The sequence below is a fragment of the Leucobacter sp. UCMA 4100 genome (assembly GCF_027853335.1).
Lineage (GTDB): Bacteria > Actinomycetota > Actinomycetes > Actinomycetales > Microbacteriaceae > Leucobacter_A.
The window spans coordinates 916,638-1,031,980 of the sequence record NZ_JAFEUS010000002.1 but is presented as its reverse complement, the minus strand read 5'-3'; the positions used below and the strand labels follow the sequence as shown (position 1 = coordinate 1,031,980).

Genomic DNA, 115,343 nt, shown 5'->3' with positions numbered 1-115,343 from the left:
CGGCCTACAAAACGGTGCATCTCGTGCGGCTTATGGTCAAGGCGGGGCACACGGTCACGGTGGTGCCGACCGAGAACGCGCTCGAGTTTGTTGGCAAGCCGACGTGGGAGGCGCTGAGCCGCAATCCCGTCACGACGAGCGTGCATGAAGACGTGCCCGAGGTGCGGCACGTGCGGCTGGGGCAGGAGGCCGACCTCATCGTGGTTGCTCCCGCCACGGCGAACACGCTCGCAAAGATGGCGGCGGGCATTGCCGATGACCTGCTCGGCACCACGCTCATCGCTTCGAAGGCTCCCGTGCTCGTGGCCCCCGCGATGCACACTGAGATGTGGCAGCACGCATCGACCCAGGCGAATGTGCACACGCTGCGCGAGCGTGGCGTGCACTTCGTGGGGCCTGAGGCGGGCGAACTCACCGGGACCGACAGCGGGCTCGGCCGTATGACCGAACCCGAGCAGATTTTTGAGCGGGCGATGGCGCTCAGCTCGGTCGCGCAAGACCTCACCGGCTGTCGCGTGCTCGTGACCGCGGGCGGTACCCGCGAGCCGATCGATCCGGTGCGCTTTATCGGCAATCGGTCGAGCGGCAGGCAGGGCATCGAGGTCGCGGCTGAGGCGGCGCGGCGCGGTGCTGCGGTGACGCTCATCGCGGCGAACATCGAGCAGCGGCTGCTTGAGGGGTTGGCTTCGTCGATCGAGGTTTCGCGCGTGGGCTCGACCGCCGAGCTTGAGGCCGCGGTGCACCTGCTCGCCGCGAGCGCCGACGCGATCGTTATGGCCGCGGCCGTGTCAGATTACCGCGTGGCCGAGGTTGCCGATGGCAAGCTTCGCAAGGCGGATCAGGGCGAGTCTCTGCACCTGAATCTCGTCGAAAATCCCGATATTCTGCGGGGCCTCGTCGACGCCAGGGGCTCATCGAATCTGGCGAAGCCCGTGCTCGTTGGCTTTGCGGCTGAGACGGTCGCGAATGATGAAGAACTGCTCGAGCGGGGCCGTGCGAAGCTTGCGCGCAAGGGCTGCGATCTGCTCGCGGTGAACGCGGTCGGGTGGAGCCAGGGCTTTGAGAAGGAGCACAACCACCTGTGGTTGCTCGAAGCGGGAGGCTCACTCGTGGGTCAGGCCGAGGGCTCGAAGGGCGAGACCGCTCGCGCGCTCGTTGACGCCCTGGTGCCGCTCGTCGAGGGGCTGAAGGCGTAGCTACGCTCTGAGCCGGCCAGCCTCGAGGCGCCGCTCACGGGCGACGCCAGCCCACGCGCCGAGCACCAGCCCAAGAACCGCCGCTGCGAGGGCAAGCGTGAGTGCTGCCGGAAGGGCGCTCGTGTACGAGAGCGTCACGAGCACCCAGCAGGCGATCGTGCCAGCCCACGAAAATGGAAGCGCGCGCCGGTGCACGCGTCGCCAGGCCTCGGGGCTCGCGAGCGATCTACTCACCCTGATGCCGAGCAGTCGGTTTGGGCCAACAAGGCCCGCCGCTGGCAGCTGCACCGATGCGAGCGCGATGAGGCTTAAGACGATCGTGACGATGGCCATGGGGCCACCGTAGCGAGAACTGCGCGCGTTGACCAGGGTTCCAACCCTTCCACTGTGCTGGGCTGCATCGCCAAGCTGCCAGCCTGCCCGCTCGGCGCGTGACCCGGTGTGGCTCACGGTGTGACGCCTGGACCTGCGCGGCCCACGGCGCGACGCCATATGGCACCCAGGTGCAACGCCTGCGCGTGACCTTCATACCCTGGCCCGATGTGGGTGGCGGCCTCTCTGGCCAGAGTAGAAGTATGAAAGCAACGTCACACAAAACCGGTTCTGTCGCGCTCGCAATCGTTGGTGCGGCCATCGGCGTTACCGTTCTCGCAAGCTGCTCGCTCGCCGAGGCGGCCCTGTCGCCGCTCAAGCAAGACGCCTGGAGCGTCACCTACGAAATCAGCGTCGAGGGGCAGAACGAGCCGAGCTCGGCCGAGGTCTCGTACGCAAACCAGGAGAAGCGCGGCAAGGCACCCAAGATGGGAAAGGCCGAGAGCGTGCGAGTGCAGCCCGTGGCGCCCGGCTGGAGTACCGATGCGATCATCGACACGACCAAGACGGCGACCGTGCGCGCCGTGCCCGAAGCGGGGCTCGTGGCCCACTGCCGCATTTTGCTCGACGGCGAAAATGAGATTGCCTCGGCTTACGGCCTCCCGGGCGAAGAGGTCGAGTGCAGCGTCGAGACCCCCGAGTTCGATTAACAGGGTGCGGATCGGCTCCGCGGTCTTGCGCGACGCCGAGTGAGCATCGTTTCGTCGAGTGAGCATCCAAATCGCGTCGATTCCATGTGCTTTCGGCGAAGCGATGCTCACTCGGCGACATGGGTGCGTTGGCAGGGGCGTGCGCGGGGTGATCCGCCGCGAATGTGTCAGTGGTGAGGGCTACACTCAAAGCAATCAGCCGAGAGAATAAGGTCACGTTTGCTCACGCAGTTTGCGCCCCGATTGCGGGGTCCCGCCTTCGGCATCGCGCTCGCGGTGCTGGTCTCGCGGCTGCTCGGCTTCGTGAAGGTCGTCGTGCTCGTCGCGGTCATTGGCGGCACGGCGGCGCACGTTGGCGGCCAAGCGTTCGAGGTCGCGAGCTCGGTGCCGCAGTACGTGTTCACGCTCATCTCGAGCGGGGTGCTCGGCGCGGTGCTCTTGCCGAGCCTCGTGAGGGCGATGCAGCAGGGCGAGCAGGGGCAGCGGTTCGTCAACCAGCTCTTCACGATCGCGCTGTGGGGCGGCCTCGCGGTTACGGCGCTGCTCATGATCGGTGCGCCGCTGCTCGTGAACCTCTACGCCTACCAGTGGAGCCCCGCGTGGAAGGGGCTCACGGTACAGATGATGTACTGGTGCATTCCACAGCTGTTCTTTCTCATCGTGTTTGCGGTGCTCTCGCAGGTGCTCAATGCCAACAAACGCTTTCAGGCTGCGGCGTGGGCGCCCGCCTGCTCGAACCTCGTCGGCATCGCTGGGCTGCTGGTCTTTGCCTGGCTGCTGCCCTCAGGCCTCGGGCCAGTCGAGAGCTGGAGCCCCACGATGGTCGCCGTGCTGTGCGGGTCAGCGACGCTCGCGACCGCCGTGCAAACCGCGATACTCATCATCGCGACCGCGCGCTCGGGCATTCGCTTGCGATTGCGTTTCTCGGTCTCAGGCATGCGGCTCGTCTCAGAGCTCGCGGGGTGGACCTTCGCCGGGGCGATCTTCGGCCAGGTCGCGACCATCACGATCGCTAACGTGGCAAACGCCGCGGGCGAGGCCATCAACCTCGCGGGCGCCGACGGTGCGAGCTTCAACACGCTCGCGACGGCAACGCTCATCGTGCTCGTGCCGCACGGGGTGTTCACGGTCGCGCTCGTGACCAGCGCGTTTCCCGACATCGCCCTGAACGCTTCGACGCCGAACGATCCACGATTCATCGACGGGGCGGCCTCGGTGAGCCGCAAGATCAACAGCCTCATGCTCTTCGCCGTCGTCGTGATCGTGCTGACGGCGCCAACCCTCTCGCTCATCGCCTGGGGCACCCCGCACGTCGGCACCGTCGCCCAGATACTCGCCGTCGGGGTGCTCGCCATCAGCCAGACCTACCTGCTCAACCGCGTGAGCCTCGCCCGCAACAACGCAAAGGCGCCGTTCTACGCCCAACTCACGGTCGCCTCGGTCACCGTCACCGGAACGCTCATCGCCTCGCTCGCCCTGCCCTCGCACCTCGTGGTTCCGGCAATTGCCGCGACCATTGCCCTCGCGAACATTGCTGGGTGGATCGCCAGCAGCTTCCACCTGCGCTTCGTCTCAAAAGTCACTTACCCGACGATGCTGCCCCTCAGCGATTGGCCGCCCGTCGCCGCCGCCCTCATCACGCTCGTGAGCTTCTCCCTGTGGGGCGTAACCATCTTGCGTGACGCCCCGCGCATTGTGCCGCTGCTCATCTTCTGCGCGGCAGCCACGCTCTGCTACTTCTCGTGCCTCGCCGGCGGGCGTGCGCTCCAGCGGCACTGGCGCGCGGCGGAGGCGTAGCTCGCCGACCATCCTCCGCCGCCGAGCGGGCGTGGGTGCGCCGACTGAGCATTGTTTCGCCGACTGAGTATCGAATCGACGCGTTTTCATGTTCAGCCGGCGAACGCATACTCACTGAGCGAACCCTAGTTCTTGAGGAGCCGCCGGGCCTTCCTAGCTTTGGTAGCTACCCAGGAAATAATTTTGTTTCCCGCTAGGCGGAAACTATTGCCAAATGGTGGGAAGAGTTTGTTAATTTTCCTGTATTCAGTCAAAGGCGATGGAGGGGAAATGCAAACTGCTCATCTCAGAGGTCATAGTGTTGACCTCGCGATTATCGGGGCCGGAATCGTCGGCACGTCAATCGCGGTGGCCGCGGCTCAACGTGGCTTGAGCGTTGCCGTCATCGACGCGAACCCCACGCCGGGGTTTGGGTCGACGAGCGCTTCGGCTGGAATCGTTCGTGTTCATGCCGGTGACTTTGCAAGCAGTCTTATGTCGCATGAGTCAGTATTTGCGTGGAAGAACTGGCGCGATTTTGTTGGGGTTCCTGCGAGTGAAGCTGCTGCTGAGTTTGTCCAATGTGGCACGTTCATTCTTGAAGACCACAACGAGACCCTCGATAAGTATGCTGCGGTGCTCGAAGCAAATGGCATTGGCTTTTCGTTCCTTGGCCACGATACGTTGCAAGAAGAACTGCCATGGGCAGACCTTGAGAAGTTCGGGCCGCCGGCTCACCCCGACTCCGAAGAGTTTTGGAAAGAACCCGACGGCCTGATCGAACGGGCGTTGCATACCGCGAGCTCAGGGTACGTTGCTGACCCCGCTCTCGCAGCACAGAATCTTGCGCAAAAAGCTCGCAGGCTTGGCGCACACTTTGTTATGGGGCAACGCGTTGTGGGCGCTTCTCGCGGTGCAGGTGGAAACTGGCAGTTGACCTTACAGGATGGCAATGTGCTCGAGTCGGCGAACGTCGTTAATGCGGCTGGACCCGCCTCGATAGAAGTTAACCGGCTTCTGGGCGTGGGTAATGACTTTACTGTTGGGCAGCGCATTATTCGCCAAGAGCTACACCATGTAACGGCCTCTGAAGAAATCAAAAACCCGGCCCATATTGTTGACGGTGACCTTGGTATTAACTTTCGGCCAGAGGGCAAAGATGGGTTCATGGTCGGTTCATCGGGAGACCCGGTTGACGGTGAAGAGCTCATTTCTGACTCAAATAAATATCGGAGCGATGCAACTCGCGATGGTTGGTATCGCCAGGCCGGGCGAGCTGCAAGACGCATTCCTTCGCTTGCGCTTACAGCGATTCCTAAGGGCGTTGCCGGTCTCTATGACGTCACTGATGACTGGCTACCGATTTTTGATAAGACTGATCAGCCAGGTGTCTTCATAGCGATCGGTACGAGCGGAAACCAATTTAAAACGGCTCCGGTCGCTGGTGATTTTCTGGTTGACCTGGTCGTTGCTCAGATGAACGGGGTGAACACCGACGAGCACCCACTCGAGGTGCATCTTAAAGAAGCTGGCCAGAGTATTCAGACTTCAGTTTTCTCACGCTTACGCACGGTGAACGATGGAGGTATGCGCGGATGAGCGAACAACAGAGGCAGACAGATATTGATCTGGTGCTGCGTACTTTTTGGGCTGACGGGGTGCCAAAGAACTTCGTGAACGGCGGCTGGGTTGAACCCGTTGAGAATAAACCGGTGTTTAATCCTTCGACGGGTCTTGAATTCACCTCGGCTCCTGAGAGCAACCGAGAAGAGATCGGCGTTGCGGTTGATGCGGCTCTGGTTGCTCAGCGCGAGTGGCGGGCCCGTACTCCTTCGGAACGAGCACTCGTGTTTTCGCAAGTACGCGAGAAATTCTCGGCGCTAGCTGAAGATTTTGCTTTTCTTGAATCTGTTGATAGCGGTAACCCGCTTGCTTCAACTCGTCGGGATGTCGGGCTCGCCTTGAAATACCTCGCTGAGTGGCCAGGCACTGCTGCTGCACAACACGGACGTTTTACGAAGCCTCACCGTGACGGTTTTTCGCTCATCTCAGCAGAGCCATATGGTGTTGTGGGAAAAATTATTGCGTACAATCACCCGTTGCTTTTCGCTCTTGCAGGGGCCATTTTTCCGCTCATGGCGGGTAATGGGCTCGTGATTAAAACCTCTGCACAGACGCCGCTTTCGACACTCGCGCTCGGTGCAGTGTTGAAAGGAACGCTGCCTGATGGGCTGGTCAATATTCTTGGTGGAGGCGCTGAAGCAGGAGATGCATTGGTGACCCATCCTGAAGTGAAGCGTATCGCTTTTACCGGCAGTGATAGAACCGCGCTTGCGATTCAAGAACGGCTTTCGACGAGCGGCACTGTGAAGCACTTTAGCGCGGAACTCGGTGGCAAGAACCCGTTTGTGATGTTTGATGATTGCGATGTCGCTGAGGCAACTGAGGCAGCCTTTGCCGGGCTGAGCTTCACGGTGAGCGCAGGCCAAAGCTGCCAGTCGACCGCCAAAATTCTCGTTCAACAAACGATCTTCGCTGAGGTCGTCACTGCGCTAAGCCGCAAAATGGAGGGGCTTCGTGTCGGGCCGGCGTATGAAGAGAACACTGAAATGGGGCCAGTCGTCTCACTCGAGCACCTTCGAACGGTGCGCGGCATGATTGACCAGGCCGTTCACGAGGGTGCAACGCTGGTGGCCGGTGGGTCAGGTTCCGAAGATAAAGCGACGGGAGAGGGCTCGCAAGAACAACATGCCGGGGGCTACTACCTCAAACCCACTTTGCTAACCGGTGTGACCGAGCAGATGAGTTTGTTCTCTCAAGAGGTGTTTGGACCCGTTGCCATTGTGATGCCGTTTGCAGATGAGGCCGAGGCTGTGCGGCTTGCCAACGAGACGGAGTATGGTCTTTCAGCGGCTGTATGGACCCATGATCTTGATCGGGCGCTGCGAGTCTCTGAATCGATACAGGCCGGATATATCTGGGTGAACGATGCTAATCGGCACTATCCTGGCTCACCGTTCGGCGGTATGGGCAAGAGCGGTGTCGGCCGAGAAGAGTCGGCTGACGAACTCGCGAGCTTCGTTGAACTGAAATCGGTGAATATCAAGGTGCGTGCGTCATGACGAACCGCATTGTTGTTGGTATCAGTGGTGCGAGCGGCGTTCAGTACGGGGTGAGGCTGCTTGAGGTCCTTCGTGAGCTTGAGATTGAGTCGCACCTCGTGATTTCCAAAATGGCCGAGCTGACGCTTTCATATGAGCTTGATATGACCGCGAAAGAGGTGAAAAACCTCGCGAGTTACGTCCACTCCCCGAGAGACATGGCTGCGAGTATCGCATCAGGGTCGTTTCAGACCCGGGGAATGGTCGTGGCCCCGTGCTCGGCGCGATCAATCGCAGACATCGCGAACGGTGGGGGAACAACACTCCTCGCGAGGGCCGCCGATGTGACGTTGAAAGAACGGAGGCCGCTTGTGCTCCTGCTGCGCGAGTCACCGCTCAACCTGATTCACATCAGAAATATGGAGACCGTGACACTCGCAGGCGCAACGGTGTGCCTCCCGGTGCCAGCGTTCTATAACAGGCCGACCAGCATCGACGAGGTCATCGACGAAGGGGTGGGCAGAATGCTCGACCAGTTCGGTATCGAGACAACCCTGGTGACACGGTGGACCGAATAAATGATCTTCACACTTCAGAAAGGACAATGATGTTTCAACACATTCTTATTAGCACGGCAAAAGCAACACTCGATGACTTGCGCTTGCCTTTTGAAGGCCCGGTCACGGTTGAACTCTCGAACGAAACCAGAGAACGTATTGAACGAGCTCACAAGGTCATCACCGATCTGGTTGCTCGCGGCGACGTGATCTACGGTGTCAACACAGGGTTTGGCAAACTCGCTGATCGGCGTATTAGCAAAGACGAGCTACTCGAACTCCAGCGCAGAGTTGTCGAGTCTCATATGGTAGGTGTCGGCCCATCGTTTGGCGAGGCAACGGTGCGGGGAATGATGGTGGTAAAGCTGCTGTCATTGTGCCAGGGACATTCGGGTCTAAGACTTGAAGTTGTCCAACTGCTGCTCGACATGATCAACCACGATGTGCTTCCGGTGATTCCAAGTCAGGGTTCTGTCGGGGCCTCTGGCGACCTGGCACCTCTCTCGCACATGGCAGGCGTCATGACAGGGCACGGGCAGGTGCGTATTGGGCGCAAAATCTATAACGCCGTTGAGGGTCTGCGCAGTGTTGGCCTTGATCCGGCTGAGCTGGGCCCGAAAGAGGGTGTTGCCCTCATCAACGGTGTTCAAGCTTCGACAGCGCTTGCGCTTCAAGGGCTTTTTGCCGCAGAAAAGGTGTTGAACGCCGCGATTACAGCGGGGGCGCTGACCCTCGAAGCAACAGCGGGGCGGCAGGAAGCACTTGACGCTCGCATCCAAGCGATTCGTGGTCAGATTGGCCAGATAACCGTTGCAGCTTCGCTTCGAAACCTCGTCGCTGAAAGCGAGATTCTTGCTCACGAATTCGAAGGCCGCAGGCTACAAGATCCGTACAGCTTGCGTTGCATGCCCCAGGTTTTTGGCGCTTCGCTCGACCTGCTAGAACAAGCAGCGCGAGTTTTGGAGCGTGAGGCCAACGCAGTTTCAGATAATCCTCTCGTCTTTCCAGACGACGAAGTCGTGCTTTCTGGAGGCAACTTTCACGGTGAGCCGGTTGCCTTTGCCTCAGATATGATCGCGATGGCGCTGTGCGAAATCGGTTCGATCACTGAGCGGCGCACGGCAATGATCGTTGATACCTCGATGTCTGGGCTACCGCCGTTCTTGGTTGAAGGCGCCGGACTGAACTCAGGGTTTCTGATGGCGCAGGTCACCTCAGCAGCGCTCGTCGCTGAAAATAAGACCAAGGCCTTTCCCACCAGCGTTGACAGCATTCCGACCTCAGCTGGGCAAGAAGATCACGTCAGTATGGCGACGCACGGCGGTGTTCGACTGCAGCCGATGGCCCAAAACGCGGCCTACGTTGTAGCAATCGAGCTTTTGGCAGCAGCCCAGGGGTCAGAAATGCGTGATGGTGGCCCGAGCGCCCCAGCGTTAAAGCCGGTGTTTGAGCTTGTTCGTGCCCGTTCACAGTACCTCGATCAAGATCGGGCCCTTGCGAACGATATGGAGGCTGTGGCGGCCGATATTTTGAGCGGATCGTACCTTCCTCATGGAGCGGTACCACTCGTAGGCAATGCATCATGAACCCGAATCTTCAGGAATACCTTTCGGCGCTCGAAGAGAGCGGCGAACTCTTGAGGGTGCGTCGGCCAGTAACCAAGGGGCCGGAGATCCTGTCTGTTGTTAAGGCCCTCGAACCTTATGGGGCGCCAGCGGTGCAGTTCGAATCGGTTGCTGGCAGCCCGTGGCCTGTGGTGATGGGAACGTTTGGTACCCGCGCGCGGCTCGCCCGCTCGCTCGGTATTGACAAAGGCGAGCTTGTCGAAAGGGCTATCCAGCTGCCATTCGAGCAACTCCCTGAGCCCATAACCGTATCGAATGCTGCAAGCCAAGAAGTGGTGTTGCAAGAGGCCGAAATTGACCTCAAAGCTATGCCCTTTGCGCAGCATTCTAAGTCAGACGCTGGTGAGTACATTACGGCTGGGGTAGTGCTCGCTCGTGATCCGAGAACCGGAAAACTCAATACCGGCATGTACCGCATGATGGTGACGGGCTCTCATACGATCACGGTAAACGCTGCTCCTGACCATGACCTCGGCCGAATTTTTGCGGCGGCACGAGAACGCCAAGAGAAGGTTCCCATTGCGGTTATCATCGGGCATCACCCGGCATACCTGGTGGGTTCACAGGTGAAAAATACTGTCGCCGTCGATAGTCACGAGATCGTTGGAGGGCTACTGAACGAATCGTTACGGGTGACACCGGCAGTTTCGGTAGATCTACCGGTGCCGGCTGAAGCAGAGATGATACTCGAAGGTGTCGTCGACCCGCACGACATGTTGAGTGAGGGGCCATTCGGAGAGTTCTCGTATCACTACGGTGAAGCAAAAGCTCCGGTATGTACGATTACCGCGGTAACGCACCGCCGCAACCCGATCTTTCTTGACCTTCACCCTACTCACGCTGAGCACCTGTGTCTTTGGCTCTACCCTGGCCGTGAGGCGCGTCTGCTCGAGGGAGTGCGCCGATCGGTTCCTGGCGCTGTTGCTGCTCGAATCCCGTTTCATGGTGGTTCGTTTAGCGCCTATATTTCGGTGAAAAAACGCAAAGAAGGCGACGGAAAACAAGCTATTCTTGCCGCCTTCGCAACCGATCACTTCTTAAAAAACGTGATCGTTGTCGATGACGATATTGATGTGCTCGATACAGGAAGGGTGCTCTGGGCTGCTGATGTTCGGGTACAAGCCGACGTTGACACCGTCAGGTTAGAAAGCATGAAGGGCATCCGCATGGACCCGAGCGCAAAACAGTTCTTCACGCCCATCGGCTCAGACACGCTCACTGCAAAGGTAGGGATCGATGCCACGAGACCACTCGCTGGGTTTCCTGAGCAGGCTGACCTGCCCCATCCTGGGTTCGAAAATCTTCAGTTTGAAGCGTACCTTTCCCCCGAAGACACTGCGAAGATCATTGAACGGAAAGGGTTCAGGGAAGACTTTATGGAGTAGAACACTTTCACACGAACAACGACAAACATACAACGGTGTATTGGGGTTGCAATGGAGCAGATCAAGGATTCGCTGTCGGGCATGACCACGCTCGACGACGAACAGAAAACGAGAAACAGTGTTGATAAGGCGCTCGATATTTTGCGCATAGTCGCGGAATCTGATGAGGGGCTCACTCTCAGTGATGTAGCGCGCAGCAGCATGCTTCCGGTTACGACGGTTGCGCGGCATCTGAAAACGCTTGAACGCGCTGAATTTCTTTTTCGTGGTGACTCTGCAACCTACCGGCCCGGCCGCGTACTCGTGCAACTCGGGGCTCAAACGCTGAGCCGGTACTCGCTGTATGAGTTGGCCGAGAAGCATCTGAAAGCAATTTCTGAGTACACCGGCGAGACAGCCTACCTGGCGGTTATTTCGGGTAAGCGGGAAGCCGTTTACTTGCGGCAGGTTGAAAGCTCGCGCGCTATTCGGCACGCGAGCTGGGCTGGTAAAACGATCGATACTACGGGCACCGCGATCGGTGCCGCGCTCGAGAACGACGTGGGGCCGCGGGGCTTTGCGTGTTCTCGAGCGACCAGAGTCGAGCCCGATGCCGCGGCTGTTGCAGCCCCCATCATGAATTCGTCTGGAGAAATTGTGGCCGCGATTAGCGTGATCGGCCCATCGTTTCGGCTTTCTGAACAAGACCTACAAACCTATGGCGTGTTCATTCGTAAGCACGTCGTAGAACTCAGTAAACAACTCATCTAGTCGCTCACCTCAATGACGAGGAACGCGACAAGAAAAGGAACCATCATGTTTGAAAGATCATCACGTAAAGCACGGAGCTGGCTCAGTATCGTCGGTGCCGCGGCCGCCGTAGCGCTCGCTGTGACCGGATGCGGATCGACGGGAGGCAACGGTGCGCAATCTCCGAAGACCGACCAGGGCGATAACGAGCTATTTCAGCTTCTCCCGGAAGAGGTGCAGAAGTCGGGGGTCCTCATCATAGGAACTGATCCTGGCTACCCGCCGTGTGACTTCGTCGATAACTCGACGGGTGATATTGCTGGCTACAATCATGACATTCTCAAGGTCATGGAGCCGCACCTTGGGGTCGAAATTCGGCAGGAGGCCCTGCAATTTGACGGTTTGATTCCTGGCGTGCAAAGCGGCAGGTTTCAAGGTGCCATGGAGTGTATTTCTGACAACGAAGAACGGCGAAAGGTTGTGACCTTCGTCGATAACGCTTACGGGGCAAACGGCCTGATGGTCATGAAAGCTAACCCGGCGGGAGTTACTGAGAACCCGCTAAGTATGTGCGGTGTGAAAGCAGGGGTGCAGACTGCCACGAACTTTGTGCAGAACGCAGAGGTATTCTCACAAAACTGCGAAGCAAATGGTTTGCCCCCGCTTGCCGTGACCGAGTTTCCTTCTGCAGCAGATGTGTCAACGGCTCTTGAAGCAGGCCAGATTAATGCAACCTTTACCAGCCTGGCGACTGCACGGTGGCAGGAGTCGCAGGGAAGAGAAGTGGAAAGCTTCGCGAGCCCGCTCATTCCGTCTGACTATCACGGGATTGTCGTAGGCAAAGACGAAACCGACCTTGCCAAAGCCCTCACAGGCGCCCTTGAAGCTGCTATCGCCGATGGGACATACCAGGAGGCGCTGAAGAAATGGAACCTTGAAGAGCTTGCCCTGCTCGAACCGGGAATCAATCTTGGTGAGACTCGACCGCTTGAAGATCCAGAGCTCTGTGGAGCCTGCGGGCTCGAATAACGGCATGGGAGGGGTCGCAGCAGACGGCCCCTCCCTCGCAACTTTGAGAAAGGGAAGACAATGGACAACGGAAAGTCTGTAGAAACTCGTCGTACCCCTGTGACTCGGCAGATTAACTGGGCAGGCATCGATGCTGCGCAAGCACCGACCAAACGCCAACGGCCGGATCACTGGATTGTGGGCGCCGCAATTGTGGGTCTGGTCGGTTGGGCTGCCTGGGCATTTGCATCAAACCCGAGGGTCCAGTGGGATGTTTTCGGGGAGTTCTTTTTCTCTCCGATGATTATGCAGGGGCTCTGGAAGACGATCCAGCTCTCGCTGATCGGTGTGACGGTCGCTATCATTATCGGGTTTATGGTCGCCATGATGATGCGATCAGAGAACCCTGTACTGCAGCTCTTCGCGAAGGGCTACGTCGGGTTCTTTCGCGGCCTGCCGCTCCTCGTGCTGTTACTCTTCACCTACAACCTGGCGCTTTTTGCGCCGAATATTGTTCTCGGGTTTCCCCCGGTGTTCGGACTCTCAATTGACACCAATACTTTCATCACCGGTTTTACCGCCTCAATCATTGGTCTTGGCCTTCACGAATCAGCATTTATGGCCGAGATTATTCGAGGCGGTTTACTCGCGGTCTCTCCCGGCCAGGCTGAGGCGGCGCAAGCGCTTGGAATGAGAAGGCAGCAGGCGATGATCCACATTGTGATGCCGCAGGCAATTCGAGTGATCATCCCTGCCACCGGTAACCTCTTCATCTTGCTCTTGAAAGCAAGCTCCCTTGTCGCGGTGATCGGCGGCGGCGATCTGCTCACTATGGCTCAACGCATTTACGGCCAGAACTTTCAAGTGGTGCCGCTGCTTTTGGTTGTCTCTGCCTGGTACTTGATTCTGGTGTTTGTTGCCTCTCTTGGCCAGAGAATCCTTGAAAAACGTATGTCCCGAAGCGTCGCTGGCGCGGCACAACTGTCAGTTTCTGAGGAGTGAACGGTATGACTATCGATTGGCAAACCCCACTTGTTGAGATGAACAACATTCATGTCAGTTTTGGTGAAAACCACGTTCTTCGCGGCGTGAACCTCGATGTTCACGAGGGCGAGGTGCTGTGCCTTATTGGCGCCTCAGGCTCTGGCAAGTCGACGTTGCTGCGCACGATTAACGCCTTGCAGCCACTCGATAAAGGATATGTCTCTGTCGACGGGCGTTTGGTAGGCGCGACCGAGGACAGAGGGCGCTTGTACGAAGCGACTGACAAAGAGCTTGCAGCGTCTAGGCGGCACATTGGAATGGTGTTTCAACACTTCAACCTGTTCCCGCACCTCAAAGTCGTTGAAAACGTCACGATTGGCCTGAAGAAAGTACTGCGCATTTCGGGCTCTGACGCCAAGAAAAAAGCGCTGCAGTATCTCGAACGGGTGGGTCTTTCAAACCGGGCAAATCACTATCCTTCGCAGCTCTCAGGTGGTCAGCAGCAAAGGGTGGCCATTGCGCGTGCCCTTGCTATGGAGCCAAAACTCATGCTGTTCGATGAACCAACCTCTGCTCTTGACCCTGAGCTTGTCGGTGAAGTACTGCATGTTATGCGTGAGATTGCTGAGGAGGGCATGACAATGATTGTGGTGACGCACGAGATGCACTTTGCGCAACACGTTGCAGATCGAATCGCTTTCATGCGTGACGGGGTGATCGAAGAACTCGGAGAAGCAACGAGAATGATCGCAGAACCGCAGTCGCCACATCTGAAACAGTTCCTCTCACATCTCAGCTCTTAAAGCAGTGTTATGACGAGGTTGTAAGGGCTTCTGGGACCCACAATACGGTGCTAAATGAAAACCGTTTCGCCGACTGAGTATCGTTTTGCCGACTAAGCATGAAAAACGCGTGTATTCGATGCTCTGTCGGCGAACGCATACTCACTCGGCGAGCCTCGGGGCGCAGGAGAAGCCCAGACGCAGGCTGCCATCGGCCCAGTGTGCGCGAGGCCGGGTGTAGCAGCGTAGCCCCGAACGCGAACCCCGCTAAACTCGCGCGCCACTCGCGTCACACCGCGAAATGTTTCGCCGTGTTACGTCAGGTGACACCGTGTGACACCTGCATTCGACGGCCCGCCCAGGGTCGGGCATCTTAATACGTATGTTGCAAGAAGCCCCCACCACAGCGAGCCCGAACGGGGCGCCAGTAAGCGCCGCCGGGCGCGTGCAGATCACCGACGTTGAGCGTACCTTCGTAGGCAAGCACGGCGCCCGCACGGTGCTGAGCGACGTGACGCTCGACGTTGAGGCGGGCGAGATCATCGCGATCGTCGGGCCCTCGGGATGCGGCAAATCGACGCTCTTGCGGCTCATCGGCGGACTTGATGTGCCGACGGCGGGAGCGATCCGCATCGATGGCGAAGCGATCAGGGCACACGACGAGACGACCGCGATCGCGTTTCAGGAACCGCGACTGCTGCCATGGCGCACGATTGAGCACAATGTTGCGCTGGGGCTTCCGCGGGGAGTGCGCGGCCGCGAGGCGACGAAGCGCGTCGCAGAACTGCTCGACCTCGTTGGCTTGGCGCACGCCGCCAAGCAGCGGCCGAGCGAGATCTCGGGCGGCATGGCGCAGCGCGTTTCGCTTGCGAGGGCGCTCGCCCGAAACCCGCGGGTGCTGCTGCTCGACGAACCGTTTGGCGCGCTCGACGCACTCACGCGGCTCAAGATGCACGACCTACTGCTCGACATTCACCGTGCGCAGCCAACGACCATTGTGCTCGTGACGCACGACGTCGAAGAAGCAATTTACCTCGCCGACCACGTGCTGCTCTTGCGCAACCTGCTCGACGAGCGTTCGCGGGAACAAGCGAAGGCCCCGCAGCCGCGGGTTGTCGCGCTCGGTTCGAGCTCGGGCATCGGGGCGCTTGGCCCCGCGCGGGCGGCCGAGTTCATCGGTGGCGCTGAGGGCGGCCCCGAACGCACGAGCGCGTCGATTGCGCGCTACGTGACGGTCGCCGGCGAACGGCCGAGAGACCGCGGCGCTCGCAGCTTCACTGACCTGCGCGCAGGGCTTCTCAACGGACTTGGCGTGCACGCGGGCTAAAGCGGCCCCACCATCACGCCGCAACACACCACTCGAACATCACCAGGAGAATCATGACCAGCTCGACCATTCGAACCAAAACCTCGGCCCTCGCGAAGGCCGGCGCGGCGCTCGCCGCAGGCCTCACCGCACTCGCGCTCTCGGGCTGTGTGCAGGGCGAGAACACCGCTGACAAGGCTCCCGCCGAGGGCAGCGACTGGTCGACGAGCACGCTGTCGATCGACTGGGCCACCTACAATCCGCTGAGCCTCGTGGTGAAAGACCAGGGGCTCATCGAAGAGGCGCTCGGCGATGACGTCGCGGTCGAGTGGGTGCAGTCGGCGGGCAGCAACAAGGCGAACGAGCTGCTGCGTTCTGGCGCGATTGACGTGGGATCGACCGCTGGCTCGGCCGCGCTGCTCGCTCGCGCGAACGGCAGCCCGATTCAGGTGATCGACATCTTCTCGCAGCCCGAGTGGTCGGCGCTCGTGGTCGCCGGCGACAGCGACATTACCGAGGTGAAAGACCTCAAGGGCAAGCAGGTCGCCGCGACGAAGGCCACCGACCCGTACTTCTTCCTGCTGCAGGCGCTCGGCGAGGCGGGGCTGAGCCTTGACGACGTCGAGGTGCAGAACGTGCAGCACGCCGATGGCCGGGCGTTGCTCGATAGCGGATCAGTCGCGGCCTGGAGCGGCCTCGACCCGATCATGGCGGCCGCCGAGGTCGAGTCGGGCGACACCCTGCTGTACCGCAACGTCGACTTCAACACGTATGGTTTCTTGAACGCGACCGAGCAGTTCATCACCGATCACGGCGATGTGGCGCAGGTGGTCGTTGACGCCTACGAAGAGGCACGCGCGTGGGCGCTCGAGAACCCCGATGCGGTGGCCGAGCTCTTGGCCGATGCGGCGTCGATCGACCTTGAGGTCGCGAAAACCGTCGTGAATGAGCGCTCGAACCTCGACGTCTCTGGCGTTCCGGGCGAAGCGCAGGTTGCGGTGCTTGAGGCAATTGCGCCGATCATTGCCGACTCCGGTGACGTGAAGGGCGGCGAAGAAGCACTGGCCAAGGCCATCTCGACGATCGTGCACGACGCCTTCGCGCTCAAGGCGAGCAAGTGAGCAACGCGCAAGCGGTCGGGCAGCTCGAAGCGGCGCCAGCGGTAAAACCACGCGAGCCCCTCTGGTCACGCGCCTCGGTGCGGGTGGCCGCGGGCTTCGTGGTGCCGCTCGCGCTGCTCGCGGTGTGGCAGTGGGTGACGGCGTCGGGTCTGGTGCCCGATTACCGTCTGCCTGGCCCGTGGGCGGTCGTTGAGGCGGGGGTTGAGCTCGCCGAGAAGGGCGAACTATGGCTGCACGTCGCGATCTCGGTGCAGCGTGTCTTCATCGGCTTTGCGATCGGCGCGCTGATCGCGCTCGTCGCGGCGGCGGTCGTGGGGCTCTCGCGGGCCGGCAGTGCGCTTCTCGCACCGATTCTCGTGGCGATCCGCGCGGTGCCGTCGCTTGCGTGGGTTCCGCTGCTCATTCTGTGGCTCGGCATTGGCGAGCAGTCGAAAATCACCCTCATCGCGATCGGCGCGTTTTTTCCGGTCTTCACGACGGTCGCCGACGCCCTGCAACAGGTGAACCCGCAGCTCGTTGAGGTTGGCCGCACGTTCGGCCTGAGGGGCTGGTCGCTCTTTCGCACGGTACAACTGCCTGCCGTCGTGCCCGCGGTCGTGTCGGGCTTGCGACTCGCGCTCGCGCAGGCCTGGCTGTTTCTCGTCGCTGCCGAGCTGCTCGGCGCCTCGATGGGCCTCGGGTGGATGCTCGATGATTCGCAGCAAACCGGCCGCGTCGATCGCATTCTGCTCGCGATCGTGCTGCTCGCGTTGCTCGGAACCCTCACCAACGCAATACTCGTGTTCTTTGAAAAGGCGGTGCTTAAACGATGGCTGTGACCGATGAGCTGAGGCTCAGCGAAGAGCGGGTGTACCCGCCCGCGCCGGCCTTCGCCGCGCAGGCGAACGTCGACGCGTCGATCTATGCCGAAGCCAATGCCGACCCGGTCGCGTTCTGGGAGGCGGCGGCGAGGCGATTGACGTGGATCACTCCGTGGCACACTGCCCACACCTGGAACCCGCCGGCGCTCGGCCCCGAGGGGTTGAGCGTTCCGAAAGCGACGTGGTTTGAGGGCGGCACGTTGAACGTCGCGGTGAACTGCGTTGACCGCCACGTTGACGCGGGGCGCGGCGAGAAGGTCGCGCTCTTGTTCGAGGGGGAGCCCGGCGACCGTGAGGCGGTCACCTACGCCGAGCTGCAGCGGCGCGTGAGCCAGGCCGCGAACGGACTCACCGCGCTCGGCATCGAGGCGGGTGACCGAGTCGTGGTCTACCTGCCGGTACTCGTCGAGACGATCGTGATCGCGCTCGCCTGCGCGCGCATCGGGGCGGTGCACTCGCTCGTGTTCGGTGGCTTCTCGGCCGAGGCCGTGCGCTTCAGGCTTGAAGACACGGGGGCGAAGCTGCTCGTCACGACCGACGGGCAAAACCGTCGTGGAGCGGTCGTCGAGATCAAGAGCGCTGCCGATGAGGCGGTCAGAGGCCTCGATCACGTCGAACACGTGCTCGTCGTGCGGCGCACGGGGCAGGACGTCGAGATGACTCCGGGGCGTGACGTCTGGTGGCACGACGTCATTGACGGTCAGCCCGAAACCCACGAGGCGCAGGCGTTCGACGCCGAGCACCCGCTCTTCATCATCTACACCTCGGGAACGACGGGCAAGCCCAAGGGGCTCGTGCACACCTCGGGTGGTTACCTCACGCACGCGAGCTGGGCGCACTGGGCTCACTTTGACGCGAAGCCCGACGACGTGCACTGGTGCACCGCAGACCTCGCGTGGGTCACAGCGCACACCTACGAGATCTACGGGCCGCTCTCGAACGGCCTCACGCAGGTCATCTACGAGGGAACGCCCGATAGCCCGAACCGCGAGCGGCACCTCGAGATCATCGAGCGCTACGGCGTCACGGTCTACTACACGGCGCCCACGCTCATTCGCTCGTTCATGACCTGGTTTGGTGACGAGCTGCCCGGTGGCCACGACCTGTCGACGCTCAGGCTGCTAGGCACGGTCGGCGAGGCGATTAACCCCGAGGCCTGGGTGTGGTTCAGGCGTCATTTTGGCCGCGACGAGGTTCCGGTCGTCGACACCTGGTGGCAGTCAGAGACCGGAGCCGCGATGCTCGTTCCGTTGCCCGGGGTCACCGCGTTGAAACCCGGATCAGCGACAGTGTCGCTGCCGGGAATCGACATGGCCGTCGTCGATGAGCACGGCGAACCGGTGGCGCCGGGCCGCTCGGGAACCCTCGTCGCACGGAGGCCTTGGCCCGGCATGGCCCGCACGGTGTGGGGCAACCCCGAGCGCTATCGCGACTCGTACTGGGCGGCCTACGCGGGTCACGGCGAGCACGGCGGCTTCTACGTCGCCGGCGACGGGGCGACCGTCGACGCCGACGGCTACGTGTGGATTCTTGGGCGCCTCGACGACGTCGTGAACGTTTCGGGTCACCGCCTCTCGACCATCGAGATTGAATCGTCGCTCGTGACGCACCCCGCCGTCGGAGAGGCCGGCGTTACCGGAGTCTTCGACGAGATCACGGGGCAGGCGATTGCGGCATTCGTGGTCGACGGTGCCGCGGGCGAGGCCTCGCACGACGAGCTTCGCGAGCTGGTACGCAGAGACATCGGCCCCATCGCCAAACCCAAGCACATTGTGCGGGTGGCCGAGCTTCCGAAAACACGCTCTGGCAAGATCTTGCGCCGGTTGCTCGCCCAGATTTGGCAGGGCGACGATCTCGGTGACACCACGAGCCTACAAAACCCATGGGCCGTCGAAAGCGTGCGCGAAGCTGTGCGCGTGGCCCGCACGAAGGAGAACATATGAGTGAGCACCAGTTCGGGTTTCGCACCCGGGCCCTGCACGCGGGCGGAACGCCCGACGCGACCACGGGCGCCCGCGCGGTTCCGATTTACCAGACCACCTCGTTCGTCTTTGACGACGCCAAAGACGCCGCGAACCTGTTCGCGCTGCAAAAGTACGGGAACATCTACTCGCGCATCGGCAACCCCACGGTCGCGGCCTTCGAAGAGCGCATTGCCTCGCTCGAGGGCGGCATCGGCGCGGTGGCGACCGCGAGCGGCATGTCGGCAGAGTTCATCACCTTCGCGGCCCTCGTCGGGCAGGGCGATCACGTGGTCGCCTCTGCGCAGCTGTACGGCGGCACGGTCACCCAGCTTGACGTGACGCTGCGCCGCTTCGGCGTCGATACAACGTTCGTCGCGAGTTCTGATCCCGAGGCATTTCGGGGCGCGATCCGCGCGAATACCAAGGTGCTGTACGTCGAGGTCATCGGCAACCCCGGCGGCGAGGTTGCCGACCTTGAGGGGCTCGCTCGGGTGGCGCACGACGCGGGCATTCCGCTCGTCGTCGATGCGACGCTCGCGACGCCCTACCTCGTGCGGCCCATCGAGCACGGCGCCGACATTGTCATTCACTCGGCCACGAAGTTTATTGGCGGCCACGGCACGACCCTCGGTGGGGTTGTGGTTGAGGCGGGCACCTTCGACTGGGGCAACGGCAACTTCCCGGCGATGACCGAGCCCGTTGACTCCTACGGCGGCATCAGCTGGTGGGGCAACTTTGGCGAGTACGGGTTTCTCACGAAGCTGCGCAGCGAGCAGTTGCGCGACATTGGCCCGACGCTCAGCGCGCAGTCGGCCTTCACCCTGCTGCAGGGCGTCGAGACGCTGCCGCAACGCATCGACGCGCACGTCGCGAACGCGCGGGTTGTCGCCGAGTGGCTCGCGAGCGACCCCAGGGTCTCGTTCGTAACCTGGGCGGGGCTCGAGGGGCACCCGCACCGCGAGCGGGCACAGAAGTACTTTCCGCTCGGCCCCGGCTCGGTCTTCGCCTTCGGGGTGCGACCGGCGGGCGAGTTCGTCACCGAGGGCGAGCGTGCCCAGGCCGCACGCGAGACGGGCGAAACCTTCATCGAATCGCTGCAGCTCGCGAGCCACCTCGCCAACATCGGTGATGCGCGAACGCTCGTGATTCACCCGGGCTCGACCACCCACCAGCAGCTCACGCCAGAGCAGCTCGAGGCCGCGGGGGTTCCCGCCGACCTCATTCGCATCTCGGTGGGCATCGAAGACGTTGAAGACATTGTGTGGGATCTCGACCAGGCCCTCACCCGAGCGACAGGAGCAACCCGATGAGCGACGCCAAGGAATACACGCAGCCGAGCGCCGGTGAACGCCTCGCGATCTTGCGCCGAGCCAAAACCGTGGCCATCGTTGGCGCGTCAAATAACCCCGCGAGGGCGAGCTACTTCGTCGCGACCTACCTGCTCTCGAGCTCGCCGTACGAGGTGTTCTTCGTGAACCCGATGGCCGACGAGATCATGGGCCGCAAAGCCTACGCCTCGCTCGCCGACCTGCCCGTGGCGCCCGACATCGTCGACGTGTTTCGCAAAGACGCCGACCTGCCGGGCGTCGCCCGAGAGGCCGTCGAAGCGGGGGCGCAAACGCTCTGGTTGCAGCTCGGTTCGAGCAATGCCGAGGCCGCTGAGATCGCCTCGCAGGCGGGCCTCAACGTCGTGATGGATCGCTGCATCAAGATTGAGCACGCCCGCTTTCACGGCGGCTTGCACCTCGCCGGCTTCAACACGGGCGTTGTCTCGGCGAAGCGGCAGGTCATCTCGCGCTAGGGCTGTCTCTGGGGCCGGTGCCTGTTGCGCCGATCCGCCTCAGGATGGCGAATTCTTTACTGAGTGAGCACGGGTTCACCGAGTGAGCACGCGAAATGCGTCGATTCCATGCTCACTCGGTGAACCCGTGCTCACTCGGCAAACGGCGAACCGTGACTCACACGGCGCGAGTCGCGGCTGTCTCGGCATCGAGCGCCGCGGCCTCGCGCACGGCTGCTGTGCCCGCGGCCTCTGCAAGCGCGAGCCCCGAAGCACTCGCCGAGACGAGGTGCTTTACCGCGCGGGTGAGGGGCCTGAAGCCTTCGGCTGCGACGGCGACGTCGGGAGCCGAGTGGTCGATGCCGAGCGCCGTGAGCGCATCGGCGAGCGCTCCCGCGGCGAGGTAGTCATCGACGGCGAAGGCCCCGTCGTCGCCCGCGAGCACGAGGTTGATCGAGGTGCGGCCGCCGCGGGCAAGCTGTTCGTCGTAGATGGCGCGTGCCGTCGCGGTCGGGTTGCGCAGCGTGGCAAGGAACACCGTGGGCTCGTGCGCCAGGGCTTTGGCGCTCGCCGCAAGCTGGGCCGGGTCGCCGATCGCGTCGACGATGACGACGATGCCTGAACTTGCGAGCTGATCGAGGCCCTGCTGGCCCCAGCCGAGGCGTACCTGATAGGTCGTTTGTGCGTGGTGAGAGGTCATGCGCACCAGTGTAGGTGGGGCCCGCGGCGGGCGGCTCGCGGCCCGTCACACGGCGTCATAAATGAGAGCGTGATCAGGCTTCGCCGCTACTCTGAGAGGCATGTCGTACGAAGTTTCAAAGTCAGAAGAAGAGTGGCGCGAAGAGCTCGGTGAAGAGCGGTATGCCGTGCTGCGAGAGCAGGGAACCGAGCGTGCCTGGACGGGCGAGCTACTCGACGAAGAACGTGCCGGTGTGTACACCTGTGCGGCGTGCGGTAACGAGTTGTTCGTGAGCGGCACGAAGTTCGATTCGAACTGCGGGTGGCCGAGCTTTTATGAGTCGGTTCGGCCCGAGGCGGTCGAGCTCATCGAAGACACCTCGCACGGCATGGTGCGCACCGAGGTGCGGTGCGCCCGCTGTGGCGGCCACCTGGGTCACGTCTTTCCCGATGGCTTCGGAACGCCCACTGGCGACCGCTACTGCATGAACTCGCTCTCGCTGAACTTCGAGGTTCAGGAGTAAGCGCCAGAGCACGCTTCAGGGCGGGCCCCGAGTCCCGCCCTGCCCCCGGTACTCCTCGTTCAGAGCACACCCCTCAGCATTAATTAAGCAGATCTAATTAAGGTTAGGCTAGCCTAATTCGTTGGCGAGAGGGGTTCTCGCCGTGGAACGAATAACAGGAGTTCAAACCATGCGAAGTGGGTTACTCGCTCGTACCGTCGCGACCGCGGCGGCCACCGTTGCTGCCGGCAGCTTGCTGCTCGGCTGCGCGCAGAGCACAGACGGGGGTGCTGCTCAGAAGGGCGACACATCATCGGGCACGAGCATTACCGTGACCGATCAGCGCGGCAAAGAGGTGACGCTTGACGCGCCCGCTGAGACGATCGCCTCGGCTGTCATTCCCGCCCCCGCGATTATCGCGGCCGTTGATGGCTCGTGGGATCGCATCGTTGGCATTAACCAGTCGCTGCTCGACGCCAACAAGCTCGGCATCATCAGCAAGATTTTCCCTGAGTCGGTAACGACTCCGGTCATCTCGGGGCGCGACTTCGTGCCCAACATGGAAGAGATTCTGACGCTCGACCCCGACCTCGTCGTGCAGTGGGGCTACTTGGGCGACGACTTCACCGCCCCGATCGAAGATGCTGGCATGTCGCTCGTCGGCCTCGAGTACGGCACGCAGGAAGACCTTGAGACGTGGATCACGTTGTTCGGCGATCTCATTGGCAAGAGCGATCGTGCTACCGAGATGATCGATTGGATGCACACCGAGGCAGCTGACGTGACGAAGCAGGTTGAGTCGTTGGGCGCGAAGTCGCCGCGCGCGCTGAGCCTCTCGTACAACGACACCGGGCTCGGCGTCTCGACGGGGTCAGACTACGCGCAGTACGTCTTTGACCTCACGGGCCTCACGAACGTCGCCGAGAACGCACAGGTTTCTGAGGGCGTCGCGAGCGCCGAGCAGATTCTCGACTGGGACCCCGAGATCATTTTCCTCTCGGCCTTCGATGAGGCGACGCCCGAAGATGTCTACGCCGATGATCGTTTCGCGAACGTTTCGGCGGTGAAGAACAAGCGCGTCTACCGTGCACCGCTTGGCGTGTACCGCTGGCAGGTGCCGAGCGCGGAGTCGCCACTGTTCTGGAACTGGGTTGCGGCGCTCGCCTACCCGGGTGAGTTCGAGGTCGACCTGACCGCTGAAATGAAGCAGCAGATCTCGTTCCTCTACAACTATGAGCTCACTCAGGAAGACATTGATTTGGTGCTGCGCACCGACATCAATGAGCAGAGTGCGCACTATGCTGTCGTCAGCAACTAACACCGGCACACCAGGTTCGACGGCTTCGGGCGTGAACGCTGCCCGGGCCGTCGAGCGCGGCGGTCGCCGTGACCGCTGGTTCACCGCCGCGCTCGCGCTTGCTTTGCTCGTGCTCGTCGTGGTTTCGCTCGGGCTCGGTCGCCTGTATGTCGCGCCTGCAGACGTGATCGGCATCTCGCTGCACGAACTCGGCTTCACGGGCATTCCGGTGACGTGGGATGACAAGGCGCACACCGCCGTCACCCTCATTCGCGCCCCGCGCGTGCTCACCGCGGTGCTCGTGGGTGCGGCGCTCTCAGTCTCTGGCGCGGTGCTGCAGGCACTTTTCCGCAACCCGCTCGTCTCGCCTGACGTGATTGGCGTCTCGTCGGCGGCCTCGTTCGGCGGGGTGCTCGCCATTCTCATTGGTGGCGGAGGCCTGATGCTCATGGGCGGCGCTTTCGTGTTTGGGCTGTTGGCCGCCGTGCTCGTGATGGCGCTCGGCAAGATCCGCACCGGTTCTCCCGTGCTCACGATCGTGCTGGGCGGCATCGTCGTGGCCGCGTTCTTCAACGCCCTCGTGTCGCTCGTGACGTACCTCGCCGATCCGTACACGACGCTTCCGTCGATCACGTTCTGGCTCATGGGCTCGTTCGCGTCGGCGAGCTGGGGCAAGCTGCTGCTGCTCACGGTGCCCGTGTTCGTGGGGCTCGTGTTGGTCATGGCGCTGAGGTGGCGCATCAACGTGCTCTCGCTCGGCGACGAAGAAGCGCAGGCTTTGGGGCTCAATCCCGGGCGGCTGCGCGGGCTGCTCATCGTGGCCGTTGCCCTGCTCACCGCTGCGACGGTCGCGGTCGCTGGCGTGATCGGCTGGGTCGGTCTCGTGATTCCGCATCTCGTGAGGCTCATTATTGGGCCCGACCACCGCGTTCTCATCCCTGCGTCGGCGCTCTTGGGCGGCGTGTACGTGCTCGGCATGGACACCCTCGCGCGCACCCTCTCAGAGGTCGAGGTGCCCGTCGGTATTCTCACCGCGGTCATCGGTGCGCCGGTGTTCGTGACGGTACTCATTCAGCGCACGCGAGGGGGTCGCACCCTTGCATAATCTGACGCAGGAGGCCGCACCAGCGAGACTCGCGGCGCGCGGCATCGGCTTTCATTATCCGGGCAGCGACTGGCTTTTTCGCGACCTGACATTTGCTGTGGATCCCGGCGAGATCGTCGCCGTGCTGGGCCCCAACGCCCGCGGCAAGACGACCCTGCTCACCTGCCTCGCGGGCGTTCGGGAGCCCCGCGAGGGCAACCTCTCGCGGCAAACCGAGATCGGCTACGTGCCGCAAACGCACTCTGCCGAGCACCCGTTTAGCGCCCACGAGATGGTCGTGATGGGGCGTGCGCGCAAGGTGCGTGCGTGGTCGAGCCCCTCGGCGAGCGACCGCGATGCGGCCTGGGCGGCGCTCGAACGGGTGGGCCTCGCCGAGTATGGCGACCGCCCCTTTCGGGCGCTCTCTGGTGGCCAGCGCCAGCTCGTGCTCATGGCCAGGGCGCTCGTGTGCGAGCCTGGCCTACTCATTCTCGACGAGCCGACGAGCGCGCTCGATCTGCGCAACCAGCGCCGCGTGCTCACCGTGATGCGTGACCTCGCGAGTGAGGGCATGAGTGTGCTGTTCACGACGCACGATCCGACGCACGCGCTGCACGTCTCGCAGCGCACCCTGCTCATGGATCGCGACGTGAGGTTTGACGAGACCCAGGGGCTGCTCACGGCCGAACGTCTGAGCGAGCTCTACCAGACCCCGGTCAAGACGGCCGAGGTGTTGTTTGAAACGGGGCCGCGCACCGTCGTGGCGCCCGATCTGCTGACGAAAGGAAGCCACGAATCATGACCCGAGTGGTAACCCTCACGGGGCATGTGCCTGCGCCGAATCGGCCCGGCACGACCAGCGAGCACTCGTTTCGCGACGTGTACGACCTGCCCGACCTCGATCTCGATGAGACGCGTGGTCTCGTCGTGAGTAGCGGCTGCGACCGCCGCTTTCTCGCCTCGCACCGACCGCTCCTGAGCGATTGGGTGCGCGGGGGCGGGCGCATGCTCGTGAACGGTCACCCGGTGCTGCGCATCGTCGACGGCGAGCCTGAGTTTCGCAAGATGGAGTTTCACACCCCGCGAGACCTCTGGCTCACCGCGTGTGATGAGCACCCGATCTGGCGAGACATCGACCGCACCGAGCTGCTCTTCCAAACCGGAGTTCCGGGCGATCACACGTTTGAGACCCTCGCGCGCATCGGGGTCGCGGGCTTTTACGCTCGCGGCTATCTCGCCGGTCTGCCGGAGCACAGCACGATCATCACTGGCATTGGCCCTGGCCGTCTGCCCGTCGACATCAGCTACCCGCTGGGCCTGGGCGAGGTCATCGTGCACGCGGGCAACGACCTGACGGCGTTTTCGATGACCGACTCGGTCGAAACCAGGCTCGGCGAGCAGTCGAGGGTGTACCTTGCCGAGGCACCCGAGCCCCAGACGACAGGAGATGAACGATGAGGCGCACCGGTTTTCTTCACGGAGCAACCTTCTTTCACGAGGCGACGCTGCAAGACCCCGCGGTGATCGCGAACGATCTCGTTGATCTCTACGGGCCCGGCCTCACGGCGGGCCAGCTTGACGAGGTCGACGCCCTCTACGTGTCATCCCGGCTGCACGAGAGCGTGCTTGAACGGGTCACCCCGCACGTGCTCGAATTTCTCGACCGCCCCGGCACCCGCGTGTACATCGACGGCGTGAATCGGGTGGGCGAGTGGCTTCCCGGCACCACCGAGACCGTTCGCGGAACGAACTTCTGGGCATGGCGCGTGGGCGAAGACGTGGGCAGGCGCTCACGCAACCAGGATCACCCGGTGTGGCGCTACCTCAGCGAGCGCTCGGTGCACTGGCACTACCACGGCGTGCTCGATCACCCCGAGGCTGCGGTGCCCCTCGTCTCGCTCGAGCCGGTCGCGAACCCTCCGCAGGAGGTCGACCCGTGGGGCCTCGGCTACCGTGCCCTGCCGGGGCACCCGAACACGGTGCTCTACTACGACGATGCGACGTTTGCGAGCGAGCTCATCGTGAGCACGATGGACGCCTCGTACCACCACGGTTCGGGCTTCATGCCTGGCGCAACGCAGCTCATGTACCGCATGATGCGCTGGCTCGCAGAGCCCGCCGCGTGAGTGCCGCGGCTCGGTTCGCGCGCTTGAAATTGCGTGCGGATCGGGCCGCGAGATCCGCCGCCAATGAGTCTCCGAAGAGCGACTTCTGTGGGCCCGGTGAAGCCCGGTTTTTGGGCCTCCGGGCCCTTTTGTTGATTGTGGGGCACACCGTACAACAAACATTGACGGTTTCAACAATGTGGTTCTTCGGGTGTTTGCGCTATACGGTTTTCGCATACTATAGGCAGTGGTCAACCATTAGCGGTCCACAAGACCTGGTGTTGCAGAGAGGCACAACATGTTCAAAAAGGTACTGGTAGCGAACCGTGGCGAGATCGCCATTCGGGCATTTCGCGCGGCATACGAGTTGGGGGCGCGCACGGTTGCCGTCTTTCCCTATGAAGACAGGAACTCGCTTCACCGCTTAAAGGCTGACGAGGCGTACCAGATCGGTACGGTTGGGCACCCGGTTCGGGCATACCTCGACGTTGACGAGATCATTCGCGTGGCGAAGGAATCTGGCGCTGACGCCATTTACCCCGGCTACGGTTTTCTCTCAGAAAACCCGCACCTCGCAGAGGCTGCGCGCGACGCTGGCATCACGTTCATCGGGCCGAGCAAAGAGGCACTCGAGATGGCCGGCAACAAGGTTGCGGCGAAGAACCACGCGATTGATGCCGGCGTTCCGGTCTTGAAATCGACCCCACCGACGACCGACATTGAGGCGCTCATGAAGGGCGCCGAAGAGATCGGGTACCCGCTCTTCGCGAAGGCGGTAGCGGGCGGCGGCGGCCGCGGCATGCGTCGCGTCGAGAAGCCAGAACTCTTGCGCGAGGCGCTCGAGAGCGCAATGCGTGAGGCCGACAGCGCCTTTGGCGACCCCACCATGTTCATCGAGCAGGCGGTGCTTCGCCCACGTCACATCGAGGTGCAGGTACTCGCCGATCGCTCGGGCGAGACGGTGCACCTCTTCGAGCGTGACTGCTCGGTGCAGCGTCGCCACCAGAAGGTTGTCGAGATCGCACCCGCTCCCAACATCTCGCAGGAGAAGCGCGACGAACTCACTCGCGACGCCGTCGCGTTCGCACGCTCGATCGGCTACGAGAACGCCGGCACCGTCGAGTTCTTGCTCGACACCGAGGGCGATCGTAAGGGCGAGCACGTGTTCATCGAGATGAACCCGCGCATTCAGGTTGAGCACACCGTGACCGAAGAGATCACCGACATCGACCTCGTGCAGGCGCAGATGCTCATCGCGTCTGGCTCATCGCTCGAAGAGCTCGGGCTCACGCAAGACAAGATCAAGATGCACGGCGCCGCACTGCAGTGCCGCATCACGACCGAAGATCCCGCCGACGGGTTCCGCCCCGACCTCGGCCGCATCACTGCCTACCGCTCACCGGGCGGCGGCGGCGTGCGTCTCGACGGCGGCACGATCAACCCCGGCTCGCAAATCAGCCCCCACTTCGACTCGATGCTCGCCAAGCTCACGAGCCGCGGCCGCGACTACCAGCAGGCGGTTACCCGTCAGCGCCGCGCCCTCGCCGAGTTCCGCATTCGCGGCGTCGCGACGAACATCCCGTTCCTCATGGCCGTGCTCGACGACGAAGAGTTTCGCGCCGGCGACGTCTCGACCGCCTTCATTGAAGAGCGCCCCGAGCTGCTGAGCCTCAACCGCCCGCAAGACCGCGCTTCGAAGATTCTGCAGTACGTCGCCAACACGACGGTCAACAAGCCGAACGGTGAGCGCCCGACGCGCCTGCAGGTTGCCGACAAGCTGCCCATCATCGACACGAACGCCGACATTCAGCCTGGCTCGCGCCAGCGTCTCGAAAAGCTCGGTCCCGAGGGATTCGCGAAGGCGCTTCGTGAGCAGAAGGAACTCGCGGTCACCGAAACGACCTTCCGCGACGCACACCAGTCGATTCTCGCGACCCGCGTGCGCACCCGCGACCTGACGGCGGTGGCCCCGCACATCGCGATGCTCACCCCTGAGCTGCTCTCGGTCGAGGCCTGGGGCGGCGCGACGTACGACGTGGCCCTCCGATTCTTGGGAGAGGATCCCTGGGAGCGACTCGCGAAGATCCGCGAAGAAATGCCAAATATCGCGATCCAGATGCTGTTGCGCGGCCAGAACACCGTCGGCTACACGCCATACCCGGCCAAGGTAGCCCGCGCCTTCGTGCAGGAGGCGGCAGAGACCGGCGTTGATATCTTCCGCATCTTTGACGCGCTCAACGACGTCGAGCAGATGCGCGTCGCGATCGACGCGGTGCGCGAGACCGGCAACACGGTCGCCGAGGTGGCGCTGTGCTACACCGGCAACCTGCTCGACCCGGCTGAAGATCTGTACACGCTCGATTACTACCTGAAGCTTGCCGAGCAGATCGTTGACGCTGGCGCACACGTACTCGCGATCAAAGACATGGCGGGCCTCTTGCGTCCAGCCGCTGCCGCGAAGCTCGTCACCGCGTTGCGCGAGCGTTTCGACCTGCCTGTGCACCTGCACACGCACGATACCCCCGGTGGCCAGCTCGCGACCCTGCTCGCGGCCTCGGCCGCTGGCGTTGACGCGGTTGACGTTGCGAGCGCACCGCTTTCGGGCGGCACGAGCCAGCCTTCGCTCTCGGCCCTCGTCGCGGCGCTCGCCAACACCGAGCGTGACACGGGCCTGAACGCCGACAACGTGCTCGCCCTCGAGCCGTACTGGGATGCGGTGCGCAACATGTACGCACCCTTCGAGTCGGGTCTGCCCGGGCCCACGGGTCGGGTCTACACGCACGAGATTCCCGGTGGTCAGCTCTCGAACCTGCGCCAGCAGGCGATCGCACTGGGCCTCGCCGACCACTTCGAGAAGATCGAAGACATGTACGCGGCGGCGAACCGCATCCTGGGCCGCGTGCCCAAGGTGACACCGTCGTCGAAGGTCGTGGGCGACCTCGCCCTGCATCTCGTTGCGGTCGACGCCGATCCTGCCGACTTCGAGCAGAACCCCGGCAGCTACGACATTCCCGATTCGGTCGTTGGCTTCATGGCCGGCGAACTCGGCGACCTGCCTGGCGGGTGGCCTGAGCCATTCCGCTCGAAGGTACTTGAGGGGCGCTCGGTGAAGCTCTCAGAGGCCGAGGTGTCGGCCGAAGACGAGCAGGCCCTCGCAGAGTCGGGCACCACGCGCCGCCGCGCGCTCAACCGACTGCTCTTCCCGGCGCCGACGAAGCAGTACCTCGACGCCCGCGACCAGTACGGTGATCTCTCGATTCTTGAGACCAACGATTACCTCTACGGGCTCATCCCGGGCGAAGAGCACGTGATCGACCTCGAGCGTGGCGTGCGACTGTTCGTGGGCCTTGAAGCGATCGGCGAGGCCGACGAGAAGGGCGTGCGCTCGGTCATGGTGCGCGTCAACGGCCAGGTTCGTCCGGTGTACGTGAAGGACGAGTCGATCAAGGTCGAGGTTGCCCTGGCAGAGAAGGCCGATCGCACCGACCCGCAGCACGTGGCGGCCCCCTTCGCGGGCTCGGTCACGCAGCGCGTTGCCGTCGGCGATCAGGTTGCTGCGGGTCAGCCCGTCGCGACAATCGAGGCCATGAAGATGGAGGCCGCGATCACCGCGAACGTGACCGGCACCGTCACCCGTCTCGCGTTCACGGGTACTCGCTCGGTTGAGGCTGGCGATCTCGTGCTCGTCGTCGAGGTTGACCACTAGCGGTCACTCTGCAGAGCGAAGAGGGCCGGCACCGCGTCATGCGGTGCCGGCCCTCTGTCGTTGGTGCTGCGGTCTCGTTAGCGTTCGAACACTGCCACGGTCTCGAAGTGGTGGGTGTGCGGGAAGAGGTCGAAGGCGCGCAGCGTCGTGAGCGCGTAGCCTGCCTCGGTGAGCGCTTGGGTGTCGCGGGCGAGCGCGACGGGGTCGCAGGCGACGTACACGATGTTGCGCGGCTCAAGCGTGGTGAGCGCCTTTGTGACGAGGCTGCCTGCGCCAGAACGCGGTGGATCGAGCACGACGGTCGCCTGCCGCATACGCTCTCGTGACGATGCGTTGCCGTTTTTGATGACGTCGCGCAGGTAGGCGTCGACCTTGCCGGTGACGGCCATCGCGCCAACGAAGTCTGAGAGGTTCTCGGCCGCATCGTCGGTTGCGCCTGCGTCTGACTCAACGCTCGTGACCTTCACGCGAGGGCCGCCGGCCTCGATCATGGCCGCGCCGAGCAGGCCGACGCCGCCATAGAGGTCGAGGTTCGTTGCGAGAGGATCGAAGCGATCGCCAAGAGCGGTGATCTCGTCGCGCACGGCTTCGAAGAGGGTGAGGGGCGCCTCGCGGTGCACCTGCCAGAAGCCGCCGGCGCGCACCACGAAGCCGCGGCCGCCAACCGACTCGAAGACGCGGTCGTTTTCGCCGATGCGCTCGCCCGACTCAACGTCGACGATGAGCGCGCGAGGGTCATCGCTGCTCGGGGCCACGACATCAACGGCAGACGCGTCGGGAATGTACTCGCCGAGCGGCGCGATCATGTTGATCTCGGCGTTCGCGAGTGGCAGCCCTTCGACGTTCACCACTCGGCGGCTGCGAGCGGCGTAGGGGCCGACGATGCCGGTCTCTTCATCGACGTGCAGGCGCACGCGTGACCGCCAGCCGAGGCCGCCCGTCTCGTCGTCGCCCTCGGCCGCCTCGACCGTTGCGCGCGCTTCGATCTTGCCGAACCGAAGCATGGCGTCGGTGAGAACGTCTTCTTTGAGAGCACGCTGGCGCGGTAGGGCGATGTGGCCAAACTCGGCTCCGCCTACGCGCTCGTCGGGATCGCGGTCGACCCCGGCCTCTTCCCAGATGTGCGCAACGCGGTCGGCAGACGCCTCGACGACGTTCGTAACGCTCGCCCGTGCAAACTTCTTCTTGCGCGCCTCGGTCACGCGTGCGGTAACGGTCTCGCCTGGAATCGCGTCAGATACGAAGACGACGCGCCCCTCGTGCCTCGCCACGCTAATGCCGCCGTGTGCGATGCCGGTGACCTCAAGTTCTATTTCGTCACCAACGGAAAGGGTGCTCTCGTGCTCTGTCATACTTCCATTCTCCCAGGAATCGCGGCGCACCTCGCTGAACGTTGTGTAAAACTCTGCGCGCTGGCCCGTGCACACCGCCCCGCGAGCCCCGCTCAGTGCGTACGATGGCTACATGAGACTTATTCTTGCTTCGACGTCACCCGCCAGGCTCTCGGTGTTGCGCGCCGCCGGCATCGAACCGGTGTGTTACTCACCAGAGGTAGACGAGGAGGCCGAGGTGGCTGTCCGCGAAGAGACGCTGGGTCGTGCCATGACGGCTGCCGAGATGGTCGAGTACCTCGGCATGTTGAAGGCTGAAGACGTGGCGAGAAGGCACGGCCCCGACCTTGATGGCCTCATTCTTGGCGGCGACTCTGCATTCTTGCTCGACGGTGAGACCCTCGGCAAGCCGCACCTTCCCGAGGTTGCGCTTGAACGTTCGAAAGCGCACCGTGGCCGCACCGGCGTGCTGCACTCGGGGCACTGGCTCATCGATCACCGCGGAGGCAAGCCTCACGCCGCCGTCGGCGAGGTCGATACCGCGACGGTGACGCTCGCCGCCGATGTGAGCGACGAAGAGCTCGCGGCCTACGTCGCCACGGGAGAGCCGCTCGAACTGGCCGGTGGCTTCGCGATAGACGGGCTCGCGGGCGCGTTCATCGAGCGCATCGAGGGCGCGCCGTCGTGCGTGATCGGGCTGTCGCTTCCCGCCCTTCGCCGCATGGTGACGAGCCTCGGCGCCGCATACCCCGAACTGTGGAACGCACAGGGCGGGCCGGACGAGTAACCCCGCTCGGCCCGCCCTGCGCGCCTAGCAGCAGCGCCCCTGCGGGTTGCGTTCTTGCCAGTCGCGGTAGTCGCGCCAGAACTCGCGCTCGCTCATGGGTGCTGTTTCTGGGTGGGTGTTCTCGTGATGGCGCAGGTACGTCGTGTACTTGTCGCCGCCCAGCACGCCGTTGAGGTAGAGGCCAAGGCTCATGGCCAACGTGCGAAGCTTCGTCACGGGGTGCTCCCTTCGCCGCGCATGGGGCCGGGCTGCGCGCCAGCGTGCTCGGTCGCCTCGGTGTAAGCCTTCCACTTGGCCTCAAGCTCCTTTTCGGCCGGGGTCGCGAGGAACCCTGCCGGGGCGAAGATCTTCGACTCGACCCGGGGGTCTTCGGTGTTCTCGCCGCCGCCATTGCGGTAGGCCTTGAGGCAGGCCACCACTGCCGCAACGATGACGATGATCGAGAGCACGAGGAAGATGACCGAGAGCCAGCCCTGCACGCCGGTGTTGCGTACGACCGCCTGCATTGCCTCGACGTCGCCAGCCGCGCCGAAGCTCGTCTGACCGTCGGCGAGGGCCGCCTTGAACGCATTGTGGTTTGCGAAGTAGCCCACCTTCGGGTCGCTCGAGAAGATCTTCTGCCAACTCGCGACGAAGGTCACGACGACGGCGAAGGCGAGCGGCACAATGACCACCCACAGATGCTTAAAGTTGCCTCGCTTTGCGACGATCGTCATGACGATCGCGAGCGCGATGGCGGCGAGCAGCTGGTTCGAGATGCCAAAGAGCGGGAAGAACGTGTTGATGCCGCCGAGCGGATCAGTTACCCCGAGAATGAGAATGTAGCCCCAGCCCGCGACCATGAGCGCGGTGCAGAGCCAAGCCCCAAAGGTCCACGACGTGTCTTTAAACTTAGGCACGAAGTTGCCGATCGCGTCTTGCAGCATGAAGCGCGCAACGCGCGTGCCGGCATCGACCGCCGTGAGGATGAACAGCGCCTCAAACATGATCGCGAAGTGGTACCAGAAGCCCATCATCGCGGTGCCGCCAAACCACTGGTGCATGATGTGGGCGATACCGACGGCGAGCGTGGGGGCGCCGCCCGTTCGCGACACGATCGACTCTTCGCCAATGTTGTTCGCGAGTTCGGTGAGCGTTGAGGCGTCAACGTTCACGCCAGAGAGCCCGAGCGAGTTCACGAAGGCGACGGCCCCCTCGACGGTTCCGCCCGTGGCGGCCGCTGGAACGTTCATGGCGAAGTAGATACCCTGGTCAATCGAGACCGCGGCAACGAGTGCCATGATCGCGACGAACGACTCCATGAGCATGCCGCCGTAGCCGAGAAAGCGCGTCTGCTTTTCTTTCTCGACGAGCTTCGGGGTCGTGCCAGACGAGATGAGCGCGTGAAAGCCCGATAGGGCGCCACAAGCGATCGTGACGAACAAGAATGGGAAGAGTGAGCCCGACACAACCGGGCCGTCAGATCGGGTCGCGAACTCGCTGAAGGCCGGCGTCGTGATGTGGGGTTGCACGAAAACGATCGCGACGGCGAGCAAGACGATCACACCGATCTTCATGAACGTTGAGAGGTAGTCACGCGGCGCGAGCAAGAGCCACACGGGCAGCACCGCGGCGATGAAGCCGTAGACGATGATGCTCCAGGCGATGGTCGAGCGGTCGAGGTGCAGCATCTCGCCGAAGCCCGACTCTGCCACCCAGCGACCCGAGATGATCGCAAACATGAGCAGCGCGAAGCCGATGATCGAGATCTCGAGCACCTTGCCGGGGCGAATGAAGCGCAGGTAGATGCCCATGAAGAGAGCTATCGGGATCGTGAGCGCGACTGAGTACACGCCCCACGCTGACTCGCCGAGGGCGTTGACCACGACGAGCGCGAGAATTGCGACGATGATGATCATGATCGTGAGCGTCGCGATGAGGGCAGCGGTGCCGCCGATCACGCCGAGCTCTTCACGAGCCATCTGGCCGAGCGACCTGCCACCGCGGCGCATCGAGAAGAACATCACGAGGTAGTCTTGCACCGCGCCGGCGAGCACGACGCCGACGATGATCCAGATCGTGCCGGGCAGGTAGCCCATCTGGGCGGCGAGCACGGGGCCAACGAGGGGGCCGGCTCCGGCAATCGCCGCGAAGTGGTGGCCGAAGAGCACGCGCCGCTCGGTGGGCACGAAGTCGCGCCCGTTGTTGTTGTACTCGGCGGGCGTCGCGCGTGTGTCGTCTGGCTTTGCGATGCGCCGTTCAATGTACTTCGAATAGAAGCGGTAGGCGATGAAGTAGGTTGCCAGCGCGGCAAACACGAACCAGATCGCGTTGATGGTTTCACCGCGGTGAAAGGCGAGCATCGACCAGGCGACACCGCCAACGAGCGCAATGATGATCCACAGAATAATTTTGAAGGGCGTCCAGCGCCTCGACTCAGCCTCGGCAACAGCGGCGTCTACCGCTGCGGGTGGGCGAGAAATGGTAGTGCTCATGCGTACGAACCTCCTTGTTGCTCGCAGAGCTGTTCGGGCGGGGCACGCCGATGATGACCACGAACCCCACCTTCGACACTACGTGTTTTCTCGCCGATTTCAATGGTTGCGTCTGCGCTCGCGCGAAGCGGATCATGATCGATACCGGGCCGTTATGAGCGCGACACGTGGCGAACATCGCTGGTTCGGCTGACCGGCCGACACGTTACGTGATCAATTTGTGAGGTGCCGACTGCCCACTCATGCCGCGGCAGAGGTGCGATTCTGGCAGAATGAATTTGGCGCTACCAATGGGGCGGCGCCTTACACACGTAAGCTTCATTGCGGAAGGACGTACAGCATGAAACGTCAAGTACTCGCGGGCATTGCCCTCGCGGCTGCGGGCGCTCTCGCGCTTGTCGGCTGCTCATCAGCCGAAAAACCGGCAAACTCAGGCGACGACGCCAAGTTTACAATCGGAATTAACCAGTTTGTGCAGCACGGAGCACTTGACGCGGCGACCGCCGGCTTTAAGAAGGCCTTCGAAGACGCTGACATCGATGTCACCTTCGAAGAGAAAAACGCGAACGGTGAGCAGGCCACGGCCGTGACCATCGCTCAGGGTTTCGCCTCGAAGAAGCCAGACCTCGTGCTCGCCGTCGCAACGCCTTCAGCGCAGGCCACTGCGCAGGCGCTCGCCGACGTTCCCGTGCTCTTCACCGCGGTCACCGACGCTGAAGAGGCGAAGCTCGTCGAAACGAACGCGAAGCCAGGCGGCAACGTGACCGGCACGAGCGACCTCGCGCCGATCGATAAGCAGCTCGAGCTCATTCAGCAGATCGTTCCCGACGCCAAGAGCGTCGGCATTGTCTACGCCTCGGGCGAGGTCAACTCGCAGGTGCAGGTTGACGCGGCAATCGATGCCGCGAAGCCTCTCGGCATTGAAATCGTCTCGAAGACGGTCACGACCCCCAACGACATTCAGCAGGCCACCGAGTCACTCGGCGACGTTGACGCGATTTACGTGCCCACCGACAACATGGTCGTTGCGGGCATCGCTGCGCTCGTGCAGGTCGCAGAGGCGAAGCAGATTCCAGTCATTGGCGCCGAGAGCGGCACCGTTGACGGTGGCGCCGTCGCGACGGTTGGTATCGACTACTTCAAGCTCGGCTACCAAACCGGCGAGATGGCGATTCGCATTCTCAAAGACGGCGACGACCCGGCCGACATGTCGGTCGAGGTGGCGAAGGAGCACGCGTACGTCGTGAACCCCGGAGCCGCCGAGCGCATGGGCGTAGAGCTGCCGAAGAGCATTCTCGACCAGGCTGATATCGTCGAATAATCATTGTGCGGGGGTCGGTACGGCCCCCGCACACCCCTATCTATAAGGAATACCCATGTTTGGTGCACTCGAGCTCGGGCTTATTTACGGTGTCATGGCCCTTGGCGTGTATCTCACGTTTCGCGTGCTCAACTTTCCTGACCTCACCGTCGACGGCAGTTTCACGACCGGTGCGGCGCTCGCCGCGATGCTGATCACCAACGGGGTCAACCCCGTGATCGCGACGGCTGCTGGCGCCGGGGCGGGCTTCGTGGCTGGCATTATCACCGGGCTGCTCTACACGAAGGGCCATATTGATGGCCTGCTCGCGGGTATTCTCACGATGATCGCCCTGTGGTCGATCAACCTGCGCATCATGGGAACCTCAAACCTGGGCCTGCTGCGCACGAACACCGTCTTTTCGCCGCTCGGCGATAACAACCTGCTCGGCACCTGGACCAGCATCATCAGCATTTTTGCCGGCGTGCTCGTCTTGAAATTCATTGTCGACTGGTTCCTCTCGACCGACCTTGGTCTCGCGATTCAGGCGACCGGCGATAACGGCCCGATGATCCGCTCATTCGGTGTCTCAACCGACAAGACCGCGATTTTGACGCTCGCCATCTCGAACGGCTTCGTGGGGCTGTGCGGCGCGCTCGTCGCCCAGTACAACGGCTTCGCCGAGATCTCGATGGGCGTCGGCCTCATTCTCACCGGCCTCGCGTCGGTCATTCTCGGCCAGGCGGTATTCGGCCAGAGCCGCATCTGGATCGCGACACTCGCGGTTGTGCTCGGCGCCGTGCTGTACCGCGTCATCATTTACGGTGCCCTGGCGGTAGGCCTCGAGCCGCAAGACATGCGCCTCGTGACCGCCGTGCTCGTGATTGCCGCACTGCTCTTGCCGCGGTGGAAGTTCTTAAAGCGGCTTCCCTCATGGGATCTCAAGAGCTCACGGCCGAAGCCCAAAACGGCCGCTCCAGAACCGGCCGCTGCTGGCGCCACCGACCGGGCCGCTGGCTCAACAAAGTAGGTCACGATGCTCTCGATTAACGCAATCTCGAAAACCTTCTTCGCCGACACCATCAACGAGCGCCGCGCGCTCAACAGCCTGAGCCTCACGCTCGCCGAGGGCGACTTCGTTACGGTCATCGGTTCAAACGGCGCCGGCAAGTCGACGCTCTTGAACGCCATCTCTGGCCGCTACACCGTCGACTCGGGCGACATCGAGATCGACGGCCGCCGGGTGAACGGGCTCAAAGAGTTCAAGCGCGCACGCCACATTGGTCGCGTCTTTCAAGACCCCATGGCGGGAACCGCGCCGAACCTAACGATCGAGCAAAACCTCGCTCTCGCCGCAAAGCGCGGTCAGCGTCGAGGCCTCGGCCGCGCCCTCAACAAGACCAAGCGGGAGTACTTTCGCGAGCAGCTCACCTCGCTCGAGCTGGGGCTCGAGAACCGGCTCACCGCCAACGTGGGGCTGCTCTCAGGTGGCCAGCGCCAGGCGCTCTCGCTGCTCATGGCGGGCTTTACCCACCCCTCTATCCTGCTGCTCGACGAGCACACCGCGGCGCTCGATCCGCAGCGTGCGGCGCTCGTGACCTCGCTCACCGAGCGCATCGTCTCGCAGGGCAACCTCACGACGCTCATGGTCACCCACAACATGGAGCAGGCGCTCGCCCTCGGCAACCGCCTCATCATGATGCACGAGGGCCGCATCGTCTTCGAGGCCGGCCCCGAAGAGAAAAAGAACCTCACGGTTCAGGGGTTGCTCGACGAGTTCTCGAAGATCAAGGGCGCGCAGTTCGACGACCGAGCGCTGCTCGGCTAGCGAGGCTTGGGCTCGATCTGCGCATGATTGGCCTCGGCTCATAAACCTTTGCCTGATTTTTGCGCGGTTTTACTCTGAAAGCCCCGAAAAGGGCATTACATCAGGCAATCGTTAATCGATCGTGTCCTGGGCTGGGAGCGGATCCTGGGCTGGGGCGGGCGCCACGATCGGGAAAGCCCGCGTCGCCTCGAAGGCGCGCGGGGTACCGTCGACCGGGTCGTCGAACCGCAGCGAGTGCGCGAGCAACTGCAGGGGCACGGTGAAGTCGTCGATTGAGACCGGCAGAATCTCGGGGTAGAGCGGGTCGCCCGTGATCGGAACCCCGAGGGTGAGCATGTGCTGGCGCAGCTGGTGCGTCTTGCCGGTGTGTGGCGTGAGCCGGTACACCGCGCGCTCGTGGCCCTCGTGCACGGTGTCGTGCGAGTGCTCGACGAGCGAGCGTGAGTTGGCCGGTTGGTCGGCGAGGTGCTGCACCCGCCGGCTTCCGTGTTGTTTGCGCAGGTGGTTCTCGACGGTCGCGGGCAAGCGATCGGCCGGCAGCCGGTCGGCGACGGCAAGGTACGTCTTGTGCACGGTGCGCGACTGGAAGAGTTCTTGGTAGGGCGCGCGCCACCGCCGCTCGGTCGTGAGCAGCAGCAGCCCGCTCGTGAGCCGGTCGAGCCGGTGCGCCGGCGTGAGCTCGGGCAGGCCGAGCTCGGCGCGAAGCTTGACGACGACGCTCTGCATGACGTGACGCCCGCGCGGAATCGTCGAGAGAAACGGCGGCTTATCGATCACGATGATGCGTTCGTCGCGGTGCACGATGCCGATTTCGCCGGGCACCTCGGTCTCGTCGCGCAGGTCGCGGTGAAACCAGAAGAAGGTGTTGGCTTCGTACGCGTCGTCGTGCCCGAGCGGCGTGCCGTCGTGCCCTACGAAGCGCTCGTCGCGAATGAATTCGGCGACGTCGATGTGCTCGCCGAGCTTGGCATCGAGCCAGTCTCGCATGGTCACCCAAGGGGCCGGGTGATGCGGATCGCGGTCTGGCGTTCGTACCCAAGCAGCGTCGAGGCCGTTGCGCTGGGGCAGGGGCGAGCGTGGTGGCATGCTTAGGAGTGTAGGCCATGCGCGGTGAGCGCAACCGTGAGCGTTGTGATGGTGCCGCCATCGCTGAGATCGACGCCCAGCAGCTCTTCGATGAGGGCGAGCCGCTGGTAGAAGACCGAGCGCGAGAGCCGGGCCCTGGTTGCCGCGAGGGAGCGGTTCGTCGGGGTTGCGAGGTAGGCGGCGAGTACCTCGGTCAGGTCGCCGGTGTGGCCCGGGCCGCGGCCGCGATCGTGGTCGAACACGGGGCCTAAGACGCTGTCGACGAAGTGTTGCAGCGCCTGCGAGCCCTCGAGGTCGCGCAGCAGGTACGCGAGGGGTTGGCCCGTTGCCTCCTGCACGGTGACGCGGCCTGCCGTGGCGGTGGCTGGGAGCGTTCCCGCGGCACGCACCCCTTCGATCGAGGTGAGGAGGCCGCGAAGCGTTGCGGCGCTCCGTTGGTCGCCGCTTCGCGTGCCGAGCGAGAGGTGCGCCCGCCACTCGGCCGGCGTCGATCCGGGAACGAGCATGTCGAGCTCGCGGTCGAGCCGCTCGGCGATGAGGGGCGGGACGCCGCGCTCGGCGACAAGGTGCGCGCGCTCGTCGCTGTCGGGCAGCGAGACGAGGGCGAGCAAGCTCACCGCCCCCTGCGCATCTGGATCGTCGGCGATCATGGCGAAACCCTCTGGTGCGATGGCCCTGCGCAGCGCGGTCTCGGCGATGGCGCGCTCGAGCGAGACGTGCGACCCGAAGTCGCCCGAGCCGGTGAGTGAGAGCCCGAAGAGGCTTCGCCGCTCGAACGGCAGCCCCGCGGCGGTGAGCTGGGTCATGAGCTCGGTGTCGTTGCGGTACCGACCGCCGAGCAGGGTGTCGAAGAGGTGCTTCGCGCTCAGCTGCAGCCACTCATCGGTGCCGTCGGCGAGGCGCCTGAGCGCGACAGCGGTCGCGCCGAGCTCGAGCACCGTGTGGCGGCCTGCCGGGTGCGGTGGCCCCTCAAGCGCGGTGAGCATGCCCCAGCGCACCCCCTGTGCCTCGACGGGAACACGCAGGGCGCTTGCGTCGCTGGTGGCCTCGTAGCGCCCGCCCGCCCATGGCGCGAGCACGTGCTCGGCCGAGGCCACAGTGCGGGGCGACGACCAGGCGATGACCTGGCCCGAGGTGTTTTCGAGCACGACCGGGGCCTGCATGGTGGCGGCGATGTGCTCGATCATGTAGTCGACCGGGCTGCGGTTGAGGCCCAATTCGGTGAAGAGGTGGTGCACGTGCTCTTTGGCCTCGAGTGCCTCGTGCTGGGCGCTCAAGATGCGGCGGTGAATGGCCTGAGTGAGCTGCACGAACTTGACCTGCCGATGCAGCGCGATGAAGGCGATGTCGCGGGCCTCGAGTACCTCGCGGAGCTCTGGGGGAGGGGTGTGAAAGCGTGTGCCGAGTTCGAGCACGAGGGCGCTCACGCCGGCATCGCACAGCTCGGTCACGAGGCGTTTGAGGGCAGGGCCTCCCGTGGGCCAGTCGGCGCCGGTCGTGAGGAGAAACTCCTGACCGTCAAGCAGGTCGGCCGAGACGCGGCCCGCGACGACGTGCGCCCAACGTACCGGTCGTTCGCTCGCCGACGGGCTCGCCCACACCTCCGGCTTACCGCGTTCGAGCTCGGCGAGCTGCAAGAGTTCGTGCACCCGGGGCAGGGTCACGCCGTCGATGGTTTCTGACACGGGTCTCCTTCGCAACTCGGCCGGATCTTGGGGTCTCGCAGCATCAATCATACAGAGTGTATGAAACATGCCCGACTCTGCGATGATGTGTCGGGTGCGAGCCGTGGTTTACGCTGGCAGACTGTTCGTGACGGGCGAATCATGCCCAAACACACTGACCGAAACGGTCGAGCAGAGAGAAAGTGAGAGCCACATGGCGCGCATTCCACACGTGATCGCTGGCGAGAAGATCGATACCGCCGAGCGCTACGCCCCCGTGTTCAACCCCGCAACGGGCGAACAGCAGCACGAGGTTCCCCTCGCGAGCACCGAGCAGACCGAGGCTGCGATCGCTGCGGCCAAGGCAGCGCTGCCTGGCTGGCGTGCAACGAGCCTCACGAAGCGTGCCGACGTGTTCTTCAACCTGCGCCAGCTGCTCAAGCAGCGCACCCCCGAGCTCGCTGCCATCATCACGAGCGAGCACGGCAAGGTACTCTCAGACGCTGCGGGCGAGATCTCACGCGGCCTCGAAAACGTCGAGTTCGCGGCTGGCCTGCTGCACCACCTCAAGGGTGAGTACTCAGAGCAGGTTTCGACCGGCGTCGACGTGCACAGCGTCAAGCAACCCGTCGGCGTTGTCGGCTGCATCACCCCCTTCAACTTCCCGGTCATGGTGCCCCTGTGGATGGTCGCCTCGGCAATCGCCTGCGGCAACACCGTTGTACTGAAGCCCTCAGAGCGAGACCCATCGGCATCGGTGTACATCGCCGACCTCTTCCGCGAGGCTGGCCTGCCCGACGGCGTGCTCAACGTCGTTCACGGTGACAAGGGTTCGGTCGACGTCATTCTCGACAGCCCCGACGTCAAGGCCGTCTCATTCGTCGGCTCGACCCCCATCGCGAAGTCGATCTACGAGCGTGCCGCCGCCAACGGCAAGCGCGTGCAGGCACTCGGCGGGGCAAAGAACCACATGCTCGTCATGCCCGACGCCGACATCGAGTCGGCAGCCGACGCCGCAGTTTCGGCCGCATACGGCTCGGCCGGTGAACGCTGCATGGCGGTCTCGGTTCTCGTCGCGGTGGGCGACTCAGGCGACAAGCTCGTCAAGGCGATCGAAGAGCGCATTGGCGGCCTCGTGATTGGCGACGGCACCGATCCATCATCAGAAATGGGCCCGCTCATTACGAAGGAAGCGCGCGAGCGCGTCGAGTCGTACGTCGCAGGTGCAGCGGCCGAGGGTGCGACGGTCGTCGTTGACGGCCGCGAGAAGCAGTTCGACCTGCCAGGGTTCTTCACGGGCGTCTCGCTCATTGACCACGTGAAGGTCGGCAGCAAGGTGCACAGCGACGAGATCTTCGGCCCCGTGCTCGCGGTCGTTCGCGCCGAGAGCTACGAAGAGGGCATCGAGATCATCAACGAGCACCAGTACGGTAACGGCACCGCGCTCTTCACGCGCGACGGCCGCACCGCACGCCAGTTCGAGTTTGATGTTGAAGCGGGTATGGTGGGCATCAACGTGCCGATTCCCGTGCCGGTCGGTTCGTTCTCATTCGGCGGGTGGAAAGATTCGCTGTTTGGCGACACCCACATTTACGGCCCCGAATCAATTCACTTCTACACTCGCAGCAAGGCGATCACGACCCGCTGGCCAGATCCGTCAGAGTCGCAGATCGACCTCGGCTTCCCGAGCAACGACTAGTCACACGCAGAAAGTGAGAGACATCAATGGCTGATTACACAGATCTCAACGGCGCCGAGCAGAGCTTCGGCGACAACGCTGCCCAGCGCGAAGTGCGCGAGAACGACCGCAACTACGTGTTCCACTCGTGGTCGGCACAGGGCAAGATCGATCCGCTGCCCATCGCAAAGGGTGAGGGCGCGCGCTTCTGGGATTACGACGGCAACGAATACCTCGACTTCTCGTCACAACTCGTGAACCTCAACATTGGGCACGGGCACCCGAAGATGATCAAGGCGATTCAGGACCAGGCTGCACGCCTCGCGACCATTCAGCCCGCCTTCGCCAACGACGTGCGCGGCGAGCTCGCGAAGAAGATCGTCGAGAAGTCGTTTGACGGCGCCCGCTCGGTGTTCTTCACGAACGGCGGAGCCGAAGCCATCGAATACGCCGTGCGCCTCGCGCGCCACCACACCGGCCGCCAGAAGGTCATGACGCGCTACCGCTCGTACCACGGCTCGACCGGCACCGCGATCATGATGACGGGTGAGCCCCGCCGCTGGGCCAACGGCATCATCGACGGCTCGGTCGTGCACTTCTTCGGTCCCTACGCCTACCGCTCGGCATTCTTCGCCGAGACCCCGGAGCAGGAGTCGGAGCGCGCACTCGCACACCTCGAACAGCAGATCGAGGTCGAGGGCCCCGGAACCATCGCCGCGATCGTGCTCGAGACCGTCACCGGCACCAACGGCGTGTTCGTGCCGCCTCCGGGCTACCTCGAGGGTGTTCGAGCGCTGTGCGACAAGTACGGCATCGTGATGATCTGCGACGAGGTCATGGTCGGTTTCGGCCGCACCGGCGAGTGGTTCGCCTACCAGGGCTTCGACGTGAAGCCCGACCTCGTCACCTTCGCGAAGGGCGTGAACTCGGGATACGTGCCGCTCGGCGGCGTCGTCATCTCAGAGGCCGTGCACAACAGCTTCGTCGATCGCCCCTTCCCTGGCGGCCTCACCTACTCGGGCCACCCGCTCGCCTGCGCCGCGGGGCTTGCGACCTTCGACATCTTCGAAGATGAGCGGATCATCGAGCGCACGCGAGACCTCGGCGAGCGCGTCGTCGCTCCCCGGCTCGCCGAGATGCTCGAGAAGCATCCCTCGGTTGGCGAGGTGCGCGGCAAGGGCCTCTTCTGGGCGATCGAGCTCGTGAAGAACAAGGAGACCCGCGAGGCGCTCGTGCCGTTCAACGCGGCCGGCGACGACGCTGCCCCCTTCAACGCCGTCGTCGCGGCGTGCAAGAAGGCGGGCCTCTGGCCGTTCGCCGCGGGCAACCGCCTGCAGGTCGCGCCGCCACTCGTCATCAGCGAAGAAGACCTCGTGAAGGGCCTCGACATCATCGACGAGGCGCTCACGGTCGCTGACGGCTACACCGTTTAGAGGCGTTGCGGCGGCTGCCGCTTCCGCTGCGGCCGTTGCTGCCGCTTCCGCGAACGCGCGGGGAACAAGCTCTTGTGGGCTTGCGCCCCGCGCGTTTTGCGTTCTTGCGGCGTGATTTCTCGTCGTTTTCGCGTCTACTTGACGAAAAGCAGGGTGTTGCGCGGCAAACACCCTGCTTTGTGACAAGTAGATTGGCCGCGGTGCCTGAGCCCCGGTCGGTTGACGGAAACCTCGGGCCCACGCCCTCGGTTCGTGCCGGGCTGCGACAGCCCGCGCTGCTGCCTGCCGAATTTTGGTCTGTATGACGAAAAGTAGGGTGTTTTGCGGCAAACACCCTACTTTTCGTCAAGTGGATCGGCGCCGGCCCGAACACCGACCGCCAGCCCGTAGCCGCCGGCCGCCGGCCGCCAGCCACCAGCCACCAGCCACCAGCCGAGGGTCGCCAGCCCGAGCCCGCAGCCCCGAGCCCGGCGCCCCGCCGTCCCCTACCGCTCGTCGATGCTGATCGGCCCGGTCTCGTCGACGAGGAAATGGCGCTCGCGCCCCTTGCCCTTGCAGAACAGCTGGTAGCTCGCGAAGAGAATGAGCACCCACACGACGCCCACGATGAGCGCGGGCCGGGTCGATTCGACGAGGCCGATCATGATGATGACGAAGCCGATGAACCCGATCGTGAGGTACGAGGCGAGGGGCCACAGCGGCACGGGGAACTCGCTCGGCAGGAGGCCTTCGCGTGCGATCTCGCGCTTCATACGCACGTGTGAGATGAGGATCATGAGCCACACGAGCACGGTCGCGAAGGTCGCGAGGGCGGCGATGAGGAAGAAGATTTGGTCGGGGAAGAGGGCGTTGAGCACGACGCCGACGAGCAGTGCCGAGACCATCGTGACGACGGTGAGCCAGGGCACACCGTTGCGGGTGAGCTTCATGAAGGCCTTGGGAGCTTGGCCCTGTTCGGCGAGGCCGTGCAGCATGCGGCCGGCACCGAAGATGTCGGCGTTGATGGCCGAGACGGCGGCGGTGATGACGACGACGTTGAGTACGTGGGCCGCGCCTGAGATGCCGAGCGATTCGAAGATCGACACGAAGGGGCTCTTTTCGCCCGTGATGGTGTCCCACGGCTGCAGCGACATGATGACGCCGAGGGTGAGTACGTAGAAGAGCAGGATGCGCACGGGCACCGAGTTGATCGCCTTCGGGATCACCTTGCGTGGCTCCTGTGCCTCGCCTGCGGTGATGCCGATGACCTCGATGCCGCCGAACGCAAACATGACGATCGTGAACGACGCGAGCAGCCCCCACAGCCCGTTTGGCATGAAGCCGCCGTGTGACACGAGGTTCTGAATGCCCGCCGCGTTTTCGCTCTGGTTGCCGAGGCCGAAGATGATGATCGCGATTCCCCCGACGATCATGAGCACGATGGCCGTGATTTTGATGAGCGAGAACCAGAACTCAAGCTCGCCGAACACCTTGACGCTAATGAGGTTGAGCGCCGCGATGAAGAAGACGATCGCGAGCACCCAGACCCAGCGTTCGACGTCTGGAAACCAGAAGCCCATGTAGAGGCCGAACGCGGTGACGTCGGCGAGAGCGACGACGAACATTTCGAACGTGTATGTCCACCCCGCAACGAAGCCGGCGAAGGGGCCGACGTAGCGCGAAGCGTACTGGGCAAAGGAGCCTGAGACGGGGTGGCGCACGGCCATCTCTCCGAGCGCGCGCATCACCATGAATACGGCGGCGCCGCCCACGATGTATGCGATGAGCACCGCGGGGCCCGCGCTCTGAATGGCGCCGGCCGAGCCCATGAAGAGGCCGGTGCCGATGGCCGACCCGAGGGCCATCCAGCGAATGTGTCGCGCGGTGAGGCCACGTTTCAGCGTGGCCGGTGGGCTGGTCTGAGTCTGAAGGTTCATGATCATCCTCGTTCGTCAGTGAATGGGGGATATGCGCGTAAGCGCAACCCTCACCGTAATCACGTGTGACGTTCGGTATGGCGAAACCGGCCTGAAATCTGGAACCCCAGACAGGAAATGGGTGCGGATCGGGGCCCGGCCGCAACCGCTTTTCGCGCCCCGAAAGCCGATCCGCCGCGCGGCGCTTAGAGCAGCGCCGTCAGCTGCTCGAGCTCGTGGCGCTCGCGTGGGCTGAGCTCCTGCTCGAGCTGCTTCGGGTTGAGCCCGGCCTCGTGAGGGTCGGTCGTCTTACCGATCGCGGTGCACGACACGATGCGGTGCGCGTCGGTGAGGTCGAGGGCGTCGTGCATGCCCTCGGCGTCGAAGCCGCCGACCTGGTGCAGGTGAAAGCCCTGCGACTGAACCTGCAGTGTGAAGTATGCGACCGCCTGGCCGAGGTCGTACACGGCCCAGGGGCGGTCGTTGCCCTCGGTGTCGCGCACCGCCGCGATGTTGGCGACGAGCGCGCTCGCGTGCTGCGCCCATTCGGCGTTCACAGGCACGAGGTGCTGAAGAATGATGTCGAACTCGCGGGTGCCGCGCTTCGCCACCACGAAGCGTGCGGGCTGGCTGTTGTTCGCCGAGGGTGCCCAGCGCGCAGCCTCGAGGGCCGCAACCACGATGTCGTCGCTCAGCTCGACACCCGAATCAAAGGCCCTGGGGCTCCAGCGTTCTTTGATCATGTCCAAGACTGGAACAGAGGTGACGGCGTGCTTATGCGACATGGTTCTCCTGGTGTTGTATGGGCCTCAAAGCGGCCCATTGAGTGTATCCGAGCAAACTCGGAGTGTTCTTGGTGTTCAGCGCCAGGTACCGGCCCGGGATCAGCGCGGGCGGCACCTGGCGCAACCAGCGCGGGTATTACTGGGCCGATCCGCCGCCGGTCGCAAGCTTCATGAGATCAGAGCTCAGGTCGATGCCGAGCTCGGTGCCGCCGGCCGATCCGTAGGAGTGCTGGTAGCTCTGCCACGAGGTGTCGCGCACGCCCTCGGCGAAGCCGGCCTCGATGAGCAGCGCGAGCTCGGTCGCGGCGCGGTCGATGCGGGTGGTCATGTCGGGCGAGCTCCAGTCTTCGGCGGTCGCGAACAGCGCCGTCGGAACCGTCAGCGTGCGCAGGTACGCAAAGAGCGGCCGCACCTGGTCGTCGACCACGAGCGCGTGGCGCGCGGTGCCCGCGGTCGCCGCGAGAATCACGGGCTTGCCGATGAGCAGATCGTTGTCGAGCACCTGGAAGAAGCCGGTAAAGAGGGCACTCGGCCCCGCCTTGTAAATCGGAGTGCTCGCGATGATCCCGTCGGCGGTGCGCAGCGTCTCGCTCGCGCGCTCGAGCTCGGGCGTGAGCAGCCCCGTCGTGAGGGCCGTCGCGATGTCGTTTGCGAGCGGCTTGAGGCTCACCACCTTGGCGGTTGCGGTGACGCCGCGCTGCTTCGCGACCTCCATGACGCGCGCCGCGGTCTTGTCTGAGAGCATGCGGGTGGTCGAGGGATCGCTCGTGCCCGCGTCAACGATCACGAGCTGCTTGGTGTGCTGTTGCATGGAATAAACCTTTGGGTGTTGGCGGCCGTGCCGCGGGGTGGTCGGGTTACGTTACTCTGGGCGGGTCGACTGTGCGAGCTTCTCGCAGATTCGCTGCAGCTGCCGCATCTCGTCGTCATCGAGCGCGCGCATGCCCCGCGCGACGTCGGCGGCGTGGGCCATGCCGGCGATCCGCTGCACTTCGCGTCCCTCGTCGGTGAGCGCGAGGCGCACGGCCCGCCGGTCGCTGTCGTCGGTCACGCGCGAGATGAGCCCGCGGCACACGAGCCGGTCGACGAGCCGCGACAGTGCCGGCTGGCTGAGCAGCACCCCCTCGCGCAGGTCAGCGAGGCGAATCGCCTCCCGCTGCTTCGAGAGCGTGTAGAGCACGTCGTACTCGCTCATGCTCACCTCGCTCCAGCTGTCGGCCTCCTTGAAGCCCCGCATGAGCGCGGTGTGGGCGGTAAAAAGCGCCTCCCACGAGGCATTCGCGAGTTTCACGTTCGTGTTCATCGGGGCTCCTAGGGTGTTGTCGTTGCGTGTTTTCGTGCGGATCGGGCCCAGTCTGGGCCCACGCGGTCTAGAGACCGAACGCGCTGCCGCCTGCCGAAGTGCTGTCCTGGTAGGGCGATCCGCCGGTCACGTTGTCGCCGCGGTTGGCGTTCGGGCGTGGCTGGCGTGGCTCGGCGTCGCCGTACTTCGCCTTGACGCGATCAGCGTGCGACGGAGTGTTCGGAACCTCAGGGTCACGGCGTGACGCGAGCTCCTTGCGCAACACGGGCACGACCTCTGAGCCGAGAAGCTCGATCTGCTCGAGCACGATCTCGATGGGAAGCCCGGCGTGATCCACCAGGAAAAGCTGGCGCATGTAGTCGCCAAACGAGTCGTGGAACGTGAGCGTCTTGTCGATGACCTCCTGCGGGCTGCCGACCGAGAGCGGCGTCATCTCGCTGAACTGCTCGAGCGTCGGGCCGTGGCCGTACACGGGCGCCTCGTTGAAGTAGGGCCTGAAACCCTCGTAGGCATCCTGCGACTTCTTTGCGATGAACGCCTGGCCGCCGAGCCCGACGATCGCCTGCTTCTTTGTGCCGTGACCGTAGTGCTCGTAGCGCTCGCGATAAAACTCGACGAGCCGCATCGAGTGCTCAGTCGGAGCGAAAATGTGGTTCGCGAAGAAGCCGTCGCCGTAGTAGGCCGCCTGCTCGGCAATCTCAGGGGTGCGGATCGACCCATGCCACACAAATGGCGCCACGTCATCGAGGGGGCGCGGCGTCGAGGTGAAGCCACGCAGCGGCGTGCGGAAGTTGCCCTCGTAGTCAACGACATCTTCGGCCCAGAGCTTGTGCAGCAGGTTGTAGTTCTCGAGGGCGAGTGGCAGCGCCGTGCGAATGTCCTTGCCGAACCAGGGGTACACGGGCGCGGTGTTGCCGCGGCCCAGCATGAGGTCCATGTGGCCGTCAGCGAGGTGCTGCAGCATCGCGTACTCTTCGGCGAGGCGCACGGGATCGTTCGTCGTGATGAGCGTCGTCGAGGTGGTCAGCTTGATTCGCTCGGTCTGCGCTGCCACATACGCGAGAAACGTTGTGGGGCTTGACGAGAAGAATGGCGGGTTGTGGTGCTCGCCGATCGCGAAGACATCGAGGCCTACCTCTTCGGCCTTCTTGGCGATTTGCGCGGTCTGCTTGATGCGCTCGGCCTCGCTCGGGGTGTAGCCCGTCACGGGGTTGCGGGTGATGTCGCTGACGCTGAAGAGTCCAAATTCCACGGGTTGCTCCTTGGGGTGTGTTCGATGCATCTGAATTATATGCGTATGCATGTAATAACGCCTGTGCGCTGGGTTTATTCCCGGGGTGCCGGGTTTGGTGGGTGCGGCGGGTGGGGCGGGGTGGTTGTGGAGTGGGCTGGCTTCCGCGGGGTCCGGTTTCCGCGGGGTCTGGCCGCGCGATCCGCCACAGGGTCCGGCTGCCACGGGGTCTCGCGGCGCGATCCGCCACGGGGTCCGGCTGTTGCGGGGTCTGGCCGCTACGGGGGTCCGGCAGCGCGATCCGCCACGGGAGCTTGCGCGCGGTGGCACTTGCGGGCCGAGACTGCGCGCGATGGCACGATGTCTCGCGCGATCCGCCACAAAGTGGGTTGACTCGCGAAATTGTTTGCACTTTTGGGCCGAAAAGCGGGGTTTTTCACTGAAAAGTGCAAACAATTTGGTGGTGGCGGGGCAGGTGGGCAGAGGGGCACGCGGGTACGCGGGCAGGCGGGTGTGTACGCACACAGGTCAGCGCAGGAGGTCAGTGACGTGCGCGCGGAGCACCCGCGGCTCGCGATAGAGCATGTGCGCGGTGACCCGGAGCACGCGCCAGCCAGCAGCGGTGTAATCGGCATACTTGCGCAGGTCCCGGTGCCACTGCCGCCTGCTGACCCGGTGGTGGTCGCCCTCGTACTCGAGCGCGAGCCTGCGGGAGGGGTAGGCGATTTCGCTGCATCCGAGAAAGGTGCCGTTCTGCGCGCGCACGTCAAAGTCGAGAGCCTCGGGCGCGAAGCCCCACTGCGTCAGTGCGAGCCGCAGGTGCGTTTCGGGTGCCGACGCGCTGTGCGGGGTGAGCAGAGCGAAACGCTCGAGCAGGAGGGGCTTGTGGCGGCGGTAGGGCAGGCTGATGGCTTCGTACAGCTCGTCGGGCGTGCAGAAGGGAGGCCGGGAGAGTTTGGCGGATCCTCCGATGCGCGGACGGTGCAGGATCGCGTCGCCGAGAGCGATCGCGTCGGCCAGGGGCAACCGCGGAGCGGTTTCTGCCCAGACCGCTCGCGGCGACATGATCAGGGATATGCCGCGGCGGGTGACATCAGCAAGGTCTGGCGTGAATGACATCGCCTGGACTCCTGCGCGCCGCATTCTCGTATACCCGCGAAGTGAGCCCACCGAGAGCGGGGTCTCGGCAGCAATATGGATCGGCAACCCCCAGAACGCCGCCGCAGTTTCGTGCGAGAAAAACTGCCCGGGGCCCAACTGCTCTTCGAGCTGCCTGGCCCTTGCCAGGTGGGCGACTTTGGTGGTGTCGCCGTCGTCGTAGAGCGCCATATACACAGGTTGCCAGCCCGGTGCGGCGCAAAAAGGTTATCCACGGTTTACTGCGGGAATCAGCTCAAAAGCACGCTGTGAACGGCGAACGCGTCCGAGGTGGAGCAGGCGCCAGCAGGGAGGTCAAGCGCCAGCGGAAACGGCGAACGCAGCCGCGGCACCAGCGCGCAAAGCACCCAGCCCAGCCCAGCAGCGCCACCACCGCACCCCACCCCAACAAACGCAAAAGCGGGGCGCGGATCGCACAGCCCGCAGTGGGCCCCGATCCGCACCCCGCTCGCGTTGAACGAAGTGGTGCGCGCCTTACTTGGCGAGCAAGTTCTGGATGCGCTGGATGCCTTCGAGGAGGGCGTCATCGCCGAGGGCGTAGCTGAAGCGCAGGTAGCCTGAGCGGCCGAAGGCCTCGCCGGGAACGGCTGCGACCTCGGCTTTGTCGAGGATGAGGTCGGCGAGTTCGAGCGAGTTCTGCGGGGTGACGCCGGCGATCTCGCGGCCCAGGGCCTCGGTGACGTCGGCGTAGGCGTAGAAGGCGCCTTCGGGGTTCGGGCAGTTGAAGCCGTCGACCTTGTTGAGTTCGGCGATGATGACCTTGCGGCGGCGGTCGAACGCCTGGCGCATGCTCTCGACGGCATCTTGCGGGCCGCTGAGGGCTTCGGCGGCAGCGATCTGCGCGATGTTGTTGATGTTCGAGGTCATGTGCGACTGGAGGTTCGCGGCGCCCTTGGCGATGTCGGCGGGGGCGATCATCCAGCCGATGCGCCAGCCGGTCATGGCGTAGGTTTTGGCGACGCCGTTGACGAGGATGGTGTTGTTTGCGAGCTCGGGCACGGCCTCAACGATCGAGATGGCGCGCACGCCGTCGTAGGTGAGGTTCTGGTAGATCTCGTCGGTGACGACGAGCAGGTTGTGCTTGAGCGCCCATTCGCCGATGGCGCGGGTTTCGTCGGGTGAGTAGACGGCACCGGTAGGGTTTGAGGGCGAGCAGAACAGCAGCGCCTTGGTGCGGTCGGTGCGGGCGGCTTCGAGCTGGTCGACCGTGACTTTGTAGCCCTGGTCGGCGCCAGCGAACACAGCGACGGGAACGCCATCGGCGAGCTGAATCTCTTCGGGGTAGCTCGTCCAGTATGGGGCGGGCAGAATGACCTCGTCACCCGGGTCGAGAATGGTCTGGAACGCCGAGTAGACGGCGTGCTTGCCACCGTTGGTGACCATGATTTGCGAGGGGTCTACCTTGAGCCCTGAGTCACGCAGCGTCTTGGCTGCGATCGCCTCGCGCAGTACGGCGAGGCCGGTGGCCTGCGTGTACCGGAAGTTCTTGGGGTCGTCGAGCGCTTTGCGGGCGGCTGCGACGATTGAGTCTGGCGTGGCAAAGTCGGGCTCGCCCGCGGCGTAGCTAATCACGGGGCGGCCTTGGGCTTGGAGGCCCTTGGCTTTGGCGTCAACTTTGAGTGTCGCCGATTCGGCGATCGCGGCAATTTTCTTCGAAATACGAGAGTTCTCAGTCACCCCTCCAGTCTAGCTCTTTGGGGTCTTCCTGTCAGTGATATATCGCCGGTAACACAGGTAGTGTTGAGGCATGAGTAACGCTGAGGTTGATCCGCTCGAAACGGTGTGCGCCGCGGGTGCGTCGCGGGGTGCCGGTGTCGAGCTCATTGAGCCGCGCGATGTGCCGCTTGGCGGGCTTCGCGCGATGCGGGTGCGGCGCACGTTGCCGCAGCGCCGCCGTTCGTTCGTTGGTGCGTGGTGTTTTCTTGACCATTACGGCCCCGAGCTTGTCGAGCACTCCGGCGGAATGAACGTCGCCGCCCACCCCCACACCGGCCTGCAAACGGTGAGCTGGCTCTTCGAGGGTGAGATCGAGCACCGTGACAGTGCCGGGTTTCACGCGATGGTGCGGCCTGGCGAGATGAATCTCATGACCGCTGGGCACGGCATCAGCCACTCTGAGCGCAGCACTCCTGAGACGACGACGCTGCACGGGGTGCAGTTGTGGGTTGCGCTGCCCGAGTCGGCGCGGCACGGCGCGAAGACGTTTGAGCACTACGAGCCGAGCCCGATCGAGGGGGAGGGCTGGCGGGCCTGGGTCTTTCTCGGGTCGCTGCTCGGCGAAACCTCGCCCGTCACGATGTTTACGCCGCTTGTTGGTGCCGAGATGGTGCTCGAGCCCGGCGCGAGCATCACGATCGCCGTTCACAGTGACTTTGAGCATGGCGTGCTCGTCGACGCTGGCGAGGTGACGGTTGCCAGCACCGCGGCGGATCGCCCCTCCCGCGCAGGCCTCTCAACCGACGAGCCGCTCTCGCACGAGCCCGTCGCCCACGCGCACCTGGGGTACGTTGCCCCGGGCGCTTCTCAGCTCGTGGTGAGTGCCGCTGCGGGCGGTGGGCCCGCCCGCGTCATCCTTATTGGTGGTGAGCCGTTCGCCGAAGAGATCGTGATGTGGTGGAACTTCATCGGGCGCGACCATGACGAGATCGCCCAGGCTCGGGCCGATTGGCAAGACCAGATTGAGGCGGCCGGGGTGGGTGACCCGAGCGATCCGCTGGGGGAGTCTGGGCGGGGGCTCACGCCCGAGCCCGGCCGGTACGGGCTGCCAAACGATGAACCCGAGCCGCCGCTGCCCGCCCCGAAGCTGCCGGTCGCGAGGCTCGTGCCACGAAAGCAGCCGGGCGAGTAGTCGTGGCCACCGGGGCACGGGCGGTGTGCGGCGCAGTGCCGCCGGTGCGCCACGCGCGGGAAGTGTCAGTAAACGAAAGAAAAACGAACACCGGGTTAGACATTGGGGCTTCGATCCCGTAAACTTTCACGAGGTTGCTTCACCGCATAATTTTTCTATGCCTGCTTACCGAGCGGGGGTAGCGAAGAAGATGCGATGAAAAACCCACCGAGGGCGGTGGCTCAATTGGTAGAGCAGCGGTCTCCAAAACCGCAGGTTGCAGGTTCGAGTCCTGTCCGCCCTGCCACCCCAGTAAGCAGAAACCGGAACTGCTTTCTGGAATATCGAAAGGACACGCACGTGAGCAGCAACGAAATCGAGGCCTCAGGCGCCCCGAACAACGGTGCTGAGGCTTCTGGCAAGAAGCTTTCGTTCATCGGCAAGATCGTGTTGTTCGTACAGCAAGTCTTTGCTGAACTGAAGAAGGTTACGACCCCGACGCGCAAGGAGCTCGTGAACTTCACGCTCGTCGTGCTCGGCTTCGTCGTTGTAATGATGGCGCTTGTCTGGGCGCTCGACCGGGTGTTCAGCTGGCTTGTACTGTTTGCGTTCGGTACTCCAGGGTTCTAACGAACCGAACGGGTAATACGCATATCAGTGGCAAACGAAACGAATTGTAGGTAGAGGCGACTTCTTATGGGCGATGCACATAACACCGAGCAAGAGCTTGATGCGGCTCTCGACGCACTCGCGACCGAGGTTGGCGCTGACCCTGTCAAGCAGGAAGAAGATTCGAGCGTAGACCCCTACGCCGAGTTCAAACGCGAGCTTCGCCGCAAGCCGGGCAAGTGGTACGTGATTCACAGCTACGCCGGTTACGAGCGCAAGGTGAAATCAAACCTCTGGAACCGCCGTGAGGTCATGGGTGCTGTTGAAGACATCTATGAGATCCAGGTTCCGATGGAAGAGGTCATGGAGGTCAAGAACGGCCAGCGCAAGATGGTGACCCGCGTTCGCATTCCGGGTTACGTGCTCGTTCGCATGAACCTCAACGAAAACTCATGGTCTGTCGTGCGCCACACTCCTGGCGTGACTGGCTTCGTTGGCAACGCGCGTGATCCGATTCCGCTCCGTTTCAACGAGGCGTTCGAGATGCTCAAGAGCACCTTCGAACTCGAGCCAGAGCAGTCGCAAGCGAAGGGCGTGCCGCAGAGCCAGCCCGTTGCCGAGATCGACTTCGAGATCGGCGAGACCATTACGATCAAGTCGGGCTCGTTCGAGGGCCTGCCTGGCACGATCTCAGAGATCAACCCAGCGAGCGGCAAGCTCACCGTACTCGTCTCGCTCTTCGAGCGTGAGACCCCGGTTGAGCTCGCATTCGATCAGGTTTCAAAGATTCTGTAAAGCTTTTCGCGGGGCCACCCGCGAAATACCGCTCTCGAGAAAAGCTCGAGTTGCGGGAGAAGTTGGTAACAACTTCGAGGAAAGGAAAAATAATGGCACCGAAGAAGAAGGTTTCGGGTCTGATTAAGCTTCAGATCCAGGCTGGCGCCGCTAACCCAGCGCCTCCCGTTGGCCCGGCTCTGGGTCAGCATGGTGTGAACATCATGGAGTTCTGCAAGGCTTACAACGCGGCTACCGAGTCGCAGCGTGGCAACGTGGTTCCCGTTGAGATCACCGTTTACGAAGATCGTTCATTCACGTTCATTCTCAAGACTCCCCCTGCTGCCCAGCTCATCAAGAAGGCTGCTGGCATCCAGAAGGGTTCAGGCACCCCTCACACGGTGAAGGTTGCAAAGATTACCGGCGAGCAGGCTCGTGCGATTGGTGAGCAGAAGATGGCTGACCTCAACGCAAACGACCTCGACGCTGCTCAGAAGATCATCGAGGGCACTGCCCGCTCGATGGGCGTCACGGTCGAGTAGGGAGAAGAGACATGTCAAAGAATTCAAAGGCTTACCGCGCGGCGGTAGAAAAGATTGTTCCTGGCAAGTTCTACACCCCTGAAGAGGCTGTAGCACTCGCAAAGGAGACCGGCTCGAAGAAGACCGACTCGACCGTTGAGGTTGCCCTCCGTCTCGGTGTCGATCCTCGTAAGGCCGATCAGATGGTTCGCGGCACCGTGAGCCTGCCTCACGGCACCGGTAAGACGGCTCGCGTGATCGTCTTCGCAACCGGCCCCGCAGCAGAGGCAGCACTCGCTGCTGGCGCTGACGAGGTTGGCGGCGACGAGCTCATCGAGAAGGTCGCTGGCGGCTACACCAACTTTGACTCGGCAGTTTCGACTCCCGAGCTCATGGGCAAGGTTGGCCGTCTTGGTAAGGTCCTGGGCCCCCGTGGTCTCATGCCGAACCCCAAGACCGGCACCGTTACCCCCGATGCAGCCAAGGCTGTCACCGACATCAAGGGCGGCAAGATCGAGTTCCGCGTTGACAAGCACGCTAACGTGCACTTCATCGCTGGCAAGGCTTCGTTCAGCCCCGAGCAGCTCGGCGACAACATTCGCGCAGCGCTCGACGAGATCGTACGTCTCAAGCCCTCATCGTCAAAGGGCAAGTACATCATGAAGGGTGCCGTCTCAACGACGTTCGGCCCGGGCATTCCGCTCGACACCGCAAGCATCTAACGCATGATTCACAGGGCCTCGGGAATTCCCGGGGCCCTTTGCGTATCATTGAAGGTGGGCTCATCACGTGTGAACGTTTGCACGCGATGAGCCAGCTGCACCAGGGAGGGAATGAGACGAGATGACTCGCAACTACGGCGAAGAACCCGAATTCGACGACCAGGTGGTCGAAGACTACCGTCGTATCTCGGCCGAAGATTTCAGGCGCCCACCCTCAGCATCGCTTCGCCAGGCGCCGAAAGAGACTCCCTTCCGCTGGCCAGGCATTGACCAGCGTCGCGACACGATTGCGCTGCAGCGTGACGAGTTGCGCGAAGCGGTTGAACAGCACGGCGAAAAGGCCGCCCAGGCCGCGGCCAAGGGTCGCGCCGATTGGGTGCTCGAACTCGTTGATGGCCCGCTGCTCGCGATGCCATCGAAAGACGTCATTGTGGGGCGCAAACCCGGCACGATCCCCGGCTGCACGCAGCTCGCGGTCGATGACCCGGGGCGCACGCTCTCGAAGTCGCACGCTCGTCTCACGCTCGAGGGTGAACGGTGGGTCATTGAAGACCTGGGTTCAACCAACGGCACAGCCACGCTGCATCCCGAAGACGATGGCACGATGAGCGAACGCCCGCTTGCCGCCGGTGAGCCCGCGTACGCGAGCGAGGTCTTTCGCATCGGCACCTTGCGTGTGCGGTTGCGCCCCATCATCAGCCAGTAGGGGCTGGGGTGAGTCGCCACGATCGACTACACTCGGAGCATACCGAGGGAGAAAACTATCGTGATTGACTGGATCAACGCACTCTTTGACGGCACACTCTACGCTGGCGGGGTCTTTCTCGTCATTGGCATTGTGGGCGTCGTGGTGCTGCTCTTTTCTTTCTTGCTCGATGGCGTCTTCGACCTTTTCGACGGCGGTGACGGCCCACTCAGCCTCACGACGGTGGGTGCCTTCGCGACCCTGTTTGGCTTCACCGCTTTTGGCTGCGTCGGCGCGGGTGTTCCGGTGGGTATCGCGGCGCTGTTGGGCGCCATCGCTGGTGTGCTCGGCGGTTTCGGGGCATGGTGGCTCACGCGTTCGTTGCGAAACGATCAGTCGAATACCTCGGTGACGACGAGTTCACTCGTGGGTGAGACCGGCATGGTCGTTCTCGCGATTCCCGGCGGATCGGGCTTCGGTGAGATTGCTCTCATGAAGCATGGCGAGCGCGTGTCGCTTTCTGCGACCGCCGCTGAAGACATTTCGAGGGGAACCCAGGTGATCATCGTTCACACCCTCTCGGCCACGTCGGTTGCTGTTGAACCCTATCAATCAGCTGACGAGAACCGTTAGACTTTTCGAGACCTGCTACCAACCCGAGCTCAGCCGAGCCGAGTAAAGGAATATCGTGCCCCTTTCAATGAGCCCGATCATCGGAATTGTCGGAGCCGTGCTCGCGGTGACGCTTGTCGCTCTCGTGATCATCAAGCGCTACCGCATCGCAAAGCCTGACGAGGCGATCATTGTCACCGGTCGCCGCGGCCACAACGCGACGCCGGGCGCCGAGGGCGACCTCAGCGGCCAGAAAGTGGTCACGGGCGGCGGAGTCTTCGTGCTGCCCTTCATCCAGAAGTCGTACTCGCTCTCGCTGCACTCACGTCGCCTCTCGATTTTGACCGAGGCGCAGACGACCGACGGCATTACGATTCAGGGCCAGGCCGTTGCCGTGGTCAAGGTTGGCGGCAGCCAAGAGATGATTCGTGCTGCTGCGCAGCGCTTCCTTTCGAACGCCGACGAGATTGATCAGTCAACGCAGGAGGTTCTCTCGGGTTCGCTGCGTTCGATTATCGGTGGCCTCACGGTCATGCAGATCATTCGCGATCGCGCCGTCGTCGCCCAGAACGTGCTTGAAGCTGCCGAAGAGGCGCTGACCAAGCAGGGCCTTGTCGTTGACACGCTCCAAATTCAGGAGATTCGTGACGGCGCCGACTACATCGCGAACATCGGTCGCCCCGAGGCCGCGAAGGTGCGCCAGGCCGCCGACATCGCCGACACGAACGCATACCAGGCTTCTGAAGAGGCCAAGATCGCAGCCCAGAAGGTGCTGCTCGATCGCAACCGCGAGCTGAAGCTGCGCGAGGCCGAGATTCTCGCTGAGACCGACCGTGCCGCAGCGCACGCTCGCGCGGCATCGCCGCTTGAAGACGCCGTGCAGCGCCAGGCCATCGTTGAGCAGGAGCAAATCGCGGCCCAGCGCGAGGTTAAGCTGAAAGAAGAGCGCCTGAACGCCGAGGTGCGCGTCGTCGCCGAGGCAGAGGCCTTTAAGGTCGAGGCGCTCGCGAAGGCTGAGGCCGCCGCGTCGGTCGCTGCTGCAGAGGGCCGCGCCCGCGCCACGACCGTTGAGGGTGAAGCAGACGCAAGTGCGATCCACGCCAAGGGTATTGCTGAGGCACAGGCCATCAACGCCCGCGCCGAGGCCCTCGAACAGCAGTCGCAGGCCGTGCTCGCGCAAGAGCTCATTCACCTGCTGCCTGAGATCGCTGCCGAGTACTCGAAGGCGATCGGTGCGATCGACACGATGACCGTGGTGAGTGCCGATGGCACCTCGAAGGTCGCGAGCGACGCGATGGGCAACATGAAGGGCCTGCTCGACATGGCGCGCGATACCGTGGGCATCGACCTTGTGGGCATGCTCAACGGCGTGGTCACGGGCGGAGCCGCGGGTTCGGCAGCTGGCAAGCAGCTGCGCACCGAGGGCAGCGTGCTCGCAGGCGACACGGGAGCGCACGGCCAGGTGGCGACGCCAGACGCAGCCCCCGCTGCAACGAACGACACCGCTGGCAACCCCGCCAGCGAGTAAACGCAGAGACTCGGGAGCCCCGGGCACGCATCACGCGGCCCGGGGCTCTGCCCATACACCGCCTGGTGGCAAGAGTGCACCGTTCAGGCGGCAATGCGGCACAATAGAAGAGGCGAAAGGAATCTCTTGACGGTAACGATTGGTGTCATTGGTGGCGGTCAGCTCGCGCGAATGATGATCCCACCCGCAATTCACCTCGGTCTGAACATCAGCGTGCTCGCAGAAGTCGAAGGGTCGAGCGCGGCCCGCGCAGCCGACGCTGTTGGCGACTACCGCGACCCCGAAACGGTGTACGCCTTTGCCGAGACCGTCGACGTTGTGACGTTCGACCACGAACACGTTCCCAACGAGATTCTGCTCGAACTCGAGCGACGCGGCAAGCAGGTGCATCCGAGGCCGGCCGCACTGCAGTACGCCCAAGACAAGATTCTGATGCGCGAGAAGCTCGCTGCGCTGGGCGTCCCGATTCCCGCGTGGATCGCGACGAGCAACCCCGACGAGCTCGCCAGCTTCATCGCAGAGCACGGCGGCAGCGCCGTCGTGAAAACCGCCAAGGGTGGCTACGACGGGAAGGGCGTCCGTGTTGTCGACACGGCCGCCGAGGTGAGCGACTGGTTTGAGGGCCTCGCCGAGGGCGAGCGCCTGCTCGTCGAAGAAAAAGTGAATTTCGTGCGTGAGCTCTCGCAGCTCGTTGCGCGCCGCCCGAGCGGCGAGATGCGCTCGTGGCCCGTCGTTGAGACCGTGCAGAAAGACGGCGTGTGCGCCGAGGTCATCGCGCCCGCACCGGTCGCGAACGCCACGACACTCGCGACCGCAGCCCAGATCGGTCACACCGTCGCCGAGGGCGTCAGCGTGACCGGCGTTCTCGCCGTCGAAATGTTCGAGACCACCGACGGGCGTGTGCTCGTCAACGAGCTCGCGATGCGCCCACACAACTCAGGCCACGTGACCATCGAGGGCAGCATCACGAGCCAGTTCGAACAGCACCTTCGCGCTGTCGCTGACCTTCCGCTCGGCTCGCCAGCGATGACCGCTCCCGTCGCGGTGATGGTCAATGTGCTCGGCGGCCCGCCAGAGGGCACGATGTCGCTCCGCTACCCCGAGGTACTCTCGCAGTACCCGAACGCCAAGGTGCACAGCTACGACAAGACCCCACGACCCGGCCGTAAGGTCGGGCACGTCACGGTCACCGGCGACAGCCTGCCCGAGGTGCGCGGCGAGGCAAACGCCTGCGCCGCGGCATTCCTCTAGGCGGGCACGGCCGCGCGATCCGCCCGGTGAACCACGGGCATCGCGACGTGGGGCGACTCGCAACCGGGTACGATTGAGCCATGACACAACCACTCGTAGGCGTAATCATGGGCTCAGATTCTGACTGGAATGTTATGGGCGACGCTGTCGACGCGCTCGCCGAGTTCGGCATTCCCTTCGAGGTCGAGGTCGTCAGTGCGCACCGCACCCCCGAGAAGATGGTGCGGTACGGTCGCGAGGCCGCCGGCCGTGGCCTGCGCGTCATCATCGCAGGCGCTGGAGGGGCCGCGCACCTGCCCGGCATGGTCGCCTCGCTCACGACGCTGCCGGTGATCGGCGTTCCCGTGCCACTCGCCAAGCTTGACGGTCTCGACTCGCTGCTCAGCATCGTGCAGATGCCGGGCGGCATTCCCGTCGCGACGGTCTCGATCGGCGGTGCGAAGAACGCGGGCCTGCTCGCAGCACGCATGCTCGGTGCCCACGACGAGGCTCTCGCGGCGAAGCTTGCCGAGTACGCGGCCGGCCTCGAGCATATGGTCGAGGAGAAGAACGCGGCGCTGCAGCAACGCGTCTCAGAGCGCTAGGCCGCTAAGCCTCTAAGCCTCCGAGCCGCCGAGCTCGTAGGGCCTGGGCTTCTAGCGCCTTCCGTACTGCGCCGCGATCGGGCAGTCGAATGGGTCGCGGGCGGCGAGGCCCACGCGGTTCAAATAGTCGATCACGATTGCGTACGAGCGCAGCAGTGAGGTCTCGGTGTAAGGCACATCGTTTTCGCGGCAGAACTCGCGCACAATGAGCCGGGTCTTTGCGAGGTGTGGCCGTGCCATGCTCGGAAAGAGGTGGTGCTCGATCTGGTAGTTGAGACCGCCCATGAGCACCGTTGCCCACCAGCCGCCGCGAATGTTGCGTGACGTGCGCACCTGCTTTGCAAAGAAGTCGAGGCGCGTATTGGGGTCAATGACGGGCATGCCTTTGTGGTTTGGGGCAAAGCTTGCTCCCATCCCTACTCCGAATACCGCGAGCATGACGCCAGAGAGTGCGAACGCTTTGCCAACGGGCAGGAAGAAAAAGATCGCACCGAACAGCAAGACAAATCGTGTGCAGATGAGCACTATTTCGGTGGCGCGTGCCTTGACGGGGCCGCGGCCGAAGAGGTGTTTGAACCCGTGCAGGTGAAGGTTGAGCCCTTCGAGCGTGAGCAGCGGGAAGAAGAGCCAGCCTTGACGCTGGGTGATCCACCGAACAATGCCGCGTGACTCAGCAGCATCGGTCTCGAGAAACGAGATGGTATCGACTTCGATGTCTGGGTCGCGGCCAATCTGGTTCGGGTTTGCGTGGTGACGGCTGTGCTTTGAATCCCACCACGAGTAGCTCATGCCGATTGATGCGGCGAGTACCCGTGCGAGGCGATCGTTCGCTGGCCCTGTCGAAAGGATCTGGCGGTGCGCCGCCTCGTGTGTCAGAAAGGCGACCTGTGTGAAGAGTAGGCCGAGCGCGGCACCGATGGCCAGCTGCCACCAGCTGTTGCCAATGAGGATGGCTGCAGTGATGGTGATGGCAAAGCCGAGCCCGATGGCCGAGGCGACGAGCGTGTAAAAGATGGGGGCGCGGGCGAGCAGCCCCTGCTCTTGTACCGTGCGTGAAACCGTGCGGTAGGCCTTGGTGACCGATGGAAAATCTTCTGCGCGAGCGTAGGTCTGGCGTACCGGGCCTAGGGTAGCGGTGAGCGGTGCGGTTGCTGATGGCACTGTCGGAACCTGTCGTTTGGGGCAGCGCGTGAAGCCGCTGTCGTGAAGCCAAAGGCGGTTGCCGATTGCTCTTTCACTGTATCGACCGTGACATGCTGTGCCACGAATACGCTGTGCTTCGCCCTGGCGCCCGGGCTCGCTCACGCATACCCTTGAAGAGGCTCGGCCGTTGGGCGCCGGCCCAGAGCTCACAGAGAGGTGGTGTGTCGTGCCAGCGACGCAAAAGATTCTCACGCACCCGAACATCATCGGCGCGGTCGCCGAGGAGGGTGCCTCGAGTGGCGCGGTCGACGCGCTGCTCGTCGAGGGCGGCGACATTTGCGCCGTGGGTGATCTCGCGTCATTGCGCGAGCGGTACCCCGACGCCGAGCTGGTGAGGCTGCCCGGTCACGCGATTGTCGCCGGGTTTCACGACGCGCACATTCACACGGGCGGGTACGCGCGTGCTCTCGCGACTGTGAATCTTCGTGGCGCCGAGAGCCTTGACGCGGCGCTGCAAAGGCTTCGCGAGTTCATCGCCGCGAGCGACAGCCCGGGCACGAGCGATCACCCGAGCGGGAGCGATGGCGGTGATGAGACACCCCTGTGGATCACCGGCGGGTACTGGGATGCGAATGCCTGGGCCACCGGTTTGCCGTCGCGGCACGATCTTGACGCCGTGGTTGCTGACCGGCCGGTTGCGCTGTCGAGTCTTGACGGGCACTCGCTGTGGGTGAACTCGCTCGGGCTTGCGCTCGCCGGCATTGGGGCGCTTACCGATGACGTGCCTGGCGGAATCATTGTGCGTGAGGGTGACGGGCGCGAGCCTGCCGGGCTGCTTCGCGAGCGTGCCTGTGACCCCGTGCTTGCGTGTTTCTCGGAGCAGAGCGTTGAGCTGCTGCCGGGCCTGCTCGCGGTCGCTCAGGAACGGCTGCTCGCGATGGGCGTCACGCACATCACTGACTTTGACGAAGACGCGACGAGGCTCGCGTTTGAGGCCTTGCACGAGCGCGGGCAGCTGAAGCTTCGGGTGCACAAGGGCATTCCTGCGGGCGATCTCGACCGGGCGATTGCCGAGGGGTGGCGAACCGGCGCTGGCGATCGCTTCATCACCACGGGGCCGGTGAAACTCTTCTCAGACGGAGCGCTTGGCTCGCACAGTGCGCACATGCTCGAAGACTTTGCCGATGCCCCCGGGAACCACGGGGTCGAGGTGATCGACACCGAGGCGCTCACGGCCCTCGTCGAGCAGGCGAACGCCGCGGGCATCGCGGTCGCGACCCACGCCATTGGTGACGCGGCGAACCGGAGTGTGTTGAACGCCTATGAGCGCACGGCTCAGCTCACCCGCGAGCACGGGCTGCGTAATCGGGTGGAGCATGCGCAACACATCGCGCAGCGTGATCTGCCCAGGTTTGCCGAGCTCGGCGTTATCGCCTCGGTGCAGCCGACTCACTGCACCACCGACTTCGCGCTCGCGGGTCGTCGCCTCGGCGATCGTGAGGTGCTCAATTATGCGTGGCGCTCGCTGCTCGACTCGGGGGCCAGGGTGGCGTTTGGCTCTGACGCGCCAATCGAGCCGGCTGAGCCGCTCTTCGGGGTGCACGCCGCGGTGACGAGGCAGGACCGGCAGGGGCGACCTGAGGGTGGCTTTGAGCCGCACGAACGAGTGAGCGTGGAAGAAGCGCTCGCGCTCTTCAGCGAGGGCCCCGCCTATGCTGCGGGCCTCGAAGGTCGGGTGGGGCGCATTGCCGTGGGGCAGTATGCCGATCTCGTTGCGCTGAGTGCGGATCCGCGCGAGTGCGAGCCCGCCGAAATCGCGGGACTGAGCGTTGTCGCGACGTTCGTCGACGGGAACTGTGTGTACGAGGCAGAACCGTTCCAGAGACTCATGGACGCCGCGTTCGAGGGGTTTGACAGGGCGACCGCACCCGCGATGATCACGGCGGTGTTTACCCGTGAAGGGGTCGTGGGGTGCCGCGCCACTGGTGAGCCTGCGGGGCCCGGTTCAACGACCGAACGCGGGACCGTGTTTCGTATCGCGTCGATGACGAAGAGCTTTCTCGCGGCCACGGCGCTCATATTGCGCGACGAGGGGTTGCTCGACTTTGCGGCACCCATCACCCAATACGTTCCTGGGGTGCGCCTCATGTATGAGGGGGTCGCCCAGCGGGTGACGATTGAGCAGCTGCTCTCGAACCGTTCGGGGCTTGCCGAAGACAACGCCTGGGGTGACAGGCGTCTCGGCGATACTCGTGAATCGGTGCTCGAACTCGCCGCTCAGGGGCTGCGCTTAACCGCCGAGCCCGGCGAAATGTACCAGTACTCGAACCTCGGGATGTCCCTTGTTGGCCGGGCGATCGAAGCGGTCACCGGGAGCTCGGTCGAACAGGTGATTCGGGAGCGGGTGATTGATCCGCTCGGGCTTCAACACACGCGCTTTAGCGCCGACGACTACCCGTCCGGGACGCCGCTCGCGAAGGGCTATCGCACCTTCGACGAGTCGAAGCACCTGCACGAGGAGCCTTACGTCGGCAACGGGGCGCTCGCGTGCATCGGTGGGCTGTTTAGTACGGTCGACGACATTGCCACCTGGGCTGGCTTCGTATCGTCGGCGTATACCGATGCCCCGCTGCGCCCAGAACTCATGGAGCCTGCGTCGAGACGCGAGATGCAGCGCATTCATACGGCCGCGGTGCAGAGCGCTCACCAGCAGCAGCGTGGCCTCGACGCCGTCGGGTATGGGCTCGGGCTCTTCGTTGAGCACGACCTGCGGTTTGGCCGCATTGCTCAGCACACGGGAGGGTTGCCGGGCTTCACCTCGCACATGCGCTGGCACACGGCGAGCGGCGTCGGTGTTGTGACCTTCGCGAACTGCGACGTGTTTCGCGCCGAACCCTTCGCCGCGAGCCTGCACACCGAGGTGCTCGCGGCGAAGGGCATCGAAGCGCCGACACCGCAGACCCCGAGGCCGTTTGCGTCGTGGCCAGAGACCCTTGCGAGCGCTCGCCGCATCGACGAGGCGCTGCGGTCAGGTGTTTCAGCCTGGAGCCTCGACGGCGTGTTCGCCGTCAACGCGATGCACGATGTGCCGCCTGAGGTGCGGCAGCAACGCCTCGCGGAGGCCCTCGAAGAAACTGGCCCGGTCAATCCGCAACAGGCGCCGCTCGAGCAGCGTATCGCAGCGACGCTTGGCCCAGCCGAGGTGCGGTGGCGCATCGAGTGCGAGCGTGGCGCGCTGCTGTGCGATGCGCGGCTGGTCGGGCTCAGTACGCCGCTCGTGCAAACCTTGATTGTGGCAGTAGCTGAAGAGGGCTAGCGCGGGTAACGCCGAGGGGCACAGGCTCACGCCCATCAGTGCGTTAGATGTTCGCGTGCACTTCCCACAGCTGCCAGGCGGTCGTGCGCCACGAGAACATGCGTGAGCGGTCGTGAGCGAGCACGCTCAGCCTGGCACGCTCGTCATCGTCGCGGGCGACCGTGGTGAGCGCCTCGGCGAAGCTCTCTTCAGTCTCGCCGGCGGTCGCGCCGTCGAGGGCGGTCTCTGCCATGCAGGCAGCCCCGCCGTGCACGACGGGCACCCCCGAGCTGAGGGCACCGTGAATGGGCAGCAAGCAATCGGCGATGGCCTGGGGCAGCACGAGCGCCCTCGCGCCCGCGATGATGGCGCCGATGTCGCCGGGCTCTGCCCCCGACTCTTCGGTGAGCATGACCTGGTGCACGCGGTCGGCGAGCACGGGCCAGGAGCTGAGGTCGGCCTCGGCACCCGGGCCAACGAGCACGAGCGGCGGCAAATCGGGGTTCGCCTCGAGCGCGCGCAGGATCCACTCGAGTCTGCCGGTCTCGCCAGGGTAGGCGGTCGAGACGAAGTAGCGTTCGGGCAGGCCGAGTGCACTCAGACGCTCGGCCATGTTCTTGGGCGCGAGGTATTCGCGGGGAGCCGCGAGCGGCAGCACCTGAACCGAGATGTAGGCCCCGTAGATTTCACGCAGGCGCTCGGCGACGGCGTGGGTGGGGGTGAGAATCACGTCGGCGTGCTTGATCGCTCGCTTCACGTGCTGGCGCAGCTGCTTGGCCTGGCCCTTGGGCATAACATCGGGGGCGTCCCACGCCAGCGTGTGCGGCACGGTGACGGTGGTTTGCGAGCCATCGGCCTCTTCGCGGTGGCGAAGCGGAATGAGGGGGGTCAACGAGTGCACGAACTCGCCGTCGAGCGGCCGGGCGGCCGGGCCGCCGCGCCACACGAGCGGAATCATCGAGCTGTGCAACGACATGACCTCTACGCGGGCTTTGGGGTGATCGAGCTCTGGTGCCTCGCTGTTTGAAGCGATGAGCAGAGCCGAGGCACACCCCCTCGGCGCGGTATCGGCAAGAGCGATGGTCAGTTCGCGTGCTGAAGCCCGCTGACCGCTCTGTTCCCAACCTTCGAGGAACTCACCGATGACGTTGAGCGTAGACATCAACCATCCTCTCAAGCAGGCTCAATTTACCCGTATACTTCGACCTATTCTATGGGCTACCAAGCCGAAAGAACCCCGAGGCGGTACATTACGCAACCGTTTCGTAATTTGCCGGGGGTTTCATGACAATCCGGTGCAGGTTCGGCAGAACGCAAAGGTTTATCGTCTACCCTTTGGAGTATGCGCGTATTACTCACCGGCGGTGCCGGTTATATTGGGTCTCACACCGCACTCGTGCTCACTGAGCGCGGGCACGAGGTTCTTGTCGTCGACAACTTCTCAAACAGCAGCCCCGAATCGGTGCGAAGGGTCGAACAGCTGACCAACGCCTCGATCGAGCTCATCGAGGCCGATCTCGCTGACCCAGAGCAGGCGAAGCGGGCGCTTGAGCCGCTCGAATTTGACGCGGTGGTGCACTTCGCCGGGCTGAAGGCCGTCGGCGAATCGACCGAACAGCCCGCCCGGTATTACCGCACCAACATTGACTCGACCCTCAACCTGCTCGACATCATGCGTGCGAAGGGCGTCACGAAGCTCGTGTTCAGCTCGTCGGCGACGGTCTACGGCGATCCGCAGTATTTGCCGCAGGATGAGCTGCACCAGACGGGTGTTGGCGTGACCAACCCGTACGGGTGGACGAAGGCGATGATCGAGCAGATCATTCGCGACGTGCAGGTCGCCTGGCCCGAGCTCAACGCCGTGATTCTGCGCTACTTCAACCCGGTTGGTGCACACCCGTCGGGCCGCATCGGCGAAGATCCCGCTGGCATTCCCAACAACCTCATGCCGTTCATCGCGCAGGTAGCAGTGGGCAAGCGTGAGAAGCTCATGGTGTTTGGTGACGCGTACGAGACGAGCGATGGCACCGGCGTGCGCGACTACATTCACGTGATGGATCTCGCCGAGGGGCACGTTGCAGCCCTCGAACAGGCCCCGAGCGGGGTCAGCACCTATAACCTCGGATCGGGCAAGGGCTCGAGCGTGCTCGAGGTACTTCGCGCCTTTGAGAAGGCCGTGGGTCGCGAGCTGCCCTATGAGATCACCGCTGCACGAGCCGGCGATGTCGCCGAGATGGTCGCAGACCCCGCGAAAGCAAACCGTGAACTTGGCTGGGCCGTGAAACGCACGCTCGACGAAGCGTGTGCCGACGCTTGGGCGTGGCAGAGCGCAAACCCCGACGGCTACGGCGCATGAGCGTGAGCCTCTCACAGCAGCTCGAACACCCGATCAGGTACCCAGAGCGAACCTCGCCGCCGTTCATGACGAAGCGGTCGTTTTGGCTCGTGGTACTCGGCTTTGTGTTGCCCGGCAGTGCGCAGGTGCTCGCGGGCAACCGAAAGCTCGGCAGGGTGGGCCTCGGGGCCACGATCGCGTTGCTGCTGGGAGGGCTGCTGTCGGTGCTCGGCCTCATCTTTTTTCGAGTGCCGACGCTCTCTTTTTTTACCCACACGATCGTGCTCTTCGTGTTGCAGTGGGTCATTGTGGCCTACGCGATTCTCTGGGTGATTATCGGTTTTGACACCCTGCGCCTGACGAACCTCGTGAAGGTCGGCAAGAACTGGCGGGTGCCCGTCTCGATTTTGAGCGTGTGCCTCACGGTGCTGCCGGTTGCCGGGGCCCTGTGGGTGTCGGGCACGATCGGCGTTGGCCGTGACGCGCTCAGTTCGATCTTTGCTCGCGGTGCGAGTGTGGCGCCGGTCGACGGTCGCTACAACATTCTTTTGCTTGGCGCTGACGCGGGTGATGGTCGCGACGGCCTGCGCCCCGACAGCATCTCGGTCGTGTCGATTGACGCGAAGACGGGGCAGTCGACGATTATCGGCTTGCCGCGTGAACTCACCGGTATGCCGTTTCCCGAAGACTCTCCCATGCACGAGCTTCACCCGACCGGGTTCGGCAACGACTGGGGCTGCTACATCGGCCGCTGCTACATGAACGGGCTCTACACCGAGATCTCGATTTTCGATCCCGACCGTTACGCGGGGGTCGCGAAGGCCGGCGAAGAGCCCGGTATTCTCGCCCTTGTCGACGCGGCGTCGGGGGCGACGGGGCTCGACGTTCAGTTCTACGTGCTCATCGACATGGACGGCTTCTCTGACCTCATTGACGCGCTCGGCGGTGTCGACATCAACGTGCAGCAGCGTCTGCCGATTGGCGGCGACGCACACGGCAACGGCATTGAGGGGTGGATCGAGGCTGGTCAGCAGCACATGAACGGCTTCAACGCCCAGTGGTACGCCCGCTCGCGCTACACGACCGATGACTACGACCGCATGCGTCGCCAGCGTGAACTGCAAGAGGCCATTCTCGCGCAGATGAACCCGGTCAACGTGCTGAAGCAATTCAAGGACATCGTCGAGACGGGCAGTTCGATTGTTTGGACGAACATGCCAGAGTCAATGCTCGGCCCCTTCCTCGACCTCGCGACGCGTGCGAAAGACCACACTCCTGTCACGGTCGAGCTCACCCCGCCAGAGGTTCAGCCGGAGGCTCCCGACTACGATTACATTCACGAGCTTGTCGCCGACGCTGTGCGGCAGGCCTCACCGGCTGAAGAGGAGGAGTAGTGCGGGTTGCAGCGGTTATGGTTGCGTTTAACCGTGCAGAGCTTTTGAGAGAGGCGCTCACGGCGGTCGGTCAGCAGACCCGGCCGGTCGATGAGCTCATCGTGGTCGATAATGCTTCGACCGACGAGAGCGCTCAGGTTGCCGCCGAGATGGTTGCGCGCTTCGGCGGGCACGCGAGGCTCATCGCACTCACCGAAAACACCGGAGGTGCCGGCGGTTTTGCCACGGGCATTGCCGCGGCCGTACAAGACCCCACGATCGACTGGGTGTGGGTGATGGATGACGACACGGTGCCTGAGCCCACGGCCCTCGCCGAGGCGCTCGCCGCACACGAACGGTTCATCGAGGCGGGCAGGGGGCGCGACGATCTCGCGGTCATGGGCTCACGCGTCGTGTGGACCGATGGCGAAGACCACCCCATGAACACTCCGAAGCCCAAGATCGGCGCCTCACAGGCAGAGCGCGATCGAGCGGCTGCGGCAGGGGTGCTCGAGATCCGCTCGATTTCGTTTGTCTCGGCCTTCGTGCGCGCCGAACTCGTGCGCAAGCTGGGCCTGCCCATCGCCGACTACTTCTTGTGGAACGACGACTTCGAATACTCGGCCCGCCTCCTGCGCCGCGCGCGAGGCATTCAGGTGCCCGGCTCGGTTGTCATGCACAAGACGAAGATTCGTGGTTCGTCTGACCAAGATCCCGGCGAACGTTTCTACTTCGAGGTGCGCAACAAGCTCTGGCTCTTTCGCACGTCGAAGGCGCTCAAGCCGTGGGAGAAGCTGGCCTACACGGCGGCCTCTGCCAGGCGCTGGGCCCGCACGTTCAAGGCGTCATCGAATCGGGGTGTGCTGTGGAACTGCCTGGGTCGAGGGCTGCGCCACGGCCTCTTCACGAGGCCACGCCCAACGGCCGACGTGCTCGCCGGTGCTGGCCTGCCCCTTGACGTGAGTGACACGGTGTTCTCGCTCACCGAGGGGCCAGGGCGGTCGTAGTGGCGAGCGCCGACTTCACCCTGCTGCTTCCCGTGTACGCGGGCGATACTCCCGACGCGCTTCGGCTCGCGCTCGAGAGCTCGACGGTGGGGCAAAGCCTCATGCCAGCTGAGGTGCTCGTCGTGATTGATGGGCCGATCTCTGCGGCACTTGAGGCGGTCATCGACGAGTTCGAGGCTGGCGGTGCGGTGCCCCTCACCCGGGTGCGCTTCGCCGAGAACCGCGGGCTCACCGAGGGGCTGAACGCAGGGCTCGAACGCGCGCGGTACGACGTTGTCGCTCGCATGGATGCCGACGATGTCTCGGTGCCCGACCGTTTCGCGAAGCAGTGGCCGCTCTTAGAGGCCGGCTACGACCTCGTGGGCGCGGGCATGGTCGAGTTCGACGACGACCCCGAAGCGTGCGGCGTGACGCGCATTCCGCCCGTCGGTGAAGCGAACATTCGCAGCCACGCTCGCACGCACAACCCCTTCAACCACCCCACGATGATGTACCGCGTTTCGCGGGTCAGGGAGGTCGGTGGGTACGAGCCCTTCGGCAAGATGGAAGATTATTGGCTCGGCATTCGCATGATTGCCAGCGGTGCGCGGGTCGAGAACATTGCCGAGCCACTCGTGAAATATCGCGTCGGATCGGGCGCGTTTGCTCGCCGGGGCGGCTGGCGTGAGGCGCAAACCGAGATCCGCCTCCAGAAGGCCATGCTCGGCATGGGCTTTATTGGCCGCGGCGAGTACCTGCGCAACGTGGTGATGAAGAGCGTGTACCGGATGCTGCCGGCGTCGGTGAAACAGGTGCTGTTTCGGCGTTTTGTTGCGGGTGGTCTGCCGAGTGATCAAAAGAGCAAAGATACGCAAAAGTAGCTTTCTAGCGAAGTGTTTTCCAATTCTTGTCAAATCGGTTAGGTAACAATATGGAAACACGAGAAATCCCTGATCAGCTAACCGAATCGATGGTTGCCTGAGGCAAGGTTCTGCGAAAGAAACAAGGTGTTTCGTAAACCCCTTGTTATGGTCGAAGTATGTTCTTTGCCGCTCTGTGAGGCGATGCAAGGAGCAGAAATCCGGCAGAGTGCCGGGCCGTGAAACGAAGCGCGTGAGTAGAGTGGGCCGCCTGCCGTAAGGTGGCCGTGATTGAGGGTGAGTGACCAGGATGTTGTTATTCCCTGACCTACCGCCCTATCAGATTGCCCTCACCTCGTTTTGCGAAGAAACGAACGTTACTCTCGGAGGAGAACAATCGTGACCAACCCCACAACCCGTGGGAGTCACGGTGATGCTGGGCCACAGGCCGGGCAGCACCATGATTCCGCATTGGCATTGCAGGTCTCAAACGTCTACAAAGTGTTTGGCCGCAATCCTAGAGAAGCGGTAAAACGTCTCAAGGCGGGCGACACCCGCGAGGGAGTACAGCCGCTCGGCACCGCCGCGGTGATCGACGCGAGCTTTGAAGTAAAGCCGGGCGAAATTTTTGTTGTCATGGGCCTCAGTGGCTCGGGCAAGTCAACGCTCATTCGCATGCTCAACGGTCTGAACGACACGACCGACGGTTCGATCAAGATTTTCGGCGAAGAGGTCGTTGGCCGTTCAGACGCTGAGCTTCGCGAACTGCGCCGCAAGAGCATGTCGATGGTGTTTCAGCACTTCGCGCTCCTGCCGCACCGCACCGTGCTCGACAACGTCGCCTACGGGCTAGAGCTGCAGGGCATCGACGCGTCGACCCGCAGGGCTAAGGCTCAGAACTGGCTTGAGCGCGTCGGGCTTGCAGGGTGGGAGAACCACTTGCCCGACGAACTCTCTGGTGGCATGCAGCAGCGCGTGGGTATTGCTCGCGCGCTCACGGCAGACACCGAGATTCTGCTCATGGACGAGGCCTTTTCGGCCCTTGACCCGCTGATCCGCCGCGAAATGCAAGAACAGCTCGTTGAGCTGCAGCAGGAGCTTGGCAAGACCATCGTGTTCATTACGCACGACCTGAACGAAGCCATGTTTCTCGGCGACCGCATCGCCGTCATGCGTGACGGCCGCATCGTGCAGGTGGGTAGCCCCAACGACATTCTCACCGACCCGGCCAACGACTACGTTGCGCAGTTCGTGCAAGACGTCGACCGTGGCCGCGTGCTCACCGCTGGCGACGTTATGGAGCCGGCCCTCGCTGCGATTCCAGCGAGCGCAGGCCCCCGGGCGGCGCTCAAGATGATGCGCGACATGCAGACCTCGGCCTGCTTCGTGACCGGCAACGGCCGCAAGCTCATTGGCGTTGTGCGCGATAAAGACGTGCTGCGCCAGGTTCGCGAGGGCAACACCGACATTCGTGAGCTTCTTCGACCCACACCCTCGACGGTGACCCCTGACCAGCACATTTCAGAGCTGTACGAGATGGCGGTCGAAAGCCCGCTGCCCGTTGCCGTCGTTGACGAGCAGCACCGCCTGCTCGGCGTCGTGCCGAGGGTCACGCTACTCGCGGCGCTGGCTGACCTGCCAACCACCACGAGTGCGATTCCCATCATCGAGCCACGGCCCGACGTGCCAGAAACCACGATGACTGAAGCGCTCGAGCTCGGCGAGCTCACCGACACTGATACCGATACTGATGCGCGAGAAGAAAACAGCGCTACGAAGGGAGAACAGGCGTGAATATTCCTAAGATTCCCATCGGTACATGGGGCCAGGTTGTTTTTGACTGGTTCCGCGACACCTTCGACTGGCTCATCGACTTTTTCAAGGTCTTCATCGACGTTCTCGTCAACGGCATCGTTGACGGGCTGCTCTCGGTTCACTTTCTCGTCGTCATCGTGCTGTTTGCGGCGCTCGGCTGGCTCGTTCGCTCGTGGCAGCTCGCCGTTGGCACGATCATCTCACTCCTGCTGATCGTCTCGATGGGCTACTGGCAGAGCGCGATGCAGACGCTCGGCCTCGTGCTCGTCGCAACGCTTATTGCTGTCGTGATGGCGATCCCGCTCGGTATTCTTGCGGCGAAGAGTGACCGCTTCAGTGCGTTCATGAAACCGTTGCTCGACTTCTTGCAGACGATGCCGGCGTTCGTGTACCTTGTGCCCGCCGTGCTGCTGTTCAGCATTGGCTTCGTGCCCGCGATCTTCGCGACCGTGATCTTTGCGATCGCTCCCGGCGTGCGCTTCACCGAGCTCGGTATTCGCGGCGTTGACGGCGAGGTCGTCGAAGCGGGTCAGGCCTTCGGTGCGAAGCCGGGCCAGATTCTGCGCGGCATTCAGCTGCCACTCGCCCTGCCAACCATCATGGCCGGCATTAACCAGGTCATCATGCTCTCGCTCTCGATGGCCGTGCTTGGCGGCTTCGTTGGCGCCCCTGGTCTCGGTAAGGACGTTGTTGCGGCCGTGATGCAGCAGCAGCTGCCAGCCGGTATCGAATCGGGCGTCAGCATCGTGATCATCGCGGTCTTCCTCGACCGTGTCACCGCAGCGCTTGGTAACCAGTCTGAATACCAGTCGTCGCTGCTCGGCCTCTTCCGTAAGCGTAAGGCCGACGCCAAGAAGGCATAAGCCCTGCACCCGCAGGAGCTTTACTCAAACCTAATCTGTATACCCAATCACTGTGGCAAGGCCGCAGGACGAAAGGAACACATCATGAAAAAACGTTTTATGGGTGCACTCGCACTCGGCACCGCAGGGCTTCTTGCACTCGCTGGTTGCGCAAGCGACGGTAGCGGCGGAACGAGCAGCGGCGGCTCAGACAACGGTTCGTCGGCAAGCGGCGACACCATCAAGGTTTCGTACATTGCTGGCTGGACTGACGGCCAGAGCATCGCGTACCTGCTCAAGGATCAGCTTGAGAAGAAGGACTTCAAGGTTGAGGTTGATGACCTCACCGACAACGGCCCCATGTACGCGGGCCTCTCGCAGGGCGACATCGACCTCTTTGCTTCGGCTTGGCCTGAGGTAACCCAGGCAAGCTACATGGAGGAGTTCGGCGACAAGATCGAAGACCTCGGCACCTGGTACGAGGGAGCAACGCTCACCATCGCTGTTCCTTCATATTCGAAGCTCAACTCGATCGACGAGCTCAAGGACAACGCTGACCTCTTCGGCAGCGAGATCATCGGCATCGAGCCTGGCGCAGGCCTCACTGGCGTGACCGAAGACTCGATGATTCCCGAGTACGAGCTCGAAGACACGATTACGCTCAGCACCTCGTCGACCGCGACCATGCTCACCATGCTTGGCGAAGCGATCGACAAGAAGGAAGAGATCGTTGTGACGCTGTGGCGCCCCTTCTGGGCAAACAGTGCCTACGACGTGAAGGACCTCGAAGATCCTAAGGGCGCAATGGGTGAGGCCGAGGGCCTGCACATTCTCGCTCGCGATGGCTTCAAGGAAGACTACGCAGATCTCGCTGACCTGATCGAACAGATCAAGCTCGACGATGACGCGTATGGTGCACTCGAGGAGCTCGTCACGAGCGACGAGTACGAGAATGACTCAGAGGGCGCCGTCTCGAAGTGGATCGAAGACAACGCAGACGCGTTCCCTGGCCTGCTCAAGTAGTTCTGGGGTAGGGCCGAGACCCTAACGCACATTCAGCGGGGCTCGCTGGTCGGTTATCCGGCTGGCGGGCCCCGCTTTTGCGTGGGCGCGCGTTCCCGCGCGCTCCTTCGCGCCTTCTCGCTCCGCCCTCTCTGTCTCTTTCGCCCCGCCCATCCCACTTCTTCGCGTTTCCACGCGCTTCTTCGCCCCGCCCGCCCCGCGTGTGGTCACTTTCGCGCACTGTGTGGTCAAAAAGTGTCGATTTCCCGCGAGATTTCGACACTTTTTGACCACACGATGGCGGATCGCGGCGCCAGCCGGGGCCCGAACCCGGGACTCGAGCGAATTCAGTCACGGGAGCGCTGTCCAGCCCGCTTGCTCGCGTTTTTTCGCCTCGCCGAGGCACCGTGTGGTCACTTTTCTTCGCCCTGGGGTCAAAAAGTGTCGATTTCCTGCGAGATTTCGACACTTTTTGACCACACGGTGGCGGATCGCGGTGCGAACGGTGGATCGCGGCGCGAACGCTCGGGGCGCCCGCGCTAGTGGCGCAGCGCCCTGCGCGCCAGCGAGTTGCCCACGAACTGCAGCAGCTGCACGAGCGCCACGATGACGAGGGTCGCAACGAAGGTGACTTCCCAGCGGAACACCTGGTAGCCGCGCGTGATCGCGAAGTCGCCGAGCCCGCCGCCGCCGATCACGCCGACCATGGCCGACATGTCGACGATCCCGATCACGATGAAGGTGTAGCCGAGAATGAGGGGTCCGAGGGCCTCGGGCAGCAGTACCATGAGGATGATGCGCAACGGCCGTGCTCCGGTCGCGCGCGCCGCCTCGATGACGCCGGGGTCGACGGTGACGAGGTTTTGTTCGACGATGCGCGCGATCGAGAAGACCGCACCGATGGTCATGACGAAAATGCCGGCGTTGATGCCGATGATGCTGCCGGTGACGAGTTTCGTGAGGGGGCCGAGCAGGGCAACGAGAATGATGAACGGGATGGGCCTGAAGAAGTTCACGATCACGTTGAGGGTCGTGTTCACGAAGCGGTTCGCGAGAATGCTGCCGGGGCGGGTGACGGTGAGCAGCACGCCGATGATGAGGCCGATGAGGCCGGCGACGAGCAGCGTGAGCGACACCATGTAGAGGGTTTGCCCGAGGCTCTTGAAGAGCAGCGGCCAGAGGGTTTCCCACGGGGTTTTGTTGTTGCTGAGATAACTCATGCGGCGAGCTCCTCTACGGTTGCGTGCTCGCGCAGGTGGGCGAGCGCTTCGTCGACTCGGTCGCCGCTGAGGGCGACGGTGAGCGACCCGAATTGCTGTTGTTGGATGATGTCGATGCCCCCGAAGAGCAGAGCGAAGCGGATCCCGTAGCTGGCAACCGCTTCTGAGAGCAGCCCGCCGACATCGAGATTTCGGGTGACGTGGATCGTGAAGAGGCGCTCGTGGCCACGCTCGCGCAACGAAGTGACCTGTGCGGCGTTGGGCTCGGTTTGCGAGACCGCTGCGAGGAAGGCTTTTGCCCGCTCGGTTTGCGGGTTGGCGAAGAGCTCGTAGGTGGTGCCGAGCTCGACGAGGTGGCCGTTGTCGAGCACGGCGACGCGGTCGGCGATGCTGCGCACGACGTCCATCTCGTGGGTGATGACGACGACGGTGACGCCGAGCTCGCGGTTTGTGCGGGCGAGCAGTTGCAGCACCTCGTGCGTTGTTTCGGGGTCGAGTGCGCTCGTGGCCTCGTCGGCGAGCAGTACGCTCGGTTTCGCGGCGAGAGCACGGGCGATGCCGACGCGCTGGCGTTGGCCTCCCGAGAGCTGCTCCGGGTACATCCAGGCCTTTTCGGCGAGGCCGACGAAGTCGAGAAGCTCCCAGATGCGTTCGGTGCGATCCGCCTTGGTCCATCCGGCGACGATGAGCGCAAACTCGATGTTGCCGAAGACGGTGCGCGACTTCATGAGATTGAACTGTTGAAAGACCATGCCGATGTTGCCGCGCACGCGGTGCATTTCGCCCTCGCGCAGGTCGCTCACGCGGGTTCCGTCGACGTCTACGGTGCCGGTGGTGACTTTTTCGAGGCCGTTGATGAGGCGCACGAGGGTTGATTTGCCGGCTCCGGAGTAGCCGATCACGGCGAAGATCTCGCCTCGATGTATGTCTAGGGTGATGTCGGTAAGCGCGGCTGAAGCGGCTTTGGCAAACGTCTTGCCTACCCCTGTGAAGCGAATGATCGAATCGGTCGACGCTGCGTCGGGGTGGCTGATGCCAGAAGCGTGCTCCGAGCGGCCCAGCTCGGTACGTGTCATGGGTATGAGTGTAGTTCGGTTTCGGCCGTGGGCCCGCATCGAGCGGGCTGTAGCGTAACACTCGGTAACACTCTTTTGGTGGCCGGGTGACCGAGCGCCTACAGTAATGCTGTTCGCCCCTGACGCTTTCAAGGAGAAGATCATGTCAGCACCCACTCCCCAGCCCGCTAGGCCCGAGAAACCCAAGTCGCGCGTCGGCCTTTGGGTCACGATCGCGATTGTTGCCGTTCTGGCGGTGATCGCTGCTTTTGTGGTGCCGAAGCTCACCCAGTCGAGCGACGCCGATGCGAAGCCAGCTGCCGGAAGCGAAGAAGTGACCAAGGTGAAGCTCGGCGTGAACGACATCGCCGAAGCGCACTGGGAGGTGCTCGTCGATCTCGCGGCCGAAGAGAACATCGAGGTTGAGCTCGTTTCATTCACCGACTACACGACGCCAAACCCGGCCCTCGCCTCGGGTGACATTGACATCAACAAGTTCCAGCACGTTCGCTACCTCGCGCAGCACGTCGCGACGCAGGGTGATGATCTTGTGCCGATTGGCTCGACCGAGATTTTCCCCATCTCGATCTTCTCGAAGCAGTGGAGCTCGATTGACGAGGTTCCCGAGGGCGGCGAAGTGACGATCTCGAACAACCCGGCAAACCAGGTGCGCCCGCTGCTCGCGCTCTATAACGCTGGACTCATCGCGTTCAAGGGTGAGGCTGACTGGAACGTCACGATTGACGACATCGACTACGAGGCTTCGAAGCTCGGTAAGGTGACTCCGATCGATCCGTCGCAAACGGCTGCATCGCTCGACTCGGTCGACATCGCGTTCGTCGATACCCCGTTCCAGCTGGCGGCTGGCCTCGGTGAAAAAGAGACGATCTACCGTGAAGATGCCAATCGCCCCGACCTGCAGCAGTACGTGAACGTGTTTGCCGTGCGCGGCGAAGACCGCGACAACAAGGCGCTGAAGCGCGTCGCCGAGCTGTACCACGCACCCGAGGTGCAGGCCGTGATCACCGAGCATCCCGAGTATGACGGTGTTGAGAAAGACGAAACCCAGGACGATCTGCTCAAGGTACTCGCCGAGCAAATCAAAGAATTTGAGTAGGCGCTAGCCCGCTCCCTGAGCGCGCAGGCCCCGCATTACGTGGGTGCCTGCGCGCTTCGTCGTTCACCGAATCTCCAGTGAACACTCGTGCTTTGCCCATGCGGGCAGGGTACCGTAACGACATGTCTGCGGTAATGACACAGCCGAATACCTCGAGACCAGTGCGCGCGAAAGGCGGGCATCGAACCGACATTCAGGGCCTTCGAACCGTGGCCGTCATGCTCGTTCTGCTCTATCACGCGGGCGTGCCATTCTTTTCTGGCGGCTTCATTGGCGTTGACGTTTTCTTCGTCATCTCGGGCTTTCTTATCACTGGCCTCATGCTGCGCGAGGTGAGCCGAACCGGCCGCATCGACCTCGCCGACTTCTATGCGCGCCGCATTCGGCGCATTCTGCCGGCGGCGACCCTCGTGATCGTGGTCACGCTCGTGCTCGCCATGCTCATTCTGCCCCCGCTGCGCTGGCAGGACACCGCGCTTGAAGCGGCTGCGGCCGCCGCCTACGTTGCGAACTGGGTGTTTGCGGCGGGCACCGGCTACCAGAACGCGGGGGCCTCGGTGAGCCCGCTGCAGCACTTCTGGACGCTCTCGGTCGAAGAGCAGTTTTACATCGTGTGGCCCTTGCTGCTCATCGCCGTGCTCGTGCTCATGAGGCGCAAGGCCCGTGCCGCGGGCATCAGCGAGCCGCTCAGCGAGTCCCGCTTTCGCCGGTGGGCGCTCGGCGCCGCCCTGCTCGTGGCCGTGCCCTCGCTCATCTGGGCGGTGGTCGCGACGGCCCGCACCCCAGAGGTCGCCTACTTCGTCACGACGACACGGTTGTGGGAAATCGCGATCGGTGCGCTGCTCGCCATTCTCGCGCCTCAGCTGAGCCGCATACCCGCCCGGGTAGCCCTCGTGCTCGGCTACGCCGGCGCTGCTGCGCTCGTCGTTGCGGGCACGACCTTCGTCGTCGGCGAGATCCCTTTTCCCGGCCCCGCCGCCCTCGTGCCCACGCTCGCGACGGCCGCGATCATCATCTCGGGACTCGAGGGCCGCGACACCCAGGGCATCGGCAGGCCGCTCTCGCTTCGCCCGATGCGCTTCGTCGGCGATCTCTCGTACTCGCTGTACCTGTGGCACTGGCCACTCATCGTGTTTGCGACGGCGCTGCTCGGCGGAACCCTCACGCCCGTCTGGGGCATCGTCATGTGCGCCCTCGCGTTCGCACCCGCCTATGCGAGCTACCGCTTCGTCGAGGTGCCGTTTCGCGACTGGGGCCGCGTGAAGAGGAGCTCGTGGGCCGCTATTCGCTCAGGGTTTGCAATGATCATGATCACGGTGGTGACTGCCGCGACCGTGTTCGGCTTTGCCCGCATCACGGGTGCCGAGCAGCCGGTCGCCGAGAACGCTCAGGGCGCTCGCGTGCTCACCGATGATGTTTCAGACGACGATCTGAGCTCGTTTGAGGGATCGGGCACGCCAGTCGACGTGGTGAGCGACGGTATCGCGCCAGCCGTGCTTGAGGCCAACAAAGACAACGCTCAGCACTACGGCGACGGGAACTGCCACCGCGACTACGAGGGCACCGAGCCCGCCGACTGCGCGTTTGGCGACACTGATTCGAGCACCGAGGTCGTGCTCGTTGGCGACTCGCACGCGGCGAACTGGGCGCCGGCACTCATTGAGATTGCCGAGGAGCAGGGCTTTAAGCTCACCGTGCACACGAAGTCGGGTTGCGCGTTTGCGCCCGCAGACCAGGTGAAACAAGGCGGATCGTACCCAGAATGCCGCGAGTGGGTTGACGCCGTATACGACGAGATCGAAGCGACCAGCCCCGACGTCGTGATCACGAGCAACGAGGGCAGCCGCGGCATTATGAAGGGCGGCGAGATCTTGCCAGAGGGCGAGTGGGAAACGGTGCTCGAGAACGCCTACGAAGACATTTGGGACGGTTTGACGCAGCAGGGCATCGACCTCGTGGTTATCGCCGATACACCCGAGATGGGCCACCACGTGCCCGAGTGCGTGTCAGAGCATCCGACGAAACTCACGAAGTGCTCGACGCCGCGCAAGGAGGCTCTCGAGGAGATTCCGCGCCCTGAGCTCGACGCCGCCGAAGAGGTCGACGGCGTCGAGGTTATCTCGATGGACAACTGGGTGTGCCCCGACGCCGACAACTGCCCGGCCGTGGTGGGCAACACCCTCGTGTGGCGCGACAGCCATCACCAGACGGCGAGCTACTCGGAGTCGCTGGCGGATCCGCTGGCGGAGAAGCTGGGTGAAGTTTGGCAATAAAGCAAAACGAATCCTGGGAGGCTGAAGCCTTTCTCTTATCGAGGCGTCATATGAGAAGAAACATGCTTTGAAACTGAGGAGGGAAAGCAGCTTTAGCCTTTACGGCAGCAGTGCGTAACCGCGGTTCGCTGGCCTGGTGAATAAGGAGCCATCGGTTCATGTATCACCCCTAATCCATCGAATAGACGACAGCCGTGCGATATGAGTTTGTGCTCTTGCGAAAACTGTAAACGGAGTATCGAAGAACGTTTTACCCGGTTAGCTTTGCGAGTCGGTGGGGTAGTATCGACAGGTGTCTTCTTGAGCTCCAAGACAGATTTTTTATGGGTGGGAGTGGACTTGTCAAGAACTATTGCTGTTGTGTTTGCTGGTGGAGTAGGCACGCGCATGGGAAAAGCGGTTCCAAAACAGTTGCTTGAAGTCGGTAATAAACCGATCCTTGTTCATACGCTTGATCAGTTTCAGGCTCATGACACTATTGATGATGTTTTTCTTGTGGTCGCTGAAGACCAAGTGGAAAGCATGAAAACTGTTACGGCAAAATTCGGAATTGATAAGGTCCGAAAAATTGTTGCCGGTGGTTCCTCAGCACATGAATCGATCATGAACGGGTTAGAAGCTGCTGTTAACGATGGAGTTAGCAGCGATTCAGTTGTTCTCATTCACGATGGTGTTAGGCCGATCCTTCCGTATGATCTGATAACCAAAAACATTAAGAGCGTACTTGAATTCGGTAGTGCGATTACGAGCATCCCCGCGTTTGAAACTGTTGGTATCTCTCGTGACGGTGTGAGCATTGAGGGTATTCCGGAACGATCTGAGATGTATGTTCTGCAGGCACCCCAGAGCTTTAGGCTAGGGAAGATCTTTTCTGCGAACCAACGCGCTCGCGAAGACGGTAAAGTTGGCGACTTCATCGACCAAGCGCATCTTATGAATTATTACAACGAGAAACTACATCTTGTTGACGGTATGCGGGGCAATATCAAGCTCACGACTCCGAACGATCTAGAGTACTTTTCGTACCTTTTTAGTAGCGGCGAATACCAAAATCTTCTTGGAGGTCAAGCATGACGCAAACAGTGCTGAAGGACATGGCATATATCGTTGAACACTTGGCCGATGTTCGAGAAGAGTTTTCGGGAAGAACAATCCTCGTCACCGGTGCTACGGGTATGGTCGGCCAGTATGTGGTACGTGCATTGCTCGCACTCGCTGACGACCTTAACGGCTTTGGTCCGAAAGTCATCGCGAACTATCGCGATGAGGTAAAAGCAGAAGAAGCTTTTGGTGATCTCCGTAAGCATGAGTCGTTTGTAGCTCTTGTTGGCGATGTTACTGACGTAGATTTCTCTTCGGTGCAAAGTCTTGACTACATCATTCATGCAGCAAGCCCTGCTTCACCTTCTTTCTTCAAGAATCAACCGGTCGACGTTATCAAAGCAAATGTTCAAGGAACCTGGAACCTTCTAGAGCTCGCGAGAAGAACAGGCGCAGCCTTTTGCTTTGTCTCTACTATGGAGATCTACGGAGAGCTTGGGGAACAGGAAGATATTCGCTACGTAACAGAAACTGATTACGGAGCGGTTGATACTCTCGATCTGCGCTCAGCGTACCCTGAGAGTAAACGCCTAGCCGAGAACCTCTGCGTGGCCTATGGGGCGCAATATGGTGTTCGTTCTTCGCTTGCGAGGCTGTCGCACACTTACGGACCCGGTATGTCACTGAATGACGGCAGAGTGCAAGCTGAGTTCTTGAAGAAGGCACTTTATGGTGAGCCGATTGTCCTGCTTTCAGACGGTAGCAGCGTGAGGACTTATACGTATATTGCCGATGCAACGACGGCGATTCTTAGGATTATGCTCAAAGCAGGTATACAACCTGAGGCTTTCAACATCGCTAACCCTGATGCTGAGGTATCAATTCGCGTGCTCGCTGAAACAGTTCTGGAGCAAACGGGCCGCAGTCCTCAAGAACTTGAGGTTCGGCCACAGCACAATCCGCTCTGGAGTAGAGCTACCGGAAAAGTGGTAGTGCTTCCAACAAAGCTCAAAGAAATTGGTTGGGCTCCTGAAATAGGAGTAAGCAACGGTATCTTGCGTACAGCACAACACCACCAGGAAATTCTTGCCCGATGAATATAGCTTTAGTTTTTACAGAAGGACTTGAACCAGAGGCGCTGGAAGGCACACTTGCCTCGGTCGATACGATTGCTCAGCAGTCTAAGAACACCTTCCTTGTTTTCTCGACCTATGATTTTGTCGCCGAGAACTATCCCCACGTTGAGATCACCAAGCTCACGCAAAGCCAGCTGAACGAGTTAGCTTTTCTCGAAAACCTTGCTCCTGACGACTTTGTCGAAATTTTGAATGTAGCCGTGACGTTCAAAAAGAACGCTTTTGCGAGGTACGAATCGGGAGCTGCCGGGCTTCCCGATGTTCAGATGCACGTTGATAGGACATATCAGCACCGCCTAGTTGAACACACGCTCGAGCGCGGCTCAATGACGGTTAACGATGATGAAGCGATCTGGACGGGTGCATTCCCACTTCTAGTGAGAACATCCGTACTTCGCGTATATCGAGAGCTGGATATTCTCGACCATTCAATCCTTTATAATCTTTGCCTGGTTCATTCCGGACGTATGCGTATTATCCCTGATGCGGTAGCTATGCCCGCCGAGAATCCAGACCTGCGTTATTTGGACAACTTTGATAGCGACTGGTATTTGGAATTTGTCAGACGTTGGGAAAAGCTGTTTGATCTCTGTAACAGCACGTATCAGGGAGTTCCTGAGACGCTGCAGAAGGCTTTTCTTTATCTGTTAGAAATGCGTATCGTCACTAATGTGAACACCAAGCATAAACAGGTACTCAATTCGGGAGAAGTAGACCAGTTCTTCTTGTTCCTTGGAAGGGTCTTGTCTTCAGTTTCGGATGAACTTCTGCTTCGAGGCAGCGACGTGCTCCAGAACTTGAACAGAAGTACTCGTATGTATCTGCAGAGTTTAAAGCCAGACAAGGAAGCGGCAGCAAATTACCAGCGGACGGGCAACGATGTCCTGACACGTTATGGCTATACAACGATTGCTAGTTTGTCTGGCACACGAATTGCTATTGACTCGATGGCCTTTTATGAGGACAAGCTAGAAATTGCAGGATTCTTCCCAGCTTTTGTTGATCATGAAAATGTTGATCTCTTCCTTGAGAGCTCTACGGGCAATCAAATTCTGCTCCCAGATGTCGAGCGATACTCAGAATTTCAGATTTTCGGAAAAAACATTCATCGGCACCCTACGTTCGTAGCCTCCGTTGAGCTGAAGGACTTTATCGATGCAAAGTGGCTGAGATTTGTCAGCATCGACAAGGTTTCCGGAATTCAGATTGTCCATGATCTCAAGTTCAGAAAACCATTAGCAAAGTTGACGTCAAGAAACCGGAGCTACTGGGATCTTGGGCCTGTACTGATGCGGTACGAAGATAAGTCGCTTCGCATTGAGCCTTCTTCGAAGAAGAATGTTTTTCTTGCTGAATCAAGGTTCTTGGTTTCAATTTTGAAAAACCGTGAAAAAGGGGCGGGGCGAGCTGCACTACTTCGCATGGCGTTCTGGCTTACGAAACCTTTTTTCGGTTCAAAGCGGGTATGGCTTTATTCCGACAAAGTTTACAAAGCGGGGGATAACGGCGAATACGCCTTTAATTACGCTTCGAAACAGGACGACGGTATAAAAAAATATTACGTTCAACGTTCCGATACACCTGATGCTTCACGTTTTCGTCAAGAAAAGAAAAAATTTCTCAAATTTGGCACGTTGAAGCATAAGCTGGCATTCTTAAACGCCGATATCGTATTTGCGACACATACTGTCTTACCTCTGCAGCACGGATTGGGGAAGATCGAACGACACCTTCGGGGCCTTTTCCTCTACAACACCGTCTTCCTCCAACACGGTTTGAGCGTGCAGCGTCTACCGTGGATCTTGAACAAGTACGTTGATAATACGAGAATGTATTGTTTGGCATCAGACTTTGAGAAGCGGAATCTTATGCTTCCTGAAGCCGGCTACTCAGAAGAAGATTTGGTGACAACTGGTGTTGCCCGGTATGACGGGCTTATTTCAAACGCCCAAAAGCGAATTCTCATTACTCCTACTTGGAGGACATATTTAGCCCCACCAGGACGTTTCGGGCAGTCTAGGCCAAGGAGCGAACAGTTCCTACAGTCCGACTATTTCCTGCTCTACACGAGGCTTCTTAATGATGAAAGATTAGTTGCAGCTGCCAGGAACAGTGGCTATACACTTCAGTTCCTGCTTCACCCGGTTATCAGCTCTCACTATCTTGATTTCCAAGAGGTGCTTAACGACGTTGAGGTGCTCGCTGCGACAGACGACGTAAGCTACGAAAAGTTGCTGACTGAAGCAGACGTTATGGTGACTGATTACTCTGGTGTTCAGTTTGATTTTGCGTACATGAATAAGCCGATTCTTTATTACCATCCTGAGACGTTGCCGCCGTCGTACGAAGAAGGCGTTTACAGTTACGAAACAGATGCCCTAGGCAAGGTGTTTGCAGAACAGGACGAACTGGTAGCAGAGCTTATTCGTTTGATGGAAAAGGGCTGTCAACTTGACCCAGAAATTGGTAAGAAAATCAAGAATTTCTTCTACCATCAAGATCATCAGAATGGTAAGCGTATCTATGACGCGGTCATAGCAAAAGACTTTAAACGTCAGTGAGTGGGCTACGTAGAAATATGATTGAAGGGGCCGAAAATCCCGAGCCGGAAGCACTCAGACACAAAACGCTATTTGCAAGACTGCTTGGTGGAAAACTCTGCCTTCTTCAGATTATTTACCTTCCAAATGATGAAGAGAGCGACCATCAGTCGGTAACGGCTACAGTTGCAGTAGGGGCAGGGGAACGAACCAAGCCTTTACATATTCGGCGTCTAAGTAAGAGCAGGATCAAGAGACCAATTGATTTCTTGAGATCACTGCACTTTGTTCGCGTGCCCCTTCCTGCTGACGATCAGATCAACAACCATGTGAAGTACTATTTTTCTGAAGGACAGATAGAGCATTCACAACCTGTCTATTTTTACAATAAGCAAGCTGAAGAAAACCGACGTCTCTATTACGTCCCCTTCTCTCAACGGCGAAAAGGCAGTCAGGCGCAACACCTCAGACGAACTAACTCGAGCACGATTGTTTTCGTCCAACGGCCTGTTTTTGCCGTAGAAAATACTGTTCGGTTTCGTTTCATGGAGTCAGGCTTAGTATGCTGCTGTCTCTACATGCTCGGTAGAGTGCACGACCAGTTTTCTTCAAAGAAAAACTATCTGTTCTATGAGAAGTTCGCTGCTAAAGCCGAAGAGGGAGCTTTTGAGCTTTTTGTCACTATGCGCCGAGAAAACCCGGATTCTTTCTTCATTATTGAAAAAGACAGCGCTGACTACAGAAAAGTCGCTTCAACTCCCGGCGTAATTACCAAATACTCGTGGGCTTATTACTGGAAGATCTTTACTGCGCATACCTTCATCGGTACTGAGGTGCCTACTCACCTTTCAATTATTCGCTCTAATAATTCATGGCTTCGGCGAAGAATCTATATTAAACCGTACGTCTTTTTGCAGCACGGTATTATCTATATGAAAAATCTGGGGCGATCCTCTGTATACGTTCATGGCAGAGAAGGAGAACCAGAAATAATCATTGCGAGCAGCCAAAAAGAGAAGGCTGTCATCGTTCGTGACCTCTTGCTCCCACCAGAAAGGGTGGCGGTGACAGGACTCGGGCAGTTCTCGCTAATTCAGCCGAATTCGGTTGCGGGGCTGAAGCCAGATGTTGTCACGATTATGCTTACTTGGCGCCCGTATGACGAACACATTGCCGAGCCCTCAGAGACTGCCTACCTGCAGGTCTTGCTAGACGCTGTAGAAGCATGTCGAAGCGTGATGCAAGATGCTGACCTTCGAATCCTGCCGCATCCAAAATTTAGGGATACTTTACTGCAATCAGAATTTGGAAATGCTTGTTGGCAAGGGACGGTTTCCGATGCCCTTGCCGACACAAAGCTCCTCATTACAGACTATTCTTCGATTGCCTATAATGCTTTTTACCGTGGTGCCGGGGTTGTTTTCTTCCAACCTGATGTTGAAGAGTATGAGGATGCTACAGGTGAGCTGATCCCTCAAGCCTCAGAGTATATTGGGCACCGGGCTTTCTCGGCTGAGGAGCTTGCTGAGACGCTCAGCGGCTGTCTGGATGAAGATGGGACGATATCGCTCAACTCTGCACGCACACCGGAACACGAAGCAAATTATCGTTTAATTAATGAGTTTCAAGACGGCAAGAACATCGAACGAATCTCAGAAATGCTTGTTTCACGCTTCCATACGCAGCAGTAACTATCTCACTTGATAAAAGAGGCGTAGCCCTTCCGAAGGGAAGGGCTACGCCTCTTTTCTTTAGGCTCGTACAGCTACTTGCTATTGGACAAGAAGTTGATCCTGCTCGAGGCTGTCTTCCTCCGAGTCTGTCTCTGGCTGCAAGTCATCGTTTCCTTCAACCTGTTGCTCTGAGGGATCAGGGAGTACTTCCGTCTCGGTCTGTTTGAGCGGAGCAGCTGCGGACTTAGTTTTGATAAGTTTCACGCCGCCCTTAGCCGTCCAGACCAGAGTGCCATTTTCGAAGAGCTGTCGAGATTCTTTGCTCGTTCGTATCTCGGGGCCGATCGGAAGGCCTAACGAACCATTGGGGCCCCCATTGCTCAGGTACCAGGAACGGATTGCTCCGTTGATGACTGAGGCCCCGGTCTTCTGGCTCCAGTATGCGGTGCCCTTTTCGAACTCTTGGCGTGAGACGCCCTTTGAGCGGTGTTCTGGGCCGATGGGGAGGCCGAGGTAGCCCTTGGGGCCGCCTTCGCTGTTGTAGAGGGCGCGGATTGCTCCGTTGATGACTGAAGTCCCGGTCTTCTGGCTCCAGTATGCGGTGCCCTTTTCGAACTCTTGGCGTGAGACGCCCTTTGAGCGGTGTTCTGGGCCGATGGGGAGGCCGAGGTAGCCCTTGGGGCCGCCTTCGCTGTTGTAGAGGGCGCGGATTGCTCCGTTGATGACTGAAGTCCCGGTCTTCTGGCTCCAGTATGCGGTGCCCTTTTCGAACTCTTGGCGTGAGACGCCCTTTGAGCGGTGTTCTGGGCCGATGGGGAGGCCGAGGTAGCCCTTGGGGCCGCCTTCGCTGTTGTAGAGGGCGCGGATTGCTCCGTTGATGACTGAGGCCCCGGTCTTCTGGCTCCAGTAGGCCGTGCCGTTCTGGAACTCTTGGCGTGACACACCTTTATCGCGCTGTTCAGCTCCTATCGGGAGACCAAGGTAGCTTGTCGCCCCACCCTCAGAGTTATAGAGCTTCCTAATGGCTCCGTTGACGCCAGATGCGCCTGTTGCTTTGCTCCAAAACAGAGTTCCTCCTGCGAACTCTTGGGAGATGTAGCTCTTGTGGTTGCGCACTGGCGCTGTAGCTGCACCATAGACACCTTGAGCTCCACCTTGTTTTGTGTAGAACTGATTGAGCTCGGGGGCAACCGAGAACCCGTTGGGCGAGCCAAACCAATCAGAGTAGAGGAGGAAAAAGTTGCGGTTACCGTATGTTGAGCAGCTATTGCCGGTTCCCCACTGAGCATCGAGTGCTGCCTGGTTTGGGCGGTAGGGAGTGTAAATGTAGAGTGCTGCCGTTGCGGCGTTCTCGATATAAACTTGCGAAGTGCCACAAGCCTTGTTGGGGTGCCACTGGATTGTGTTCGTTTGCTTAGGCTTAATGGAGTAGTTCTGTGGGTTCTGCTTGTAAACCTTAAACTGCCATGCGGCACTGTATACCTGGTTGAAAAAGCCGTAGAAGTTTTTATCGCAGTTTGCGCTATGGCCTGGGCCAGTATCTGGGCACCCGTACCCCATAGCTCGGCTGAACTGGGCTACAGTAGGCCATTCATCAGTAACCAGCGATTGTTCTTTTTCAAGCATGGTAATGAGTACTCGTTGGCTGATGCCACAAGCTTGACCGACTTTGGTAATAATTTGGGCCGCAGTTTCGTTCTTAGCTCCGGTATAAGCCTTGCAGTACTTGTTGGCAGGCTCTGACGTTGTAGTCTGGCGGTAGCCGTTAAGACAGTTAGAAGCGAAAGTTGTTGCGCCGCCCCAGACTGCCGGGTCACCTGGTTTTCTATTGGGCTGGCCGATAGTGCACTTGCCACCTCGAACAGTCTCGTTAAGGAATTTCTGTACTTCGGCTGCCTTCATGGCCGAGCCGTTGTACAGGTTCTCATCCAGAAGGATATTTCCAGGGTTGAACGAACGAGCATCGGCTGCCGTAGCCGCAGACGGAGCATATGTCAGTAGCGTGGCTGAAAGAATAGCTACAGTTCCCATAGCTATGAGCGACCGCGCGTACTTTTTTAGCGAAAAACTTTTTTTCTTTTTCAAATCCACGTCCCCCAACGTATACAGAGATACGCCCAATTCTAGTGGGGTAGCGGAGGCTTTTCGCTAGTCTGCATAAGCCGGGAGTACAAACGGGCGAATTAGCAGTGGGTCTCTATTTTTTCTTCTTGGGCGTGACAAACTCGGCCGCCTCATTGATCGGCCCGTCAAAAACGATTTTTCCCTTTTTCAAAACAATGCCGCGTTCGCAAAGCTCTTTAACGGTGTTGACGTTGTGACTCACCACGAACATCGTTTTACCTGATTGGCTGAGCTCTTTCATCTTTGCATTGCATTTTTCTCTGAAAGCTGCGTCACCTACCGAGAGGATCTCGTCTACCAAGAGAATGTCGAGTTCAGTGTGTACTGCAACCGAGAAACCGAGGCGTGAATACATTCCAGAGCTGTATCGCTTCACCTCGGTGTCGATGAATTCGCCGATGCCCGCAAACTCGAGAATATCCTCGAGCCGCTGATCAGTTTCTTCTTTCGACATACCGAGAATTGCGGCGTTAAGGTAGACGTTGTCTCGACCGGTGAGGTTCGGGTGAAAGCCGGCACCAACTTCGAGCAAGCCTGCCACGCGCCCGCGCGTGCGCACCCATCCAGCGTCGGGCCGTTGTACCCCAGAGACGAGCTTCAGCGTCGTCGACTTACCAGAACCGTTATGACCGAGTAAAGCAACTGACTGGCCGGTCGGCACTTCGAAAGAAATATTGTCGAGAGCCCTGAACGGGGTGTAGTTCGATTTTCCTTTCACCAGAGAGATGAAAGATTCTTTCATCGATCCAGAGTGTCGAATATCGAACTCTTTGACCACGTCGTGTACTACGATCGCAGGCTTCTTTTGCTGCTCTTCCGCGGTGTTATCAGAGGTGCTGGGCAAAGGTACCCTCCGTCTTCTTGAAAACGAGTTGTCCTATTAGGAGCGCAACGATGCCGAGCCCTAGGGCAGCTCCCGAATAGGTGAGCAGGTTTGGTGCGAGGTCAGGGGCTGTTGCAGTTGGCGCCCAAAAAGCGTAATGGAAAAGCTCTACGGCAGCTGTCGCGGGGTTAGCCATGTAGATGTGAAAAAGCCAGTCAGGGAAAGCTCTCTGCACCATGCTCCAAGAGTAGATGACAGGCGAGCCCCAGGTAGAGAACATCAGAATGAGGTCGACAATGTTTCGTGAGTCACGGTGTTTGACGTTGATTGCGCCAAAGAAGAGTCCTAAACCGAGTGTCCATATGACAAGGAGTAGCACTGCAGCAACAAAGGCAGCAATTTGAAGCCACGAAAAGCTGAGCCCGAAAAAGAGTGCAACGATAACCAAGATGACAACCTGTGGCATGAAGTGCACGAGAGCGACGCCGACCGCAGCTACTGGAAAGAGCTCACGGGGAAGGAAGATCTTTTTCACGAGCGAACTATTGTCTACGATCGCGCTCGTGGTGTTTCTAAAGATTTCGCCAAAGAGGTTGACAACGATAAGACCCGAAAAAAGATACAGCGGGAAATTCTCGATATCGCGGTCGACTTTGAGGAAGAGGCTGAACACAATCCAATACATGCAGAACTGTGCGAAAGGTCTGACATACGACCATGCCCAGCCGAGGGCTGAGCCGTAATACCTCGTCTTGATGCCCTTTTTGACGATGAGCGTCATGAGGTAAGGGTCGTTGAAAACGCTGAGCAGGCCGCGGCTCTTGCCCGGCGTCTTATACTCGGGGTCTGTTAGTGCAGGGTGCTGTGACACGTTGGCCATTCTACTGATGCTTCATTTTCATTGGCTGAGACGGGTTTGCTTCGCGCCAGTCGCTGATGAACGTCGAGAGCGCCTCGAGTGATTCGTCGGTTGAGACGAGCGCGGTGCCCGCAACCTCGTAGTGCGAGAGCAACGCCTTTGCGGCCTCATCGGCGATGCCAGAGCGCTGCATACCAACAGCATTGACGCCGGCAACACGAGCGGGCGAACCGTAGGCCTTAGCAAATGGCGGCACATCGGCCGTGACCGGGGTGCCCATGCCCACCATTGCTCCTGAAGCAATGATGCGGCGCTGGTGCACCGAGGCGTTCATACCAATGTTGACGCGGTCACCGATCACGCAGTGCCCGCCGATGCTCACGCCCGCCGAAATGGTCGTCGCGTCGCCGACGAGAACGTCGTGCGCAAGGTAGGCGCGGTTCAGCACCCAGCAGTCGGCGCCGATGGTGGTGGCTCGGTGCGATCCCTGATGCACAACAGCCCCCTCGCGAATGACCGTACGATCGCCGATGACCACGCCAGCATGCTGCAGGTCACCAGACCACGCAGCGTTTTGGGGCAGTGAAGAGATCTCTGGTGGGCCGCCGATGAGCGCACCGGGGCCGATCCACACCCCATCGCCAATGGTGCAGGGGCCAAGAATGACGGCATGGGGGCCGACGGTGACGCCCTCGCCGAGAGTGACACCGTCGCCAATAAACGCGAGTGGGCTGATTGCGCTCATGCTAGTTCAGCTCGATCGACTCGCCTGATTTACCCGACGCGATCGCGGCCTCGGCGACGCGAAGAGTCTCTAGCCCCTCGCGCAGCGTTACCGCGGTATCGCGCACACCAAGAATTGCGTCACGAAACGCCTCGTGCTCGTTGCGAAGGGGCTCGCGCTTCTCGAGCGCGAAGCGGGTGACGGTACCCTCGCTGACGCCGCGGAAAGCGGTGACGGCATCCCAGCCGCTCTCGAGCGTACCGTTCTCATAGAACGTGAGGTCGGCCGTGAGTGTATCGGCAACGTATGCGCCGCGTTCGCCGGTAACCACGGTCAGGCGCTCCTTGAACGGGGTTAGCCAGTTCACGAGGTGGTTGACCATGATGCCGTTTTTGAGCGTGCCGGTGATCGAAACCATGTCTTCGTGCTCACGGCCGCTGCGGTAGGTCGTGTTGGCTGAGATGCGCTCGTAGAGTGACTGAGCCACCCACGAGGTGAGGTCGATGTCGTGGCTGCCGAGGTCTTTGACCACGCCCACGTCGGCGATGCGCGCGGGGAAGGGGCCCTGGCGGCGGGTATGAATCTGGTATACCTCGCCGAGATCGCCGTTGGCGATGCGCTCGCGCATGCTCATGAGGGCAGGGTTGAAGCGTTCAACGTGGCCGACTGCTGCAAAGACCCCTGCCTTGTCGAAAGCCTCGACGAGGCGCTCAGCGGCGGGAAGGTCGTGGGCGACGGGCTTTTCAATGAGCGTATGTACGCCTGCCTCAGCTAGCTTGAGGCCGATCTCTTCGTGAAACTTTGTAGGTACGGCCACAACAGCAGCGTCGACTCCAGCCTTCAGCAACCCTTCGACCGACTTGAACATACGGGTAGACCCGGCAACACCGTGCGGGTCGCCCATCGCGTCAGCTACAGCGACAAGCTCGACGCCTTCGATCTCGCGCAGAACACGTGCGTGGTGGCGGCCCATCATTCCGAGCCCAATGAGACCAACGTTGATGGTCATGGTTATTCCTTCCAGTTGCAACCGGTAATTTCGTACAGCACTGCGTCGCCCTCGCGGTCGAGTTCGGTGAGCGCCATTGAATCTGTAATGTTGCTAATTTCGTCGAGTTCTTCACGCACCTTGTACGTTTTGAAGACATACCGCTCGCCGAAGTCTAAAACGAAACGAGCCCCGATGTCTTCGGCCGCCTCACAGGAATGCTGCGTGCCCGAGGTGATTCCGTCGTAGGCTGCCCAGGTCTCGGCAGGGTAGTTACCACCGGCGTGCGGCACCGCGACGTGGCGGCCCGTGAGTGCATAGGCAAGCGATCCACCGTTCCACGGGTTGGTGAGAATGACGTCGTCTTCGCCAACATGCTCGCCGAGTCGTTCGAGTAGTGCCCGCTCGTCGAGTGAAAGCAGGGGCGCTTCATCTTCGCTGGCTTCATACTTGCTCTCGATGTAGCGTGACACCCCGTAGAGCGAGGTGCCGGCAATCGCAATACCAAAGACGGTCACGGCTGCGATGTACCATCGTGCGACGTTACGGCGGCCGGCTCCGTGTGCGAACAGTCGCAGTGAGACGGGGCGCACGGCGTCGAGCACCAGTTTGCCGCCGAGCACCGCAAAGGGCAGCATGCCGAGCGGCACGATGGCTGCGAGCCGCCAGGGGTCTGAGTACCAGGGTGAGAGGAATAGTTCGCGTATCGCGTTGGGCGTAAACCCGTCGGCGAGCACGTAAAAACCGATAGCGAGCAGAAGGCCAATGAAGTACGGTGCGAGTGAACGTCGCACCCAGAAGGTTGCAATGCCGACGAGTACGAAGAACGAGACCACCCAGTTGTGGCCGTCAAGGTGTGGCGCCGTGCCGAGGGCCTCGGTGATGGCGCCGAAGGGCCCCTGCGAGCCGCCCCAGTCGTTGCTGCCGGTGCGGCCGATGAACCAGAAAGCCGCGCCTGCCGCGAGACTCACGGCAAGAATGGTGACGCCAGCGGTGCGTGAGAGCCACGAGAAGCCTTGCGCGAACCTGCCAAAGCACGTCGTGATGGCAAAACCGATCGTGAGAATGAACGAGGCGTGCAGCGCATTCGGGTGGGCGAGCGTCGCTGCGCCAAGCGCGCCGAGGGTGAGCAAGATGGTGGCGAGCAACGAGATCTCATCGGTGAGCCTTGCCCGCCCCGTGTTGCAAAGTTTTGCGACGCCAATGACCACGTAGGGCAAGAGCGACATCGACAGCAGGTTCGGGTAAAGCACGCCAAAGCCAGTCAGGCTGAGCGGTAACGATGGAAACGCCGCGGCGAAGATGCCGGCAGCGAGTGTTGCGTTGCGGCCGGGGCCAGCAACCGCGCGGCCGAGGCCTACCGCGCCAACGCCCCAGACCAGCGAAACGCAGGTAAAGAGCACGGCGTTCGTCGCGAGGGGAATGCTGGTACCCGAGAGCTGTGCGACGAGCGCGACCAGCGCGTGCCAGACCGTGGGGTAAAAACTGGGGTTGCCCGGGTCTGAGAGATCCATCGCGAGGGGCGAAGCGTTGCCGCTCTCGACAATGAGCTGTGCCGCATTGAGGTGAAAAATTGCGTCGTAGGTTTGCGAGATCGCGTCGGGGCTCGGGAGCGCCTTAGCGAGCGTGTAAGCAGTAATACCGGCGGCAAAGATGGCTGCCGCGAATGGCATGAGCGCGGCGCCGAGGGGGCGGGCAGCGCTACGGCGTGGGTTCTTCTTCGACGCCGGGTAGGTAGCCAGCCGCAAGATGGCGCCGAGGGCGATTGCCGCAACAACGGGCACCGGCCACGACCAGGTGAGGTGCAGCAGCGGGGCCGCTATTGAGGTCACCGCGATGACTGCAAACGACGCGGGAATGGCGGTGAGCAGCATTGCATAGCCGCGGGCGCGAAGCCCCCAGGCAATGGGGATGCCGCCGACCAAGACCAGGGCAACCGCGACCGTGAGCGGGGGGAGCAGAGCGAGCCATTGCAGCATGCTTAGTGTGCCCCAGACCCGGCGTCGGTGTCGTCAGCAGTGAGCCGCGCCTCCATGAGCGCGACGGCGCGTGCGAGCTCGGTGACCCGTGCATCGCTTCGTGCCTTCGCGCGCATCGTCGAAACGGCAAAGAGCATTGAGACGATGACAAAAACGTAGAGCAGCAGGTCGGCGCCGCGACCGATGCCGAGCAAGTTTGCGACCATCGTGAGTAGGTCAGGGAAGATGATGGCGACGATCGCAGCGAGCGCGACGAGCAGTGCGAACAAGCGCTTCATCGCGAGCGAGCGCTCGCCCTTGACGAAGGTCATCGAGAGTATGGCGATGCCAAGAACCCCGAGAATGAGCAGAAACTGAAAAAACGTCATGATCTCGCCTAACGAATAAAGAGGTCAACGAGAATGTTGATCGAGTTGAGCAGCGATTGGCCCTTCGCCTTCGAATAGTCGGTGTACAGCACCTCAACGGGCTGCTCAGCGTAGGGAAGACCGGTGCGGCCGAGCTGCACGATGATCTCGGTGCCGTGGGCCATGCGGTCTTGCTTGAGGTTAACTTGCTCGAGCGCGTCGCGCCGAATCACCCTGAGACCGTTGTGCGCGTCGGTGAGCTTGGTGCGAGTCGCGAAGTTCGTGACGGCGACCGCGGTTTTGAGCACGATCTTCTTGAGGAAGCCCGGCTTTGTGCGGTCGTCGAGAAAGCGCGAGCCAAACACAATCGCGAGGTCTTCGTTCTGTGCTCGCTGAACCATAATGTGAGCGTCTTCGACGCGGTGCTGGCCGTCAGCGTCAAAGGTGACGACGTACTCGGCGCCCTGCTGCAGCGCGTAGCTGAAGCCGGTTTGCAGGGCAGCGCCCTGGCCAAGGTTAATCGGGTGCTGCACGACAATCGCGCCGGCTTCGCGGGAAATTGCTGCCGAGCCGTCTGATGAGCCATCGTCGATGCACACGATGTTCTGAAACTGCTCTTTCAGTTCAGAAATCACCGTCGCAATCACCGTGGCCTCGTTGAAGAGGGGAACCACGACCCACGTATCGGGGTGCTCTCGCGCCTGACGCGGTGGTGAAAATTCTGACATGAACACTATCTTCTCAAATTTTGGGGTTGCATACCTGTTGTCTAGGCGTGGCGGCTAGCAATAGTGCCGTATGCGGGTGAATGTTTGGTGAACTCAGCGCGAACAGCGCATCGCGCAGCCTGAGAAAACTCTGCCGGTTCGCCCGGTCTGGGCGCAACGAAGCAAAGGGCGACGAGAGATCTGGCAGACTTGAGAACCATGCGCGTTGTCATAGCAAGCCGAATTTTTGAGCCGGAGCCCTCTGCGGCGTCCTTTCGGCTGCAAGCACTTGCTGAGCGTCTCGTCGCCGATGGGCACGAGGTCGAGGTAAAAACGGTTCGCCCACCCGCCACGCTCGCCCCCGCGCAGGTGCCCAAGCACTATCGAGTCACGAGGTGGCCGGTGAAGCGTGACCGTCAGGGCTACGTGCGAGGCTACGTCTCGTACATGAGCTTTGACGTGCCGCTCGCGCTGCGGCTCCTCTTCTCGCGCCGTGCCGACGCGGTCGTCGTTGAACCGCCGCCAACCACCGGGGTTATGGTGCGCTTCGCCTGCGCGATTCGCCGCACCCCGTACTTCTATTACGCGGCCGACGTGTGGAGCGATGCCGCTCAGCAAACGGGAGCCCCCGGCTGGATGGTGCGGAGCGTACGCGCCCTCGAAAAGTGGGCATGGCGAGGCGCTCGCGCGATCCTCTCGGTATCGACAGGGGTGACCGAACGAGTGGGTGAGCTCATCACTCACCCGCGCGTGCCAACCGTGGGCAACGGCGTGAGCGTCGCTCGGTTTGTCGCGGGAGCCGCTGGCGAGACACCCCTCGAAACCCCATTTTTTGTGTATGCGGGAACGGCCTCTGAGTGGCACGGTGCTACCGCGTTTGTCGACGCCTTTGCCGAGGCCGGGCCGCAGCTCGGTGACGCGCAGCTCGTCTTTATTGGCGGCGGATCAGAGCGGGCCGCTCTCGAAGAGCGCGCCGCGCAGCTCGGCATCGCGTCGCGCCTGCGGTTCTTCGAGACGATGCCGCCAGAAGAACTCGCGCCGTGGCTCGCTCACTCGATCGCATCGCTCGCGAGCGTGCGACCGGGAAGCGGGTACGACTTCGCTTTTCCCACCAAGCTCTACTCTTCGGCCGCGTGCGGTGCTCCGCTCATCTACGCGGGCCCCGGCCCCGCTGTCGAGTTCGTGCGATCACGCGTTGACGTCGAGCCGCTCGGTGAGGCGGTGGCCTACGACGAGGCCGCGATCGCCGACGCCCTGGTTCGCGCCTATGATCGACGGGCCGCGTCGACCCCAGAAACGATCGGTGCTCGCAGGCAGGCGGTGAGCGACTGGGCCGTGAAGACGGTTTCGCTCGACTCGGTTGCCGCCAAGATTGTGCGAGTGATCGAGGGCGACCAAGAACCTTTTTCCAGCGGCGAGCAGTAAAGTAACGAATACAGTTCTGCCATTCACGAGAGCCGACTCAGAACGGAAAGTGCAAACATGTCTGAAACCCTTATCCCAGTAGCCAAGCCGATTATTGGCGATGAAGAGCGTGCGGCGGTTGACCGCGTTATGCGCTCGGGCATGATCGCCCAGGGCCCAGAAGTGGCCACCTTCGAGAAGGAATTTGCAGAGCACTTCGTTGCCGGCCGCGAGACCGTAGCAGTGAACTCGGGCACGAGCGGCCTGCACCTGGGGCTTCTTGCCGCGGGCATCGGCCCCGGCGACGAGGTCATCGTGCCCTCATTCACCTTTGCCGCGACCGGCAACTCTGTCGCCCTCACCGGCGCAACACCCGTGTTCGTCGACATCGAACCTGATTACTTCTCGCTGAGCCCCGAGGCCGTGCGCCAGGCGATCACGCCTCGCACGAAGGCGATCATGCCGGTGCACCTGTACGGTCACCCCTTTCTCGTCGACCAGCTGAGCGAGATTGCGCGCGAGCACGACCTGATGCTCTTTGAAGATGCCGCGCAGGCTCACGGTGCGACCTGGCAGGGCAAGCCCGTTGGCAGCTTCGGCACCTTCGCCATGTTCAGCCTCTACCCGACCAAAAACATGACCTCGGGTGAGGGCGGCATGGTGACCTGCGACAACGCAGAGCTCGCACGCCAGGTGCGCCTGCTGCGCAACCAGGGCATGGAAGCCCAGTACGCCAACGAGGTCGTGGGTTTCAACACCCGCATGACCGACATTCACGCGGCCATCGGGCGCGTGCAGCTGACCAAGGTTGATGGGTGGACAGCGAAGCGCCAGGAGAACGCCGCGTTTCTCACCGAGCAGCTCGGCAGCATCGCCGGCATCGTGCCGCCGAAGGTCGCCCCCGAAGCAAGCCACGTCTACCACCAGTACACGATTCGCATTGCCGATGGCGAGCGTGACCGTTTTCGCACGGCCCTGCTCGAGGAGCACCAGGTGGGTAGCGGGGTCTACTACCCGATTCCTAACCACCGCCTCGCATCGCTCGCTCACTTCGCGCCCTCGCTTGAGCTGCCAGAGACCGAGAAGGCCGCTACCGAGGTGCTCTCGCTGCCGGTACACCCGTCGCTTGCGCAGTCAGACCTTGAACGCATTGCCAAGGCGGTAGCTACGGTTGCCGGCGCCGGGGCATAAGCGCTACCGCTTCTCAACTGTTTGCTGATCGAAGGAACCAATGCTTGATCTGATGAGGGTGCTGCGCAAACTCATGCCCCTGCTCCCTGAGAAGGCAGCTCGGTTTCTTACCGTCTTCTCGATCATTTCTTCGTTACTCGCGCTCATCGACGTCGCTGCCCTCGGCATTCTTGCGATGTCGATGACCGCGATGGCGCAGAAAGACACCGTGAAGCTGCCCCTGTTCGGCGAGTTTCCGCCCGATAAATACATCTGGCTCATCGGGCTGGTTTCACTGTTGATCATCAGCAAGTCGTTCTTTTCTATTGTGCTGCAGTGGATCGCCACTCGGCGTTTTGCGAAGTACGAGCTCGAGATCGGCGACAAGCTTTTTGCGGCGTACGTGCACGCGCCGTGGACAGAGCGCATTCAGCGCAGCACACCCGAGCTGGTGCGCATGGCCGACGTTGGTATCTCGGCGGTTATCTCGGGCTTCATCTTGCCAATCTCGACGTTGCCGACCCTTATCGCGACCTCGGTCTCAGTGCTCGCCGTCATCTTGATCGCTCAGCCCATGACCGCGCTCGTGACGCTCGCGTACCTCGGGTTCATTGCGCTTCTGCTCTACTTCTGGGTCTCACGCAAATCGGTGCAGGCCGGCCGCGTCAACCAGACTTACTCGTTCAAGGTCGCCAGACTCATGACCGAGATGATGGGCGCGCTCAAAGAGGTCACCCTGCGCGGCAAGGCCGACGAGGTCGCGGCGGTCGTGCACGAGAACCGCATTCACACGACGCGGGCGAGGGCAAACCTCGGCTTTCTCGGGCAGGTGCCAAAGTTTGTGCTCGAGGCGGCCCTCATCGGCGGCTTCGTGCTCGTGGGCGGCTTCGCCTACCTCATCGGCGGCATGACCGAGGCGATTGCCGCCATCGCGCTCTTCGCGGTGGCCGGCTTCAGGCTCGTGCCCTCGCTCACGGGCTTCCAAGCGATCATCACGCAGACCCACGCCAGCATGCCCCAGGTCAACGCCGTTATGGGTGACATCGAGCAGGCACAGGGGTACCTCGCGCGTGCCGAGCGTGTGACGCAAAAGCCCTTTGCCAAAGATCCCGAGCTCGTCGAGTTTCAGGGAGTGCACTACACGTACCCCGGTGCGTCGACACCGGCGGTCAAGAACGTCAACTTCTCGATTCCTATCGGCTCAACCGTCGGGCTCGTCGGCGCATCAGGCGCCGGCAAATCAACCATCGTTGACCTGTTGCTCGGCCTCTTGCTTCCCACCGAGGGCAACGTGCTCGTCGACGACAACGACATTGAAGAGGTGCTGGGCTCGTGGCGCGCTCGCGTCGGCTACGTGCCGCAGCAGGTCTCGCTCTTCGACGGCACCGTCGCGCAGAACGTCGCGCTCTCATGGTCAGACGACATTGATCTCGACAAGGTGAAGCGTGCGCTGCAGCAGGCGCAGCTGTGGGACGTTATCGAGCAGCGCCCTGGCCAAATGCTCGGCACCATTGGTGAAGGCGGCACCGCACTCTCGGGTGGTCAACGGCAGCGCCTCGGCATCGCGAGGGCGCTCTACAGCGACCCTCTCGTGCTCGTGCTCGACGAGGCGACGAGCGCACTCGATACGAAAACCGAGGCCGACGTCTCTCGCGCGATCCACAATATGAAGGGCGAGGTCACCGTTGTCGCTGTCGCGCACCGGCTCTCGACCATTCGAGATAGCGACCAGGTGCTCTTCATGCGTGACGGTGAGGTCACGGCTCAGGGCTCGTTCGATGAGCTCGTAGAGCAGGTGCCGGAGTTTGCGCTGCAAGCATCACTCGCAGGCATCATTGACCCGCCAGAGCGGAAGGGCTGATGGCGACGCCGCAGGCCGAGGTCGTGATCGCCGTGCATGACCCGAGACGCCAGGTTGTTCGGGCCGCCCGGTCGGTGCTCGACGGGACTAAGACCAACACGCTCGTCACGGTCGTGTGCCACGGCAAGCCCAAGGAGCACTTTGCCGAGCTCATGCAGTTCGCCGAGCAGCGTGCGGGGCAGGTGCGGCTTCTCGAATACAGCGACGGCATTGCGAGCCCCGCGGGCCCCTTCAACCACGGCCTTGACGAGGCGGTTGCACCCTACGTCGCCATCATGGGCAGCGACGACATGCTTGAGCCAGGTGCGCTCGACGCCTGGCACGGGCTCGCTGCCAGCGAGAACGCCGACTTCGTTTTTGCTGGCATGAAGTATCAAAACGGTACGACTATTGTGAACCCGCGGGTTCGGCCCTGGCGTGAAAAGGGACTTGACCCGCGCAAGGACCGACTCTTTGAGCGCTCTGCGCCCCTGGGGCTCATGCGAACAGCGCTCTTGCGCCAGCGCTCGATGCGCTTGGCCGAGGGGCTTGCCTCTGGCGAAGACATCGAGTTTACGGCCCAGCTCATTGTTGCCGCGCAGCGCATCGCTACAGCCCGCAAACACCCCAAATACATTATTGGCGTCGACGCCGAAGAGCGCGTTACCGCCGGGCACTACACCGCCGCCGAGATGCTGGCGCCCCTGTGGCTCATCATTCGTTCGCCGTGGTTTGCCGAGCTGGCACCAGACGTCAAAGCCTCGCTCCTCACCGCGAGACTGCGCATCGCCGTGCTCGCAACGATTGCGCGCCGCACGACCGCTGCAGAGTGGGGCGAGGCCGATATCGACGCAACGCGCGAGATCTTCACGTATGTCACGAGCGAGGCCCCGGCTGCGCTGCACCCGCTGCCGCGCAGCAACCGCAACTTCATCGATGCGATTCTCGCCGACGGCTGCGACGCCGAGCAGGCGGCCGACGCGGCTGGCCAGCTCGTTGCGGCGGGGCAAGCCGACACGCTTTTGCCGCGCAAACTTCGGTATTCGCTGCACCGTGACGGTACGCTTGTGCGCTATGCGGGCTACGCGCTGCGCCGGTTCGGGGCATAGCGGAAGCCTGCAACGCACGGCATCTGAGCGGTACGGAGGCAAGAAACATGATGAGACAGGGCATAGTCAATCTGCTCGGCAGAATGACCAGGCTGGTGCCTGAGTCGCTGCTCTACCGGGTGCTACCCGCCAAATACCGGTGGGATCGCGCCGCGATGGTCACCGCCACGCCTCCCCAAACCGCGACCCGCGTATTCATTGGGCCGGTGAACTCTGCCGGGCAGGGCACCCGCTGGGCACGGGCGGTCGAAACCTTGAACGGTGACGTTGGTGCGGTCTCAATGGCCTACACTGGCATCGGTGAGTTCGGCTACCCCATCGACCAGGGCGTGCCAGCGACCGGCTATGTGCTTTCAAAATCATGGCAACGCGCCCAGAAAGAGGCCGTTGAGCGTGGCTTCACGCACGTGCTGCTCGAGTCAGAGCGCCATCTCTTTGGCCGCGTGTTTGACCAGACGGTCGCGCAGCAGGTGCAGGGGCTCATTGATGCAGGGATCGCCGTGGCCTTCGTCTCGCACGGCAGCGATCTGCGGTTGCCGAGCCGCCACGCAGCAGCAGAGCCGCTCTCGCCGTTTGCGCCTGGCGAGTGGAGCGATACCCCGAAACTTGAAGCCGAGGCGACTCGCAACCTGGCGCTGCTCGAGAGCTTTGACCTACCCGTCTTCGTCTCGACGCTCGGGCTCATGCCTGACGCGCCAGCGGGCGCAGAGTGGCTGCCCGTCGTCATCGACACCGATGTGTGGCTGCCGGGTGACGAGGTGTTCGTGCGCGAACGGCCCGTTGTCGTGCACGCCCCGAGCAAGGGGGTCGTGAAGGGTACCGCTCTTATTGAGCCGATCATGCGCCGCCTGCACGACGAGGGCCTTGTCGAGTATCGCCCCATTTCAGGGGTGCCGGCCAACGAGATGCCCTCGGTATACCGTGACGCCGATATTGTGCTTGATCAGTTTCGACTGGGCGACTATGGCGTCGCTGCGTGCGAGGCCATGTCGGCTGAGCGCGTCGTCATCGGCCACGTCTCGCAGGGCGTTCGTGACGAGGTGTTCGCCCGCACCGGGCAGCAGCTGCCTATCGTGCAGGCCACGCCAGACGATCTCGAAGCGGTCGTGCGGCAACTCGTGGCGCACCCGCAAGGCGGCCAGCAGACGGCGAAGCTCGGCCGTGAGTTCGTGGTAGCCCAGCACGACGGCAGACGCTCTGCGGCAGCCCTCGCAGAATTCTTAGGCGTTCAAGGCCCGCCTCACGCTGGTGCTGAAAACGATACGCGCGAACAACCAGGGGGAGGCCACGGCGATGCAGCCTAAAGCGACACTGCTCATCATCTCGTTTTCACAGCTCGTGAGCGACGCGAGGCTGCTCAAGCAGATTCGGTTGCTCTCAGAGCACTACGCCGTCACCACGTGCGGTTATGGCGAGGCGCCAGAGCATGCGGCCGAGCACATTGAGCTCTCGCCAGAGCACCCGATCTGGGCCTATGACCGGGTGCAGCTCATGACCCGCCAGTTCTCGAAAGCCTACTGGGGTAACCCCGCGATCGGCGAGGCCCGCGAGATGCTTCGCGGCAGAGCCTTCGACCTCGTGCTGGCCAACGATGTCGACCCGGTCGGCATCGCGCTTGAGGTGCCCACGCGCTATGGGCTGCACGTCGACCTGCACGAGTACTCGCCGCGCCAGAAAGAAGACCTGCTGCGCTGGCGCATCTTCGTGGCCCCGTTTATTCGCTGGATGGTTCGCACCTTCGTGACCAAGGCTTCGTCGTGGTCAACGGTTTCGGCGGGGCTCTCGCGTGAGTACCTGCGGGTGTTTGGATTCGACGCAGAGGTCATCACGAATGCCTCGCCGTTTCACGATTTCTCGCCCACGCTCACGCCGGCGGCACAGGAGCAGCCCGCGACGAGCGAGCAGCCGATTGGGCTCGTGCACTCGGGGGCGGCGCTGCGCGACCGCAAGCTTGAGACGATGATCGAGGCGGTGCGCCTGAGCAAGCGAGAGGTGACCCTCGACCTTTTCTTGACGAAGAACGATCCGCAGTATTTCGCCGAGCTTCAGGAGCTCGCGAGTGACTTGAGCGGGGTGCGGGTCAATGAGCCCGTCGCCTACGCCGAGCTCATCAAAACCCTGCACGGCTTCGACGTGGGCGTGTTCTTGCTTGAGCCCACGAACTTCAGCTACCGATTTGCGCTGCCGAACAAAATCTTTGACTTCGTGCAGGCACGCCTCGGCATGATCGTTGGCCCATCACCAGAGATGGTCGACATCGTGACCGAAAACGACCTCGGGGTTGTCACGAAAGACTTCAGCCCAGAATCGCTTGCGCGAGCAATCGACGAGCTCGACGCGGCGACGATTGATGCTTGGAAGAGGGCGTCGCACGAGGCAGCGCGCCCCCTCTCGAGCGAACTCGAATCACAAAAGTGGCTCTTGGCACTGCAAGCGCTCGAGGCGGGGCAGCAGCGGTGAGCGAGCAGACGGCGCTCGACGTCGATCTCATCATTGCGGTGCACAGCGACGCCCGCCCGATCGAGCGCGCGGTGCGGTCGGCGCTCGCCGCGAGCACGGCTTCGCTGCGTGTCACGGTGGTGTGTCACAACGTCGAAACCGAACCCATCGAGCGGCGTCTCGGCGACCTGTGCGCAGACCCGCGCGTTCGTCTCGTGCAGCACCGCGACGCGGTGAAGAGCCCGGCCGGCCCCTTTAACGCGGGGCTCGAACTGGCCACTGCGAGGTACACCTCGATCATGGGCTCAGACGACTCGCTTGAGGCGGGGGCCATCGACAGCTGGCTGCGCCGCGCCGACGAGACCCGCGCCGACGTCGTGATTGCCGGCCTGGCCCACGCCGTGGGCGGGGCAGTGCCAACGCCGCCCGTGCGGCTGTTTCGAGAGCACAACCTCGACATGGTGCGTGACCGGCTCAGCTACCGAACGGCGCCGCTCGGTCTTGTGTCACGTGAAACGTTCGGCCATCTGAGGCTCACCGAGGGGCTGCGTACGGGCGAAGACATCGCCTACGGCCTCGAACTCTGGGCTCACGCTCGTCGTATTGAGTTTGCGCGAAGCGGGCCTGGCTACCTCGTGCACGCAGACGCCGACGAACGGGTAACCACGGCGTTGGGGCCCATTGAAGACGACCTTGAGTTCGTTGAAGGGCTGCTCAGCTCGGCGACCCTGCGCGGTCTTGGCGCGAAGCAGCGGCAGGCCTTTCTCACGAAAATGGTGCGCGGCAGCCTGCTGCCGCTCGTGACCAACCGACTGAACAGCTGGCACTGGAGCCCGCAGCAAAACGAGGCGCTCATGATCGTCGCCGAGCAGTTTCTCGCGGCCGCTGGGGCCAGGGCAGGGGCTTCGCCCGCCGAGGCTTTCCCGTCGCTCTCGCGTGCCGAAGCGCGGCTGTTCGACGCCATGCTCGCGCGAGACAGCAACGCCGAAACGCTCGTGGCCGCGGCCAGAGCAACGCGTCGACGGCTGAGACCCGCTTCGCTCCTCACGCCCCGCCTCGGCCACGTGCTGCGGGCCGATGCGCCGCTGAGGTTCACCGCCGCGAGCGTTGCGCTCTTCACCAAGGGTTAACACTCTCGGGCAAGCTGGTGACCGCTAAGGAAAGCCGGGCAAACGCGGGTACACTCTTAACTGTGAAGATCGCAGTCATTGCAACCGGAAAAATCGGCCTCCCGCTCGCAACCCAGTTCGCCTCGATGGGGCACGAGGTTGTCGGCGTCGACGTGAACCAAGCTCTCGTCGATTGCATCAACCGCGGCGAAGAGCCGTTTCCCGGCGAGTTCGGCCTCGCCGAGAAGCTCGCAGAGCAGGTGCCCTCGGGCAAGCTGCGCGCCACGAGCGACTACGCCGACGCCATTCCCGGCGCCGACGCGATCGTGATTGTCGTACCCCTGCTCGTGAACGAAGAGACCTGGCAGCCCGACTTCACCTGGATGGATCAGGCCACCCGATCATTCGCCGAGCACATCACGCCGGGCACCCTCGTCTCGTACGAGACCACCCTGCCCGTAGGCACGGTGCGAAGCCGCTGGAAGCCGCTCATCGAAGAGGTCTCTGGGCTCACCGAAGGCACCGACTTTCACGTCGTGTTCTCGCCAGAACGCGTGCTCACCGGCCGCGTGTACGAAGACTTGAAGAAGTACCCGAAGCTCGTGGGCGGGCTCTCTGAGGCCGGCACGAAGCTGGCAACCGACTTCTACGAGTCGGTGCTCACCTTCGACGAGCGTCCCGACCTGCCGAGGCCCAACGGTGTATGGGACATGGGAACGGCCGAGGCCGCCGAGATGGCAAAGCTCGCTGAGACCACCTACCGTGACGTCAACATTGGCCTCGCGAACCAGTTTGCGCAGTTCGCCGACACCGCCGGCATCGACGTGTACAAGGTCATTGAGGCCTGCAACTCGCAGCCCTTCAGCCACATTCACCGCCCCGGCATCGCCGTCGGCGGGCACTGCATTCCCGTCTACCCGCGCCTCTACCTCTCGACCGACCCCGACGCCTCGATCGTGCGCACCGCTCGCAACGCAAACGCTGAGATGCCCGCATACACGGTTGGCCGCGTTGCCGAGATGCTCGGTGACCTCGCCGGTCAACGCGTCGTGGTGCTCGGCGCCGCCTACCGCGGTGGCGTCAAAGAGACCGCCGTTTCAGGCGTGTTTCCCACCGTCGACGAACTGAAGAAGCGCGGCGCGGTTGTGACCGTGCACGATCCGCTGTTCTCAGAAGAAGAGCTCGCCGCCTACGGCTTCACCGCGCACACGCTCGGCGACCCGGTTGACGTCGCGATTCTTCAGGCCGACCACGCGATGTACCGCGAGCTCACCGCCGCAGACTTTCCTGGTATCAAGCTCATCGCCGACGGCCGCAACTACACCGACCCCGCGAAGTGGGCTGGTACGCCTCGCATCGTGATTGGCGCTGCGGGCTAACGCTCCGTAACCAGTGGGTGAACGCCCTCGGCAATCGCTGCTTCTTCAGCGTAAGCCGAGGGCGTTTCGCTCTGGTGCGGCTACACTTGCAAGCATGGATCTTCTCGTAGTCGGGTCAGGCTTCTTCGGCCTCACCATCGCAGAACGCGCAGCAACCGAGCTCGGTAAAAAGGTGACGGTCATTGAGCGCCGCAACCACATTGGCGGTAACGCCTACTCAGAGGCCGAGCCCGAGACCGGTATCGAGGTGCACCGCTACGGCGCGCACCTCTTTCACACCTCGAACGAGACGGTGTGGGAGTACGTGAATCGCTTCACGACCTTCACGAATTACGTGCACCGCGTGTACTCGAACTACGAGGGCGAGGTGTACCCGCTGCCCATCAACCTCGGTACGATCAACCAGTTCTTCCGCGCGGCGTACGGCCCCGAAGAGGCGCGCGCGCTCATCGCTGAGCAGGCAAGCGAGCACGACAGCAAGACGGCGCAAAACCTTGAAGAGCGCGGCATCTCGCTCATCGGTCGCCCCCTCTACGAGGCGTTCATTCGCGACTACACCTCGAAGCAGTGGCAGACCCCGCTCACCGAGCTTCCCGCCGAGATCATCAGCCGCCTGCCGGTGCGCTACACGTACAACAACAACTACTTCAGCGACACCCACGAGGGGCTGCCGACCGACGGCTACACAGCGTGGCTCGAGCGCATGGCCGACCACCCGAACATCGAGGTGAAGCTCGACACCGACTTCTTTGACGAGTCGCAGCCGCTCAACAAGAACGCCGTCGTCGGCAAAGTTCCCGTCGTGTACACGGGCCCCGTCGACCGCTACTTCGACTACGCCGAGGGCGAGCTCAGCTGGCGCACCCTCGACTTCGAAGAGGAGGTGCTCGAGGTCGGCGACTTCCAGGGCACGAGCGTCATGAACTACGCCGGGTCAGATGTGCCCTACACGCGCATTCACGAGTTTCGCCACTTTCACCCCGAGCGCGACTACCCGAAAGACAAGACCGTCATCATGCGCGAATACTCGCGTTTCGCGACGCGCGACGACGAGCCCTACTACCCGGTCAACACCCCCGACGATCGCGAGATGCTGCTCAAGTACCGCGAGCGCGCAGACGCTGAAGACCGCGTGATTTTCGGCGGGCGCCTCGGCACTTACCAGTACCTCGACATGCACATGGCCATCGGCTCAGCGCTGTCGGTGTTCAACAACAAGCTGCCCGACCTCTTCGCGTAGGTTTCTCGTCGCCCCGGCGACTAGCACGACGCGGCGACCGTAGCACCAAGCTCGGTCGCCGCGTTGCGCATTTCTGCGGTGAACTCACCGAGAAATACCAGCGGATCAGTGCACAGCTTCCAGCCGTACCCCGTCGTGATCTGCTGCATTGCAATTTCGGCGCCGGTGCTGTCGTACGACCCGTGCAACCAGTACGAGAACGGCCGCCCCTTCGTGGCCTCGTGCGTGGCATTGAACGTCGTGTCGAAGAAGTGCTTGAGCGCCCCCGAAAGGTACCCGAAGTGCACGCTTGAGCCGAGCAGGTAGCCATCGGCCGCGAGCACGTCGTCGACGGTCGCCTCGAGCGCGTTGCGCTCAACCACGGTCACGTCTTCGAGCCCCTCGAGCCTGGTTCCCTCAAGCACCGCCTGGGCGATCTCGAGCGTGCGCGGGGTAGGGCTGTGATGAACGACGAGCAGTGTGGCCATGGCCCCGAGTGTAGCGCGCCCGTGCGGTGATCGTCAGGGGCCAGACGCTCACTCGGCGCTGGGGCTGGCGCCCGAACCGGCGCCTCCGCGAGCCTCCGGGCTCAGCTGGTTCTCGGCGAGGTCGAGCAGCTCGGCGAGCTTCGAGCTGTGGCCGCGGTATTCGTCGAGCTCGGTCTGGAGCTGCTGCACCTGCTCGTTGAGCTCCCGTACTTTGGCGCGGGTAATGCGTGGATCGACGGCGCGAAAGAGTCGTGAGAGGGGCGAAGACATGGGGGCTCCTTGGGTCGAGGTCGAAGAGTGTGTGGGCGCGAGCGTGAAGGTCACGCCGAAGGGCTGTCGTTCGAGGGCGGCGGATCGCGCGGCCTCCGAGAATCCCGCGCTAGTCGTGGCGACCGAGCCAGCCGTGCCAGCAGCCCCCGGCGTCGCCGCGAGCGGCTGCACCCGCGCCTCGAGCCCGAAGGCCGCGGCCTCGGCGCGCAGCTGCTCGGGGGTGAGGTGCCAGGTGGTGGGGTTGTCGGGCGCGAGGTCGGCTGCGTGGCGGGTGAAGAAGGTGCCGATGGCCTTTCCGCCAGAGTTCAGGGCCATGCGGGCGAGCCGGTACATGTTGGGGCGCGCGTGCTCGGTGACCTGCTCGAAGACGTGGTGGGCGACGAGGTCGAACGGGCCCGTGACGCCGTTTTCGGTGGGCGCCGCGAGCGACGTGATGCGGTACAGGTTGACGTGGGCGGCGCGCACATTGGCCTGCTCTGAGAGCCGCTTGAGGTGGGTGAGCGGCTCGCGGGCATAGTCGGTGGCGATGACCTCGCGGGTTGGCGTGGCGAGGCGCCGCGTGAGCGATCCGCCGCCGGCTCCGAGCTCTACGAGCTGGGGCGCTTGGAGTGAGCGGGCAGCGTCGGTGATCCACTCGGCTCCTGGCTCCCACGGCGCGTAGGCGTCGGGGTGGGCGTACCAGCCGTTCCAGAAGTGCCGGCCAAAGTTGAACGAGCCGAACCAGTTCTGAAAGCGGCGGCGCGTGGGCTCTGGCGTTTCGATGACGAAGCCGGGAATCGGGGTGCGCCAGTCGGCGTCGTAGTTGATCTCGAGCCATACCTCGGGCACGCGGGGTGCGGGAAACGCGGTGCCGCCAATGGTGACCTGGCTGAAGGGCAGCATGTCGGCCTCGCGCATGGGGCCGCGCACGTGAAACGGCTGGTTGATGTTGCCGTCGTCGGTGAAGAACGCGGCGAAGACGTCGATGTAGTAGTCGACGCCCGAGTCGGTCGCGAAGTGCAGCTGCATGTGGGTCGCGCTGTGGCGCATGAGCGTGTAGCCGAGGGCCTCGAGCCGGCGGCCCACCTGGTAGCCCTCGCGCGCGACCTCGGCGGGGGTCGTGAAGCGCGAGAGGTAGGCGACGTCGGCGTCATCGTCGTGGGGCAGTAGCGAGCCGTCGCGCACGCCGCCCAGCAGGGTTCCGCCGACGACGAAGGGCCTCAGGCCCATGTCGGTGAGGTTGTCGATGATCACGGCCGCGCGGCGCACGATCTCGTCGCGCACGTCTTGCCCCATCTCGGTGAGGTTCGGTGCGAGTCGCAGCCACTTGTTGAGCGAGAGCCCCACGCCGGCGTCGTTGACGATCGCGACGCGGGCATCGTCGCTCGTAAACGCGACCTCGCCCGACCAGAGCGCCTCGGTGTCGCCCGTGGGGGCGATCATCAGGGTCGACGAGCCGATAAGAAACGGGTGCAGCGCTTCGGGCCACGGCAGCTCGGTGCCGCCCGCGATGTCGCGCACGTCGAGAGACCAGACACGCTGCTCATCGAAGCAAATATCGATGGATGAGAGCGAGGCCGGCACCCAGTGAAAGGTGATTCCCGAACGGTCAGCGCTCACGGGCACGAAAGATTGCATGCCTTAGAGCCTACTGCGAACTATGAACGCCCGGTAAACGTGCGCTCCCACTCTTCGACCGAGGTGAGGCGTGGCATAGCTGCTCGGTACTGCTCAGCGAGCGCATCCCAGTTCTTTTCGATCTCGCGGGTGAGCGCGCGGCTCTCTTTGAGCAGGCGCCTGAATTTTGCGCGGTCGTGCCGGTACCACATCTTGCCTGCACCGTCGGCCGTGCCCACGATGACGCTGCGGTGCGAGGGCACCCGCCACCAGAAGGCCTCGCGCTTCGGGTATTCGAGCTCTGGCTCGATCGACGCGGCCTCGGCCTCTTTGCGCAGCCAGTGCTTTGGCACGTTCTTGAGCGTGTACAGCGCCAGCTGGGTGCCGGCGGGGCTTTGCGGATCGGGGTCGAGGGTCGGAATCACGCGGCCGCCTCGCGACACCGGAGTGTCTTCGTCGCCCGGGCGGTACACGCGCGTTTCGGGGAAGCCCTCAGCGCGCTTTCGCGCCTCGGGCATCGACTGCGCCATGGTTGCGTGCAGCACCTCGGGGCCCTTCAAAACGTCGCGCAGGGCGTCGACCGCGAGCTGCGTCGCGTAGTACTGCATGTTGAGCAGCTTCTTGATGTCCTGACGGCCGCTGTTTTGCAGGAGCCGGCCGCTCTTGGGCCTGGTCGAGTGCAAGAGACCCGCGATGATGCGGTTGCGGGTGTGGAAGTATGCGCCCCAGTCTTGCGAGTCGTCTTTATCGAGCCACGAGACGTGCCAGAGGGCGACGCCGGGCAGCGAGACGGTGCGGTAGCCGGCGGCCTTCGCGCGCAGCCCGTACTCGGCGTCATCCCACTTGATGAAGACCGGAATCGAGAGGCCGAGCTCGGCGATGACCTTCTTCGGGATGAGGCACATCCACCAACCGTTGTAGTCGGCGTCGAGGCGCGCGTGCATCCACGGCGTTTGGCGCAGGTTCGCGTTGCGGAAGTTGTGGCGGTGCTGCTCAGGGAACGAGGGGCCCCAGTTGAAGGCCTCGTCGCCCACGATCTCAGCCCAGGCGTGCATGACGGGCTTGTCGTAGAGGTCGAACATGTGGCCGCCCACGATCACGGGCGTGCGGCTGAACCGCGCGAACTGGTGGGCGCGCAGCGCGCTCTCTGGCTCGAACTCGATGTCGTCGTCGAGTAGGAGGAGGAAGTCTGACTCGTCGCGCTTCAGCGTCTCGGCCATCGACCGCGAGAAGCCGCCCGAGCCGCCGAGGTTGGGCTGCTCGATGACGCGCAGCTTGTCGCCGAGCGCTTCTTGCAGCTCGGCATAGCCGGCCTCGTCGCGCACCTTCAGGGTTCCCTGGTCAACAAGAAACACCTGGTCGATCGCTTCGACGAGCGCGGGCGAGCCCTCGATCGCGCGCAGGGTCTGCACGCAGTAGTCGGGCTTGTTGTAGGTCGTCATGCCGATGTTGAGTTTGCCGGGTGTCGTGGGCTCGGCCTCGGTGCTCCACTCGCCGTGCTCGAGCACGAGGTCGCCGTCGCCAGCGACGAGGTCGAACCAGTACCAGCCGCCGTCGCCAAACTTGTTGAGGGGCAGATCGAAGGCGGATCGCTGCTGTTCGCCCGAAACGGTTGTCGCCGCGACCTGCTGCAGCGCTCCCGCAGCGTTCGAGCGGTACACCATGACAGTGCCGGGGCCGCTCGTCGTGACCTGGAGCGTGACGTCGGTGACGACGCTCCAGCGCTGCCAGTACGAGGCGGGAAACGCGTTGAAGTAGGTCGCGTACGAGACGCGCTTGCCAGCGCGCACCCTGGTGCTGTGGCGTGAGAGCACATTGTCGATGCTCGCGACGGCGGTGAGCCTCAGCGGTTTCCCGTCAACCTCGCTCCACGACTCTGGGTCGGCGTAGAGGGGCAGTACATCGGGGTCGGTGATCGTCGGGAAAACGACGTTCTGAAGAACCGTGGTCACAGGAAACCTTTCGACACGTACAAAGTCACTCGTCAGTGTACCCAGGCAAGATGAACGAAAAGGTGTGTGTTTGGAGCTTTACTGTCTCACCGCTAGCCGCGTGGAATCGGCGTATCGCGCCATGGAATGCGCTTCTGGTCATCCTGGCTCGAGGGCACCTCGTAGTCGAAACGGGTCTTCACCGTGAAGAGCACGAGCAGAAGCCACCCGCTCTCGACAATCATGCGGCTCTCGGTGAGCGACTGCACGAGCATCGCCATCATGATGAGAAACGGCCAGAGCGCGCTCGTCGCGTAGGGCAGGGGAGCGCCGGGGCCGCGCCTCGGCTGGTCGACGGCCCTGAACCACACGCGCCACGTGGTGACGAACACGAGCAAGCCGAAGAGGGCGAGCCCGATGAAGCCGAGCTGGAACCAGACGTCGAGCCACGCATTGTGCGCGTGCATGACGGGAATGCCGCCCTGCACGTCGAGGCTCTTAAACGGTTCGACCCACGGGGCCCAGTAGCTCACCCAGCCCCAGCCGGCAGCGGGGTGCTCTGAGCCGAGATCGATGACCTTTTGCCAGGTCTCGGTGCGGCCCGTCAGACTGCCCGATTTGCCGAAGATGCCGAAGAAGCTGTCGCGAAACACGATCGCGAGCGTGCCGCACGCCGCGAGCAGTGCCGCGCCGATGAAGTACATGGGCATGCGGTGGTCGGCCTTCGCCCGCCTCGCCCAGAGCGCGAAGAAGAGCGAGACGACAACGACGCCGCCAGCGATGAGCGCCGTCGCGGGCCTCGTGAGCACGAGCGTGGCGAGCGCAACGATGACCCAGAACCAGCCCGCAAATGGGCGCACAGTGCCGGCACGAAGCTGAATGACAAAGATGATGAGGCCGAGCAACGCCGCGAAGCCGAGCAGCGTCGAACTGCCGAGCAGGCCCTGAATCGGGCCACCCTCGAACAGGAGGTCACGGCTCCAGTAGAGCAGATTCGGGGTCTTGCCCTCGGGAGCCTCGATCCACCACGGCAAGAGCGGCTCGCGAATGAAGATCGAGACGAACAGTTCGAAGACGATCGAGAGGCCGAGCAGGTAGCGAAAGGCACTCGCCAGGGTGCTGAGTGTTTCTTGCCACGTCAGGAGTAGCGCGAGCATCACGGCGACGGCCGTCGTGATGAGCTGCGCCGTGACGCCGAGCAGTGACTCGAGCCGGTACTGCGACCAGAGAATCGAGAGCGCGGCGAAGACGAGAAAGAGCGTCAGGGGCGCTGGCAGGCGGTACCAACGAAAGCGCTCGGGGCGCTGCTTGATGAACAGCGCGATGCCGATACCGAACACCACGACCACGAGCGCGACGTACCCCTGCAGCCCGAGCAGGTTGCGAAACGCGTTGCCGCCGAGCGCGATAAAGAAGGTCGCGGTTGCGTATGCGTTCACGCCGAGGCGGTGGTGTTTCGCCTCTCGGGTAATTTCAGCCATGGTATGTAGTGTAATTGCGAGTTGGTGTGCTTCTCCATGACGTCGGTGTTCCACGGGAAACCTTAAGCGGTGCGCCAGAGAGATAAGCCAGTCGAAGATAAGAGAGTGCCGCGTGCTCATATTTATACAGAACGTTCCACGCACCTACGCGTGGGGTTCTCGCGAAGCCCTGCCAGAGGTGCTCGCGACTGAGCCGACCGGTGAACCGCAGGCGGAGCTGTGGCTCGGCGACCACGAGGTCGACCCGGCGCAGGTTGCTGGCAGCATGGCCGAGCCGCTCACCCTCATCGACCTCATCGAGCGAAACCCCGAGGTGTACGGCGTCGACGGCGGGCACCTGCCCTTTCTGCTCAAGGTGCTCGGCATCGGGGCGCCGCTCTCGCTGCAGGTGCATCCCCGCAAGAGCCAGGCGCGGGAGGGATTCGCGCGTGAGAACGCCGCGGGAATCGCGCTCGATGATCCCGCCCGCTCGTACAAAGACGCGAACCACAAGCCCGAGCTGCTCGTCGCGCTCTCGCGCATCGAGGCGCTGAGCGGCTGGCGAGAGCTCGGTGACGCGGCAAACGACGCGGCGGCGATCGCTCGGGGCTCGGGAACCTGCGGGGCCAGGGGCAGCCAGCTGTTGCTCTCGTTCGCGGCGCGAGTGCAGAGTGCGGCAAGGCTCAGCGTCGACGGTATGGCCGGGCGAGAGGCGTTGCTCGACTGGCTGTTACCTGGTGACGAAATCGTGACCGAGACCGTTCGGGCGCTCGCCGAAGTGATCATGGGCGATGCGCCGCTCGACCTCGACGGCGTGCGCCGCGACGTGCTGCGCAGGCTCGTGACCACGCACCCCGGAGACCCCGGCGTGCTCATCTCGTTACTCATGCACGTCGTCACGCTCGATGCGGGCGAGGCGCTGTACCTCGACGCGGGCGTGCTGCACGCCTACCTCGGCGGTGTCGGGGTAGAGATCATGGCGTCGTCTGACAACGTGCTGCGCGCCGGGCTGACCGAGAAGCACATCGACGTGCCAGAGTTTCGCCGTATTCTCGACCTGGCGACCACCAACGATCCGCTCTTTTATGGGGCGACGCCAGCGCCCGGGCTCACGACCTGGCAACCGCCCATTCCCGACTTTCAGTTGCACCGCGTGCGCGTTGACGCCGAGCACGACCCGCTCGACGCGCCCGGGATGCATTTGGCGAGAGCCGTGTCTCTTGAGGCTCCGTACCCACTCGTCATGATCGCGACTGAAGGGGTGCTGCGGGTCGAGCGAATTGGGGCCGATCTGCGTGAGGTCGCAAGCGTGAGAAAGGGCCATTCTCTCTACATTTCGGCGGGTGGGGCCGTCGAGCTTTCGGGCTCGGGCGAGGCCTTCGTGGCGAGCGTCGGCAGTCGACCAGAAGGCGACATTTCGAGGGTCGAGGGCGTGTCCTGACCTTCAAGTAGTGGTTGAGGCTTTACTATGTCCGGCTTGACTTGCGCGAATGACACCGGTGTAATTATGAGGTAACCTAAACGCTTTGTAAGGAAGGAGGGGCAGTGACCGAGAACGAGAAACCCGCATCGCAGGTTCCGAACAACTGGTTTGTAGACCCCGTTTTCCTTGGTGTTCCAGGGACCCGCCAAGACGAAGACACCGCTCTCGCATGGCAGGCCGACGCACTCTGTGCGCAAACTGACCCCGAAGCCTTCTTTCCTGAAAAGGGCGGATCGACGCGGGAAGCCAAGCGCGTGTGCGAATCGTGCGAGGTCAGCGCTCAGTGCCTCGAGTACGCACTCGAGAACGACGAGCGCTTTGGCATTTGGGGCGGGCTCTCAGAGCGCGAGCGCCGCAAACTGCGCAAACGCGCCTAACCTGAGTGCTTCGCCCATGCCCGGCACGCCTCAGCGTGTTGCACAGCGAGGGCGTTTACACTTACTTGCGTTATGCGAAGTAATGTAACCGCGATTCTTGTCGCCAAGCACCAGGGTGAGAAGCTTGATCTCACCCTGCAGTCGCTCAAGGCGCAAACCGTCATGCCCGACCGCATCGTTGTGGTCGCCTGCGGCCCCGAGGGGCTCGCAGCCTCAGTCAGCGGTGAGGGCATCGACGCCGTTATCGCGATGAACGAGCGCGCTAGCTTCGGCCAGGCCATTGCCGCGGCCGAGCGCGGCCTCGCAGAGCTCGAAGACACCCGCGAAGAGTGGCTGTGGCTGCTCGCCGAAGACTCGGCGCCCGAACCATCGGCCCTCGAGCACCTGCTGCTCAAGGTGAAGGCGAGTGGCACCGCGGTTGTCGCGGGGCCGAAACTCGTCGACTGGCATGACCCCTCACGCATCATTGAGCTGAGCCAGGGGCTCACCTGGGCGGGCGGCCGCTGGGTGCTCGATCGACACGAGCTCGACCAGCAGCAGTACGACCACTACGAAGACGTTATGGGCGTTGGGCCCGTCGGCATGCTCGTGCGCCGCGACGTCTGGCAGCGTCTCGACGGCTTCGACCCCGCGCTTCCCATCTACGACGACGGCCTCGACTTCAGCGTGCGCGCGAGACTCGCGGGCTACCGCGTTATTGTGGCCCCCGAGGCGAGACTTCGCTATGCCCGCACCGGCATTGCGGGCCCCGAGATCAACCACCGTGCCGGAGTCTTGCGGCGCGCCCACCGGCAGTCACGGGCCGCGAGCCTGTATCGCCGTATCACCTACGCGCCCGCGGTGTTCGCCCCGCTCATGTGGCTCGGGCTACCGATTATCGGCGTGCTCGGCATGATGTGGGCACTCATTCGTGAGCGACCCGGGACGATGCTCGGCGAGTTCGTCGCGGCACTGCAGGTGTTCTTCCACCCCCGCAGCATCTGGCGGGCTCGCGCAAACATTCGACGGCACAATACCGCCGGCTGGGGTGCGGTTCGGCCGCTCCGCACCGAACGCAAGACCGTCGCGTCGGTGCGAATGGTGCGCAAGGAATCGATTCTTGCCGTTCAGGGCAGGCAGCGCGAAGACCTGCACTTCGTGCAAACCGGTGGCCTCGCGCTCACGATGAGCGCGCTCG

97 protein-coding genes, 1 tRNA gene and 1 pseudogene (2 of these 99 cut by a window edge) are annotated in these 115,343 nt (G+C 62.4%); 68 read left to right on the top strand and 31 right to left on the bottom strand.

Annotated features, from left to right (window positions below; genetic code table 11):
• Positions 1–1,196, top strand: the 3' portion of a protein-coding gene (coaBC, locus tag JSO19_RS04975) for a bifunctional phosphopantothenoylcysteine decarboxylase/phosphopantothenate--cysteine ligase CoaBC (RefSeq protein ID WP_270910166.1). It extends 34 nt beyond the left edge of the window; the window shows 1,196 of its 1,230 coding nt (coding positions 35–1,230); its start codon lies off the left edge, out of view; the stop codon is at positions 1,194–1,196.
• On the opposite strand, the gene JSO19_RS04970 is transcribed toward coaBC, so the two are convergent.
• Positions 1,197–1,646 (bottom strand): SdpI family protein, encoded by a 450-nt coding sequence (locus tag JSO19_RS04970; RefSeq protein WP_270910165.1) that lies wholly within the window; start codon positions 1,644–1,646, stop codon positions 1,197–1,199.
• Positions 1,647–1,771: 125 nt separating this feature from the next.
• Here JSO19_RS04970 and JSO19_RS04965 point away from each other — a divergent pair, with 125 nt between their 5' ends.
• The 17 genes from JSO19_RS04965 to JSO19_RS04885 all read left to right on the top strand — a co-directional run bounded on the left by JSO19_RS04965 (position 1,772) and on the right by JSO19_RS04885 (position 21,217).
• Positions 1,772–2,218: a hypothetical protein gene (locus JSO19_RS04965; RefSeq protein WP_270910164.1), complete on the top strand. Its 447-nt coding sequence runs from the start codon at positions 1,772–1,774 to the stop codon at positions 2,216–2,218.
• Between the two features lie 219 nt (positions 2,219–2,437).
• Positions 2,438–4,015, top strand: a complete 1,578-nt coding sequence (gene murJ / locus JSO19_RS04960) for a murein biosynthesis integral membrane protein MurJ (protein WP_270910163.1) — start codon at positions 2,438–2,440, stop codon at positions 4,013–4,015.
• Between the two features lie 207 nt (positions 4,016–4,222).
• On the top strand, positions 4,223–5,593 hold the full coding sequence (locus JSO19_RS04955; RefSeq protein WP_270910162.1) for an NAD(P)/FAD-dependent oxidoreductase: 1,371 nt from the start codon (positions 4,223–4,225) through the stop codon (positions 5,591–5,593).
• Positions 5,590–7,116: an aldehyde dehydrogenase family protein gene (locus tag JSO19_RS04950; protein WP_270910161.1), complete on the top strand. Its 1,527-nt coding sequence runs from the start codon at positions 5,590–5,592 to the stop codon at positions 7,114–7,116. The genes JSO19_RS04955 and JSO19_RS04950 overlap by 4 nt, the downstream gene beginning before the upstream one ends.
• Complete coding sequence (locus JSO19_RS04945; RefSeq protein ID WP_270910160.1) at positions 7,113–7,673, top strand: UbiX family flavin prenyltransferase; 561 nt, start codon at positions 7,113–7,115, stop codon at positions 7,671–7,673. The genes JSO19_RS04950 and JSO19_RS04945 overlap by 4 nt, the downstream gene beginning before the upstream one ends.
• Positions 7,674–7,699: 26 nt before the next feature.
• On the top strand, positions 7,700–9,238 hold the full coding sequence (gene hutH, locus JSO19_RS04940; protein ID WP_270910159.1) for a histidine ammonia-lyase: 1,539 nt from the start codon (positions 7,700–7,702) through the stop codon (positions 9,236–9,238).
• Complete coding sequence (locus JSO19_RS04935) at positions 9,235–10,662, top strand: UbiD family decarboxylase (RefSeq protein ID WP_270910157.1); 1,428 nt, start codon at positions 9,235–9,237, stop codon at positions 10,660–10,662. The genes hutH and JSO19_RS04935 overlap by 4 nt, the downstream gene beginning before the upstream one ends.
• Positions 10,663–10,713: 51 nt before the next feature.
• A complete protein-coding gene (locus JSO19_RS04930; RefSeq protein WP_270910156.1) occupies positions 10,714–11,412 on the top strand; it encodes an IclR family transcriptional regulator in 699 nt (232 codons plus the stop codon).
• Between the two features lie 45 nt (positions 11,413–11,457).
• The gene (locus tag JSO19_RS04925; RefSeq protein WP_270910155.1) at positions 11,458–12,420 is read left to right on the top strand and encodes an ABC transporter substrate-binding protein; all 963 of its coding nucleotides are present in this window, start codon (positions 11,458–11,460) and stop codon (positions 12,418–12,420) included.
• Between the two features lie 60 nt (positions 12,421–12,480).
• Positions 12,481–13,401: an amino acid ABC transporter permease gene (locus tag JSO19_RS04920; protein WP_270910153.1), complete on the top strand. Its 921-nt coding sequence runs from the start codon at positions 12,481–12,483 to the stop codon at positions 13,399–13,401.
• A 5-nt stretch (positions 13,402–13,406) separates the two neighbouring features.
• Entirely contained in the window at positions 13,407–14,186 is a 780-nt protein-coding gene (locus tag JSO19_RS04915) for an amino acid ABC transporter ATP-binding protein (RefSeq protein WP_270910152.1), read from the top strand.
• A gap of 361 nt (positions 14,187–14,547) precedes the next feature.
• On the top strand, positions 14,548–15,492 hold the full coding sequence (locus JSO19_RS04910; protein ID WP_270910151.1) for an ABC transporter ATP-binding protein: 945 nt from the start codon (positions 14,548–14,550) through the stop codon (positions 15,490–15,492).
• Positions 15,493–15,545: 53 nt separating this feature from the next.
• Positions 15,546–16,592, top strand: a complete 1,047-nt coding sequence (locus JSO19_RS04905; protein ID WP_270910150.1) for an aliphatic sulfonate ABC transporter substrate-binding protein — start codon at positions 15,546–15,548, stop codon at positions 16,590–16,592.
• Positions 16,589–17,410, top strand: coding sequence for an ABC transporter permease (locus tag JSO19_RS04900; RefSeq protein ID WP_270910149.1), 822 nt, complete (start codon positions 16,589–16,591; stop codon positions 17,408–17,410). The genes JSO19_RS04905 and JSO19_RS04900 overlap by 4 nt, the downstream gene beginning before the upstream one ends.
• The gene (gene acs / locus JSO19_RS04895; RefSeq protein WP_270910148.1) at positions 17,401–19,395 is read left to right on the top strand and encodes an acetate--CoA ligase; all 1,995 of its coding nucleotides are present in this window, start codon (positions 17,401–17,403) and stop codon (positions 19,393–19,395) included. The genes JSO19_RS04900 and acs overlap by 10 nt, the downstream gene beginning before the upstream one ends.
• Complete coding sequence (locus JSO19_RS04890; RefSeq protein ID WP_270910147.1) at positions 19,392–20,726, top strand: O-acetylhomoserine aminocarboxypropyltransferase/cysteine synthase family protein; 1,335 nt, start codon at positions 19,392–19,394, stop codon at positions 20,724–20,726. Before acs ends, JSO19_RS04890 begins: the two co-directional genes overlap by 4 nt.
• Positions 20,723–21,217, top strand: a complete 495-nt coding sequence (locus JSO19_RS04885) for a CoA-binding protein (protein ID WP_217135900.1) — start codon at positions 20,723–20,725, stop codon at positions 21,215–21,217. Before JSO19_RS04890 ends, JSO19_RS04885 begins: the two co-directional genes overlap by 4 nt.
• 157 nt (positions 21,218–21,374) lie before the next feature.
• Here JSO19_RS04885 and JSO19_RS04880 read toward each other — a convergent pair whose 3' ends face one another.
• On the bottom strand, positions 21,375–21,896 hold the full coding sequence (locus JSO19_RS04880; protein ID WP_270910144.1) for a 2-phosphosulfolactate phosphatase: 522 nt from the start codon (positions 21,894–21,896) through the stop codon (positions 21,375–21,377).
• 100 nt (positions 21,897–21,996) lie between these two features.
• On the opposite strand from JSO19_RS04880, the gene msrB reads away from it, so the two are divergent.
• The 7 genes from msrB to JSO19_RS04845 all read left to right on the top strand — a co-directional run bounded on the left by msrB (position 21,997) and on the right by JSO19_RS04845 (position 30,569).
• A complete protein-coding gene (msrB, locus tag JSO19_RS04875; RefSeq protein ID WP_270910142.1) occupies positions 21,997–22,398 on the top strand; it encodes a peptide-methionine (R)-S-oxide reductase MsrB in 402 nt (133 codons plus the stop codon).
• Between the two features lie 169 nt (positions 22,399–22,567).
• Entirely contained in the window at positions 22,568–23,695 is a 1,128-nt protein-coding gene (locus tag JSO19_RS04870; protein WP_270910140.1) for an ABC transporter substrate-binding protein, read from the top strand.
• Positions 23,676–24,779 carry a FecCD family ABC transporter permease gene (locus JSO19_RS04865; RefSeq protein WP_270910138.1) on the top strand — a complete coding sequence of 368 codons (1,104 nt, stop codon included), beginning with the start codon at positions 23,676–23,678 and terminating at the stop codon, positions 24,777–24,779. The genes JSO19_RS04870 and JSO19_RS04865 overlap by 20 nt, the downstream gene beginning before the upstream one ends.
• Positions 24,772–25,560: an ABC transporter ATP-binding protein gene (locus JSO19_RS04860; RefSeq protein ID WP_270910137.1), complete on the top strand. Its 789-nt coding sequence runs from the start codon at positions 24,772–24,774 to the stop codon at positions 25,558–25,560. The genes JSO19_RS04865 and JSO19_RS04860 overlap by 8 nt, the downstream gene beginning before the upstream one ends.
• Complete coding sequence (locus JSO19_RS04855) at positions 25,557–26,216, top strand: hypothetical protein (protein WP_270910135.1); 660 nt, start codon at positions 25,557–25,559, stop codon at positions 26,214–26,216. Before JSO19_RS04860 ends, JSO19_RS04855 begins: the two co-directional genes overlap by 4 nt.
• Positions 26,213–26,884, top strand: coding sequence for a hypothetical protein (locus JSO19_RS04850; protein WP_270910122.1), 672 nt, complete (start codon positions 26,213–26,215; stop codon positions 26,882–26,884). The genes JSO19_RS04855 and JSO19_RS04850 overlap by 4 nt, the downstream gene beginning before the upstream one ends.
• A gap of 277 nt (positions 26,885–27,161) precedes the next feature.
• Positions 27,162–30,569 (top strand): pyruvate carboxylase, encoded by a 3,408-nt coding sequence (locus JSO19_RS04845; protein WP_270910120.1) that lies wholly within the window; start codon positions 27,162–27,164, stop codon positions 30,567–30,569.
• Positions 30,570–30,646: 77 nt separating this feature from the next.
• Here the strand turns inward: JSO19_RS04845 and JSO19_RS04840 are convergent, their stop codons facing one another.
• Complete coding sequence (locus JSO19_RS04840) at positions 30,647–31,921, bottom strand: class I SAM-dependent RNA methyltransferase (RefSeq protein ID WP_270910118.1); 1,275 nt, start codon at positions 31,919–31,921, stop codon at positions 30,647–30,649.
• Positions 31,922–32,033: 112 nt separating this feature from the next.
• On the opposite strand from JSO19_RS04840, the gene JSO19_RS04835 reads away from it, so the two are divergent.
• Positions 32,034–32,687 (top strand): Maf family protein, encoded by a 654-nt coding sequence (locus JSO19_RS04835; protein WP_270910116.1) that lies wholly within the window; start codon positions 32,034–32,036, stop codon positions 32,685–32,687.
• A gap of 24 nt (positions 32,688–32,711) precedes the next feature.
• Here JSO19_RS04835 and JSO19_RS04830 read toward each other — a convergent pair whose 3' ends face one another.
• Entirely contained in the window at positions 32,712–32,903 is a 192-nt protein-coding gene (locus JSO19_RS04830) for a YbdD/YjiX family protein (RefSeq protein WP_270910115.1), read from the bottom strand.
• Complete coding sequence (locus JSO19_RS04825) at positions 32,900–35,161, bottom strand: carbon starvation CstA family protein (protein WP_270910113.1); 2,262 nt, start codon at positions 35,159–35,161, stop codon at positions 32,900–32,902. The genes JSO19_RS04830 and JSO19_RS04825 overlap by 4 nt, the downstream gene beginning before the upstream one ends.
• A gap of 340 nt (positions 35,162–35,501) precedes the next feature.
• On the opposite strand from JSO19_RS04825, the gene JSO19_RS04820 reads away from it, so the two are divergent.
• The 3 genes from JSO19_RS04820 to JSO19_RS04810 are packed head-to-tail and all read left to right on the top strand — an operon-like array spanning position 35,502 to position 38,289.
• Positions 35,502–36,482 (top strand): ABC transporter substrate-binding protein, encoded by a 981-nt coding sequence (locus JSO19_RS04820; RefSeq protein WP_270910111.1) that lies wholly within the window; start codon positions 35,502–35,504, stop codon positions 36,480–36,482.
• Positions 36,483–36,537: 55 nt separating this feature from the next.
• A complete protein-coding gene (locus JSO19_RS04815) occupies positions 36,538–37,491 on the top strand; it encodes an ABC transporter permease (RefSeq protein WP_270910109.1) in 954 nt (317 codons plus the stop codon).
• 6 nt (positions 37,492–37,497) lie between these two features.
• Complete coding sequence (locus JSO19_RS04810) at positions 37,498–38,289, top strand: ABC transporter ATP-binding protein (RefSeq protein WP_270910107.1); 792 nt, start codon at positions 37,498–37,500, stop codon at positions 38,287–38,289.
• Positions 38,290–38,400: 111 nt separating this feature from the next.
• Here JSO19_RS04810 and JSO19_RS04805 read toward each other — a convergent pair whose 3' ends face one another.
• The 3 genes and pseudogenes from JSO19_RS04805 to JSO19_RS13100 form a co-directional block, all read right to left on the bottom strand.
• Positions 38,401–39,375, bottom strand: a complete 975-nt coding sequence (locus JSO19_RS04805) for a pseudouridine synthase (RefSeq protein WP_270910105.1) — start codon at positions 39,373–39,375, stop codon at positions 38,401–38,403.
• A 2-nt stretch (positions 39,376–39,377) separates the two neighbouring features.
• Positions 39,378–39,617, bottom strand: coding sequence for a helix-turn-helix domain-containing protein (locus JSO19_RS13105; protein WP_442915706.1), 240 nt, complete (start codon positions 39,615–39,617; stop codon positions 39,378–39,380).
• A gap of 1,047 nt (positions 39,618–40,664) precedes the next feature.
• A pseudogene (locus tag JSO19_RS13100) lies at positions 40,665–41,111 on the bottom strand (PucR family transcriptional regulator ligand-binding domain-containing protein); the annotation flags it as partial.
• Between the two features lie 142 nt (positions 41,112–41,253).
• On the opposite strand from JSO19_RS13100, the gene JSO19_RS04795 reads away from it, so the two are divergent.
• On the top strand, positions 41,254–42,738 hold the full coding sequence (locus JSO19_RS04795; protein ID WP_270910102.1) for a CoA-acylating methylmalonate-semialdehyde dehydrogenase: 1,485 nt from the start codon (positions 41,254–41,256) through the stop codon (positions 42,736–42,738).
• A 26-nt stretch (positions 42,739–42,764) separates the two neighbouring features.
• Positions 42,765–44,150, top strand: a complete 1,386-nt coding sequence (locus JSO19_RS04790) for an aspartate aminotransferase family protein (protein ID WP_270910100.1) — start codon at positions 42,765–42,767, stop codon at positions 44,148–44,150.
• A gap of 485 nt (positions 44,151–44,635) precedes the next feature.
• Here JSO19_RS04790 and JSO19_RS04785 read toward each other — a convergent pair whose 3' ends face one another.
• From JSO19_RS04785 to JSO19_RS04755, 7 genes are all read right to left on the bottom strand, one after another.
• Positions 44,636–46,066 (bottom strand): amino acid permease, encoded by a 1,431-nt coding sequence (locus JSO19_RS04785; RefSeq protein WP_270910098.1) that lies wholly within the window; start codon positions 46,064–46,066, stop codon positions 44,636–44,638.
• A gap of 185 nt (positions 46,067–46,251) precedes the next feature.
• Positions 46,252–46,830: a nitroreductase family protein gene (locus JSO19_RS04780; protein ID WP_270910096.1), complete on the bottom strand. Its 579-nt coding sequence runs from the start codon at positions 46,828–46,830 to the stop codon at positions 46,252–46,254.
• 136 nt (positions 46,831–46,966) lie between these two features.
• Positions 46,967–47,641 (bottom strand): CE1759 family FMN reductase, encoded by a 675-nt coding sequence (locus JSO19_RS04775; RefSeq protein ID WP_270910094.1) that lies wholly within the window; start codon positions 47,639–47,641, stop codon positions 46,967–46,969.
• A gap of 51 nt (positions 47,642–47,692) precedes the next feature.
• Entirely contained in the window at positions 47,693–48,133 is a 441-nt protein-coding gene (locus tag JSO19_RS04770; RefSeq protein WP_270910093.1) for a MarR family winged helix-turn-helix transcriptional regulator, read from the bottom strand.
• Positions 48,134–48,200: 67 nt separating this feature from the next.
• Positions 48,201–49,385 (bottom strand): CE1758 family FMN-dependent luciferase-like monooxygenase, encoded by a 1,185-nt coding sequence (locus JSO19_RS04765; RefSeq protein ID WP_270910092.1) that lies wholly within the window; start codon positions 49,383–49,385, stop codon positions 48,201–48,203.
• 507 nt (positions 49,386–49,892) lie between these two features.
• Positions 49,893–50,693, bottom strand: coding sequence for a hypothetical protein (locus tag JSO19_RS04760; protein WP_270910090.1), 801 nt, complete (start codon positions 50,691–50,693; stop codon positions 49,893–49,895).
• Between the two features lie 303 nt (positions 50,694–50,996).
• Positions 50,997–52,199 (bottom strand): pyridoxal phosphate-dependent aminotransferase, encoded by a 1,203-nt coding sequence (locus JSO19_RS04755; protein WP_270910089.1) that lies wholly within the window; start codon positions 52,197–52,199, stop codon positions 50,997–50,999.
• A gap of 70 nt (positions 52,200–52,269) precedes the next feature.
• Between JSO19_RS04755 and JSO19_RS04750 the strand changes: the two genes are divergently transcribed.
• From JSO19_RS04750 to purE, 11 genes are all read left to right on the top strand, one after another.
• On the top strand, positions 52,270–53,370 hold the full coding sequence (locus JSO19_RS04750) for a pirin family protein (protein ID WP_270910088.1): 1,101 nt from the start codon (positions 52,270–52,272) through the stop codon (positions 53,368–53,370).
• A gap of 210 nt (positions 53,371–53,580) precedes the next feature.
• Positions 53,581–53,656: transfer RNA gene (locus JSO19_RS04745), tRNA-Trp, on the top strand.
• A gap of 53 nt (positions 53,657–53,709) precedes the next feature.
• The gene (gene secE, locus JSO19_RS04740) at positions 53,710–53,979 is read left to right on the top strand and encodes a preprotein translocase subunit SecE (RefSeq protein WP_217135964.1); all 270 of its coding nucleotides are present in this window, start codon (positions 53,710–53,712) and stop codon (positions 53,977–53,979) included.
• A gap of 66 nt (positions 53,980–54,045) precedes the next feature.
• The gene (gene nusG / locus JSO19_RS04735) at positions 54,046–54,753 is read left to right on the top strand and encodes a transcription termination/antitermination protein NusG (RefSeq protein ID WP_217135966.1); all 708 of its coding nucleotides are present in this window, start codon (positions 54,046–54,048) and stop codon (positions 54,751–54,753) included.
• A 92-nt stretch (positions 54,754–54,845) separates the two neighbouring features.
• The gene (gene rplK / locus JSO19_RS04730) at positions 54,846–55,274 is read left to right on the top strand and encodes a 50S ribosomal protein L11 (RefSeq protein WP_217135969.1); all 429 of its coding nucleotides are present in this window, start codon (positions 54,846–54,848) and stop codon (positions 55,272–55,274) included.
• 11 nt (positions 55,275–55,285) lie between these two features.
• Positions 55,286–55,975: a 50S ribosomal protein L1 gene (gene rplA / locus JSO19_RS04725; protein ID WP_270910083.1), complete on the top strand. Its 690-nt coding sequence runs from the start codon at positions 55,286–55,288 to the stop codon at positions 55,973–55,975.
• A gap of 121 nt (positions 55,976–56,096) precedes the next feature.
• Positions 56,097–56,681: an FHA domain-containing protein gene (locus JSO19_RS04720; RefSeq protein ID WP_270910081.1), complete on the top strand. Its 585-nt coding sequence runs from the start codon at positions 56,097–56,099 to the stop codon at positions 56,679–56,681.
• Between the two features lie 60 nt (positions 56,682–56,741).
• On the top strand, positions 56,742–57,293 hold the full coding sequence (locus JSO19_RS04715) for a hypothetical protein (protein ID WP_270910079.1): 552 nt from the start codon (positions 56,742–56,744) through the stop codon (positions 57,291–57,293).
• Positions 57,294–57,348: 55 nt separating this feature from the next.
• Positions 57,349–58,800 (top strand): flotillin family protein, encoded by a 1,452-nt coding sequence (locus JSO19_RS04710; RefSeq protein ID WP_270910077.1) that lies wholly within the window; start codon positions 57,349–57,351, stop codon positions 58,798–58,800.
• A gap of 93 nt (positions 58,801–58,893) precedes the next feature.
• Entirely contained in the window at positions 58,894–60,051 is a 1,158-nt protein-coding gene (locus JSO19_RS04705; protein ID WP_270910075.1) for a 5-(carboxyamino)imidazole ribonucleotide synthase, read from the top strand.
• A gap of 80 nt (positions 60,052–60,131) precedes the next feature.
• Positions 60,132–60,635, top strand: coding sequence for a 5-(carboxyamino)imidazole ribonucleotide mutase (gene purE / locus JSO19_RS04700; protein WP_270910072.1), 504 nt, complete (start codon positions 60,132–60,134; stop codon positions 60,633–60,635).
• Positions 60,636–60,686: 51 nt separating this feature from the next.
• Here purE and JSO19_RS04695 read toward each other — a convergent pair whose 3' ends face one another.
• Positions 60,687–61,796, bottom strand: coding sequence for a fatty acid desaturase family protein (locus tag JSO19_RS04695; RefSeq protein ID WP_270910070.1), 1,110 nt, complete (start codon positions 61,794–61,796; stop codon positions 60,687–60,689).
• Positions 61,797–62,004: 208 nt separating this feature from the next.
• Here JSO19_RS04695 and JSO19_RS04690 point away from each other — a divergent pair, with 208 nt between their 5' ends.
• Entirely contained in the window at positions 62,005–65,094 is a 3,090-nt protein-coding gene (locus JSO19_RS04690) for an amidohydrolase family protein (RefSeq protein ID WP_270910068.1), read from the top strand.
• A 43-nt stretch (positions 65,095–65,137) separates the two neighbouring features.
• On the opposite strand, the gene JSO19_RS04685 is transcribed toward JSO19_RS04690, so the two are convergent.
• Positions 65,138–66,235: a mannosyltransferase gene (locus tag JSO19_RS04685; protein ID WP_270910066.1), complete on the bottom strand. Its 1,098-nt coding sequence runs from the start codon at positions 66,233–66,235 to the stop codon at positions 65,138–65,140.
• 180 nt (positions 66,236–66,415) lie between these two features.
• On the opposite strand from JSO19_RS04685, the gene galE reads away from it, so the two are divergent.
• The 7 genes from galE (at position 66,416) to JSO19_RS04650 (ending at position 74,307) form a co-directional block, all read left to right on the top strand.
• Positions 66,416–67,429 carry a UDP-glucose 4-epimerase GalE gene (gene galE, locus JSO19_RS04680; RefSeq protein ID WP_270910065.1) on the top strand — a complete coding sequence of 338 codons (1,014 nt, stop codon included), beginning with the start codon at positions 66,416–66,418 and terminating at the stop codon, positions 67,427–67,429.
• A 2-nt stretch (positions 67,430–67,431) separates the two neighbouring features.
• The gene (locus tag JSO19_RS04675; RefSeq protein ID WP_270910064.1) at positions 67,432–68,802 is read left to right on the top strand and encodes an LCP family protein; all 1,371 of its coding nucleotides are present in this window, start codon (positions 67,432–67,434) and stop codon (positions 68,800–68,802) included.
• On the top strand, positions 68,802–69,788 hold the full coding sequence (locus JSO19_RS04670) for a glycosyltransferase (protein ID WP_270910063.1): 987 nt from the start codon (positions 68,802–68,804) through the stop codon (positions 69,786–69,788). The genes JSO19_RS04675 and JSO19_RS04670 overlap by 1 nt, the downstream gene beginning before the upstream one ends.
• The gene (locus JSO19_RS04665) at positions 69,788–70,648 is read left to right on the top strand and encodes a glycosyltransferase (RefSeq protein ID WP_270910062.1); all 861 of its coding nucleotides are present in this window, start codon (positions 69,788–69,790) and stop codon (positions 70,646–70,648) included. The genes JSO19_RS04670 and JSO19_RS04665 overlap by 1 nt, the downstream gene beginning before the upstream one ends.
• 456 nt (positions 70,649–71,104) lie before the next feature.
• The gene (locus tag JSO19_RS04660; RefSeq protein WP_270912097.1) at positions 71,105–72,421 is read left to right on the top strand and encodes a quaternary amine ABC transporter ATP-binding protein; all 1,317 of its coding nucleotides are present in this window, start codon (positions 71,105–71,107) and stop codon (positions 72,419–72,421) included.
• On the top strand, positions 72,418–73,305 hold the full coding sequence (locus tag JSO19_RS04655) for an ABC transporter permease (RefSeq protein WP_270910060.1): 888 nt from the start codon (positions 72,418–72,420) through the stop codon (positions 73,303–73,305). The genes JSO19_RS04660 and JSO19_RS04655 overlap by 4 nt, the downstream gene beginning before the upstream one ends.
• A gap of 84 nt (positions 73,306–73,389) precedes the next feature.
• Positions 73,390–74,307 (top strand): glycine betaine ABC transporter substrate-binding protein, encoded by a 918-nt coding sequence (locus tag JSO19_RS04650; protein WP_217136025.1) that lies wholly within the window; start codon positions 73,390–73,392, stop codon positions 74,305–74,307.
• Between the two features lie 518 nt (positions 74,308–74,825).
• Here the strand turns inward: JSO19_RS04650 and JSO19_RS04645 are convergent.
• The gene (locus JSO19_RS04645) at positions 74,826–75,506 is read right to left on the bottom strand and encodes a methionine ABC transporter permease (RefSeq protein ID WP_217136027.1); all 681 of its coding nucleotides are present in this window, start codon (positions 75,504–75,506) and stop codon (positions 74,826–74,828) included.
• Positions 75,503–76,582, bottom strand: a complete 1,080-nt coding sequence (locus JSO19_RS04640) for a methionine ABC transporter ATP-binding protein (protein ID WP_270910058.1) — start codon at positions 76,580–76,582, stop codon at positions 75,503–75,505. Before JSO19_RS04640 ends, JSO19_RS04645 begins: the two co-directional genes overlap by 4 nt.
• 142 nt (positions 76,583–76,724) lie before the next feature.
• On the opposite strand from JSO19_RS04640, the gene JSO19_RS04635 reads away from it, so the two are divergent.
• The 6 genes from JSO19_RS04635 (at position 76,725) to JSO19_RS04610 (ending at position 86,359) form a co-directional block, all read left to right on the top strand.
• Entirely contained in the window at positions 76,725–77,678 is a 954-nt protein-coding gene (locus tag JSO19_RS04635; protein ID WP_270910056.1) for a MetQ/NlpA family ABC transporter substrate-binding protein, read from the top strand.
• A gap of 122 nt (positions 77,679–77,800) precedes the next feature.
• Entirely contained in the window at positions 77,801–79,951 is a 2,151-nt protein-coding gene (locus tag JSO19_RS04630; protein WP_270910054.1) for an acyltransferase family protein, read from the top strand.
• Between the two features lie 339 nt (positions 79,952–80,290).
• Positions 80,291–81,025: an IspD/TarI family cytidylyltransferase gene (locus JSO19_RS04625; protein ID WP_270910053.1), complete on the top strand. Its 735-nt coding sequence runs from the start codon at positions 80,291–80,293 to the stop codon at positions 81,023–81,025.
• Entirely contained in the window at positions 81,022–82,089 is a 1,068-nt protein-coding gene (locus tag JSO19_RS04620; protein WP_270910051.1) for an NAD-dependent epimerase/dehydratase family protein, read from the top strand. The genes JSO19_RS04625 and JSO19_RS04620 overlap by 4 nt, the downstream gene beginning before the upstream one ends.
• Positions 82,086–84,689: a CDP-glycerol glycerophosphotransferase family protein gene (locus JSO19_RS04615; protein ID WP_270910050.1), complete on the top strand. Its 2,604-nt coding sequence runs from the start codon at positions 82,086–82,088 to the stop codon at positions 84,687–84,689. Before JSO19_RS04620 ends, JSO19_RS04615 begins: the two co-directional genes overlap by 4 nt.
• Positions 84,690–84,706: 17 nt before the next feature.
• Positions 84,707–86,359, top strand: a complete 1,653-nt coding sequence (locus JSO19_RS04610) for a CDP-glycerol glycerophosphotransferase family protein (RefSeq protein ID WP_270910049.1) — start codon at positions 84,707–84,709, stop codon at positions 86,357–86,359.
• A gap of 81 nt (positions 86,360–86,440) precedes the next feature.
• On the opposite strand, the gene JSO19_RS04605 is transcribed toward JSO19_RS04610, so the two are convergent.
• The 8 genes from JSO19_RS04605 to JSO19_RS04570 form a co-directional block, all read right to left on the bottom strand.
• The gene (locus JSO19_RS04605) at positions 86,441–88,432 is read right to left on the bottom strand and encodes an LGFP repeat-containing protein (RefSeq protein WP_270910047.1); all 1,992 of its coding nucleotides are present in this window, start codon (positions 88,430–88,432) and stop codon (positions 86,441–86,443) included.
• 106 nt (positions 88,433–88,538) lie between these two features.
• Positions 88,539–89,309 (bottom strand): ABC transporter ATP-binding protein, encoded by a 771-nt coding sequence (locus tag JSO19_RS04600; RefSeq protein WP_270910046.1) that lies wholly within the window; start codon positions 89,307–89,309, stop codon positions 88,539–88,541.
• Positions 89,293–90,168, bottom strand: coding sequence for an ABC transporter permease (locus JSO19_RS04595; RefSeq protein WP_270910045.1), 876 nt, complete (start codon positions 90,166–90,168; stop codon positions 89,293–89,295). The genes JSO19_RS04600 and JSO19_RS04595 overlap by 17 nt, the downstream gene beginning before the upstream one ends.
• Position 90,169: 1 nt before the next feature.
• Entirely contained in the window at positions 90,170–90,892 is a 723-nt protein-coding gene (locus tag JSO19_RS04590) for an acyl-ACP--UDP-N- acetylglucosamine O-acyltransferase (protein WP_270910043.1), read from the bottom strand.
• A 1-nt stretch (position 90,893) separates the two neighbouring features.
• Entirely contained in the window at positions 90,894–91,880 is a 987-nt protein-coding gene (locus JSO19_RS04585) for a Gfo/Idh/MocA family protein (RefSeq protein WP_270910041.1), read from the bottom strand.
• 2 nt (positions 91,881–91,882) lie between these two features.
• Positions 91,883–93,838, bottom strand: a complete 1,956-nt coding sequence (locus JSO19_RS04580) for a DUF6541 family protein (protein ID WP_270910040.1) — start codon at positions 93,836–93,838, stop codon at positions 91,883–91,885.
• A gap of 2 nt (positions 93,839–93,840) precedes the next feature.
• On the bottom strand, positions 93,841–94,206 hold the full coding sequence (locus JSO19_RS04575) for a DUF2304 domain-containing protein (protein ID WP_270910039.1): 366 nt from the start codon (positions 94,204–94,206) through the stop codon (positions 93,841–93,843).
• Between the two features lie 8 nt (positions 94,207–94,214).
• Positions 94,215–94,913, bottom strand: coding sequence for a glycosyltransferase family 2 protein (locus tag JSO19_RS04570; RefSeq protein WP_270910038.1), 699 nt, complete (start codon positions 94,911–94,913; stop codon positions 94,215–94,217).
• Positions 94,914–95,111: 198 nt separating this feature from the next.
• Here JSO19_RS04570 and JSO19_RS04565 point away from each other — a divergent pair, with 198 nt between their 5' ends.
• From JSO19_RS04565 to glf, 9 genes are all read left to right on the top strand, one after another.
• On the top strand, positions 95,112–96,317 hold the full coding sequence (locus JSO19_RS04565; RefSeq protein WP_270910036.1) for a glycosyltransferase family 4 protein: 1,206 nt from the start codon (positions 95,112–95,114) through the stop codon (positions 96,315–96,317).
• Between the two features lie 57 nt (positions 96,318–96,374).
• Positions 96,375–97,487, top strand: coding sequence for a DegT/DnrJ/EryC1/StrS family aminotransferase (locus tag JSO19_RS04560; protein WP_270910035.1), 1,113 nt, complete (start codon positions 96,375–96,377; stop codon positions 97,485–97,487).
• A gap of 40 nt (positions 97,488–97,527) precedes the next feature.
• Positions 97,528–99,327, top strand: coding sequence for an ABC transporter ATP-binding protein (locus tag JSO19_RS04555; protein WP_270910033.1), 1,800 nt, complete (start codon positions 97,528–97,530; stop codon positions 99,325–99,327).
• The gene (locus JSO19_RS04550; protein ID WP_270910032.1) at positions 99,327–100,415 is read left to right on the top strand and encodes a glycosyltransferase family A protein; all 1,089 of its coding nucleotides are present in this window, start codon (positions 99,327–99,329) and stop codon (positions 100,413–100,415) included. Before JSO19_RS04555 ends, JSO19_RS04550 begins: the two co-directional genes overlap by 1 nt.
• Before the next feature lie 47 nt (positions 100,416–100,462).
• The gene (locus JSO19_RS04545; protein ID WP_270910030.1) at positions 100,463–101,719 is read left to right on the top strand and encodes a glycosyltransferase; all 1,257 of its coding nucleotides are present in this window, start codon (positions 100,463–100,465) and stop codon (positions 101,717–101,719) included.
• Positions 101,709–102,875 (top strand): glycosyltransferase family 1 protein, encoded by a 1,167-nt coding sequence (locus tag JSO19_RS04540; protein ID WP_270910028.1) that lies wholly within the window; start codon positions 101,709–101,711, stop codon positions 102,873–102,875. Before JSO19_RS04545 ends, JSO19_RS04540 begins: the two co-directional genes overlap by 11 nt.
• Positions 102,872–103,984: a glycosyltransferase gene (locus JSO19_RS04535; protein WP_270910026.1), complete on the top strand. Its 1,113-nt coding sequence runs from the start codon at positions 102,872–102,874 to the stop codon at positions 103,982–103,984. The genes JSO19_RS04540 and JSO19_RS04535 overlap by 4 nt, the downstream gene beginning before the upstream one ends.
• Before the next feature lie 62 nt (positions 103,985–104,046).
• Positions 104,047–105,342, top strand: a complete 1,296-nt coding sequence (locus JSO19_RS04530; RefSeq protein ID WP_270910025.1) for a nucleotide sugar dehydrogenase — start codon at positions 104,047–104,049, stop codon at positions 105,340–105,342.
• 94 nt (positions 105,343–105,436) lie between these two features.
• On the top strand, positions 105,437–106,582 hold the full coding sequence (gene glf / locus JSO19_RS04525) for a UDP-galactopyranose mutase (protein ID WP_270910023.1): 1,146 nt from the start codon (positions 105,437–105,439) through the stop codon (positions 106,580–106,582).
• 20 nt (positions 106,583–106,602) lie between these two features.
• On the opposite strand, the gene JSO19_RS04520 is transcribed toward glf, so the two are convergent.
• The 4 genes from JSO19_RS04520 to JSO19_RS04505 all read right to left on the bottom strand — a co-directional run bounded on the left by JSO19_RS04520 (position 106,603) and on the right by JSO19_RS04505 (position 112,327).
• On the bottom strand, positions 106,603–107,049 hold the full coding sequence (locus tag JSO19_RS04520; RefSeq protein WP_270910022.1) for a flavodoxin family protein: 447 nt from the start codon (positions 107,047–107,049) through the stop codon (positions 106,603–106,605).
• A 48-nt stretch (positions 107,050–107,097) separates the two neighbouring features.
• Positions 107,098–108,936, bottom strand: a complete 1,839-nt coding sequence (locus tag JSO19_RS04515; protein ID WP_270910021.1) for a class I SAM-dependent methyltransferase — start codon at positions 108,934–108,936, stop codon at positions 107,098–107,100.
• Between the two features lie 20 nt (positions 108,937–108,956).
• Complete coding sequence (locus tag JSO19_RS04510; protein ID WP_270910020.1) at positions 108,957–110,867, bottom strand: glycosyltransferase; 1,911 nt, start codon at positions 110,865–110,867, stop codon at positions 108,957–108,959.
• A 92-nt stretch (positions 110,868–110,959) separates the two neighbouring features.
• Entirely contained in the window at positions 110,960–112,327 is a 1,368-nt protein-coding gene (locus JSO19_RS04505) for an O-antigen ligase family protein (protein ID WP_270910018.1), read from the bottom strand.
• Positions 112,328–112,439: 112 nt separating this feature from the next.
• Here JSO19_RS04505 and manA point away from each other — a divergent pair, with 112 nt between their 5' ends.
• The 3 genes from manA to JSO19_RS04490 all read left to right on the top strand — a co-directional run.
• On the top strand, positions 112,440–113,747 hold the full coding sequence (manA, locus tag JSO19_RS04500; protein ID WP_270910017.1) for a mannose-6-phosphate isomerase, class I: 1,308 nt from the start codon (positions 112,440–112,442) through the stop codon (positions 113,745–113,747).
• A 104-nt stretch (positions 113,748–113,851) separates the two neighbouring features.
• Positions 113,852–114,166 carry a WhiB family transcriptional regulator gene (locus JSO19_RS04495; RefSeq protein ID WP_217136104.1) on the top strand — a complete coding sequence of 105 codons (315 nt, stop codon included), beginning with the start codon at positions 113,852–113,854 and terminating at the stop codon, positions 114,164–114,166.
• 72 nt (positions 114,167–114,238) lie between these two features.
• Positions 114,239–115,343, top strand: partial view of a glycosyltransferase family 2 protein gene (locus JSO19_RS04490; protein ID WP_270910015.1) — the 5' portion only. Its footprint extends 2,273 nt past the window's final position; 1,105 of the gene's 3,378 nt are visible here — the first part of the coding sequence; it begins with the start codon at positions 114,239–114,241; its stop codon lies off the right edge, out of view.

Coding starts and splice junctions, on each gene's coding strand:
- JSO19_RS04965 (WP_270910164.1), top strand. CDS start 1,772: ATGAAAGCAACGTCACACAAAACCGGTTCTGTCGCGCTCGCAATCGTT.
- JSO19_RS04950 (WP_270910161.1), top strand. CDS start 5,590: ATGAGCGAACAACAGAGGCAGACAGATATTGATCTGGTGCTGCGTACT.
- JSO19_RS04945 (WP_270910160.1), top strand. CDS start 7,113: ATGACGAACCGCATTGTTGTTGGTATCAGTGGTGCGAGCGGCGTTCAG.
- hutH (WP_270910159.1), top strand. CDS start 7,700: ATGATGTTTCAACACATTCTTATTAGCACGGCAAAAGCAACACTCGAT.
- JSO19_RS04935 (WP_270910157.1), top strand. CDS start 9,235: ATGAACCCGAATCTTCAGGAATACCTTTCGGCGCTCGAAGAGAGCGGC.
- JSO19_RS04930 (WP_270910156.1), top strand. CDS start 10,714: ATGGAGCAGATCAAGGATTCGCTGTCGGGCATGACCACGCTCGACGAC.
- JSO19_RS04925 (WP_270910155.1), top strand. CDS start 11,458: ATGTTTGAAAGATCATCACGTAAAGCACGGAGCTGGCTCAGTATCGTC.
- JSO19_RS04920 (WP_270910153.1), top strand. CDS start 12,481: ATGGACAACGGAAAGTCTGTAGAAACTCGTCGTACCCCTGTGACTCGG.
- JSO19_RS04915 (WP_270910152.1), top strand. CDS start 13,407: ATGACTATCGATTGGCAAACCCCACTTGTTGAGATGAACAACATTCAT.
- JSO19_RS04910 (WP_270910151.1), top strand. CDS start 14,548: ATGTTGCAAGAAGCCCCCACCACAGCGAGCCCGAACGGGGCGCCAGTA.
- JSO19_RS04905 (WP_270910150.1), top strand. CDS start 15,546: ATGACCAGCTCGACCATTCGAACCAAAACCTCGGCCCTCGCGAAGGCC.
- acs (WP_270910148.1), top strand. CDS start 17,401: ATGGCTGTGACCGATGAGCTGAGGCTCAGCGAAGAGCGGGTGTACCCG.
- JSO19_RS04890 (WP_270910147.1), top strand. CDS start 19,392: ATGAGTGAGCACCAGTTCGGGTTTCGCACCCGGGCCCTGCACGCGGGC.
- JSO19_RS04885 (WP_217135900.1), top strand. CDS start 20,723: ATGAGCGACGCCAAGGAATACACGCAGCCGAGCGCCGGTGAACGCCTC.
- JSO19_RS04880 (WP_270910144.1), bottom strand. CDS start 21,896: ATGACCTCTCACCACGCACAAACGACCTATCAGGTACGCCTCGGCTGG.
- msrB (WP_270910142.1), top strand. CDS start 21,997: ATGTCGTACGAAGTTTCAAAGTCAGAAGAAGAGTGGCGCGAAGAGCTC.
- JSO19_RS04870 (WP_270910140.1), top strand. CDS start 22,568: ATGCGAAGTGGGTTACTCGCTCGTACCGTCGCGACCGCGGCGGCCACC.
- JSO19_RS04865 (WP_270910138.1), top strand. CDS start 23,676: ATGCTGTCGTCAGCAACTAACACCGGCACACCAGGTTCGACGGCTTCG.
- JSO19_RS04855 (WP_270910135.1), top strand. CDS start 25,557: ATGACCCGAGTGGTAACCCTCACGGGGCATGTGCCTGCGCCGAATCGG.
- JSO19_RS04850 (WP_270910122.1), top strand. CDS start 26,213: ATGAGGCGCACCGGTTTTCTTCACGGAGCAACCTTCTTTCACGAGGCG.
- JSO19_RS04845 (WP_270910120.1), top strand. CDS start 27,162: ATGTTCAAAAAGGTACTGGTAGCGAACCGTGGCGAGATCGCCATTCGG.
- JSO19_RS04840 (WP_270910118.1), bottom strand. CDS start 31,921: ATGACAGAGCACGAGAGCACCCTTTCCGTTGGTGACGAAATAGAACTT.
- JSO19_RS04835 (WP_270910116.1), top strand. CDS start 32,034: ATGAGACTTATTCTTGCTTCGACGTCACCCGCCAGGCTCTCGGTGTTG.
- JSO19_RS04825 (WP_270910113.1), bottom strand. CDS start 35,161: ATGAGCACTACCATTTCTCGCCCACCCGCAGCGGTAGACGCCGCTGTT.
- JSO19_RS04820 (WP_270910111.1), top strand. CDS start 35,502: ATGAAACGTCAAGTACTCGCGGGCATTGCCCTCGCGGCTGCGGGCGCT.
- JSO19_RS04815 (WP_270910109.1), top strand. CDS start 36,538: ATGTTTGGTGCACTCGAGCTCGGGCTTATTTACGGTGTCATGGCCCTT.
- JSO19_RS04810 (WP_270910107.1), top strand. CDS start 37,498: ATGCTCTCGATTAACGCAATCTCGAAAACCTTCTTCGCCGACACCATC.
- JSO19_RS04805 (WP_270910105.1), bottom strand. CDS start 39,375: ATGCCACCACGCTCGCCCCTGCCCCAGCGCAACGGCCTCGACGCTGCT.
- JSO19_RS04795 (WP_270910102.1), top strand. CDS start 41,254: ATGGCGCGCATTCCACACGTGATCGCTGGCGAGAAGATCGATACCGCC.
- JSO19_RS04790 (WP_270910100.1), top strand. CDS start 42,765: ATGGCTGATTACACAGATCTCAACGGCGCCGAGCAGAGCTTCGGCGAC.
- JSO19_RS04785 (WP_270910098.1), bottom strand. CDS start 46,066: ATGAACCTTCAGACTCAGACCAGCCCACCGGCCACGCTGAAACGTGGC.
- JSO19_RS04780 (WP_270910096.1), bottom strand. CDS start 46,830: ATGTCGCATAAGCACGCCGTCACCTCTGTTCCAGTCTTGGACATGATC.
- JSO19_RS04775 (WP_270910094.1), bottom strand. CDS start 47,641: ATGCAACAGCACACCAAGCAGCTCGTGATCGTTGACGCGGGCACGAGC.
- JSO19_RS04770 (WP_270910093.1), bottom strand. CDS start 48,133: ATGAACACGAACGTGAAACTCGCGAATGCCTCGTGGGAGGCGCTTTTT.
- JSO19_RS04760 (WP_270910090.1), bottom strand. CDS start 50,693: ATGGCGCTCTACGACGACGGCGACACCACCAAAGTCGCCCACCTGGCA.
- JSO19_RS04750 (WP_270910088.1), top strand. CDS start 52,270: ATGAGTAACGCTGAGGTTGATCCGCTCGAAACGGTGTGCGCCGCGGGT.
- nusG (WP_217135966.1), top strand. CDS start 54,046: ATGGGCGATGCACATAACACCGAGCAAGAGCTTGATGCGGCTCTCGAC.
- rplK (WP_217135969.1), top strand. CDS start 54,846: ATGGCACCGAAGAAGAAGGTTTCGGGTCTGATTAAGCTTCAGATCCAG.
- rplA (WP_270910083.1), top strand. CDS start 55,286: ATGTCAAAGAATTCAAAGGCTTACCGCGCGGCGGTAGAAAAGATTGTT.
- JSO19_RS04720 (WP_270910081.1), top strand. CDS start 56,097: ATGACTCGCAACTACGGCGAAGAACCCGAATTCGACGACCAGGTGGTC.
- JSO19_RS04705 (WP_270910075.1), top strand. CDS start 58,894: ATGCGGCACAATAGAAGAGGCGAAAGGAATCTCTTGACGGTAACGATT.
- purE (WP_270910072.1), top strand. CDS start 60,132: ATGACACAACCACTCGTAGGCGTAATCATGGGCTCAGATTCTGACTGG.
- JSO19_RS04685 (WP_270910066.1), bottom strand. CDS start 66,235: ATGTCTACGCTCAACGTCATCGGTGAGTTCCTCGAAGGTTGGGAACAG.
- galE (WP_270910065.1), top strand. CDS start 66,416: ATGCGCGTATTACTCACCGGCGGTGCCGGTTATATTGGGTCTCACACC.
- JSO19_RS04650 (WP_217136025.1), top strand. CDS start 73,390: ATGAAAAAACGTTTTATGGGTGCACTCGCACTCGGCACCGCAGGGCTT.
- JSO19_RS04645 (WP_217136027.1), bottom strand. CDS start 75,506: ATGAGTTATCTCAGCAACAACAAAACCCCGTGGGAAACCCTCTGGCCG.
- JSO19_RS04640 (WP_270910058.1), bottom strand. CDS start 76,582: ATGACACGTACCGAGCTGGGCCGCTCGGAGCACGCTTCTGGCATCAGC.
- JSO19_RS04635 (WP_270910056.1), top strand. CDS start 76,725: ATGTCAGCACCCACTCCCCAGCCCGCTAGGCCCGAGAAACCCAAGTCG.
- JSO19_RS04630 (WP_270910054.1), top strand. CDS start 77,801: ATGTCTGCGGTAATGACACAGCCGAATACCTCGAGACCAGTGCGCGCG.
- JSO19_RS04620 (WP_270910051.1), top strand. CDS start 81,022: ATGACGCAAACAGTGCTGAAGGACATGGCATATATCGTTGAACACTTG.
- JSO19_RS04615 (WP_270910050.1), top strand. CDS start 82,086: ATGAATATAGCTTTAGTTTTTACAGAAGGACTTGAACCAGAGGCGCTG.
- JSO19_RS04610 (WP_270910049.1), top strand. CDS start 84,707: ATGATTGAAGGGGCCGAAAATCCCGAGCCGGAAGCACTCAGACACAAA.
- JSO19_RS04595 (WP_270910045.1), bottom strand. CDS start 90,168: ATGGCCAACGTGTCACAGCACCCTGCACTAACAGACCCCGAGTATAAG.
- JSO19_RS04590 (WP_270910043.1), bottom strand. CDS start 90,892: ATGAGCGCAATCAGCCCACTCGCGTTTATTGGCGACGGTGTCACTCTC.
- JSO19_RS04585 (WP_270910041.1), bottom strand. CDS start 91,880: ATGACCATCAACGTTGGTCTCATTGGGCTCGGAATGATGGGCCGCCAC.
- JSO19_RS04580 (WP_270910040.1), bottom strand. CDS start 93,838: ATGCTGCAATGGCTCGCTCTGCTCCCCCCGCTCACGGTCGCGGTTGCC.
- JSO19_RS04575 (WP_270910039.1), bottom strand. CDS start 94,206: ATGACGTTTTTTCAGTTTCTGCTCATTCTCGGGGTTCTTGGCATCGCC.
- JSO19_RS04570 (WP_270910038.1), bottom strand. CDS start 94,913: ATGTCAGAATTTTCACCACCGCGTCAGGCGCGAGAGCACCCCGATACG.
- JSO19_RS04565 (WP_270910036.1), top strand. CDS start 95,112: ATGCGCGTTGTCATAGCAAGCCGAATTTTTGAGCCGGAGCCCTCTGCG.
- JSO19_RS04560 (WP_270910035.1), top strand. CDS start 96,375: ATGTCTGAAACCCTTATCCCAGTAGCCAAGCCGATTATTGGCGATGAA.
- JSO19_RS04555 (WP_270910033.1), top strand. CDS start 97,528: ATGCTTGATCTGATGAGGGTGCTGCGCAAACTCATGCCCCTGCTCCCT.
- JSO19_RS04550 (WP_270910032.1), top strand. CDS start 99,327: ATGGCGACGCCGCAGGCCGAGGTCGTGATCGCCGTGCATGACCCGAGA.
- JSO19_RS04545 (WP_270910030.1), top strand. CDS start 100,463: ATGATGAGACAGGGCATAGTCAATCTGCTCGGCAGAATGACCAGGCTG.
- JSO19_RS04540 (WP_270910028.1), top strand. CDS start 101,709: ATGCAGCCTAAAGCGACACTGCTCATCATCTCGTTTTCACAGCTCGTG.
- glf (WP_270910023.1), top strand. CDS start 105,437: ATGGATCTTCTCGTAGTCGGGTCAGGCTTCTTCGGCCTCACCATCGCA.
- JSO19_RS04520 (WP_270910022.1), bottom strand. CDS start 107,049: ATGGCCACACTGCTCGTCGTTCATCACAGCCCTACCCCGCGCACGCTC.
- JSO19_RS04515 (WP_270910021.1), bottom strand. CDS start 108,936: ATGCAATCTTTCGTGCCCGTGAGCGCTGACCGTTCGGGAATCACCTTT.
- JSO19_RS04505 (WP_270910018.1), bottom strand. CDS start 112,327: ATGGCTGAAATTACCCGAGAGGCGAAACACCACCGCCTCGGCGTGAAC.